We start from the raw sequence: 115343 nt of genomic DNA on the forward strand, positions 1-115343 counted from the left end.
CAGGCCAAGACAGTGATACGCCTGCCATCACCCCAACCAATGACGCGCCGACCATCGATGTCGTCGCCAACGATTTTGTGGAGAACAGTGCCAGCGACGGCGACGTTGCTGCGACCTACACCACCCACGATGAAGATGGCGATGCGCTCACGGTCGACTTCACGCCGGGGACTAACACATCGATGTCGTCGCCAATGACTTTGTTGAGAACAGTGCCAGCGACGGCGACGTTGCTGCGACCTACACCACCCACGATGAAGATGGCGATGCGCTCACGGTCGACTTCACGCCGGGGACTAACAACGACGGCTACTACGCCATCGTCAATGGCCAAGTGGTCTTGACCCAAGCCGGTGCAGACTTCGTCAATAATGGCGGCACCTTACCCGCAGTCGATCTCACCGTCTCTGACGGTAATCTCAGTGGCCAAGACAGTGATACGCCAGCCGTTACAGCGACCAACGACGCACCGACCATCGATGTCGTCGCCAATGACTTTGTTGAGAACAGTGCCAGCGACGGTGACATTGCAGCGACCTACACCACCCACGATGAAGATGGTGATGCGCTCACGGTCGACTTCACGCCGGGCACCAATGACAACGGCTACTACGCCATCGTCAATGGCCAAGTGGTCTTGACTCAAGCCGGTGCAGACTTCGTCAATAATGGCGGCACCTTACCCGCAGTCGATCTCACCGTCTCTGACGGTAGCCTTACAGGCCAAGACAGTGATACGCCTGCCATCACCCCAACCAATGACGCGCCGACCATCGATGTCGTCGCCAATGACTTTGTTGAGAACAGTGCCAGCGACGGCGACGTTGCTGCGACCTACACCACCCACGATGAAGATGGCGATGCGCTCACGGTCGACTTCACGCCGGGGACTAACAACAACGGCTACTACGCCATCGTCAATGGCCAAGTGGTCTTGACCCAAGCCGGTGCAGACTTTGTCAATAATGGCGGCACCTTACCCGCAGTGGATCTCACCGTCTCTGACGGTAGCCTTACAGGCCAAGACAGTGATACGCCTGCCATCACCCCAACCAATGACGCGCCGACCATCGATGTCGTCGCCAATGACTTTGTTGAGAACAGTGCCAGCGACGGTGACATTGCAGCGACCTACACCACCCACGATGAAGATGGTGATGCGCTCACGGTCGACTTCACGCCGGGCACCAATGACAACGGCTACTACGCCATCGTCAATGGCCAAGTGGTCTTGACCCAAGCTGGTGCGGACTTCGTCAATAATGGCGGCACATTACCCGCAGTGGATCTCACCGTCTCTGACGGTAGCCTCACTGGACAAGACAGTGATACGCCAGAAATTACACCGACCAACGATGCTCCTGTTGCCCAAGATGATCGCTTCAATGTCAATGAAGGCGCTGTAGTCAGTGGTAACCTCATCGCCGATAACAGCAATGGCGTCGACAGTGATCCTGAAAATGATCCGCTGAGTATCACCCATGTCAATAACACCCAGTTGGTCTTTGACCAAGACGGTTGGAGTCAGACACTCACCGTTGAAGGTGGCACCGTGCGTGTGAAAGCTGACGGCACCTTTGAATACGCCCACGATGGCAGCGAGCCAACTCCAACCGACCCAAGCTTCACCTATACCTTAAGCGATGGCAGTTTGTCTGACGTTGGTGAAGTGACCTTTGAGGTAGGCGCGGTGAACGATAAGCCAACCATCAAGTCTGTCACCAACACTCGAGTCTCAGAAGAGGGTCTTGTCGATGGCGTCACGGACACTACAGGTAATACAGATACCACAGACTCTGTAACGGCAAGTGGCTCAATCAATATCGAAGATCTCGATGGCGATACCCTGTCCGTTTCACTCTCCGGGCCAGTAACGGCTATGACCTCTGGGGGAGAGAGCATTAACTGGGCTTGGGATGCAGACACTGGTACCTTAACTGGTTCTATTGGTGTTGCAGGTACAGATTCATATCAAGAGGTAATGACAGTAAAACTCACAGCTCCAGACGGGAATAGTTCTGGTGAATGGAGCTATGATGTCACACTGCTTGCTCCTGTCGATCATGTTGATCCGACATCGGAAGACAACCTGTCTTTAGATTTCGGCATCTCTGTCGATGATGGCGATGGTGGGACAACTGATGGTAGCTTCAACGTTATCATCGAAGATGATGCGCCAGAAGCACATATTAATGATCTTGTTGCAGATAATGTTGCCCATATAGATGGTTACACAGGCACTCTGACAGTTAAAGGTGCTGACAATAATTATTCAGCGGATCTGACAGGTAATGTCACTGGCTGGAGTGATGAGGTTGGTAGCGAACTCTATTTCGCCGACTCGGGGCTAACCACTGGCGGCGAGACCATTTATTACTTTATCGACCCAGCAACCCCCGATGTCATGATTGCCTATACCAGCACCACCTCAGCCGTGTATGGCGATGCGGGGGCCGATCAATCAGTGGTGTTTACCCTGTCAGTTGACCCGAACTCCGGAGAGTATGTACTCAATCTTGAGCAGCCTATCACCGAAGTTATTTCTACGAGTGCTGATTTAACAGGAACAATTCCAGGTGGTAACGATGAAGATCTGTTCATCCTACTACAAGGCAGCGTTGTTGGTGAAGTTAATGTAAATGATCAAATACAGTGCTCTATTACCGCTACCGATATAAATGGTGCAATTGATACAGTTAACACCAGTCCAAATGGTATAGGTGTCGGTACAGGTAAGGATATTGGCGACGGTGAGACATTAATTCTAACCTTTAGTGGGCCAGTTACCGACAACTTAAGTCTCACTCTTAGCCATAATAACGGCAACGAATATACAGGCAATGCCACATTCTATGTGTCTGGTGTCGATGCTAATGGCGTTGCAATCACCGATACCTTTGTAGGCACCAGTGCCGAGTTTACAACTTATCTATCTAACTCACCGATAGCAGAGATAAACCTTATTCAACTTTCAACGGCGAGTGATGGTTCTGACTTTAACCTTCAATCGCTAAATACTGAAACCATTACCGTCGATACCTCAGGTACAACACTGGATTTCACTGTCGATATCATTGATGGTGATGGCGATGTTGATAGCGATAATGATTTTAGTGTCACTCTAAATGCACCATCAGCACTGACTGCTTTAACACCGTATGGCTTTGCAAGTTTAGACGAGGCGACCCTACTCTCTGATGCCGCTGACAACGACACAGAAACATTACTGTTTAAAGCGGGCGACTCAGAAATCAACAGCTTTAGTTTTGGTGATACGAGTAATATTGAAGTACAAGGTATTCGCCAACCTATGAGCTGGCGTATCGAAGACGGTAAGCTAATAGGCTCAATGAACGGCCGTGGCGACCTACTTAAGTTGACTCTGGATTGGGACGCTATCGCAGCAGGACAGCAAGGAACAGTTGTTCTTGATGCAGAGTTGCTTGGTAAAATGCCTCATAATATCGATGTCGATAATCTGTTGATCACGGGTATTGAGGTCATTGCAGCAGATGCATCTGGAAGCAATGCGACTTCGAGCGTGACAGTATCTGTTGCAGACAATAATCTAGCTCCATTAGCGACCGACGACTATTTTGGTGTTGGCTTAAACAGCCATTACTACAGCTACAATGACAGCACTGATGGCGGAAACCTATCTTCAGTTTCACAAGTGAGAGACTTCATTAATAGCAATGAAGCTGATGCGACTTTCTTTGCAACAACTCTCAATTACGCATGGGGTAATGGCAATCTAGGTACAGGTAATAGCCTGCAACAATTCTTAGGTGATGATGCTGCAAGCTTAAGTAATGACCCTGGAAATAGCTCTGATGCCATCTTGCATATGCAAGGATCAGTACAATTAGATGCTGGAACCTATGGCTTAAAAGTCACTGCTGATGATGGTTATTCGGTACTTATCAATGGTGTCGTTGTCGCGCAAGTATCTCGAAACCAATCATCAAGTACTCGTTTACCTGGTGATGATGGACATATCTATTTTGATATTACCGACTCTGGTGCCCATTCAATCGAAGTTATTTACTGGGATCAAGGCGGGGCGTATCAGCTTAATATTGAACTAGGTGAGTTTGATCAAAACAATCAACAAATTGGTGATTACACACCGCTAGGCGATCAGATCATTGCTAACGGTGTTGTCGTTCTTGAAGATACCCCATTCACCTTCAGTGCTGATTCTATTCTTGCAAATGATACCGATCCTGATGGTGACCTACTGTCAATCATCAGCGTTGGCAATGCTGAGAATGGTACCGTTGAACTAGATGCTGACGGTAACGTGGTATTCACTCCTGATACTGGCTATAGCGGTTCTGCGAGCTACGAATATACGGTACAAGATGAAGACGGTTTAACCGATACGGCGACTGTCTATTTCGATGTTATACCGACCCGAGACTATGGTTTTGTGGGCGGAACAGATGGTGATAATACTCTGCAAGGCAGTGACGACCATGATGTCATTGTCAGCGATACCACCGGCTTACAGATTGTTGCGGGTGAAGATTATAATATCGCCTTTATTCTAGACTCTTCTGGCAGTATGGGGACCTCTGCTGTAAACACCGCTAAATCTCAGTTAATTGAGGTATTTAGAACACTACAAGCATCTACCTCTGGAGAATACTCTGGCACTGTAAATATTGCAGTTATTGATTTCTCTGGCTCTGCAACAACTAGCATCTCCCTCAATATTCAAGATTTAGACATTGATGCATTAGTCAACGGAAGTAACAGTGCTTGGAACAATATTACTAACGGTGGAAGTACAGATTATATCGATGCCTTTAATGCAACAACAGATTGGTTTAGCAGCAGCCTAGTCACAAATAACCCTGGAAATAATATCACCTACTTCATAACGGATGGGGAACATAACCAAGGTGGTGATCCTCTAGGGGCGTTTAACTTATTAAATGCGATATCTGAAGTTGAAGCTGTAGGTATAAAACAGAGCATAGATGCTGAAGATATAGTCGCATACGATAGTGATGGAAACGTTCAAGCCAAAGTTAGTGTAGATAATTTAGCCAGTGTGATACTTGGCTCTGAAACTACATTGCTTCAAGGTGATGACCAAACGACGGGGGGGCAAGGTAACGATATTATATTTGGTGATCTAACTCAGTTTACAGGTATAGAAGGACAGGGATTCACGGCACTTCAAGCATTCGTAGCACAAGAGACTAATGCTGATACCAATAGTGTGACGGTACAAGAAATCCATGCATTTATCACCGCGAATCCCGAAATGTTCAATATCACCAATACTAATGATGGAGCCGATACTCTAGAAGGTGGTGAAGGTAACGACATCCTGTTTGGTCAAGGCGGCAATGATACCCTAATTGGCGGCTTGGATAACGATACCATGATTGGTGGCCTAGGTGACGATAAGCTTACTGGTAACGAGGGATCTGATACGTTCGTATGGACCACAAACTCCGTTGATGGCACTGATACCACAGACCATATTACCGACTTTAACTTAGCAGAAGATAAGTTAGATTTAAGCGATATTTTGCAAGGTGATACTGTCAATGAGCTAGCTCAGCATCTGAGTTTTACAAATGAAAATGGTTCAACCAGTATCAATATTGATACTGACGGCAATGGCAGTTTTGATCAGCATATTGTCTTGGATGGCGTTGATCTAATTGGTCAATTTGGTAATGATGAGGCTGACATTATTTCCGGTCTGTTGGGCAATAACGGAGAAGGTCCACTTATCGTTAGTACGTCAACCGGAGATCCAGTGACTCAGTCAGTGAATACTCCTGATCCACTGGATGATCAATTTAGTCCAAATGGCTTTAATTTGGTTCCATAAATAAAGAAGCAACATAGTGATCCGTGGCAAAACTGGTCACTATGATCGATACTGATAAATAATAATAAAATCTTAAGGATAAGCCAAAAAGGTGTCAGCTTCAGATTCTAAGAAGACTGAGCAATGGACGATTTCAGCCTCTCAACGGGTGATGGTCGATCCTTTGCTAGACAGTTTAGTGTTACTCACCGAGCATTTCGGTAGCCCGTGCTCCAGCGACTCGCTGGCGGCAGGCTTGCCTATGCAAGGGCATGTATTAACGCCTGAGCTGTTGCCTCAAGCCGCTAGTCGAGCGGGGCTGGCGGCTAAGTTATCCCGTAAAGGGTTAAACGAAATATCGCCTATTTTGCTACCGTGTATTTTACTGCTTAAAGACAAGAAAGCCTGCTTACTTCGCGAACTCGATATTGAAAAAGATCGTGCGGTTATCCAACTACCTGAAACTGGTGGTGAGGAAACGCTATCGATTGAAGAGCTCGAAGCGCTCTACGTCGGCTATCTATTTTTAGTCAAACAGGAATACCGTGGAGACATGGGCTTAGATGTTCACCTTCACGAGAATAAGGCGCACTGGTTACTGCAAACCATTAAGGACTCCGCGCCCATTTACCGAGATGCACTTATCGCCTCGGTACTAGTGAACTTGTTCGCATTAGTGTCACCGCTGTTTATTATGAATGTGTACGACAAAGTCGTACCGAATCTGGCATTCGATTCACTATGGGTTTTAGCCATAGGTGCAGGTATCGCCTATATATTTGACCTAATTATGCGCCAGCTTCGAAGCTACCTTATCGATGTCGCAGGCAAGAAGGTCGATATCATAGTCTCTTCACGGCTATTTGCTAAGGCCATAGGTATTCCATTAGAGAAGCGCTCACCCAGTGTCGGCGGCATGGCCAAGCAGCTCGGTGAGTTTGACAGTATTCGCGACATACTCACCTCAGCAACCATAACCACGTTAGTGGATCTGCCATTTGCCCTCTTCTTCTTAATGATTATCTATATCGTTGCAGGAGATCTCGCTGTCATTCCGCTTTTAGGTAGCATCATTATTATCAGCTACACCTTAATCATGCAGCCGAAGCTCAAAGCCGCAATCGATGAGAGCAACAAGTTTTCAGGCCTAAAACATGGTCACCTTATTGAGTCATTAGCCTCCATCGAATCAATCAAGTCCAGTGGCGCAGAGGGGGTGGTTCAGAAGAGTTGGCAACAGATGATTGGCCACACAGCTAACTGGCAGCTAAAGTCCAAGAAGATCACCACCTCAGTAACCAATATGGCCACGTTTGTGGTGCAGCTATCAGTCATTTTCGTGGTGATTTTAGGGGTATACCGCGTCTCTGAAAATGAAATTTCAATGGGTGGTATTATCGCTGCAGTCATCCTTTCGAGCCGGGCGATTTCGCCCATGGCACAGCTTGCAGGCTTAATGACTCGCGGTAATCAAACCGCCAGTGCACTGCGTCAACTCGATGAACTAATGACTCAGGAAGATGAGTTTGAAAACAAAGGGCATCTCGTTAGTCGCCAGCGATTGCTAGGCCAGATCACGGCACACCATATCGGTTTTAGCTACCCAGGCTCTGAGCGTCCAGTACTACATCCTTTGTCGCTTAATATCGCTCCCGGTGAGCGTGTGGCGATTATCGGCCGCAACGGCTCAGGTAAAAGTACCCTAGCGAAATTATTGGTTGGCCTATTTCAGCCCACCAAAGGGAGTTTAACCTACGATGGTATCGACTCAGCTCAGATCCACCCAAGTGATTTAAGACGAAACTTCGGTTACCTGCCACAAGATATCACTCTGTTTCATGGCACCATTCGTGACAATATCTTATTTGGTACCCGCCAAGTTACCGAGCATCAATTGATCCGTGCGGTACAACTATCCGGCGTGAATTTATTTACCAATTTAGAAGCCGAAGGGTTAGACCAGCAAGTCGGTGAAGGCGGACGTGAGCTTTCGCGCGGACAGCGACAAACCATCGCTCTCGCCCGAGCCACATTGAATGACCCGCCAGTACTATTAATGGATGAACCCACTGCCAGTCTCGATGCTCGCGCAGAAAAGCAGTTTATTCACTCCATGCATAATGTGAGCAAAGACAGAACCTTACTACTTATCACCCATAAGATGCACCTACTCAACCTTGTCGATCGCATCATTGTCCTCGACCGCGGTCATATCGTAGCCGATGGCCCGAAGGCTGAAGTTCTCAAGAAGCTAAATGAGGGTTTATTAGCGGGGGCAGCTAAGAAATGAGTAAGCACTTAACCACACATGATTTAGAGATGGTAGATGATGTCTATGGGGCGATGATGACTGATGCGCCCGCAAGCCATCGATTAATTATTTGGGCGCTCGCAGCCTTAGCAATTACCTTCCTTTTTTGGGCCTATTTTGCCGAGCTTGACCAGGTTACTACAGGTATGGGCAAGGTTATCCCCTCTTCCCAAGTGCAGGTTATTCAAAGCCTAGACGGTGGTATTTTACAAGAGATGTACGTTCAAGAGGGCTTAATTGTCGCTAAAGGGCAACCTCTTGTGCGTATCGATGCCACACGTTTCCAGTCGGATTTCGCGCAGCAGGAGCAGGAAGTCAATAGCTTAGTCGCTAACGTGATTCGTTTGCAAGCCGAGCTCAATAGCATCACGATATCTGCCATTACCAACGATTGGCGCGAGCAGGTAAAGATATCTCCTCAGCCTATGGTGTTTCCGTCTGAGCTAGAAAAAAATGAACCTGAACTCACTAAGCGACAACGGGAAGAGTATGCTGGTCGATTAGATAACTTAAGTAACCAACTCGAGATCCAAGCGAGACAAATTCAGCAGCGTAATCAGGAAATCCAAGAGTTAGCCTCCAAGATTAAAACGCTAACGACCAGTTTTCAGCTGGTATCAAGAGAGCTTGAGCTGACTCGGCCGTTGGCTGAAAAAGGCATCGTCCCCGAGGTAGAGCTACTCAAGTTGCAGCGAGTCGTAAATGATATTCAAGGCGAACTAGCATCCCTTAGGTTACTTAGGCCCAAGGTTAAGTCCACCATGGATGAAGCTATTCTTAAGCGTCGTGAATCCGTACTCATTTATGCCGCCGATAGCCGTGCTCAACTTAATGAAATGCAAACTAAACTTTCACGCATGAACGAAGCGCAAGTCGGTGCACAAGATAAAGTTAGCAAGGCGGAAATTGTCTCGCCAGTCAATGGCACAGTCAAGACGGTTCATATCAATACACTCGGTGGCGTGGTGCAGCCCGGTGTCGACATCATTGAAATCGTACCATCAGAAGACAAGCTTTTAATTGAAACTAAGATTATCCCTAAAGATATCGCCTTCTTACATCCTGGCTTACCAGCTGTAGTCAAAGTCACCGCCTACGACTTTACTCGCTATGGTGGCCTAAATGGCGTGGTAGAGCACATTAGCGCCGATACCACCCAAGATGAAGAGGGCAACAGTTTCTATATAGTAAAAGTGAGAACTGAGTTTTCCAGCTTAACAAAAGACGATGGAACGAAAATGCCTATCATCCCCGGGATGTTGACCTCGGTTGATGTGATTACTGGGCAAAGATCTGTTTTAGAGTACATACTTAATCCGATATTACGGGCTAAAGATACCGCGCTTAGGGAGCGCTAAGTCCGGCATAGAAAACAACCAGGAGGGGTTATACATGGATAGCAGCACAGTACGGCAGCTAAAACGCAGTGCATTAGCACTTGCCGTTGGCGCGCTGATGATACCAGTAACAGCATCTAGCCAGACGCTAGAGCAAGCTGTAGCACACACACTGGATACAAATCCCGAAATACGGATTGCATTTAACCGCTTTAAAGCGCGTGAAGAGCAAGTCAATCAGGCGGTTGCTGGTTACATGCCAACGGTTGACATTAGCGCTGGCTATGGTTGGGAGCAAACCGATAGTCCATCTACTCGCCGACGCACAGGCCAAGGTGATGTCAACGATGATGGCGTGATTGAACTAGAGCGCGGTGAAGCTGGCTTTAGTATCAAACAGATGCTATTTGATGGTTTCTATACTAGCAGTGAAGTCGATAGATATAGCTTCGAGGCCAGCGCCGAACAGTGGGCACTGTTTGCCGCAGCCGAAGATATGGCACTAGATGTCGCCAAAGTTTATATCAACTATATTCGCAGTGAGCAGGTACTCACCTTGGCAGAGAAAAACCTGCAAAGCCATAAAGATATCTATGAGCAAATTAAGCAGCGTACCGATTCAGGTCTAGGCTCTACAGCGGACCTATCGCAAATCACGGGACGCTTGGCACGCGCTAACGCCAATGTTATCTCTGCACGTAACAATTTTTACGATGCTAAATCTCAGTTTGTTCGCATCGTTGAACAACAGCCTGAAGACATGATAGTGCCGGTACCAGACGCCGATATGCTACCAGCAGATCTGAGCACCAGTATTATGATGGCTCAAGACAACCACCCAATTCTAAAGTCTGCAGCAAGTGATATCTACGCAGCAGAAAATGAGAAAGATTCAGCTCAATCAAACTACTATCCTAAGGTCACTTTAGAGCTTGATGGTAATTGGAATAACAATATGGATGGTGAAGATGGTTATTCATCCATTATTACCAATGATGTTGGTGGTTATAACAATGATCTTGTCGCTATGGTGCGTTTAAAGTACAACCTATTCGCCGGTGGTCGTGACCTTGCCCGAGAAAAAGAAGCTGCATATAAAGTTGGTGAAGCTAAAGAGATCCGCCAACGCGCTCACAGACAAGTCGTTGAAGGTGTCAACTTAGCTTGGAATGCCTACGAGCTTCTGACTCCACAAAAAATGTATATTCGTGACCATGTCATTGCAGCAAAAGATACTCAAGTAGCCTATAGCCAGCAGTTCAACTTAGGCCAGCGTACCCTACTGGATCTGCTAGATACTGAAAACGAGCTGTTTGAAGCTAGAAAAGATTACTTAGAATCTGAGTATGATGAAATTATCGCTCAATACCGTGTATTGAATGCCACAGGGCAACTACTCAATTCATTGCGTGTTACTAGACCGGATGTCTGGAACGGAGAGAGAGATTACGAGGGAGGAGTTCCACAATGAAGATCATTATAGCTATATTAAGTCTTGCGATTTTAAGTGGCTGCTCTATGCGTGATATTGCCACCATGGACGAGCCAACGGTACAGGTTAATGACCTGAATGATATCGATCATGACGGCGTCATTGTTGCCAGAGAGCGCTGCACCGAAACCGCATTAGGTGCAACGATTGACAATTACGGCTGCGGTAAGATCAAACCTATCAATGAGCGTCAGGAATTAAAAATCCTGTTCGCAAATGACTCTTACTATATCGACCCTATGTATTACCCTCAGGTCGAAGTAATCGCAACCTTTATGCGCGACTTCCCTAACACCCAAGCGGTTATTGAGGGGCACTGTAGTAAAACAGGAACTCATGAGCATAATCAAGTTTTATCGCAAAATCGCGCTAATGCTGTCAGTTCTTTACTTGCCGAGCGCTTTGGTATTGATTCTGATAGGCTCAGTGCAGTAGGTTATAGTTTTGATCGTCCTATCGATCCAACTCATACTGCGGCGGCACATAAAGTTAACCGCCGAGTAATTGCTGAGTTAACTGGCGATGACACTACAGCGGATATGAAGTGGCACATCTACACGGTAGACGAAGAAGTTAAGTAATAGAAGTACCGGAGCAGTATGGTTGGCAGGCTTTATCAATTAAAGAAAATAACAAAAGTCTGCCAATTAAAATTGACGGTATTAGCTCTGTCCGTCTCTTGCCTCTATGCTGCGCCAGTACAAAAGTTAGACTCAGTCCATATAACCCAAACTATCGAATCGCAATATGGCGAACGCGCGGGTAAAAGGATTAGAGCTTGGTTTAAGATGCTAGATGAAGCCAAGGGTTTGCAAGACAACGATAAGATATTGATGGTAAATAACTTTTTCAACCTCTTTCATTTTGTCGATGATATAAAACTTTGGGGAAATAAGAATTATTGGGCAACGCCCATGGAGTTTATCGGGGTTAGTGGTGGCGACTGTGAGGATTTCTCAATCGCCAAGTATTTTACCCTGCTTCAGCTCGGTGTTTCTGAAGATAAATTACGCATTACCATGGTTAAAGCAACCAGCGTAAATCAATATCATATGGTACTCGCCTACTATGAGACACCCTCTTCAATCCCTCTTGTTTTAGATAATCTTGATAAACAAATTAAGCCAGCAACACAGAGAAAAGATCTGTTACCTGTCTACAGCTTTAATGGTAGACAACTGTGGCTAAATAAAGAGAAGGGACGAGGTGTTCTAGCGGGTTCGTCATCAAAGCTTGCTAAATGGAATGACTTGAAACATCGCTTGGGTGTAGAGCGCCTTAATCAGCCCAAGATAAAACTGGAGTAGTTAAAAGATGACACTGTTTCGACAGATATACACATTACTGTTTGTGTTGTTTTTGTTGGTTGTTGCGAGTTTAAGCTATGTGCAGTTTAGCGAAACTCAAAGCTTTCTAACCAAGCAAATGGAATCCGATCTCAATAATACCAGCCACTCGCTCGGTATTATGTTGGTGCCAGATCTAGAAGCTGGCGACATTGTTGGTGCTGAAACCCTAATCAATGTGATTTTCGAGGGTGGCTACTATCAGCAGGTAAAACTGACCTGGTTGGTCGATGGCAAACAGCAGGTGTGGGAAAACCCGATGACAATCGAAGGGGTTCCCCAGTGGTTTATCGATTTAGGCCTATTCAAAACGATTAAACGTGAAAGCACCATCACCTCAGGTTGGATCCAGCTTGCTCGCCTAGAGATCACTGCCCATCCAGGTTTTGGTTATCATGAGCTATGGCGCACCATGACCAACGCTATCATTGTTTTTTCAATCCTATTTCTAATTGCGATTATCTCTGCCCGTGTAGGGTTAACCTGGATATTAAAACCGCTACATGAAATTGCAGAACACGCCAAAGAGATCGCTAACCGTAAATTTGGCCCCGACATGAAGGTCCCTAAAACTGCCGAACTTAAATCTGTGGTGCAAGCCTTTAACAGCATGTCAGATCAACTCAAGCAGATCTTTAATTCACTCGATGAAGAAGTCGGAGAGCTAAGAAAGAAAAACCTTGTCGATCAAGTATCAGGCCTGCCAAACCGCCAATATATGATGGGACGTTTAAATAGCTGGTTAAGCGAACCAAAGAGTGGCGCACTGATGATGGCAAAGTTTGACTGGTTAGAAGAGGTGCACAGTAAATACGGCTATCAAGTTCGCGATGAAACCATCAAGTTACTATCAGACAAAATGAAGCAGCATTTAGACGGTGTCACTACGTCAGTGATTACACGAATTGCAGCCTATGAATTTGCCTTTCTAATTACCAGTTCTGAGCATGAGCTGACCAGTAAGTATCTGCAAACCCTCATCCGCACCATTAACCAAGAGATCTCTAAGGCAGGCTGTAAGCCAAATGAAAACTTTGCAATAGGTATTGCCGAACGAACTGGCCAAATGACAGTAACAGATATCCTAGCGCAGGCTGATAATGCATTACAAAAGTCACTACAGGAAAATAAAGTTTTCCACTGGTTTGAGACAAATGAAAAGCAGCTGTTTACCCGAGAGCAATGGCGAGAGCACTTAAGTAATGCGATTACTGACGGTAGATTTAAGTTTAAGTGGCAACCCATTTTGCTTAACCAAACTGAATCTATTTTGCAGCGAGAGCTATATTGCCAGTTAGAGATAAACGGCAAGATGGTGCACGCAGGACAATTTATGCCCTATGTTGAGCTACTTTCCTTAGGCAGCCTATTAGATAGATGCTTAATTAAGACGATTCACACTAAGAAGCTATTAGATAGAAACTTCGAGCCAATAGCGATTAACTTAACTTTCCAAAGCATTAGCGATCTAGAGTTTCACCAATGGCTCGGCAAGTTCCTGCGTGCTTCAACCCTACGGGAGAGGATCTGTTTCGATATCCCCGAAGCCGCCGTTTATAGTGATCCAGAAGCCTGTCAGGCACTCTGCGCCATTATTAGAGATAATGGTGCCCACTTCGGTATCGATCATTTCGGCCGTCAGTTTGGCTCGATGACCTACCTACAAAACTTACGTCCTAGCTATGTGAAGCTAGATCAATCCTTTGCTTATTACGACGATAATGCTCACAGCAGCGAGCTATGCCGAGCACTGATAAACGTTGCTAAGGGCTTAGATATCGAAGTAATCGCCACAGGTGTTGAGGAAAAGACACAACTTCAACGTTTCGTGCAATTGAAGACCAATGCCTATATGGGCTTTATCTCCCCGCCCGTCGCAGTCGAATAGTACTAATCGATAATAATGAAATAGATAAAGGTCTCTCAAGAGACCTTTTTTAATTTTAGACTCTAGGAAAGGCTAAGACGGAAAAGCAAAGAAGGTCCTAGGTGCTAGAAAAAGCAGGTTCTAGAAAGAGCAAAGACGAGAAAAGCGGGAAAAGCGAAGAAACGACAAAGGTAGTGTTATTTTCCTTCTGCTCTTCCTAGCAAGGCTTTAGCCCGCCCTCGCAGCGAAGCGTCCTAGGAGCTAGCACCTTTCTTGGCCTTTTAAAAACGAAAAAAGCCTCTTGATTTCTCAAGAGGCTTTTCGAAAAGTGGTCGGCCATGGTTTCATAAAAAGAGAGGATTCGAATCCGTGACTATAAATTTCAGATACAAAAAAGCCCTTCGATTTCTCGAAGGGCTTAATGTAAAAGTGGTCGGTGATAGAGGATTCGAACCTCTGACCCTCTGGTCCCAAACCAGATGCGCTACCGGGCTGCGCTAATCACCGAAAATCTTTTATCTTACTTAACTTGCTAAATATCGAGTAAACTCGCTATTTATAAATATGGTCGGTGATAGAGGATTCGAACCTCTGACCCTCTGGTCCCAAACCAGATGCGCTACCGGGCTGCGCTAATCACCGAACTTTGATGTTTAAAGAGACTCAATCTCTGTAAGGAAAATGGGGTGACTGATGGGGTTCGAACCCACGACAACCGGAATCACAATCCGGGACTCTACCAACTGAGCTACAATCACCACTGATATTTCCTACTAACAAAACCGCCGATTCCATTCTGGTGCACCCAGAAGGATTCGAACCCTCGGCCTCACCCTCCGGAGGGGTGCGCTCTATCCAGCTGAGCTATGGGTGCCTTGCCTTGTTAGCGGGGCATATAGTAGGTTCAAAATGCCCTGCCGTCTACACCTGTTTTGCTTTTTTTATGGATTTTACGTTCGTTCGGTCAAGTTTTGAGTCATTTGTACGGTTTTATACCACAGAGCGTCAAAATAATGACTTGGACACAGGGCTTTTTCATGTTATCTATACATATTAGCTCAAATCCTAATCAGATTAAAAATTGCGATTGGCGGAACGACATGTTTAGGGAAGAATCATCTCAGTCAAAAAAGACATTGAGATTAAATAAACGGATTACTCGTCTAAAAGCCCTAGCGCTAAAATACAAGCGCGCCGAGATCACTCAAAATGCTCTACTAGAGATCTCTAACTTAGCATCGAGTGTAACAACACCGGAAGAGTTCTATGCATCACTGCATAGTTCACTCAATAAACTGATCCCCGCCGATAACTTTTTCATCGCCACACTCAATGCCGAGACAGGCAAAATTGAAGCCCCCTTCTTTCAAGATGAAAAAGATGCGCATCCGCAAGACTTCTACCCAGATGAAGATCTTTCCGATACCTTATACAGCGGTTTAACGGGTTATGTACTCAAAACCGAACAAACCCTAATCTGTAATGATGAGACTTACCATCAACTCCTGAAATCAAATGCCATTACCCCTAGAGGCAGCCATTGCCATCAATGGGTAGGCACCCCAATCAAAAGTGTCGATAGCACCATAGGCGTATTAGTTTTTCAAAGCTACAACAGTGACACTGTTTATGACGAGATAGAAATTGAGCTAATGAACTTCATTAGTCACCATATTTCAGGGGTGATTCAACGACTACAGAATCAAGAGCAGTTAGAGCAAGCGATCAACACCCGCACTAAAGAGTTAAGCATTGCTTATAACAAGCTTAAGCAAGAGGTTTACGAGAGGCGTCGTGCAGAACGTCTACAGAAGTCACTGTTTGAGATTGCAGACTTAGCAAACTCAAATATCGACAGCCAAGAGTTCTACAGTGAAATCCATCGTGTAATTAGCCATCTACTGCCGGTCAATAACTGCTTTATCTCATTACTTAATGAAACGCGAGATGCACTTACCTTTCCCTATTTCGTTTCTCAGTATGATCTCCCCTCGCCCAAACCTCGGGCTTTAAGCGATGGTTTAACCGAATATATTTTACTGAACAATAAACCTAAGCTGCTTAACCGCAGTGATATTAAAGGGCTTATTGAGTCTGGCGATCTCTATTGCGAAGCCCCTGAACTCAATGACACCCAAGAGATCAACCAATGGATAGGGGTGCCGCTATTTATTCACGGTCAAATCTGTGGTGCGCTGACAATTTACAGTTATAGCCATATCCAAAACTATCAAGAGAGAGACTTAGAGCTACTCACCTTTGTCTCTCAACACATCGCCACGGCAATTGAAAAAAAACAATCTGAAGAATCATTAAGACAGAGTAACGAGCTTTTAGAAGAGAAAGTCAACGAGCGAACTAAAGCACTAGAAAATGTTAATCAAGATCTTGAAAAAGAGATTAACCAGCGTAAACGTATTGAGCGCCAACTCGTCCATGATGCTAAACACGACAATCTAACCGGACTCCCAAATCGTTCCATGTTTATGGAGCGCTTAACCCAAGCGATAAAACATGTACGTCGCCACAGTCTTGAAAGATTTGCCGTACTGTTTATCGATATGGATAGATTTAAACTACTAAATGACACCCTGGGGCATTTAGAGGGCGACCGCTTTTTAATTGAAACCGCTAAGCGTCTCAAACAGTGCGTCCGAAACAACGATATGCTTGCCCGCTTAGGTGGTGACGAATTTGTCATCCTACTCGACAGCATCAGTGGTCAGCAAGATGCCGAAGATATAGCAGAAAGAGTGCTTGCCGAGCTATCTAAGCCCTACTTGCTTGCTAACCAGCAGTTTAAGTCCAGTGCCAGCATCGGACTTGCTATGAGTGGCCAAAGTCGCTCAGACACCAGTGAGTCGATACTGCGTGATGCCGATACCGCCATGTATCAAGCTAAGTCACAGGGGAAGGGCTGCTATACCATATTTAATCACGGCGTAAATCAACAGCAAATTAAAGATATCAAACTTGAGAATGAGCTAAAAAATGCGCTACTCAACAACGATCTGCAACTAAGTTATTTGCCAATCATGGCACTGAACTCAGAACAGATCATTGCCTTTGAGCCTAGATTATTCTGGCATCACCCAAGTTTAGGCAAGCTTAAACAGGCACAACTAAATAATATTGCCGAACACTGCCATATGGTGATTGAGCTGGACAACTATTTGTTAGAACAGGTCAACCTGAGCTTTCACGACATGCAAAAGCAATACGGCAATCAATTTCAGCTACAAATACCTATCTCGAGTCAACACTTAAACCATAAGCATGCGTTAAGAGCTCTCAAGAATAGAATTAAGCAGTGCCGTTTCAATATCAGTAAGCTGACCCTATTTTTTAATGAAAAGGAATTCGTACAAAACACCGATAACCATATTAGTGCTTTCGATAGCCTCAATAAGCTCGATGCCAAATTGGGAATAGAAGCCTACGGCAGCGCCCATAGCGCCATCAGCAGCCTAACCTTCCTACCCATTCAAGCTCTAAAACTCGATCCAAGTTATGTCGCGCACCTAGAGAGCACACAACATGTTAAGCTGGTGAAAGCCTACTTTAATGCGGCTCAAGCCCTTGGCTTAGAAGTCTTTGCAGCTGGGATCAATAACAGTAAACAATGTGAAGCGCTACAGGATATAGGCTTTACTAGTGGCCAGGGTAGCGCACTAGGAAATGTGATCGAGCTAGAGCAGGAAAAAGACAGAGTGTGTGCCTAGCATCAAGAGGCACACACTTAAGTTTAATCTAGCTCAGTCGCAGTCGTTCTAGGACTACTTATTCTTAAACATATCTCTTAAATTAGCGATATTCGCTCTGCCTGACTGCTGACGCTGCTCTACAGTTTGCACCGGTTTACGGTTCTCCCATATCAGGTCATCTTGGGGCAGCTCCATTAAGAAGCGGCTCGGCTCACAACGTATAGTCTCACCAAATTGGCGTCGCTCGCGGCAGATAATAAACCACAGCTCTTTTTGCGCCCGAGTGATCCCCACATATGCTAATCGGCGTTCCTCATCGACATTATCTTCATCGATACTGCTTTGGTGCGGTAAAATTCGCTCCTCAGCGCCCACCATAAACACATAGGGAAACTCCAGTCCCTTCGAGGCATGTAAGGTCATAAGCTGCACCTGATCGCCGCCCTCATCTTCACTATTACGCTCCATCATGTCACGCAGTGTAAGACGGTTTACCACCTCTGGCAGGGTCATCCCCTCGTCTAACTCATCACCTTCTAACATCTCGGTGACCCAGCGATACAGTTCAGAAATGTTCTTCATCCGCATCTCAGCCGCTTTTGCTGAGGTACTGGTTTCATATAAGTAGTCTTCGTAGTTAATCTTTCTAATTAACTGCTTAACGGCTTCGACTGGATCGCCACGCTCGGCACAGTCACCAGTTTCCACCACAAACCGACCGAATTGATACAGAGTCGACATGGCTGCTGGCGGCAATTCATGATTTAGGTCGGCCTCAAAGATAGCGGCAAACATCGAGATCTGCTTCTTATTGGCAAAATTCCCCAAACGCTCAAGGGTTGCAGGACCAATTCCCCGCTTTGGCAAGTTCACGATGCGCAAGAAAGCATTGTCATCATCGGGATTAACCACTAAGCGCAGATAAGCCATGATATCTTTGATCTCAGCGCGGCCGAAGAACGAAGTACCGCCACTGAGTTTATAAGGGATACGGTTAGTCATCAGCGCCCGTTCGAGTAAACGAGACTGATGGTTACCTCGATACAGAATCGCATAATCGCCATATGAGGTTCTACCCACGAACTTGTGACGGATCATCTCGGCGACGACCCGCTCAGCTTCCTGCTCCTCGTTAGCAGCAATCAGCACTCGAATAGGTTCACCATAGGCAAGCTCACTAAACAAGGTCTTATCGTAAACGTGTGGGTTGTTAGCGATTAGTATGTTAGCCGCACGCAAGATGCGCTGACTCGAGCGATAATTTTGCTCCAGTTTAATCAGTTTTAACTTGGGGAAGTCCTTACCCAAGAGCACCAAGTTTTGTGGCTTCGCCCCACGCCAAGAATAGATAGACTGATCGTCGTCGCCTACCACGGTAAAGCGGGCTCGCTCGCCCACCAACAGTTTCACCATCTCATATTGGCTGGTGTTAGTATCTTGATACTCGTCCACCAGCATATATTGAATCCGCGTCTGCCAACGAGTTCTCACCTCTTCATTCTGCCTAAGCAGCAGGGTGGGCAATAAAATCAGGTCATCGAAGTCCAGCGCATTGTATGCCTTCATATGTTGGGCATAGCGCTGATACAGGAGGGCAAATAACTGCTGCTGCTCATCTTTCGCAATTTTGCGCGCTTGTTCTGGAATAACTAAGTCGCCCTTCCAGTTTGAGATAGTTGTCGCAAGTAATCTCAGCAGATCTTTATCTTCATCTAACTCATCTTGAGTCAGCTCTTTTAATAGCGCTAACGTATCTTGATCATCAAATAACGAGAAGCCAGCTTTTAAGCCAACCACTTTATGCTCACGTTTAATGATCTCCAACCCCAAGGTGTGGAATGTTGAGATCCACAAGCCTCGCGCCTCTTTACGTCCCATAGACTGCGACACACGCTCTTTCATCTCGCGCGCCGCTTTGTTGGTGAAAGTTACCGCAGCAATATTGCGCGCCTTATAGCCGCACTTTTCCACCAGATAAGCGATCTTATTAATAATCACTCTGGTCTTGCCACTGCCTGCGCCTGCGAGTACTAAACAGGGACCACTAACATAGTGGACGGCATCATTTTGTCCGGGATTGAGCTTCATGGATACGTTATAACCAAGGTATTAAGGAAGGCATTAAAACAGGAATGATAGCAGAAAGGCCTTAGCAAGCGGAAAAGTTATCGACAATATCTCCGCCTAAGTAATTAGCGACTTTATTTATCAATAACTAATTCCACTAGCTTATCGATAAAGTACTGAAATTTTTAGCACGCCCTATTGCCAATATCTTAGCCGAACATTAAACTAATGAATGAACGTTCATTCATTTTAGGCTTTATTATGCACAATAAGCACGATCTTATTCTTCGCGCCGCAGAAAAAATTATCGCCGCTGGCGGCATACAAGGCTTGTCTATGCAGCAAGTTGCTAACGAGGCTGGCGTGGCCGCGGGCACCATTTATCGCTACTTCAAAGATAAAAATGAGCTTATCTTAGAGCTCAGAAGAGATGTCTTATCCCAAGTCGCCAACTCCATATTTGCCGATCACGACCAAGGTTCACTCGAGCAGAGATTTAAGCGGATCTGGATGAAAATGCATGACTACGGCAAGCAGCGCTCTCCAACCAATTTAAGCTACGAGCAGTATGCACACCTACCGGAGAGTAATACCGAAGAGATCCGCACTATCGAGATGCAACTCTTTGAGCCGTTACAGCGACTCTTCCAAGAGGGAGTTGAGCAAGGAGTATTTCAACCTCTACATCCTCGCGCCCTGTACTCCATCTCCATGGAACCGTCTATGGCTATGGCACGAGCAATCAGGCGCGGCCTCATAGAATATAATGCAAAAGATATCACACTAGCCTGCGACATATGCTGGCGAGCCATTCTAATCCCAACCCCCCCGACAAACTAAAGGAGTTATCAGGACATGAAAAAGTGGACCCTGGTGATGATCATCATTGCAGTACTGGCCTTCGGCTCAGTCATTGGCTTCAATCTTTTTATTAAAGGAAAAATTGCCGATGCGATTGCCAATATGCCCGAGCCCGTAGCTCCAGTCACAGCTATCGATGTCAAAGAAAGCAAGTGGCAGCCAACCATTAACGCCATTGGTTTTGTCGAGCCTAACCAAGGTGTGACCATTGCAAACGAACTAGCTGGGGTGGTTTCTTCCATTCGTTTTGAGAATGGTATCCCTGTTGAGGCAGGACAAATGTTGGTGGAGCTTGACTCAAAAGTAGAGAAAGCGAACCTTAAGAGTAAACAGGTACAGCTTCCAGCCGCCGAAGCAGACTTTAAACGCCTGAGCAAACTCTACAAGCAAAACTCTATCTCTAAGCAAGATCTTGATAATAGCCAATCTAAGTATTTAGCTTTAATGGCTGACATTGAAAGCTTGAGTGCCACCATAGGTCGCCGTGAGATCAAAGCTCCATTTGCAGGCCTTGTGGGTATTCGTAATGTCAATTTGGGTGAGTATCTACAAACTGGTACCGATATCGTCCGCCTTGAAGATATCAGCACTATGAAGATCCGCTTTACCATTCCCCAGACTCAGCTATCTCGTATCACAACAGGACAAAAGGTTCACGTCTATGTCGACGCCTATCCAACCGAACCTTTTGAAGGCGTTATATCAGCAATCGAACCCGCCGTTTTCCATCAGAGTGGTCTGATCCAGGTGCAAGCTCGGATCCCTAATACCCATGCCAAGCTACGTAGCGGTATGTTTGCTAAGGTCGACATTATGCTGCCTGAGCTAACTCAGCAAGTCGTGCTACCACAAACAGCGATCAGCTTTACCCTTTACGGCGACTCGGTCTATGTGATTGAAGAACAAACCGAAAATGGCGAGCAAGTAAAACGTGTTAAGCAAGTGAACGTGAAAGTACTTGAACGCGACGATATCAATGCATTGGTTAGCGGCGGCATTAAAGCTGGCGACACTATCGTCACCTCGGGCCAAGTTCGCTTAAGTAACAACAGTAAAGTCAAAGTGACTGAGGATGATGCATTAACCCCTCCAGCCACGTTGCCACAGTTGTAAGCGGAGGGTTAGGCAATGCGCTTTACTGATATATTTATACGTAGGCCGGTACTCGCGGCCTCCATTAGTTTTCTGATATTACTGCTCGGCTTCTATGCCCTAAAAAGCATGCAGGTGCGTGAATATCCAGAGATGACCAATACCGTGGTGACGGTGAGCACTAGCTACTACGGTGCCGACTCCAACCTGATCCAGGGCTTTATTACTCAGCCGTTGGAGCAAGCCCTAGCACAAGCCGATAACGTTGACTTTATGACATCGGAAAGCTTTCTAGGCAGCTCTAAAATCAGTGTCTACATGAAGTTAAATACCGACCCTAACGGGGCCTTAGCGGACATTTTGGCTAAGGTTAACTCGGTGCGCTCTCAGCTGCCAAAGGAGGCTGAAGACCCTACCGTTGAGATGTCGACAGGCTCACAAACATCTGCCCTATATATCTCTTTTTATAGTGATCAGATTAACTCAAGCCAGATCACCGACTACTTAGAGCGAGTGGTTAAGCCAGAGCTATTCACTATCGATGGCGTTGCTAAAGTTAACCTCTATGGTGGTATCAAGTACGCCATGCGCATATGGTTAGATCCGGCGCGTATGGGGGCATTTAACCTATCATCAACCGATGTAATGAGCGTACTGCAAGCCAACAACTATCAATCTGCTGTTGGTCAAACTAACAACACCTTTACCCTGCTTAATGGTACTGCCGACACCCAAGTTGCAACCGTTGCAGAGCTAGAGAAATTAGTTATCGGCAGCAAAGATGGCTTAGTGGTGCGTCTAGGGGATATCGCAACGGTCAACCTAGAAAAGAGCCATGATGTATACCGTGCCTTAGCTGATGGACAGGAGGCAGTTGTTGTTGGCCTTGACGTGACACCAACCGCTAACCCACTGATTGTTGCTGCCGATGCACGTGCAATGATGCCTCAGATTGAGCGTAACCTTCCCATCTCAATGAAGGCACGCATTCTGTATGACTCATCGCTAGCTATTGATGAATCGATTAACGAGGTCATTAAGACAATCGCCGAAGCGGCAATAATTGTTATCGTGGTTATCACTCTATTCCTTGGGTCGTTCCGCGCCGTTATTATCCCTATTGTCACCATTCCGCTGTCGTTAGTCGGTGTTGCTATCATCATGCAGATGTTCGGTTTCACCCTTAACCTGATGACACTGCTGGCAATGGTTCTCGCCATCGGTCTAGTGGTGGATGATGCCATCGTGGTGGTGGAAAACGTCGATAGACATATCAAGCTTGGTGAAACGCCATTTAGGGCTGCGATTATCGGTACCCGAGAAATTGCGGTTCCGGTTATCTCAATGACCATTACCTTAGCTGCCGTATATGCCCCTATTGCCTTGATGGGCGGGATCACTGGCTCCTTGTTTAAAGAGTTTGCCCTCACCTTAGCTGGAGCGGTATTTATCTCTGGGATCGTGGCGCTAACGCTGTCACCTATGATGTGCTCTAAAATTCTTAAAGCACACTCTGAGCCTAACCGCTTTGAGCGCGGCGTAGAAAACTTCTTAAACGGTCTAACCAATCGCTACAACCGCATGCTTACTGCCGTACTGGATAAGCGCCCTGTGGTAATCGCCTTTGCCGTTATCGTGTTTGCCTCGCTCCCCGTGATGTTTAGCTTTATTCCATCAGAGCTTGCTCCCAATGAAGACAAGAGCGTGGTAATGATGATGGGTACCGCTCCATCTAGCGCGAACCTAGACTATATCCAAGCTAACATGACGATAGTGACAGATATGATCAGCGCTCAGCCAGAAGCTGCAGCATCGCTGGCCTTCGTTGGTGTTCCAAACGCTAACCAAGCCTTCGGTATCGCACCTCTAGTTCCTTGGAGTGAGCGTGACAAGAGCCAGAAACAGATGCAGGAGTTCTTCGGTAAAGAGGTAAAGAATGTGCCAGGTATGGCGGTTACCACCTTCCAGATGCCTGAACTACCAGGTGCATCCAGCGGACTTCCGATCCAGTTCGTCATCACCAGTTCAAGCTCTTTCGAAAGCCTATTCCAGATAGGTTCCGGCGTACTCGAGAAAGTACAGCAGAGCCCACTCTTTGTTTACTCAGAGGTCAACTTAAAGTTTGACTCAGGTTCGATGAAGATCCATATCAAGCGTGATTTGGCAGGCTCTTACGGCATCACCATGCAAGATATCGGTCTAACACTGACAACAATGATGAGTGATGGCTACGTTAACCGTATCAATTTAGATGGCCGCTCCTATGAGGTGATCCCGCAGGTTGAGCGTAAACTACGCGCTAACCCTGAATCGCTTGCAGGTTACTACCTCACTGCTGCCGATGGCCGCTCTATTCCACTGTCTAGCCTAGTCGATGTTGAGATAGTGTCAGAGCCTCGCTCACTGCCACACTTTAACCAGATGAATGCTATTACCGTCGGTGGTGTTGCAGCGCCAGGTGTTGCTATTGGTGATGCGATTGCCTTCTTAAAGAATATCGGTGATAACGATTTACCTAAAGGTTATAGCTACGATTTCTTAGGTGAAGCTCGTCAGTACGTCACTGAAGGTTCGGCGCTTTATGCCACCTTTGGTTTAGCACTGGCAATCATCTTCCTCGTGTTAGCAAGTCAATTTGAGAGCATTAAGGATCCTCTAGTTATCTTAGTGTCGGTACCGCTTGCCATCAGTGGTGCTTTGGTCGCCTTAGGCTGGACCCATGTTTTCGGCCTCTCATCGATGAATATCTACACACAGGTTGGTCTCATCACCTTAGTGGGTCTTATCACTAAACACGGGATCTTGATGTGTGAGGTAGCCAAAGAGGAGCAGCTGCATAATGGTCTCAGTAAGGCCGATGCCATTAAGCACGCGGCAACCATTCGTCTACGCCCTATTCTAATGACGACCGCGGCGATGATCGCAGGTTTGATCCCGCTACTGTTTGCCGTTGGCGCAGGTGCGGTCGCTCGCTTCAATATTGGCTTAGTCATTGTATCGGGCTTGGCCATAGGTACGGTATTCACACTGTTCGTACTGCCTGTTATCTACACCTACTTGGCAGAAAAGCACGAGCCACTGCCTGTGTTTGATGAAACATTAAATACTCAAGAGCAACCAACTTCCCACGCTTAAACTTTAACCCAACCAAAAAGCCTGCAGTTATGCAGGCTTTTTTATTGCATTATCTCGTTTAAAAATAGGTTATCGCCAACCGCACTTAACGGTGATTATTTTGGCAATATCGATTGCCTCAGGTACAATCAGGCCATAAGTAACGGAACGGATACTGACCATGATTAACCCGAAGAAAATTGAAGAAGTAGCTAAGCAGTTAAGCGAGAATCTTCCTGGTGGACTAAAGCAATTTGCCGGTGAATTTGAAGAACGCAGCAAGCAAATTTTGCAAAATCAGCTACAAAAGCTCGACGTCATATCTCGTGAAGAATTTGAGGTTCAGCAGCATGTACTACTCAAGACTCGAGAGAAGCTTGAAAAATTACAAGCACAAGTCGATGCGCTTGAAGCCAAACTAAACGCAGCAGACTAAGCTAAAATAAACTTGAAATAAAAGCTGAAGCTGCGGGCGATGTGCTCATTCAGCCCAAAGACAGAAAAGAGCATCTTTAAGATGCTCTTTTTTATTGACGACTTTTCATTAATGAGTGAATTAAGTTTAATTTACACTTCATGCAAGTACTCTAGTATAGCCCCGCGCTGACAGGTAACCTTGCCAAAGCCATTAGCTTGTAAATAGTCCTTAGTTTGCAAAGAGCTAGATATTAATGACCTTCGCCATTCACCCACTGTTTTGAGGCCGACTTTGAACACATACACTTTCCCACCTCATCACACAAAAAGAGCTCTGCTCGCGGCGTGGTGCCTATTGCTTACAATTCCCGCCATCATCTACCTTGGCTCGATAACCCTATTTCCAACTATCGCCTTAGACTCAAACTTGGCTCAGGCGCTATATTGGCTTACCAGTACAGGAACCGCACCCTATGGTATCGCTACTGGGATATTAATTCTCATCGTCTGCTATCGCAGATTAACCAAGCAGCAATTTATGCAGTTAGTGCTCGCCGTCTCCATCAGCATGGCTGCCACCCTAAGCCTTAATCACTTTCTTAAACCCTATTTTGCAGAGCCACGCCCTAACGCCACGCTATTAGAGCAAGAGTACCTACTCAATACCCAAGACTTCTACCAGCAGAGCAAGGCTGATAAGCGTGAACAGCTCGGCAGGGCCATTAATCAGTTAGAGGTTGCCAGACCCGACTTAAGCCTAAGCCCACAGATCAAACGTCACTGGCAACACGAAGTTGGCTACGCTTTTCCATCTGGCCATACCCTTTTTGCCGTCACCTTGGCATTAGCCGTTAGCTTCTACTTACTATTAGCAGGTCAAGTCATCTTGCCAATCCTGTTAATGGGCTGGGCCATCACCATGGGCTTTAGCCGAATGTTGCTGGGTATGCATTGGCCACAAGATGTATTAGCGTCAACAGCAATTGGTGGCAGCATCGCCTTTAGCAGTATCTACCTGACGCAAGCGCTATGGCCAACTATCGATAACCTGTTTATCTCTCGACTTAAAACAGCCTGAGAAGTCGATAAAATAGACCCTACTTCTGAGTAGGGTTTATTAAGCACCTCACTTGCGCTTGATATCAATTACGGTATTCTGCCTGCAAAGAAACCGATATCTTGAAGAGAAGCATGGCTGAACTGCAATTAGACAAAATCGATCTGCATATCCTCAAACTGATGCAGCAACATGGCAAACTGTCCAACCAAGAGCTTGCCGAAAAAGTAGGACTATCTCCCTCTCCCTGCTCCAGACGAGTAAAGTCACTGGAAGAGGCGGGCTATATTGCAGGCTATGCCACCCTGCTCAGCGCCGAGCATTTCGATCTTGCACTTACAGCCTATATCCAGGTCAGGTTAGAGAAACACTCGACCGATATTCTGGATGCATTTGAAACTAAAGTAAGTAGCTACGATGAGGTGCAGGAGTGCTGCCTACTCACGGGTAGTGACGCCGATTACCAACTCAAGGTGCTTGTCAGAGACATGAAACACTTCAAGGTCTTTCTACTCGATAAGCTGACTACCAACGATCATATTGCAGGTGTGCGTTCCAGCTTCGTACTGAAACAAGTTAAAAGCCAAACCAGTATTCCACTACCAATTTAACACTCTTTTTTATTTAGCATTCACTTAACTAGGGTTTCTTTCAATCAAGCCTGCATCGAGCGGCATAACATGCCGCTCACTTCTCCCTATTTGACCATAGCGTCTATAATCTGTGCATTCAGTCGCATTTTTGGTTTTTATCAGTAAATGATTTTATTGCGCATAGCCATTGATAAAAACAACCTTACGCGAAAAAGTATCGCCATTAATATCAAAAACAACAAAACAACTCAAAATACCCTCAGCTTTAAAAATAAAATATCAACAAAACAGAATTAAGCGCGAGATTAAGGCGTTGACGCAGTATTTTAAAGCACTAATATGCGCGCTCTTAATTAGCAAAGCAGTACAGAAAGAGAGCTCAAATGAGTACAGTAAAAAACGGGCACTTCAGCTCTAGAATTGGCTTTATTATGGCGGCAGCGGGCTCAGCTGTCGGCGTCGGTAATATCTGGGGATTCCCCACTCAAGCAGCCACTCACGGCGGCGGTGCTTTTCTACTTGTGTACCTATTTTTAATCTTAGTACTTGGCTACCCTATGCTACTCGCAGAGCTAATGATTGGTCGCCATGGGCAAACAAACCCTGCCGATGCCATGGCCAAAGTTGCGACTAAGCCACTTGCCAAGAAGATAGGTAAGGCGATCGGCTTCATCTCCATCATTACCGCCACTTTAATCTGCACTTTCTACAGTATTTTATCGGGGTGGTTTGTCAGCTTTGCCATCGCCCCCGTTGCCGAGTTAACAGGTCAAACAGAGACCGCCTCTTGGTTGATGGAGTTCTCGCTATCTCGTAATCTTGTGTTCACCCTTATCTTTATCGCCATGGTGATACTTGTGATCCGTCAAGGCGTACAGAAAGGTATTGAACGTTGGTCAAAGCGTTTAATGCCAATGTTGCTGCTGATCTTAGTGGCTGGTGTAGCGTACATCTTGACTCAACCGGGAGCGATGCAAGGGCTAGAAGTATTGTTAGTGCCCGACTTTTCACGGGTGTTCGAAGCGGATGTATTGATTGGTGCCCTAGGGCAAACCTTCTTCTCTTTAACCATTGGCACCGCAGCCATGATGGTTTACGGCGCCTATTTGAGCCAGAAAGAGGACTTGAGTAAACTGACAGCCTACGTCACTTTGACCGATACCAGTGTGGCGTTTTTAGCTGCACTTATGGTGCTACCAGCCATGTATGTGGCACAGCACAACGGCGTACAGATTTTTGCTGAAGATGGCAGCTTATTAAACTCAGACACCTTAGTGTTCACCGTACTGCCAGCGCTATTCGATACCATCGGCGGCATAAGCCAATACCTATTAGCCATCACTTTCTTCATCTTGATGACCATTGCAGGCTTAACCTCAGCCATCTCGATTGTTGAAGTGCCCACCAGCTACTTAGTGGAGAAGACCAGTCTGAACCGTGACAAAGCGACTCTACTTGTTGGTAGCGTCATTGCGACTCTGTCGATGGTGGTTGTGTTTAACTTCGATATGCTATTTGGCTTTATGATCACCATGACCACTGAGCGAGCTCAACCGCTTATCGCACTGGGGATCGCCATCTATTTAGGTTGGATCTGGAATCGAAATCAGCTTATTAGTGCTATTGCCGCACAAGATAATGTTAATACAGACAGCCTATTTTGGAAGCTATGGCCTTGGTATGTGAAATATGTCTGCCCAGTGCTGATTATCATGATCATTATGCAGCTAATTAGCTAACCATACTGACCTTATCAGAGGCGATAATTTAGCCCCTTTTCCACTCTCCAGCATACACCTTACCCTCCCCTTCATCACAGTCAGTTCGACAGCTATCGCTATCATTCCCATGACAAATAGTGAGGCGAATCACATCGACCTGTGACCCTTTGTCGCACCTTGGTACAAATTGGTTTATCGGTCGCTGAAAGCTCTGTAAAACAGCCATAAAAATAAATAACGATAAGCGATACCATGATGAACAAGAAAAGCATATTGACTATTCCGGTGGTCACTTTAGGGCTGATTTCCGCCCCAACTTTCGCCGAAACCGATCAAAAAAAGAGTGATTCAGAGCCAGTGGAGCGCATTATTGTCACTGGCGAGCTGATGAAAGATCCAACTAAGACCTATACCGATCCCAAAAAACCACGCCTGCCACTGCCTGCCTATGATGGCGCTGGATTTCTTAAAACCATTCCCGGTTTTAGTATCGGCAGAAAAGGCGGCGCTGGTGGCGACCCAAGCCTGCGTGGCCTAGGTGGCTCACGTTTAAGTATTGTCGATGATGGCCAACATGTTTACGGTACATGCGGTGGCCGCATGGACCCACCAACAGCCTATATCTATCCAGAAGCCTATGACAATATCACCGTCATCAAAGGCCCACAAACCGTTAAATATGGCCCAGTGGGTAGCGCTGGAACCGTATTATTCGAGAAAGATCGTCACAATTTTGATGAGCCTGGCTTAGATGGACGTGCCAGCATGACGGCAGGGAGCTTTGGCCGCAAAGATTACCTAGTCGAGCTAAAAGCCGGTGACGAAAAGCATTACTTCGATATGGACGTCAATCAATCACAAAGCGATCATTATAAAGACGGTAGCGGTAATAAGGTGCAGTCGAGCTACGACCGCTCAAACTATAACTTTGCACTAGGTTGGACCCCCTCAGAGCAGACCGTACTTGAGCTAGCCTATGGTAGCTCATCAGGTGAAGCCGAGTACGCCGACCGCGCCAATAAAGCCCGTGAGATCAGCAATGAAAATCTCACCTTCCTGCTGCAACATGAGTTTGATAGTGAGTGGTTAAATAGCATCGAACTGCAGGCCTACACCAATGAAAACGACCATATAATGGATCAATTCGACCAAGGCATTAATTCAGGAACCAACGTCAGACGTGGCACTCAGGGTGGCCACCTATGGGCCGACTTTACCTTAGCCACAGACTGGACCTTAACAGCGGGGGCTGACTATATGGACAGCCTGCACAAAGGTCGCAGTATCAACCCAGCCGTCGATAATGGTTTAGACGACCTACTCAACAAGCCATTTAAAGACAACATGCGCTATCAGGCTACAGGGCTTTTCCTCGAATCTGCATACAAGATAGGCGCAGGTGAGCTTCTTGCCGGCGTACGTTACGACCACTGGAAAACAGAGCTGATGGTCGGTCAGAAAGGAGAGCGCAGCGACGATCTATTCAGCGGTTACGGTCGCTACGAATTATCGACAGGTAATAGCCAATACTACGCTGGTGTCGGTCATGCCCAGCGTATGCCTGACTACTGGGAGATCATGAAGTCAGATATTAATAATCCAAGCCAAAAAGCATTTGATCTTGCACCAGAAAAAACTACCCAGCTGGATATAGGTTGGATCTATGAAGCCGATGTTGCCATCTCGACCTCGCTATTTTACGGAGAGATCCGCGACTACATCTTAATCGATGCCAACACTAAGTCTACTTCAGCTTACAACATCGACGCGACCGTCTACGGCGGCGAAATTGCGGCAACGATTCCTTTAACCGAACACTTCTCAAGCCAGACCAGCGTCAGCTATAGCCATGGTGACAATGACACAGCTGGAACACCATTAGGCCAAATTCCGCCACTAGAGGGACGCATTACCTTAGATTACCAATACAACCAGTGGGCAGCTGGCCTACTTTGGCGTTTGGTTGCCGCTCAAGATAGAGTCGCCATTGGCGAAGGTAATATCTCTGGCCAAGACTTAGCACCAAGCAGTGGTTTCGGTACCTTGGCATTTAACGCAAGCTGGCAACACAATGAAGCGCTATTGGTCAGCTTCGGTGTAGAGAACCTATTTGATATCACCTATGCCGAGCACATCAGCCGCTCAGGTGCAGGCAACGATATTCCAGGTAGCTCACCTATGTTCCAAGTTAATGAGCCAGGTCGCACCGCATGGGTTAAAGTGGATTACACCTTTTAACTTCCCCCCATAAACAAAAAAGCCGCTCAATGAGCGGCTTTTTTATGGGCATCGATGGCTAAACCAATACCTCTTCTAATGCTTTAAGACACAGGGCGACATTTTCACGCCTTGCCCCATACCCCATCAAACCGATACGCCAAGCTTTACCCGCGAGTGCGCCAAGACCTGCACCTATCTCTAGATTATAGTTTTCCAGCAACTGCTTTCTAATCTTAGCGTCATCGATCCCCTCTGGGATATAAACGGCATTCAACTGAGGTAAACGACACGCTTCAGCCACCACAAATTTAAGCCCTAAACGCTGCAAGCCATGACGCAGCACTTGGTGCATATCGGCATGACGCTGCCAAGCAAGCTCTAGGCCTTCGGCGGCTAATAAACGCAGTGACTCATGCAGTGCGTAAAGTGCATTTACCGGCGCGGTATGATGATAGCTACGCTTACCATCACTAGCTGCATCCCAATAACCCATAACTAAGGTTTGATCGAGGAACCAGCTTTGTACTGGTGTCTTACGCGCCTTTAGTTTGGCAACCGCAGCAGGTGAAAATGACACAGGAGATAAGCCCGGTACACAAGATAAGCACTTCTGGCTACCCGAATAAATAGCATCGATGCCCCACTCGTCAACCAGTAACTCGACGCCGCCTAAAGAGGTGACCGCATCGACTATTGATAAACAATCATATTGCTTAGCCAGAGCACACAAAGCCTTAGCATCTGACAAGGCGCCTGTAGAGGTCTCGGCATGAACAAAGGCTAAGAACTTAGCATCGGGATTTGCCGCTAACGCACTGGCAACCGCATCGGTATCGACCGCTTCGCCCCACAGATTATCAACGACCACAGCAACGCCGCCAACACGCTCAACGTTCTGGCGCATACGCTCACCAAACACGCCGTTGCGGCACACAATCACTTTTTCACCCGGCTCAACGAGGTTCACAAAGCAAGTTTCCATACCGGCACTGCCTGGGGCAGAAACCGCCATGGTCATCTCATTCTTAGTCTGAAATGCATATTGGATTAAGGCCTTAAGCTCATCCATCATCTCAACAAATAGCGGGTCTAGGTGGCCTATGGTTGGCTTAGATTGTGCAGCAAGCACTTCTGGATAAACATCGGAAGGACCGGGGCCCATCAAGGTTCGACGTGGCGGGCTAAAAGGCTCAATAAAGGGTGCGGGTAACATGATATTTCCTCTAAAACTGGTCGCTTGGTATTAGGTTTTAATTCGACTGCCGCCATACTGCTATAACGAAAAATATCATCAAGCCCCTACGTGTTAGTCAGTCTATCGCAAAATATTATTTTTATTGTTCTATCTATGGTTTAAGTTAGCCTAAGAGTATAAAAAACCAACTTCAGGCCATACTACAAAAAAAGCTCCGAGACTATCAACTAGGTAGCTGATAAATCTTGTATCAGCTTTTAATAGCAATCGGCATAATCCCCATAAAAAAGGCAGCATCGAAAACCTCTGCTGCCCCCTTTAATTCTGCTAACTCTATCTCATCTACTCACTACGGTTATCTAAAAACAGCTGATAAGCGGGACTATCCGTCTCCTCTTGATAGACAAATCCCAACTCAGTTAAAAACTGTTTAAAGGCCAAGTTATCACTTTCTGGCACCTCAAATCCCGCTAACACTCGACCATAAGCCGCGCCATGATTACGGTAATGGAACAAGCTGATATTCCATTTACTCTGCAAGGTGGTTAAAAACTTAAACAGTGCACCAGGATGCTCCGGGAATTCAAAGCTAAACAAACGCTCCTCTATCGGCTCTGGTGGCTGCCCACCGACCATATAGCGCACATGTAGCTTAGCGGTTTCATCATTAGACAAGTCTTGCACCCCAAAGCCTTCAGACTCAAGCCTTGCAATAATCTCATCAAGCTCACTTTGTCCCTGTGTGAGTCGAATTCCCGCAAACACCACCGCTTTATCGCGGCTACTAAAACGGTAGTTAAATTCGGTCATCGCACGCTTATCTAACAGCTCACAAAAACGCAGAAATACACCGGGGCGCTCTGGTACTTTCACCGCTAAAATCGCTTCTTTCTGCTCACCGAGTTCACAACGCTCAGACACATAACGTAGGCTATGAAAGTTCACGTTAGCCCCACTCAAGATAGCGGCGACCTTCTCACCTTTACCGCTACTGCCGATATACTTTTTCAGGCCAGCTAGCGACAGTGCCCCCGATGGCTCGGCAATGGCACGCGTATCTTCGAAGATATCTTTCACCGCCGCGCAGATCTCATCAGAGCTCACTGTGATGACATCATCGACATATTCACGGGCTAACCTAAACGGCTCAGCGCCAATCTGCTTAACGGCGACACCATCGGCAAACAGCCCAACCTGTGGCAAAACCACCCGCTCATCGGCCTCTAGCGCAGCCTTTAAACAGGCGGAATCCTCCGGCTCAACACCGATAATCTTCACCTGCGGCATCACCGCCTTATAGTAAGCGGCAACCCCAGCAATCAAACCGCCGCCACCCACAGGTACAAAGACCACTTCAAGATCGCGCTGTTGCTGCAACATCTCTTGCGCCACCGTGCCTTGACCGGCAATCACCGCCTCATCATCGAAAGGGGCTACATAGACTCGGCCTTCGTCGCGCGCTAGGCTTTGCGCATGAGCATTGGCCTGATCGAAGGCTTGCCCATACAGCACCACCTCACCACCTAAGCGCCGAACTGCATCGACCTTAATATCTGGCGTTGTTTCAGGCATCACGATAACCGCGCTGATCCCACGAGCCGAGGCCGACATAGCCACCCCTTGGGCGTGATTTCCCGCCGAGGCGCATACCACGCCACACTCGCACTCCTCCTTACTTAGCTCGGCAATTTTATTGTAAGCACCGCGCAGCTTGAAAGAGTGCACTGGCTGCATATCCTCCCGCTTTAAAAATACCTGACAGCCCAAGCGTGCCGACAGCTTATTAAGGCTCGACAACGGCGTGACTTTAGCCACATCATAAACCGATGACAGCAAGGTTTTTTGCAGATAATAATGGGCCAAATCCAGTTGTGATTGTGATGCTAGAGCCAACATAAACTACCTCTTAATCCCGTTAAATCGCTTAAACTAGCTTGCTAGTATCACGTACCGCGCCTTTATCGGCGCTCGTTGCCAATAGTGCATAGGCTTTAAGTGCCATCGATACTTGTCTTACGCGGCCTAGCGGCTTCCACGCATCCTTGCCAAGGGCTTCCATCGCAGTACGACGAGCCGCCAATTCAACATCACTAATTGCCAACTTGATTGAGCGCGCAGGGATATCGATTTCGATACGATCGCCCGTTTGCACTAAGCCGATAGTGCCACCTGCAGCCGCTTCTGGCGAAACATGGCCAATCGATAAACCTGAAGTACCACCTGAGAATCGACCATCGGTGATCAGTGCACATTGAGTGCCTAGACCACGTGATTTTAAGTAACTGGTTGGATAGAGCATCTCTTGCATGCCGGGGCCACCTTTAGGGCCTTCGTAGCGAATAACCACCACATCGCCAGCGACCACTTCGCCTCCTAAGATCCCTGCCACCGCATCATCTTGGCTCTCATACACACGTGCGCTACCAATAAAGGTGTGGTTTTCAACTTCAACACCTGCCGTTTTAACGATACAACCATCAACAGCGACATTGCCCGATAGCACAGCAAGCCCACCCTCTTGGCTAAAGGCAAACTCACGACTGCGAATGCAGCCCTCTTTACGGTCATCATCGACGCTATCCCAGCGGCAATCCTGGCTAAAGGCTTTGGTCGTTGGAATGCCTGCAGGCCCCGCCGAGAAGAACTTGTGCACCGCGACATCATCACTCTGCACGATATCGAATCTGGCGAGCACATCGGCAAGATTGCTCCCCGCGACATGGTACACATCGTTATGCAGCAAGTTGGCGCGGTCTAACTCACCCAAGATCCCCATCACGCCACCAGCGCGATGGACATCTTCCATATGGTATTTAGGGGTGGATGGCGCCACCTTACAAAGATGTGGCACAAGGCGTGATAATCGGTCGATATCATCCATGGTGAAGTCAACTTCAGCCTCTTGAGCTGCGGCAAGCAGATGCAGCACGGTATTACTCGAACCGCCCATGGCGATATCCAGCGTCATGGCGTTCTCAAATGCCTTAAAGTTCGCGATGTTACGCGGCAGTGCTGACTCGTCATCATGTTGGTAATAGCGGGTGGCTAGGTCCATGATGCGGCGGCCTGCTTCGAGGAAGAGTTCGCGGCGATCGGCGTGGGTGGCAAGCATTGAGCCATTACCCGGCAGTGATAGACCTAGCGCTTCGGTTAGGCAGTTCATCGAGTTAGCGGTAAACATGCCAGAGCATGAACCACAAGTCGGACAGGCGCTACGCTCAATCTGCTCACTATCGGCGTCAGATACGCGTTCATCGGCCCCAGCCACCATGGCATCGACTAAGTCCAACTTAATCAACTTGTCTGAAAGCTTAGTCTTACCCGCTTCCATCGGGCCGCCAGAGACAAATATCACTGGGATATTCAGTCGCAAGGATGCCATCAGCATGCCGGGGGTGATCTTGTCACAGTTAGAGATACACACTAATGCATCAGCGCAGTGGGCATTAACCATATACTCCACGCTATCGGCAATCAGCTCGCGAGATGGCAGACTGTAAAGCATCCCGCCGTGCCCCATGGCGATCCCGTCATCCACTGCGATGGTATTAAATTCTTTGGCAATGCCGCCCGCCTCTTCAATCGCCCCAGCAACCAAAGATCCCATATCTTTCAGGTGCACGTGACCTGGCACAAACTGCGTAAATGAGTTGGCGATAGCAATGATCGGCTTACCGAAGTCGTTATCCTTCACACCCGTAGCACGCCAGAGTGCACGCGCTCCCGCCATGTTACGGCCTTCGGTACTGGTTGCTGAACGTAGTTTTGGCATTGCTTTATCCTTTGTTTAAAAGAAGGTTCTAGGCTTGAGTACTAGAGGTTCTAGGCTTGAGTACTAGAGGTTCTAGGTTCTAGGTTCTAGGTTCTAGGTTCTAGGTTCTAGGTTCTAGGTTCTAGGTTCTAGGTTCTAGGTTCTAGGTTCTAGGTTCTAGGTTCTAGGTTCTAGGTTCTAGGTTCTAGGTTCTAGCATCAAACTAGCCAGCCTATCCTTCAATTTTCTAATTTTTAATCTGAGATATCGTGCTCAGTATTTATGTTTCGTCTTAATCTTTTCCGGCAGCGCAGCGTTCATCTTTGCTTGTGCTTTCCTAGGACCTTTCTTAGCTTTTCCTAGCACCTAGGACCTGCTTTTCCGTGAGCGCAGCGTTCGTCTCTGCTTGTGCTTTCCTAGGCCCTGCTCTTAGCTTTCCAAAGTCTCCAACCATCCCCACTTGTCTTCGGTTTCACCATTAAATAGACCGAAGAAGCTCTGCTGAATTTCTTTGGTGATCTCGCCACGCTTGCCACTACCGATCTCGATGCGATCAACGCTGCGTACTGGCACGATCTCGGCTGCGGTGCCCGTCATAAAGATCTCGTCGGCAAGATAGAGAAACTCACGTGACATCGGTTCTTCAACCACCTGATAACCTTTGTCTCGTGCAAGGGTAATAATCGTGTCTCGAGTCAGCCCCATCAGAATAGCGGCTGTTGCCGGAGGTGTGTAGATCTTGTTCTTTTTAATCACAAAAATATTAGCGCCAGCGGCTTCACTGACTAAACCATTAGTATCTAGCGCAATACCTTCATCGAAACCGTTACGCTTGGCTTCGGTTGAGATCTGCAGTGAAGAGAGGTAATTGCCCCCCGCTTTGGCTCCTGTTGGAATGGTATTCGGCGCGAGGCGATTCCAAGAGGTCACAGCAACATCCACCCCAGCATCCATGCTGTCTTCACCTAAGTAGGCTCCCCATGGAAATGCTGCGACTAACAAATCGCACTGAGCATCTTTCGGTGGGGTGATCCCCATGCCTACATCACCATAAAACGCCAAGGGGCGGATATAGGCACTCTTTAGGCTATTAGCCAGTGTGGCGTCTCGACATGCCTGCATCACATCATCGAAGCTATACGGGATAGGCATACGGTAAATTTTGGCAGAATCAAACAGGCGTTGAACGTGCTCTGTTAAACGAAATCCCGCCGGGCCGCGGTGGGTGTCATAAACACGAATGCCTTCAAAAACGGACGTGCCATAATGCAGCGCGTGAGACATGACATGAACCTTAGCATCACCCCAAGGCATCATTGCACCATTGAACCAAATTAACTCTGCTGTTTTAGCGGCCATATTCTCACCCTTTGTGTTGAACTAATTCTGCTGTGGGACTGCTGAGTAATAGCTGGCAGTCGATCACATCGATAAGCTTATTGATTTGATTGGTTAGCAAGCCGATTTCGCGCTCACTCTGTACCAGCATGTCGATGCTAGTGCTGTTATTACTGTTGAGCTGCATGCTCAAGTTAGCGATCTTAAATCCACGATGGCGAACAACGCGTAGCACGCGTTCTAGCACTTCAGGTCTTTGCTGCACGTTTAACGCTAATGAGTAATTATTCATATCCTTGCTCTCCATCTCGTTTTATCGCTCTTTCTAATCTTCTTATTCAGACTTGCAGAGTTTTGCGGTTAAGTTTGCTTGTCCATCTCTTCCATCATCTCTTGGTTAGACGCCCCTGGTGGTACTAGCGGCCAAACGTTGTGGGCATCGTCTATCGACACATGCAGTAAAAACGGCCCTTCGCTATTAAGCAGCTCATCTAGCCCTGCCTCGACATCACAAGCCTTATAGATATTGCGTCCAGGGATATCGAACGCCGATGCCATCTTGACGAAATCGGGGTTATCAGAAAGGTCGGTTTCGCTATAACGCTCTTCAAAAAACAGCTGCTGCCACTGCTTCACCATGCCGAGCTTTTGATTATCGATAAGCAGAATTTTGACCGGCAGGCGCCTACGCTTAATAGTGGTCAACTCCTGCACATTCATCATAAAAGAGCCATCGCCAGACACAGCCACAACCGTTGCATCAGGGCGGGCAACCTTAGCGCCAATAGCCGCCGGCAGACCAAAGCCCATGGTGCCAAGTCCGGCACTTGATAAGTGATCTTCAGGACGGTTAAAGAACATATGCTGGGCGACCCACATCTGATGCTGACCCACATCACAGGCAACCACACTGTCTTGAGGTAGCTTATGGGCAAGACGATTAAGCATAGCGGGGGCATAGATAAGCTCCCCCGGACGGTCATAACACCATTGGTGCTGCAGTTTCATCTGTGCAACCTTGGCTTGCCAAGGGGCAAATTGCTCGCCTAAATTTTGAGTTAACGCAGGTAAGATCTGACGTAGATCACCAGCAATGGCCACTTCAGGCAGGCGTAACTTACCTAACTCGGCAGCGTCAATATCCAGATGAATCACCTTGGCATTCTCAGCAAAGCTGGCCAAGCGCCCAGTGACTCGATCGTCAAAGCGCGCCCCAACCACAATCAATAAGTCGCACTCTTGCACCGCTAAATTGGCTGCTTTTGAGCCGTGCATGCCTAACATGCCCAAGTAGCCAGGCGTATCGGGTGCGATAGAGCCTAACCCCTTTAGAGTGGCTACCGATGGAATGCCTGTGACCTTGATAAAATCACGTAACGGGTCAACCGCGCTTGCCATACCCACACCGCCACCAACGTAGAGCATAGGCCGCTGAGATTGACTGATAAGCTCGCGAGCAGCGTTTATCTGCTCGGGTGTATGTTCAGGCTCTGCCGTTACCGCTTGTAGCGGCGTCTTGTATTCGAGCATAGCAATCTGAACATCTTTGGGGATATCGACCAAGACAGGGCCGGGGCGACCAGAGGCGGCGATCTCAAAGGCTTTATAAAGTGTAGGAACAAGCTCATCGACATGGGCCACCATAAAACTGTGCTTAGTGCATGAGAGTGACATACCTAAAACATCGATCTCCTGAAAGGCATCGGTGCCGATAACAGCGGTAGAGACTTGACCAGTAATGGCAACCACGGGAACAGAATCGAGCAGCGCATCGGCCAATGAGGTCACTAGGTTAGTCGCCCCTGGGCCTGAAGTCGCAAAACAAACGCCAGTTTGACCGCTGGCTCTGGCGTAACCGACTGCAGCGAAGGCGGCGCCCTGCTCGTGACGGCTGAGAAGGTGCTCAACAGGGCTGCCATAGATCGCATCATAGATAGGCATTATCGCGCCGCCTGGATAGCCAAATACGGTTGTTACACCATGTGCAGCAATCGCTTTGATGACGGCGTCGGCGCCTCGTATCATCTGCCCTGGTTCCATTTGCCCCTGCTCCATCTGCCCTTGTTCCATAAATCCATGCTCCACTACAATTAACTTATTTCATAAGGACTTAGATTAGACTTTTCTGTCTCTAAGCCCTTAAACGAAAAAACCCCCGTTCCTTTCGGAGCGGGGGTTTTTGCAATCTTAAACCTAGGTTAGGTGTGTCGATTCAATATGCGCAGCCCCCGCTGTGATTTAATAATCACGACGGTAATAATCACAATAATGAGCTGGGCAGCTTGGTTGAACATATTCGACTGGGTTCCTAATCAGATTCTTTGCTTAAATTCGGTATCGTCTAAAACGCGACCATTAAGAAGTACCACAAAGCCTATAAAAAACACAATAAAAACTTTCTAACATCAAAATTTATCATCTAGTCTATGCGGTTTAGGCCGTGACCAGTGCAAAAATAGCTGATGCTCTGCCTGACTTTATTACTGCTATTAAGGTGTTAATCCTTAATGGTTTATCGAAAGTGGTTTATCGAAAGTGCTTTTTCTAAAAACGTGACTGTCTCAAATTCCAATTTATTTAGCCAAAGGCTTAAACAAAACTCCGTCTAAGCCCGGCTAAAATAGATATAAAAACTACATTACTTCTCTTCGACGATGCGCTTCATTTCTGTCATATAGCCACGTAGTTCGGCGCCAATCTCTTCAACCCCTGTGCCACGAATCGCAGCATTAACCTCGATTAAACGGACGTTATCAACGCCATTGGTCGCATCTTGTAAGCCACCACCTAGGTACTCGGCAGACATGCTTGCCACATAGTCTTTCAGTAGTGGCAGCGCTGCATGGTTGAACAGGTAGCAGCCGTACTCCGCCGTATCTGAAATCACCACATTCATCTCGTATAAACGTTTACGGGCGATGGTGTTAGCGATAAGTGGCGTCTCGTGCAGTGACTCGTAGTAAGCCGACTCTTCGATGATGCCTGCAGCAACCATGGTATCGAAAGCAAGCTCTACACCCGCCTTAATCATCGCCACTAGGAAGATGCCTTTATCGAAGTAAGTTTGCTCATCGATATGCTCCTCACAACCAGGGGCATTTTCAAAACCAGTATCATTGGTTTCGCTGCGCCACTTAAGGAGGTTGGCATCGTCGTTAGCCCAGTCTTGCATCATTGTCTTAGAGAACTCGCCACCTATGATGTCATCCATATGCTTTTCAAATAGTGGCTTAAGGATAACTTTCAACTCTTCAGCCATATCAAATGCCTTGATCTTGGCTGGGTTTGATAGGCGATCCATCATATGGGTGATACCACCATGCTTAAGCGCTTCGGTCGTTGTCTCCCAACCCTGCTGAATAAGTTTAGCCGCATAACCTGGCTCGATGCCATCGGCAACCATCTTCTCATAACCTAGGATGGCACCCGTTTGCAGCATGCCACAAAGGATGGTTTGCTCACCCATTAGATCTGACTTCACTTCGGCAATGAAAGAGGAGTGCAGTACGCCGGCGCGATCGCCACCAGTAGCGCTTGCATAAGCCTTAGCGATATCGAAACCTTCCCCCTTAGGATCATTTTCTGGGTGAACTGCAATCAGTGTTGGTACACCAAAGCCACGCTTATACTCTTCACGGACTTCAGTACCCGGACACTTAGGTGCGACCATAATTACCGTGATATCAGGACGAACCTGCATGCCCTCTTCAACGATATTGAAACCGTGAGAGTAAGACAGAGTTGCACCTTGCTTCATTAACGGCATAACCGTATTAACGGCATTGGTGTGCTGTTTATCAGGCGTTAGGTTTAGTACCAGATCCGCATCAGGGATCAGCTCTTCGATAGTGCCAACGCGAAAACCGTTGCCCGTGGCTTTCTGGTAAGAATCACGCTTCTCAGTAATCGCCTGCTCACGCAATGCGAAAGAGATATTTAGACCCGAGTCACGCATATTCAAGCCTTGGTTAAGACCTTGAGCGCCACAGCCAAGAATGACGATGTTCCAGCCCTTGATGAAGTTACAGCCTTCGCTAAACTCACTACGATCCATAAAGCGGCACTGAGCCAGCTGTTGCAATTGTTGACGCAAATTCAGAGAGTTAAAATAGTTAGCCATCTGATATACCACCTTGATTCTGGATTGTTATACGGGCTGACTCTTGGCCGAGTCACGCTGTGATTAAAATCACTATAGCGCAAGCTTTTCATTGCTTAAAATGATATATTCGAAACGTCACGTTGCATTTTTTGCAATATAAATTCGATTCATAATTTCTGACAAACCGATGGAGAGCAGTGCTTGGATATTCGAACCATAAAACTCTATCTGCATTTAGCAGACAGTTTGCACTTTGCCAGAACTGCGCAGGCGATGCATGTCAGCCCCTCAACCCTGAGCCGTGCCATGCAGAGGCTAGAAGAGGAAGTCGGTGCGCAGCTGTTTCAACGTGACAACCGCAGCGTGACCCTAACCAGCGCCGGAGTCGAGTACCGCCATTTTGCCGAATCGACATTAGAACAGTGGGGAAAGCTTAAAACCAAGATCGACCCTAAGCAGGACTTTCTCAGGGGGAGGCTAAATCTATATTGCTCGGTAACCGCCGCCTATAGCCATCTACCCGGATTACTGGATCGCTTTAGACGAGAACACCCACTCGTTGAGATTGCCCTCACCACAGGTGACGCCGCCAATGCGGTCAATGAGGTGCGCAACAACCGCGCCGATATCGCCATCGCCGCCCTACCAGATCCGTTTCCCGACAACCTGCATTTCGCCAAAATCGATGACGTACCGCTGTCGATCATCGCCCCGACTTTCAGGTGTCAGGTACAAGAGCTGCTAACCGAATCTTATATCCCTTGGGATAGATTGCCCTTTATCGTGCCAGAGCACGGACCTGGGCGAAAACGTACCGACAACTGGTTTAAGTCTTTGGGGTTAATCCCCAATATTTATGCCCAAGTGTCGGGACAAGAAGCGATCGCTTCTATGGTAGCGCTGGGCTGTGGCGTGAGTATTACTCCAGAGGTTGTGATCAACAACAGCCCGGTACGAGACCGAATTCAACTGCTGGCCTCACCGATCGATATCCCGCCCTTTGAATTAGGTTGTTGCTGTAAAAGCAAACGAAGACAAGAACCCGTTATCGAAGCTTTTCTGCAGGCGATTTAGCTTCCCCGATAAGTTAATGAACAGAGTACTGCCATGCACACAATCGATATCCTGTCATGTCGAACTAGGTTGCAGCTGTAAGAGTAAGCGCTTACAAGAGCCTGTCATCGAAGCTTTTCTGCAGGCGATTTAGCTTCCCCGATAAGTTAATGAACAGAGTACTGCCATGTACACAATCGATATCCTGTCATGTCGAACTAGGTTGTTGCTGTAAAAGCAAACGAAGACAAGAACCTGTCATCGAAGCTTTTCTACAGGCGATTTAGCTTCGCTAAATAAGCGTATGGCTTAGTCTTTTCGATTACCACGCACACCATCGATAATCAGGTTGCGCAGCCAGCTATGACTTGGGTCCAGATTAAAGTGCTTATGCCAGACTAGGACATAGGCACCAGGCTCCACATGGACAGGGACATCGAGGCAGACCAGATCATAGTTGACCATCATCTGCTGAATATATTTTCGCGGCGCACACAAGATAAGGTCGCTATTCTCACACAAGTCCATCGCACAATTAAAGTCGGTCATGTTGACCGCGACATCGCGCTGTAGATGTTCTAAACGCAGTACATCATCGAGCAGCCAGTGCTCCAAACCACCAAAGGCTACCTGCAGGTGACGATACTTAAGAAAAGTGTCTAAGTTCCATGACTCCTTCAGTGCGGGGTGGTCACGCCTTAGCAGGCAAACGGGATAGTCACGAATAAGCTCTGTCGCGCCAAGCTCTTCTGGTAAGTTATTCATATGCAGCAAGGAGCGCTTATCCCACTCACGGCAGATAATCCCCATATCAATTTCACAGCGTAGCAGCATGTCCATACTGGTATGCGACCAAGTATGACCATTAATACTCACCTGAGGCGCAGCCTTTAGTAGCTTTGGCATAAAATGTGGGTAGGTTAGCGAATAGGCCGTTTCGACAATGTGCATACGAAAACGACGCTGACTCTCAGCCGGGTCAAAGGTACTAGGACGGGTAAATTGATCGAGCTTTTGCAGCACCTCTCTCAGTTCTGGCGCTAACTGCAAAGCACGGGGCGTGGCTTTTAAGCCATAAGCCGTACGTTCGAACAGTTGGTCATCGAAGGTTTCTCTCAATTTACTCAGCTGCTTACTCACCGCCGACTGACTCAAGTGCAATCTCGATGCAGCCGCAGTTACGCTCTGCTCCTCGAGCAGCACTTCTAACACTCTGAGTAAATTGAAATCCAACTGTTTCACAATCAACCTTCTATTGATGGCATAGTAATGCCTCTTATCATAAAGGCTTTGTGAACTAACGCTATGGAAATTCTATTTATCGGGATGGTTTCTGAACAGGGATTGGCTTTCATCACTATTGCTAACCCGCAGCCAGCTTAATAACTGCAGAGCATTATTTAGCAATAAGGTTAAAAAACGTAAGATAAGCAGTCTAATAAATATCACGATGGCTAAATATACGGCTAGAACTCATCTTCAGCTTCACACACTAAAGTGGAGGCTTGATATTTGTGTTCAACAAAGCATCAGTGGATAACACGCCGTTTAGCATCACGCTTATGGTTCAATAAAAATAGATTTAATAGAGTACAGCTTAACAGAATAAGTAGAGTGACATTCAAACCAATGACTAAAATAAAAAAACACCATCTCAGTTAATAACTTCACAAATAACTCGACACAAGCCTTTAAATAACATCACCATAGCAGCCATTATATTCATGATCACAATCATGCTTTCACGGCAACCGTGACTACAAACACGTTATGTTTAAAAAATGAGTTCTATATCAAAGGCCTGAATAATAAAATCTCATTACTCACTGCTACTAGAGATAATTCTGTCAATTAGGCCTATCTGCTGTAATTCCAACTTGCGCTCTTGATTGACATAGATAGCAATAGGGCCATCGATATCCCCCTCTGTCGGGCCAAGACATTTTTCAAGCATGTCGTTATTTAGAATAATTTGCTCAGGTAGTAAACCTATCCCCATGCCCCGTTCGATTAATTTACAAGAAAAGTCTGGCGTGTCGATCACCATGACCTTTCTGAAGTTAGGGTTGTTATACATACACTCGCTTAAGTCATGCCAATGGTTCCACACATCAGAATGCACAAAGGTAGGGATAGGAGTAGCGAACTCAATGCCTCTCTTCTTTGCCCAGAAAAACTTAAGGTTATCCAACTCATCAACATGTTCAAATATGGGGTGGTTATGGAATATCCCCTCAGTAATAACCAGGTCGACATCACCTGAGTCCATCCAGCCTTTAATCGTTGCCAGTTCGCCAGTATTAATTTGAATAAAAAACTCTTCGATAAACTCTGGCGTTAACTTAGCCGACAAATACTTTTCATACAATCTAGGTTGAGTTGCAATTTTAACAACCGACTTTCTATTAATCTGAGACAACGCCGAGTTCATCTCATTAAGCGAAATAATAACGGCTTCAGCCTTTAGGTAAATGTCACTTCCAGCCGGAGTCAATCGAACTCCATGGCTTTGTCTTTCAAATAGTTTAGTGCCCATCTTTTTCTCTAAAGCAATAATACTAGCGCTTACACTTGGCTGTGTTGTTTTTAAAAAACTGGCCGCTTTTGAGAAAGAGGAAAACTTTGCTGAATAATAAAAATGATGAATTACCGTATTGTTAATCATAGTGCTATGTGCTCTAAGTCTATATTTTTATGGTTATGAGATTACAATCAAACACACGTTAATTCGCTAAAAATAACCCTAGTAAAAAATAGCTATTGATAATCATACTTCACGGTATTTATAGCGGTGGTGTCGCTTACAATAGCAGGTATTGCCTTTTCTTATACCACGATATATCAGATAAACATCACAAACTAAGAACTGAGTGATAAATATTATTTACCACGAAAACTAACTAGAGCTAATTAGTGGGATAATAATGAAAAGAAGAGAATTTCTAACTAAAAGCATGGGTGTCACCGCAGCCATGGCTTTACCTTTTTCAACGACAGCCGTTGCATCGGAAAATAGTTGGGATCGTGAGTATGACTTAATCATTGTCGGCAGTGGCTTTGCTGGATTGGCCGCAGCCTACTCAGCAAACAAGGCTGGAATAAAAAACATACTCGTTCTCGAAAAGATGGAAACCTGGGGCGGCAACTCGGCTATTTGCGGCGGTATTGCCTGTATGCCAAACACATCACTTCAAAAAAAGCACGGCATTGAAGACTCACCAGAACTCATGATTAAAGACATGATAAAAGCGGGTCGTGGGTTCAATCACCCAGAGCTATGTAAAACCCTAGCAACACAAGCCCATACCGTTTACGACATGCTAATTGGTTGCGGCGTTGAATTTATGGATAAGATTATCCGCCTTGGTGGACACAGCGCACCGAGAGCCCATATCCCTGCCAATGCATCTGGTGGCGGAATTGTGGTACCGATGCACAAATACCTGCTAGATAAAGGTGTCCAGTTCCAAAACCGCACTCAAGTCACCACATTGCTGCGTGATAAGGACAACGCGATTACAGGTGTTGCTGTTCAAGAGAAATTCGACTTCGATACTGAAAAGTTCAAGAGTGAGCAGACCTACAAGTCTCGCCACGGTGTTATCGTTGCAACTGGTGGTTGGGGTCAAGATAAGCAGTTTGTTAAAACCACCATGCCTATCTATGCGCACCTAGAAGCCACGGCCCAACCAGGCGCAACGGCAGGCATGATCAAATCACTGCTCGCAGTAGGCTCATTACCTATCATGATCGACATGTATCAGCTTGGCCCTTGGGCATCTCCTGATGAGCGTGGAGCGGGACCTGCATCTTTCTTTGCCGACTACTCATTTAGCGAAGGCATTGCCATCGACCCGATGACGGGTAAGCGCTTTATGAACGAACTGGCCGATCGCCGTACCCGTGCAGAAGCCCAGTTAGTGGTATTGGAGAAAGGCACAGAAGAAAAGCCTAACTACCCATTTACCTTCTGCAGCGAAGCCACCACCAAGCGCGCCGAAGGGTTTAAGGGAGCTTACCGTGATGGTGCGGTTAACAAGTCGAACTCTGTTGCCGAACTTGCCAAGCGTCACGGCGTCGATGAAAAGCTGCTGGCTCAATCTATCGCAGATTGGAACGAGATTGTTGAGGGCAAGCCCGATCCATTTAACAAGCCGTTAGATAGAAGAACCGAGTTAAAGCCACCATTTTACTCACTTAGATTGTCACCTAAGTTGCATTACTGCATGGGCGGCGTAGCAATTACTCCAAACGCTGAAGTTATTGATGCAACGACATGTGAACCGATTAAAGGCCTCTTTGCTGCTGGTGAAGTTGCCGGTGGTACTCACGGTATGGATCGCTTAGGTGGGTGTTCATCGGTTGACGGTTTAGTTTTTGGGCAGATTGCAGGCAGAACTGCAGCAAATTATAAGGCGAACGCATAATGAAAACCTCTTTTGCCGTTGCAGTCATCGCAACCTTACTGTCTTGCAGTGCTTTAGCCGCAAAGCCGAGCATTAAACAACACCATATCGACGCTCTTGGCGATGATATGAACTGCCGTACCTGCCATACAACCAAGGGCGCATTTGAACGCCCAAGCGATCAGGCTTGTATCGATTGTCATGGCGGTATGCATGATATTCCGACTGAGCCTAACCGCTTCGATAAGAATCCACATAATTCGCATCACTATGAAGACTTGCTCGAGTGCATGGTCTGCCACTCAGAGCACAAGCCTTCAAAAGATATTTGCTCCGACTGTCATAAAGTCGAATTTAACAATCTCAAATAAATTAATTTGCTAATAAGAGAATAAAAGAATGAAGAAAAGTGTATTTGCAATGCTAATCGCTGCCAGCTTACCTCTATCAGTCAATGCAGCAACACACACCTTAGATGGTCGTTCGCTGACAGTTGATCAATTATGGGAAATCGCCCAGCCGGGTGAAGATGTCACTATTTCTAAAACTGGCTGGCAGCGTATTAACGCAGGTTATAAGGCACCGATCCACGCCGCAGCCGATGGTCGCTCTATCTATGGCTTAACCGTAAACTATGGCGCGCTTAAAGATCAGCGTGTTGCAGGTACTTCAGTAGAAGATGAGCCAAACTTTACTGCATCAATCAAATTCAACGAACGCCAAATGCGTATTCAAGCCGCAGGTGTCGAGCCGTTCATCTCTGAGCGCGAATCCAAAATGGCGATGATCATTCGCCTAAACCAAATGGCAGCAGGTTATACAGCGATGAGCACCGAAGGTGCACAAGCCTTTATGGACTACATCAACGCCGATGTGACACCACTGATCCCAAGCCGCGGCTCATCTGGCGCTAACGATCTTAGCTTAGCGACGCACATTGGCTTGTCGCTAATGGGTGAGTGGGATGTAATGTATAAAGGCGAGCGCCGTAACTCGAAAGAGGTTCGCGAAGAGCTTGGCCTTAAGCCATATAGACCTTTCGGTTTAGATGGCATCTCTATTTTATCTAACGGTAACGTGGCCGAAGCGCAAAATATCGCGGCGGTAAAAAAAGTAGAGCACCTACTCGACATATCACCAATTATTATCGCCTCTTCACTCGAAGCGCTTAACGGTAACGTGTCACCTTTCCTTTGGCATACCGTGGATACCAAAGGTTGGCCGCAAGGTCATGAAGCGGCAGAAGCCATTCTTGGTGCATTAAAGGGCTCATACTTATGGGACTTAGACAGCAAGCGTAACTTGCAAGATCCACTGTCATTCCGCTCTTCAGGCTACATTCTAGCGACGGCAAAAGAGGAGCTGCGCCAAGCCAAAGCGCTACTAAACACCGCTATCAACCACACCACAGACAACCCGATTGTGAACACCGAAGCCCGTGACGATCTATGGTATAGCGATACACCTGCGGTTAATGCACTGCGCGTGGGCGATGACAATGTTTTTGTTAACTCAGGTGCGAACTTCGACAACACACAACTAGCCGTACAGATGGAATCACTAGGCCGCGCCTTGGCACAGGTTATTCATATTTCGGCTTGGCGTACAACTCAGCTAGACGATGGCTACCGCACTAACTTACCAACATACTTAGTGGCAAAAGAGAATGTTGGCGGTGACGGTTTTGCTAATATCGCACAGTCGATGTCTGGTCTATATGCTGAAGCAATGACACTAACAAATAGCGCTACATTATACGGCGTCCCCACTTCAGTGGGCATTGAAGAGACATTTAGCAATGTTAACTTGATTGCCTCTCGCGTTGAGAAAATGGCTGACATTGGCTACGAAATCTACGCTTACGAAGTACTGCATACCACTCAAGGTATGGAAATTCGCATGAGAGACCAAGATAAGCAAATGGGCCAAGGCACTAGCCATCTAATTGAGCAGTACCGCAAAGTGGTGCCATTTGTCGATTTAGACCGAACTTACACGCCAGATATTAATAACGGCATTAAGTTCCTTAAGACCTACTCTGCGACCAAGTAAGGACGCATGGCTTAATTAACTAAGCCCTCCCCCTGCAATAAAAAGGTGTTTAGCCTACCGCTAAACACCTTTTCATCGAGTTTCTAAAGCTGTTCAAACTACATATTGAAGTTTCTAATAGTCGTCGACAGTTCGTCGGTACTGCTTTCAACCTCTTGGTTTAGGGTATTGGTCACGGTGATCAAGTCATAGGACTCTGACACCTTACAGTTGACCATCTGCACATTGGTGTTGACCTCGTTACAGACATACACCTGCTCTTCGATGGCAACCGCAATCTGCTGATTACGCTCAACGATGCCCTCAATCAGTTCCTCTAGTTCATTTATCTTACTTAATGAAGTATTGATGATGCCAACGGTTTTGCTCGATTTGTCATTACCCACCTCAAGAGACTTAACCGCCACCTGACTATTGCTCTGGATCTGTTCGATCGCCGTCTGGATCTCTGTGGTCGCTACCTGAGTACGCTGAGCTAAGGTACGCACCTCATCAGACACCACCGCAAAACCACGCCCTGAATCCCCGGCTCTGGCAGCCTCAATCGCCGCGTTAAGCGCAAGCAGGTTAGTTTGCTCTGCAATACCGTTAATCACATCGATCACCGAGCTAATCTGCTGCGTCTGCTTATCGAGCGATACTACGGTGCTGGATATTGAAGCCAGTTCTTCGACCAGTTCCAACATCGATTTGTTAACTTGATTGATGCATTCCAAATTATCTGACATCGTCGTTTGGGTCTGCATCGTCGCTTCTGCTGTGCCCTGAGCATTTTGTGAAATCTCAGTCGATGCCGCCTGCATCTCATTGACGGCTGTGGCCACCATTTCAATCTCGGTTTTCTGGGTATTGAGATGCTCAGTCACTTTATGATTATTCTCTGTAGCCAGTTTTGCATTATCTAGCGTCTTGTCACAGGCCTCCATCACCGAAATATTAACACGGCCAATCAACGCCTTAACGTGCTGCCGGCGCATTTTCATCGCCAGTTCTATCTCGGAAAAATCATTGATTTTTCCGGTGTAGATCAACTCCATCAACGGGTTATTAAAGTCTTTTCGAGCCTCTTTAGCCAATCGTTCCAAAGGACGCGTTAACAGGTAACTAGTCAGAGTCGCCATAACGAAAAAGGATGCCAGTGCTATTGCGATATTTTGGCTAAACATAGCGACGGCGTATGAGAGTAGACCTGCGATACCATAACAAATAGCGCTACGCTGCCAGAGGCGAGTTCTCAACCCTATGCTCAGCTGAAAGGGTTTTTTATCGTTTGATAGTTGTTTATAGATGGCCTCTGCTCGGGTGACATGAATACGCTCAGGCTTAAAGCGAACCGACTGCAGCTCGATAATCTCACCATTGCTTTTTATCGGAGAGGCAAACGCATCGACCCAATAATATCCACCACCTTTACGGCGATTCTTTACCATGCCCATCCAATGGTTACCCGACTGAAGATGAGTCCATAAGTCTTTAAAGGCAGCCTTCGGCATGTCGGGATGCCTAACAACATTATGGGGCTGGCCGATGAGTTCGCCATCATCATATCCCGCCACTTCTGAGAAGTGAGGACTGGCATATTTGATGTGGCTCGATGGTGTCGTGATAGAGATTAGATTGTAATTGGCGGGATACTGGTACTCTTCGTCCATAATATAATCCTTTACGTAATGGCGTACAAAAACTTACCGTTCAGTGTAGTATCAATATTCACACTCCATCGAAATAATGACTGAATTTTTTTCAGTTGCTCTAAAGAGCAACTAGCTCACAAAGCCTTAAGGCACTAATTTAATAGCTATAAACAATCCTAAATGGGGATATAAGTTCTCCTAACTTATCAGACTATAACAAGCGCCAGGCCTCAACTCTGAGTAAAAAGCAGATACAAAAATGCCTTTCATAAGAAAGGCATTTAGGGTCAATCTATTTGAAATATCGATTTACAATTAATCGTTATCTGCTTCGATTTCACGAGCGATGTTTTGACCGTTAATCACCACACCTTCAACTTCGATGCGCTGCTGATTTAAGGTGTCGAAACGAATACCATCTTCATATTCGGTGTTCGCATCAACAATAACTGTCATGTTGCTAGCAATGCCTTTAATCACAAAGCTCTTTGCCGTTGCATCAGATGAAGTAACGTTACCTTCAACTTCAAACTCTTTCCAGTTACCAACATTATCGTTGCCTGTTGAGTTATCGTCATCGAATTCAACTTCGGTAGCCACTTGCTGTGTACCTTGCTTAACAGAGGTCACTTCAACTAATGCACCTTGTTTTAGATCAGCCTTAAAGCCGTCTTCAAACTTAGTTTGAGCATTAACAACAAAGCGGCCTTGGTAGTTAAGCTCGAAGGCTGTTTGCTGTGCATCAACCCAAGTAACGACGCCTTCAACTTCGGTGTCGTTGGCCAGATCGTTATAATCTTCAACTTCAACACTGGTCGCGTTAAACTCGCCATTACCTAGAGTGCCTTCAACTTCGACCCACTGACCATTTGCAAGTATTGCGTTGTCTTCAACTCTTGCAGCTGAATAATCAACGGTTAACGCAGCACCAAGCTTAAAGCTCATCGCATTATCATCTAAGCTAGATAGACGACCTTCCACTTCGTAATGGTTAACTAAATCATCATTTTCAAATTTAACTACAGACAATACTTTGTAGCCTGCATCAGCCGTAGGCAATGAAGACACCATCACCCAGTCACCCACTTCGATTTCGTTAGATAACTTGTAAGCTAAGGTCACACCATTTACATCGAAGGTGCCCGCTGCTAGATCAATAGCAGTGATTTTACCTGTGATTGTTGGCTCAAGATTAACCTGAACCGCAGCAGCTCTTTGCTGGCCACCGATCAGCACCATCATGTTAGGCTTCAAATCGTTAATATTTAGTTTAACGTCACCGTAAGAAACGCCAGCGACATCATAGTTATAGCCATTTACAACAACTTTATTTTGCGCAGTATTAACTGACTCAATAGTGCCTTTAACCGCCGTTGGAGCTGTAACTATGCCACCACCGTTACCGTTATCGCCGCCATTACCATTATCAGAACTGTCGCTTCCACCGCCACAAGCAGTTAAAATCAGAGCAAGTGTTGAAACTAAAGCTACTTTTTTCATCTAAATACCCTTATTTAAAGAGATGATTATCAAATTTAGCTGTATGTTAAAACTTGAACCGTGAAGCGATCGTGAAGAAAGATAAAATAATCTATGAAAGTTCTAATTGTTGATGACAGCCATAACCTTGCCGAAACAATCGCCGACTATTTAGAACTTGAGGGAATGGTGATCGATTGCGCCTATCATGGCGAAGCCGCGATAAACTTGGTATCTGAAAATAGTTACGACGTGATTATTATGGATATCATGATGCCTAAGATTGACGGCATCACCGCAGTGCGCAAGCTGCGTGAAGAGCTGTATTGCAACACGCCTATTTTGTTTTTAACCGCTAAAGATAGCCTCGATGATAAAGTAGCCGCCTTTAAGGCTGGTGGCGATGATTATCTACTCAAGCCCTTTGCCATGGAGGAGCTGAGCCTACGTCTGCATGCACTCAGTAATCGCGGCCCACGGCAAGATATCGGTACCTTGTCATTTGCCGACATAAACATTAACACCCAAACTAATATCGTCACCCGTGCAGGACAGTCTATTAAACTCAGTCGCACTCAACTAAAAATACTGAAGGTGTTAATAAAGCGTGCCCCCGGTGTTGTCAGCCGCCAAGATGTCTGCGATGCCGTCTGGGGTGATGAGTCGCCGCCGAGCGATGCCCTTCGTAGCCATATCTATGGCCTACGAACAGCCCTCGATAAGGGCTTCGAACAATCACGATTAGAGACAATACATGGACAAGGTTACCGCCTCAAAGCATAAGCATTTCCCAAGTATCTACCGCAAGATCCGTTGGAGCTTCGGTTTGATGACCTTTGCTATGTTCAGTCTATTTTGGTCGGTGATCTACATCGCCGAGAACCAAATTGAGATCATCAGCCTGCACCACTGGTTAGACACCGAGGCCTCACGCTACACTCGTGACTATCAAACCCATGGCGAGCACGCCAGGCTACCCAATGACAGCGAGTTCACCACCTATTGGAGTGAAAAGCCCATTCCTGATTGGCTAAAATCCTATCAGACTCCGGGTTTCTATGAGCACGAGCTAGGCACAGAAGATAAGCACATTATTGTTAAACCCCATCCTTCAGGTACAGGTTTAATGTATATCCTGTTTCAAGATGATGCCGATGACTATCTCGATATTTATGAGGCGCATCTGCATGATTACATATTAACCTTAGGCCTGCTTATCGGCCTATTTATGACGGTATATAGCCTCTATTTTATCCGAGCGCTGTCGAGACCGCTGACCATCATCGAGCGCAAGATAAGCCATATGTCACCCGACGACCCTCCCTTTGGTGTCGACACACAATTTGTCGAAACCCGCAATATAGAACAGACACTGTTAGATAGTCGAAACGATATCAACGGCTTCTTTCAACGTGAAAAGGAGTTCAGTCACTTTGCCTCCCATGAGCTGAGAACGCCTATCACAGTGATCAAAGGCTCTGCCGAGTTATTGGCAAAAATTCCCGACCAGCCCCCGCTAGCAGTCAACGCCGTGAAACGTCTGCAGCGAGCCAGCGACGAGATGCAGGTGCTCACCGAAACCTTTCTATTATTGGGTAAGGAGTCGATTAGCCAACGTTACTTCGCCGATGTCGATCTAGAGATCGCACTGCGCAAGCAGCTCAGCGAGATGAAGGAACTATTCGCTCGGCAAGATACCTGTTATCGCTTAGCGGTGGACGATGCCAAGCTGATACATGCGCCACAAAGCTTTATCGCCATCGTGCTCAACAATGTCATCAAGAACGCCTTCAGTTACAGTATCGGTGATATCGACATCGTGCTCACAGGGCATACGCTGACGATCACCAATCGTCATGAGGGTAATGAGACTTACAATGCTGGTTATGGTGTAGGCTTGGTTATCGTCGAGCGGATCTGCGAACGCATGGGGTGGGGTTATCATCCTCAAGATAACGGGGTTGAGTTTTGTACCACTTTGGTGTTTTCTGCCAAAGGGGAGTCCCTTTAAGTGTGATTTCATTTGCGTGAAACTAACGCAGGCTTTAAATCTACAGCGATGAACCTTTGGCTTCACCGCCATTTGACGCTATGTAACAACTTCCCGCATAAGTGGTTCCAATGGCCTGCGGCCAGTGTTCCGGTATGCGAATGTCGCTATCGCATCAATGCGAAGAAATATAGAACCTTGCAGATCGGCTTCTTTGGAAGCATCAAACCAACTTCCAGCTTCACGGGTTCCAATGGCCTGCGGCCAGCGTATGTGTAGACACTGCTGAAACACGCTGCCAGTACATCCCTGTAAGCTCTACGATGGCATCCATGCCATCAAAGGCTTCAGCCGTATCTACACCGAGTTAGAAAAGCGGAATAGTTTGGATCTGGAGTCACGCCTAAAGAACGAAGATTATTAATCTTGCTCTGACCCGATTATTTCCAACAAACCAACATTCTACTGTAAACAAAGTGAAATCCAGCATAAACCTTTAAAACATCACTTCACCGTCAACCATTTGAAATAAATGTATTTTTATGGTTTGATCTCATTAAATACCCCATATATCTATTTAAGTAAAAGATCATAATGAATATCTGTAAACGTTTTCAATGTGAAGCATGTACTATTCTAATTGATTGCCGAATTGGTATGTCTAACAGGGATATTCAACCATTTCAATTTGCTTGCCCGAAATGCGAAGAAATCATTTCGTTTACAATAGGAACCCTAGAAGATGACCTTACGGGGGCCGTTGATATACTGGACTTTAAAGGACCTTTTAATGGTGAGAACCCCTTCGTTGAACTTCATTTAGATTTTCCAGTTTCTTTTGGAGAGTATGCACAAGTTACAACGTTTATGAGGATTACCCATGAAATAGGGCAAGAAGCTTTTCATGACTTGAACTATAGGTTAACTCTTCTCAACAACCTTTATTCAAAGAAACGCGATCTGCAACGACTAATAACTCAATACAAAAGAGGAGATGTTGACGCTTTCGAACGCGCCTGCAAGAAACTTGATGGAGTAACTCTTGAGAGCCATAAGAAGCAAGATGTTTTAGCTGCTCTGTACTCTGCAACTTCGAATATGTCATCTCCGTTCACCATCTACGAACAAAATAAAGAGATGAGTACGGAAATGCCTGAAATTCTTCGATGGCTATATGTTCACCACCAAATAAAAACAAAAGAGTTCTTTAACAAAGTTATCGGCAACGACTTTATTAGAACGCTTCATCATGACTGTCTCAGCCTATATCCAAAAATTCTTGGTTTAGAGCTCCCGTTTAGACCAACGTTTTATCAAGACTACGCAAAAGTTGATGACACAAGTAAGACCCCAGCAAGAATATCAACCGCCGACTTCGACACTTGCTGTAATTTCTATAAAGACTTAGCAGAAGTCTACGCTCGCCAACTGACATTGGTCGCTGGCTTGAATAACTTAATTAAAAGAGGCGCCTACGACCTGTTTGATGACTCGATTAGGTTCAACAAAAAGCAAGAAAAAATCAAAGCGTTTGACTCAATTGATAATTACGCCAATATCGACTTGGGAAGAAAAGCTAGTGCAATCGATGACTCTTTCTTTCGATTTGATGAGTCCGCAATTGATAACAAAATTAGAAATGGAATTGCGCATTACAAGTATACGTACAAAGAGTCATCTCAATTAATCACTTTTTACCCTGCGCGTGAAGGTATGGAACGAAACACTTTTCATGAACTTTACTTTTCAGATTTCATGCGAAAATCCCTTTTACTATTCCGAGATGTGCACAACTTAAACCACATGATTAAGTCGGTTTTATTTTTCAATATCCTCATTTTGAAAAACGATGGATAACAACATAGTGTAAATCTGAAATCAGAGTAAATAAACTCTTCACAGCTTTTTGCTCTACTAAGCATAATCCCACTGCTATCAGTTTCCCCCAGCCCCTACAGAGAACACTAATTCCCCATCGGAGTTGCCGAAGTGCGTTGGAATAAATTGCGTGAACCCGACAGGGATGTCGGGTTAGCTTTCGCGGGGCAGGATGCCCCATCGGAAGCGTTAGCAATTTATCCATAAGCATGAGGATCAACAACTTCGTCGGGGGCGGCAGGGGAGATCCAAGAGGGGGTTGCTGTAGACCCCTTCTTGGCCGGGTGTGGGATGGAATCCCACGACTTTGGTCGGGCGCAGCCTGATGCATTACCAATGTGGAGCGAAGCACCACGACCCTTTATCAAACGAAGTTTGATTGCTAATAACAAGTCACCGTTTGTTACGTTAAGCAAACCAGCAAACTTTAGCTAAACTAAAACAAAGTAAGCAAAACAAAGGGAAAACTGGATTTCCCTATCCAAAGAACCCATTCATAAAACAAAAGGATTTGTTTATGCCCATCGCCTGTGTTGCCACCCGTGCCAGTCATGGTGTCCAAGCCCCAGCAGTCCAAGTCGAAGTCCACCTCAGCAACGGACTTCCAGCCTTCAACCTAGTCGGACTGCCTGAAGCCTCAGTCAAAGAGGCGAAAGAGCGGGTGAGAAGCGCGCTTATCAACGCAGGCTTCGAATTCCCCATGCGCCGTATCACAGTCAACCTCGCGCCTGCAGACTTACCCAAACAGGGAGGACGTTACGATCTGCCTATCGCAGTGGGGATCCTTGCGGCATCAAAGCAGATCCCGCTCAAGTCTATCGAACAACATGAGTTTGTCGGTGAACTGGCACTGTCGGGCCACATTCGCTACTGCCAAGGGCTTCTTCCTGTGATTGTCGAAGCCAGCAAGCAAAATAGCACCTTAGTCTTGCCGATAGAAAATCGTGAAGATGCCGAACTGGTCGGTTTCGAGAAAGTCTGCTTCGCCACCCATCTGCAATCGCTGGCGGCCTATCTGCATGGTCAGTCACAACTGCCAAGTATCGACCTAAACCTTGAATGGTTATCTCAGGAGCAAAGCCCGCAAGAGTCCTGCTTAAGCGAAGTCATAGGCCAATATCAGGCCAAACAAGCATTAGAGATCGCCGCGGCGGGCAATCACAACTTACTACTGCTTGGCCCGCCTGGCACCGGCAAAACCATGCTTGCCAGCCGAATGATGCAGCTGCTGCCTAAGTTAAATTATGACGAAGCGTTAGAGGTCGCCGCCATTCACTCTGTCTCGGGAAATAACATCAAACCCGAAAGTTTCTACCAACGCCCCTTCAGAAGCCCTCACCATACCTGCTCGGCGGTGTCACTGGTGGGTGGTGGCGCGCAACCTAAGCCCGGTGAGATCTCACTTGCACACCGAGGCGTGCTGTTTCTCGATGAGGTGGCCGAGTTTCCCAGAAAGGTACTCGACTGTTTACGCGAGCCAATGGAAACTGGCGAGGTCAGCATCTCGCGCGCGGCGGCAAAGCTTACCTTTGCCAGTCGTTTCCAGCTCATAGCGGCGATGAACCCTAGCCCTTGCGGCGATGCCGATAATGCCAGAGCCAGTAACGAACAGATCCAGCGCTACCTCAGTAAATTATCAGGCCCCTTTCTAGATCGCTTCGATCTCACCATAGATGTACCAAAACTACCAGTCGGTGCGCTCAATAACCAAAACACTCAAGCTGAAACCAGCGCGACTATCGCTAAACGCGTACAACAAGCACGCGAGACGCAAGTCGCTCGCTCCGGCGTGCTCAACAGTGAACTAACAGGAAAACAGCTCAAACAGGATGCCAAGTTTAGCGCCGATGATTTAGTTTTTTTGGAGCAGAGCGTACATCGACTCGGCTTGTCGGTGCGTAGCTACCATCGCCTACAGCGCGTTGCCCGCACCATTGCCGATCTGCATCAGCAGGAGTGCGTAAGCCGTGCCCATATCGCCCAAGCGCTAGGCTATCGCGCCATGGATCGACTGCTCACTTCGCTATCAAGGCAGTAATGTCAGATTGACTTAATTGCACAATGGAGGTCCCCGAACCTGCTCATACACTTAATATAGGCGCTTAAAGCATGGCTGACTTTGTCATATTTCTTAGAGGGTTGCGCATAAATAAGTAAATGAGATAGAGGTTAAAGCGACTCTCACGGTGGATTTAACTAAGATATAGTTAAAGTAAATATCTGTTACTCTTTAAACAAATAAGTTGAATCAAGCCTAAGATTCCAGTAAATTCCTCCCGCTTCGTTAACTCGATGATATTGAAGTAGCAAACATTTATTTACTTTGTTCATACCTAACCACCGCTTTATAGCATTCGCGACAACAAGAACAACCGTCACTACGCGATCTCCAACATGGTAATGATCTGTTTGCCCATCAACCCACTCAGCCAATCACAGGCTATTGGCTATCATCTCTTATTTAATTATTTCAAGTTGTTAATAAATCATAGCCATGCCTAGTAAATTCAAATATAACAGTCAATATGCGATAAAATCCCTTATTTTAGGCCTTTTTTTTATTGTATTACTGGCAATATCACTCGGCTTGAGCCATTACCTCGTCACTCAGCAGCTGACTGCAGTGGCAGTACAACTAGATGGTGAATATCAGCAGAGATTACTAGCTGCAAAAGCACAAATGAAAGAAGTGCAGGCGATGCTACAAGAAGAGCAAGAAACTCACTGCTCAGAAGAGACCATCAAGCTGCTCAAACAAAAATTATTTATGCAAAACACCCAACCTGTACCTTGGGTAAAGTTTAATGACGAAAATATTATCTGCTCGGCTATCGGTCGTTGGCCTGTCCCCCCTGGAGGCATACAATTAAACCGAGATATTGATGGTAACGGACTCGTTAAAGCAACTGATGCTCGTACCTTTAACAAACAAAAAACCATTTATGCGAGTACGACAGACAGCAGTGCAAAAATATTTGTGCCGGTACAATCTGCCGATGCTATCAACAAAATTCTAGCCGTTTGCCAAATGTGTGGTGGGCTTAGTATCAAGGTGAGTGGTCATGACTGGGTGAGTCGAAATGCACATATTCCACCGCTTTCCAGTATCAAATATCAAGCTAAAAACTCTAATTTTGAATACACCTTAATTGCTAATGAAAATGCAAAAACCCAACTTTGGCTTACCGTATTCTTACTGCTGCTCGTACCGAGCGCACTTTTGGGCTGTATACTGTACCTATTTCGTGAGCGATTGCAGAAGTTTTATTGGCATCGCCGTTTTGTGTCAGGATTAAAGAGAGAAGCTTTCTATCTCGCTTATCAACCCATTATCGATTCTGAAAATGAACAGATATTTGCCGTTGAAACCCTACTAAGATGGCGTAAAAAAAATGGAGAGTGCAGAGAAACCAGCAGCTATATCAAGATTCTGGAGCAAGACTCTGTAATGCCACAGCTGACAAAGTGGATGATTAAAACTGCGCTCAGTGAACTAAAGTCCTTGCTGAGAAGTAATCAGATAGCCAGATGCAGCATCAATGTCAGCGCGAAACAGATAGAGCAGCAAGATCTGCTGCCATATCTACAGCTATTAGCTAACAATGGTTATCCCGTGGACCAATTATGCTTCGAACTCACCGAACGTCAGCCTATCGAGTCTTTACAAGTTATCCGTGAATTTATCGCTGGCTGTAAGCAGTTAGGCTGTCGCATCAAGCTCGACGACATGGGCGTGGGTTACGGTGGCGGTTTGCTTATCCAGCAGTTAGAGTTCGACTGCCTAAAGATAAATAAAGCCTTTATCAAAATGATACTGAGCGAACAAAACCAACCATTTCTCATCCGCTCCTACATTGCGATTGCGAGGGAGATGAATATTAATCTCATCGCAGAGGGTGTTGAAACCCGTGAGCAGGCTCTATACCTACAAGAGTTAGGTATTCATCTGCATCAAGGCTGGCTCTATTCAAAAGCATTGCCAGCAACAGAACTCAGAACATACTTACTCAACAGTTAACACCTAAATCGACAACAAGCCCTAGCTTAATACTAATCTGTATAATGCTGGGGCTTGGCATTCATGAGTGAGAATAATTTAAAACAAGCTGTCACAGCTCGCGCTCATTCCCACTAACAACCTTTCTCAAAGCACCGACATCTCGAACCGTTAACCAGCAAAATTTAACATCTAAATCGACAACAAGCCCTAGCTTAATACTAATCTGTATAGTGCTGGCTTGGCATTCATGAGTGAGAATAATTTAAAACAAGATGTCACAGCCCTCACTTATGCTAACTAACAAACTTGCTCAAAGCCGCGATAACCCGATCCGTTAACCAGCAAAATTTAACATCTAAATCGACAACAAGCCCTAGCTTAATACTAATTTGTATAGTGCTGGGGCTTGGCATTCATGAGTGAGAATAATTTAAAACAAGCTGTCACAGCTCGCGCTCATTCCCACTAACAACCTTTCTCAAAGCACCGACATCCCGAACCGTTAACCAGCAAAATTTAACATCTAGATTGAGACAAGACCTGACAACGAGTACTATAGGTCTCCAATTTTTTTCTCGAGATTCTGGATGGGCGCGATGGTGTCACGTTTTAGAGGAAGCTTCGCCTTTTTCTGCTATTTTATTAACACGCTCTTTTGGGTCACTCCCATTTTAATTGTGAGTATTTTTAAGCTCATTCCTTTAGCAGTGACGCGTAAAGCCTGCACCTACTTTCTCGACTTTTGCGCCAGCGCTTGGATCAGTGTCAATGGCGCTGTCGAGAATACGCTACATCCAATAAAATTAACCGTTGAAGGGGACGCACAGCTGTCTACCAAAGAGTGGTATATGGTTATCGCTAACCACCAGTCTTGGGTAGATATTCTCATCTTGCAACGAGTTTTGAATCGCAAGATCCCCTTCTTAAAGTTTTTCTTGAAGCAGGAGCTGATCTTCGTTCCCGTTCTTGGACTAGCTTGGTGGGCACTGGACTTTCCCTTTATGCGCCGCTATAGCACGGCTCAGTTAAAAAGAAATCCTAAACTACGGGGCAAGGATATAGAGATCACTCGTAGAGCCTGCGCCAAATTTAAAAGCAAGCCTGTTAGCGTGATGAACTTTGTTGAGGGCACTCGTTTTCATCCGAGTAAACACAGTAAACAGAACTCACCTTTTAACCATCTACTTAAACCTAAGGCTGGCGGCATGGCCTTTGCGCTTTCGGCGATGGGTGAGCATATCAACAAATTAGTTAATATCTCTATCTACTACCCAGGTAAAGTCCCTAGCTATTGGGAATATATTAGCGGTCAAGTCGATGAGGTGCGAGTGCATATCGAGGTGAGTAATATTGGTGAGGAATTGCGCGGGGATTACATCAAAGACCGCCAATTCAAAATCCAATTCCAGCAAGAGCTAAACCTTATCTGGCAAGAGAAAGATCGCGTACTAGCCCAATTAGCACAAGCAGAAAACATCCAAGAAGAGGCATAAGAGCAAGATGTTGAATTTTTTACCTGGACCCGTCTTATATTTCTTAAGCACCCTGTTTTTGATCATTAATACTGTGGTATGGGCCTCGCTAATCAGCGTTGGCGGCATCATAAAACTGCTGCTGCCATTTACCGCCGCGCGTAACAGCTTAACCCATGTTATGAATCGCTTTATGTGGGCATGGGCAACCTGTAATGGTGGGATCTTATATCTACTCGCCGATATCGAATGGGACATTGAAGGGCTAGAAAACCTAGATAAGCGTAGCTGGTATCTACTGATCAGTAACCACCTCAGCGGATTTGATATTGCCGCGCAGACATACGTACTGCGCAACCATATTCCTATGCTTAAGTTCTTCCTCAAGAAAGAGCTACTCTATGTGCCCTTTTTAGGCTTAGGCTGCTGGTCACTGGATATGCCCTTTATGACCCGCACCAGCCCTGCAAAGCTAAAGAAGAACCCGAAGCTCAAGGGTAAAGACTTAGAAACTACTCGTCGTGCCTGTGAGAAGTTTCTTGATATGCCGACCTCGATCATTAACTACGTCGAAGGCAGTCGCTTCACAGAAGAGAAACGTATTCGCCAAGACTCGCCATATCGCTACCTATTGCGTCCTAAAGCCGGGGGTATCGCCTTTGCACTTTCCGCCATGGGAGAACAATTTACCAACCTACTCGACATCACCTTGGTTTATCCTGAAGCGATAAAAAAAGATGCTTTAGATGAGGTGATGCATGGCCGAATGAAGAAGATTGTGGTGCGTGTAAAGGTACTTCCCGTACCTAAAGTGGACAATAAGCGCTACTTTGCTGAAGCGGCCTACCGCGTCGAGTTCCAACGCTGGCTAAATGAGATCTGGGAACAGAAAGATGAAGAGATCCACCAGCTGATGCTTAAGCATAATGTGCCAAGTGAGCACCTCATCGAGAAGCCAAGCGCCTCAAAGCAGCAATAAAATAGCAAACCTCTTCTGAATAGGCATATCCACTTGCCTATTCAGCTCTTCTTTAAGCTTCAATATCTGACCCTCGTCAAATAAATCATACCCAACACAGATAGTTTAACTGCCTAACCAACACCAAAACTGCAGCCAATTTATCTAGACCAAAAACAATTGGCAAATCATCCTCTACAAGAGATGAGTTTTTCAATATAAAAAACCAAACCCTTTCCACAGAGCGTCAATATCTTGACTAGACATTTCCAACTCTAATCGATAGTTTTACCGCTTAAAATTTAACATAACAACAATAAGCGTATCAGAATGCATCCAAAATTTAAGCTAACTTGCAGCCTTTTCACAGCCCTCTTTATGCTGAGTATTACAGGCTGTGCAAACAAAGGTTTCACCTCAAGTAATCAACAACTCATTGAAATTAACAGCAGTGATATGGCCTATTACTGGGTAACCAAAGATACCCTCATCAGCTGGCAACAGATACTCCCCCAGTCAACTGTCGAGCAAGCGCAAGATAAAGCAAACTATAAGGTCTCCTTTGTGATTAACAACTCCGGAGAGATGCAGCTGGTCAGCATGGTAAACACCAGCGATGGTATTAAGATCCACGAAGATGAGCTGACAGGGTTAAGCGAGTATCAGTTTTATCCAACCACGCGAAACATTGGCCGCCAAGCGGTAATGATCAACACTATCATCACACTTTAACAATTGTCATAAAAAAGGCTCCATAAGGAGCCTTTAACATTCAACTAAGTGGGTTAAAGCGCCTAAAACTGTACACGCTTAACGTGTTGCACCCAACCTTCAGGCCCTTGAATATGGCCTTTCTGGATCTCAGTTAATACCTTATAGATCCGCTTAGTGTGCTCACCCACTTCGCCATCTCCGACCGTGACGACACGGTTATCTTCAAAGATATAAGAGCCAACTGGCGACACTACCGCCGCAGTGCCAAAACCGCCCGCTTCGATGATCTCACCGGACTCGATATCGCTAATAAACTGATCCAGCATCACTGTCTCTTGACGTACTTCGCAACCCAGCAACTCGCCCAAATCAAGAATAGACTGTGAGGTGATCGACTTTAAGATGGTGTCGGTAAACTTTGGAATAATAATCGTGCCGTCTTTAAGCACGTGGAAGTGGTTCATCGCACCCACTTCTTCGATCTGCTTATTATTAGCATCCAAGTACAGCACTTGTGCAGCACCATACTCAGCAGCAGCCTTACCCGCCTTTAACGATGCAGCATAGTTACCTGCGGCCTTAGAGGCACCCGTTCCGCCAGAAACCGCACGGTGGAAACGCTCACTGATTAACAGACGAATCGCCTTATCGAAGCCGTCACTATAATAAGGGCCGCTTGGACTCAACATCACGCAGAAAGTGTATTGTTCGCTCGGACTAACCGATAGACGGTCTTCGGTGGCGAAGATAAATGGGCGAATATAGAGACAAGCTCCCTCTTGCATCGGGAACCATAAACGATCGACATCGATCAAAGCGTTGATGGCATCGATCTGCATCTGCTCAGGGATAGCTGGAATACAAAGAATATCTGCAGAACGGTTTAAACGCTCGGCATTCTTATCGATACGGAAGGTATAGATCTCGCCATCTTCATGTTGAAAGGCTTTGGCGCCTTCAAACACTGACTGACCATAATGCAAGGCGATAGCACCAGGGGCAACCTGAAATGGACCATAAGGAACGACTCTTGGATCACACCACTGCCCATCGTGATAATCCATCAAAAACATGTGGTCGGTTCTGAGGTTACCAAAACCCACATTACTTGTAGGGTTAAACTGTTCGCTACGGCGCTCTAACGCAGGTTTTAAATTATAAGTTATTTGCATTGTATACCACCTTAATTACTGACTGAGCAGCCTATCAGTGGTCATAAAAAAGTCAAGCAAAACGCGGGCTAGCCTCAAGATCTTCAGCATTTTTGGCCGATTCAATTGGTAGAGCTATTGGTTAAACTGTTGTCTGCATTCAGACTGTTTTCCAATCTTTAAACAGGTTTCGCAACTGCGGATATCACCGTGGCCCTTATCTAGAAAAACCTGTATCCGGGCAGATAACCCTTGCATCATTTCTCGCGTGATAGGCTGACGCCATTGATAATGATTCATCAAACGGCTGATATGACGGTAACCAATATCATCATCGGCAATAAAATATTGCTCATCCATTAAACGACTTTGGTACGAAGAGGTTGCCCCAGCTAAAAAGAAATACAGCGCCTGACTGAGATCATCAACTTCGACCTGGGTCGCTTGTAACTCCCCCCTTTCAACGGCTATCTCTAGCGGTCGCTTAATTCGACTCCAAAACAGATTAACTCTATTTCTGAGTATTTCAACTTTATCTGAACTAGCTAGCTGCCAGAACATACTATTAATAGATACAACCCGCAAAATATTAAATATTGGACTTCGTTTCACAACTTCAAAAGTAAATAAAATAGAAAGAACTGCATGTTCATAGATATTTAAATCAGGGTTCTCTTTTATAAATATTGGTATTTGACTCGATGTCGTATTTCTTAAAAATAGACAAACTAATACATCTTCCTTAGATTCAAAATATTTATATAAGGTATTAGTTGAACAACCCGCTCCTTTAGCTATCTGCGCGAACCTGAACGAAACTACACCTTGCTTATCAATAAGTTGCTCAGCAACATCTAATAATTGATTACAGCGAAGCGCATCGATTTTATTACTAGGACAGCGCATATAAACTCTTCATTTAAACTTATAATTAATTGATATTACGAACATCAAGACTTTTAGATACTTAAAAGAAACATTTTCTTGAAGGCCTGCACAAAAAACTTTCTCCCCCAGTATAAAGTGTGATTTCGCGCATATTTGATCCTCCTACAGCAGCATATTGTTCTCTCAGGTTTAATGGAGACTAAAAAAATGCAAACAAGACGTTCGTTTTTAAAATTTGGGGTGGGAGCTGCCGCTGTTGGCGCATTAGCACCACTATCTGTAAACGCTAAGTCATCTGATATTAAATGGGATGAAACCCATGAAGTCGTTATCGTTGGCTCGGGTTTCGCAGGCCTTGCGGCAGCAGTAGAGGCTGGAAAACTCGGTGCCAAAGATATTGTGGTATTTGAAAAACTAGGCGTATACGGCGGTAACTCAACCCTTAATGCGGGCCAAGCCTGCTTTGCTGATACCGACCTACAGAGGAAACTCGGTATCAAAGACAGCGCCGAGCTCATGGTAAAAGACCAACTCGCATCTGGTCGCGGCTATGCCAGCGAAGCCTTGTTACGCCATAGTGCTGAACTCGGGCCTTACATTTACCAATTAACTAAAGATTGTGGCTGTGTCTATCGTGATCATATCATCAATACCGGTGGTACTAGCGCGACACGTAGTCACCAAGTCGTTGAGCGCTCTGGTGCTGGTTTTATTCGCCCTATGCTTAAAACAGCCCGTAGCTATGGGGTAAAAACCAAAACTCGCCATAAGTTTGAAGGCTTGATCACAGCAGCCGATGGCAGCGTATTAGGCATAAAAGTACGTAAAGGCTACCACACCGACCATGAAGACTCGGGCAAGCTCATTAACGTAAAAGCTGAGAAAGGTGTATTAATCGCAACGGGAGGCTTTGCAGCCAACGTGGCATTCCGCCAAGCGCTTGACCCTACATTAGGTGACGAAGTCGGTCATACCAATGCTCGAGGTGCGACAGGCGATGGCCTAATAGCCATGCTAGCCGAAGGAGCTATGCCTATTCACCTTAGCTTTATTCAATCGGGCCCATGGGCATCACCAGATGAAGGCGGCTTTGGCTATGGTGCTGGCTTCTCGCTATATAACTTCCCTCACTCTATCGCAATTGATCGTAATACCGGTATGCGCTTCATGAATGAAACCGCTGACCGTAAACACCGCGCAGACTTAGAGATCCAGCGTCGTGATAAGAATGGTAATCCACACCCTGCACTACTCATAGCCCCTAAACACGAAGCACAGAAAGATCCATCACTTGAAAACGTACTCAAGTATAACGTTGCCTGGGAGTTCGACAGTGCTGAAGCTATCGCTAAACACTTCGATTTACCGCTAAACCCATTGAAAAAACAGATTGATGACTGGAATGAGTATGTAAAAGCGGGTGAAGACCCACAGTTTGGCAAGCGTATGGATATGGGAGCAGGGATCTATCTAACAGCCCCATTTATTGTGCAGCGTTTGTGGCCAAAAGTGCATTACTGCCAAGGCGGTATCCAGATCAATACCAAAGCCGAAGTTATAGCAGCAAAAAACGGCAAGCCGATCCCAAATCTTTATGCAGCCGGTGAAGTCTCTGGTGGCGTTCACGGTGTGAGTCGCCTTGGTGGCTGCTCAACCCCTGACTGCATGGCCTTTGGTGTAACAGCCGCTCGTTCGATGATGAAAGCGTAAGGAATCCAACATGAAACCAATGACTACATTACTTGTGCTTGTTTTTAGCAGTGTTATCACTCTTTCGGTACAAGCAACAGATCAGCGTGATTATCACCAAGCATTATACGAAGAAGGCTGTAAAACCTGTCATGACCAGGGGTTAAAAGCATTTCCTTCTGACGAGTCCTGCTTGCAATGTCACGACATGGGGGAACTTGCAGAGCAAACCAAGCGCGAAGGTCATGAGGCCAAACAGAACCCACACGATAGCATGCACTACGGTCAAGAGGCTCCGTGCATGGAGTGCCATGGCGAGCACACCAAGAAGCAAGCTATCTGTATGGATTGCCACAACTTCGAATACCCGAAATTTAAATAGCACCACTTTCAAGTTAATAACTTAAGTAATAAAAAAATCAAATCATGGGGAATGATAATGAAAAAGCTAATTTGTATTTCAACAATGTTTATCGCTGGTATAGCTACTGCGGCAGATAAACCTGCCGATAAACCTTGGCACAATGAGAAGCCAACGCTATCGACAATTAACGCACCAACTAAAGTTATGCCTATGGTATGCAAGCAAGAACAAGCCATGGCTTACCTTAAAGAGCTACAAAGTGGTGAAAAAGATATCTATAGCATTAAGTCGAACGATCACGGCGGCAAAGGCGCCAATGATTCAGGCTGGCTAACATGGCGAGTAGACGACCCAAGCAATCTTATTCCTTGTCCTAAAGGCGGCGCATCTGAATCTGAAGTTGGCATGTGTTGGAAAGAACTTAATGATGAACCAACGGTTATCGGTCTAGTTCGTGTTGCACCGGGGACAGCGGCGCCGCACTATCACCGTGAGATGGAATGTTATTACGGACTAAGCGGTGAAGGTCTAACGTGGGCACAAGAGCGTATGCAACCATTCGGTCCTGGTGATTACATCGAGATCCCAAGCAAAGCAATCCACTACACACCAAATACTTTTGATGACCAAGACTTAATCTATATGTATTGGTTCCCATTAGACGGTAAGTTCTCAACCTTCAAATACCAATGGCCACAAGATGTAGGGCCTGGTGAGCAATTAATGTTCGACTTCGTGCCATACACGAACTCTAAGCTAGTACGTTCTGGTAACGGCGGATACGGATGGGATGTGATTCAAAAGTCTAAATAATCCCTTTCAGAACCCAAAAGAGAGCGAGGCCAAGTCAACTTGGCCTCATTATTAAATATGAAGAAAATCATACTTGTACTCAGTTTGCTAATCAGCTCACCTCTGTTTGCAGAGGAAGCCATGTCAATCTTATGGAGTAACCTTGCTCCAGGTTCAGTCGATCTACCCGCAGCCACCAACGTCAATCTCGAACTCGACGGCAAGACAGTCATCATTCCAGGCTTTATTGTTCCTTTAGATGGCCAAGGTAAAGCACAAACGAAAAATTTTTTACTCACACCACAGCAAGGTGCTTGCTTTCACAAACCACCATCGCCGCCAAACCAATTGATCCACGTGGTGTTCAACGAGCCTATTGCCGTGCCAACAGCTGAACAGCCCGTTTATATCGCAGGCAAGCTAAGTATCAAGAGCGCGCAATCAGGCTTTGCTAAGACAGGGTATTTCATGCACGGCATTGAGGCGATAGCCTACCCAGCTCAAGTCGTCTCTGCACAGCCAGAGCACCAGCACTAAAACAGTGGACTTCATTCACTTGGGTCACAAACAATTAAATATCACGTAAATTTATGGAGCCGCCCTCATAAACAAGAGGGCTTTTTACGTTCAAAAATTGTGAATTAAGCGGCGCATTCTTTTTTACGTAAACAAGCCGTTTCACTATCTAACGGAGAACAAGACAAGGCGCTACAGGCACTACAGCTCATATGGTCGCGATAATGTTTATCGAAGAAGCTTGAGCTTCTTCGCTCCAGTGAATCAAACAGCTCTGGGGTGAGTGGCTTAGTCCACTTGTACTGTCCCATTAAGCGTGCCAGATGACGGTAACAGGTCTCACGACGGTTTGATAAGTACTCAGGGGCAATCAACTGGCTCTCGAACTGGGTAAGCGAGCCAGTGAGGTAGAAGGTGATCCCCTGCACTAACTCTTTAACTTGCAGCGGCGTGGCCTCAAGCTCGCCTTTTGCTACCGCTTCATTGAGTGAGTCAGTAAACCAGCCCCAAAACGCATTGATACGCTTCTTAAAGCGATCCACTTTCTCATCGCTGGCGAGCTGCCACACCATGGTGTTGACCGAAACGGAGCGCAGAGTAAAGAAGCTTTTACTGCGCTTGATAGTTTCAAATGTAAACAGAATGGGTAACAGCACTTTTTCTTGGGCAGTTAAATCGGGATATTTGTTAATAAATATTGGCAAGTGGTTAGAGGTCGCACTGCGTAAAAATAGGCAGACTAATACATCCTCTTTACGCTCAAAAAATTTATACAAGGTGCCAGTGGAACATCCCACCTCTTTTGCGAGTTGCGAGAACTTAAATGACACTATGCCTTGAGACTCAATAAGCTGCTCGGCGGCATCGAGTATCTGATTGCAGCGCATCATGGGCAACGCTTCTGTGGGACATTTCATCTATTACAAGCCTAGTTTTACAGTTGAACCGATTATGCGCTTCTAACAATTGCAGATTATAGATATCTCTTTCCTAATCGGGATTCACTTCACGCTAATACCACTTTATTAGTAGGCTTTGTGAATTACGTCATATAAACATTAGCGCAATAACTTGTAACCCAATATCGATTCCATTCACATTTTCTTGCTTCTCATTTCGGCCAATATTTTGAGAGAAAATTTATTCGAGAGCTGCCTCACGAATAAATTTGTCACTGAAAAAATGGCGTGACTTAGTTCACCTTTAGCAACTGAACTTGCGTTTATCGTTACCGCATTCCCTATTAGAGGATTACAAGAAAATGCAAGGTAGAAGAAACTTTTTAAAACTCAGTGCCGGTGCTGCCGTTGGTAGTTTAGCGGCAACCTTACCCGGTACAGTACAAGCTAAAAGCTGTGGCGAGATTAATTGGGACGAAAGCGTCGATGTGATTGTCGTTGGCTCTGGTTTTGCTGGCCTGTCAGCAGCGCTCAATGCTAAGCGCCAAAGACTGGGTTCTGTACTTGTTTTAGAAAAGATGCAGGTGATTGGTGGTAACTCGGCAATCAACGGCGGCTGGCTGGCGATCCCTAAGAACCCAATCCAGCTAGCACAAGGCGTGAACGACGACTCACCAGAAGAGTTAGTCAAAGATCAGATTATCTCTGGTCGCGGCATGCAAAACGAACCTGCGCTACGCCAAATCGCTAACCGCTCTCTAGATGCCTACGATCTTTGTATCGATACCGGCGTTAAATTCCGTGACGGTTTTAACATTCAGGTAGGCGGTCACAACAAGGCTCGCGCGATTCGTACCCAACACGGTACTGGCGGCGACATCACCACCAAACTATATGAAGCCGGCGTAAAAGAGGGCGTTGATTACCGCCTACAACACTATATCGAAGACTTCATCATGGACGGTCAGAAGATCATCGGCGTTAAGGTTCGTAAGAACTACCGCTTCCCAGATCTAAAAACGGGCACCACTATTTTTGTTAAAGCAAACAAAGCGGTAGTACTGGCTAACGGCGGTTTTGCTCGCAACATGAAGCTACGTGAAGCAGTTGATCCATCGCTCGATCCAACGCTCGATTGCACCAACGCTATGGGCGCGACAGGCGAAGTGACCCTAACCGCAATGGCTCACGGCGCACTACCTGTACATATGAACCTAATCCAAACGGGCCACTGGGGCTCACCAGATGAAGGTGGATTCGGTTGGTCAAACGCCTTGCTATCTATTGGCTGGCACCAAGGTGTGGCGATCAGCGTCCTAAACGGTAAGCGCTTTATGGACGAACGTGCTGACCGCAAGACCTGCTCTGAAGCGATTATGAAGAACCGTAACGCCGACGGTAGCCCAGCTTACCCAGTGGTGTTCTTCAACTACAACAACTACGCCAATGACGACCGTGTTGTGCGCGCCCTTCGCGACAAGATGGCTTGGAAAGTTGACTCTCTCGATGAGATCGCAGCTAAGTTCGATATCCCAGCTGCTGAGCTTAAGCGCAGCATCAAAGAGTACAACAAGCACGTTAATGACCGTAAAGACCCGCTATTCAACCGCAAGATGGATACGGCAGAAGAGCTAACCGGCCCATTCGTTGTATCACGCATTTGGCCGAAAGTGCACTACTGCATGGGTGGTCTAAAAACCGATCTAGGCGCTCGTGTAATCGATGGTCGTTCTATGGAACCTATCAAGAATCTATACGCCATTGGTGAAGTGACAGGTGGCATCCACGGTGAAGCCCGTTTGAGCTCTACATCCTGCCTAGAGTGTCTAGTCATGGGTATTGTAGTGTCTGAAACCATCAAAGCCGATCTTTAAGGAGCCGTCAAATGAACAAGTTATTACTAAGCGCACTACTTGGACTAGCGCTATCTAGCAATGTGATGGCTGGCGAACTAGTCAAGATGAAAGGCAAGACTGAAGGCCGCATCAACCACGAGTTTATCTACCAAGATGGCTGCCAAACCTGCCACCAAGGCTCTGGTAAGAAGAATGCGACCGATGCGGCATGCGTTGAGTGTCATGGCGACATCAACAGCATCCCTGTCGATGAAAGCAAATTGGCGATCCCTGAGGCACATCCTCACAAGTCGCTGCATTACAACCAAGGCGCTAGTTGCCTAGCGTGTCATGCCGAGCACGAGAAGAAAGCACCGGTCTGTACAGAGTGCCACCGTACTTGGTTTGAAGAGATGTAATGTGACTGATTAATTTACAAATCTAAAAATAGAAATAGGGAATGATGATGAAAAATACCACTAAGTTTATGTTGTCGATGGTGGCTACAGCAATCGCACTTTCAGGCTCAGCGGCTTTTGCTGCAGAGCAAACTGAAGACGGCATCAAGCTAGGCGGCGCGGTACGTGTTAACTACGCTTACCGAGACTATGACCAAGCCAATAAAGATAAAGGCGGTGACTTTTATTTTGATATGGCGGCAATCAAGTTTGATGGCAAGCATGGTGACTGGGGGTTATCGGCTGAATACCGCTTTACTTCGGGTACTAACTACATCAAATACGGTTACGCTTACTACGATGTAAACCCTGACTGGCAGCTACAAGTGGGTATCAACAAGGTGCCATTTGGTAACCGAGACTTCATCTCAAACAGCTACTGGTTTGGCATTCCCTATTACTTAGGTTTTGAAGATGATCATGACACAGGTATCAAGGCCGTTTACGAAAAGAACGGCTGGCATACTGACTTAGCCTTCTACAAAAGTGCTGAATACGGTCCATCTGAGAATAAGCGTTACTCTACCGACCTATACAGCGGAACCATAGCCGCAAGCGGTATCGAGTACTTCAACGAAGAGACTAACCAGTTCAACCTGCGCCAGACTTACACCGCGGAACACGAAGGCGGTCAAACGACTCTTGGCGGTTCGGTGCAGTATGGTCAGATCTATAACAGCAATACAGGTAACAACGGTGACCGTTACGCCGTCGCGCTGCACTTAGACAGCAGCTATAAAGGCTGGAACCTACAGTTGCAAGCGATGCAGTACGAATACGATGCCGCTGATGCTGTTGATGCTAACAAGATCGCTGTATCTGTTGTGAGCTGGCAGTATGAAATCGCCTCTAAAGGCCAATCTTATAGCGCTAACATCGCAAAGACATTCGCTACCGATTGGGGCAGCGTGAAGTGCTACAACGACTTCGGTTTGATGACACCTGATGTTGACGATGCTAGCTATGACAACAGCATGCAAAACGTGACGGGCTGTGCGATTTCGGCAGGCCCAACTTACACCATGGTCGATTTCGTGATGGGTAAGAACATGACCTTCTCTACCGCTAACAACGACCACGTGGGTCTACCAGAAATGGGCGACAGCTGGGATAAGCGCGTTAACATTAACTTCGGTTACTACTTCTAATAGTTGCTTACCTTTCAGCTATTAGGTTAACGCTTGCCAATGACTCTAGCACAGGATCACGCATAGGATCATTAGCAGGCCTAACAGGTTAACTCGCGTTACCGACAGAAGCGAAGCTGCTCTCACTTCGCTTCTGTCACCCTCTGTTAATTTTTTAGATTCTCCTAACAATTGGACTAGGCCCAGTATCCCTGCTTACTGCCGCCTCGATGGATCACGCCCTTTCTATACAAAATAGTATGAGGGCTTTTTTACTCTTCCCTACAAGAAATAACTATGAAATCGATGACTAGAGTCTCTATTTGTATCTGTTTATTTGGCGCTGTTTCGCAGTCATCCATGGCCAGTGAATACCATTTCGGTGGGTTTCTAAAAGCCAATGCCCGCTATGTAGATGGCAACATCGCCTTTCAAGATAGCTGGACCGGCGGTGGTCGCGTCACCGATTCAGCAAAAAGAACCCAATTTAGCGCCGCCGAAAGCCGCTTCAATGTCGGGATCACTCACGGCGATGTAATTGGCTTCGCAGAGATCGATTTCTCTGGCTCGGCTCAAGGAAATGCGGCTTTTTCTAACTCCTATAGCCCACGCTTAAGGCATGCCTATATCAATTATAACGATTTCACTGCAGGACAAACCTGGTCGACTATGGTCAATACCAGCGCCTTTGCGGAAACCGCAGACTTAGGTGGGCCGTTAGTTGGTCAGGCGATGGTGCGTCAGGCTTTAGTGCGTTACAGCACCGAGAATTGGCAGTTTGCGCTTGAAAACCCTTATACCTATGGCACCCAAGCGAGTAGTACGAATGACGATAAAAAGTGGGTCGATACCAGTAATGATTATGTCCCCGACGCAGTCATCCGTTTCAATCAACAAGGCGACTGGGGCAATGTATCTGTAGCCAGCCTGCTGCGATATTTAGACCCACAAGATACAGCACAGTTTGGAGCTGGTATCTCACTCGCTGCCAAGCTAAAAACCTTTGGTAAAGACGATATTCGCCTGCAACTTCACTACGGCAACCTAGGCCGCTATGTGGGCACAGATGCGGCTAGGGATATGATCGATGGCGAGATAGAAACCACCACTTCGGCCATGTTTGCCTATCGCCACTTCTGGAGCGAACGCACTCGCTCGAGTCTGTTCTACGGCCACACCATCACCGAAGAGGAACAGAGCAATCGCTTTCATGCAGGAGTGAATCTATTCACCAATCTCACCCCAGCATTGGCGTTAGGTTTTGAACTCGGTCGTTACCAGATTGATGATGGAGTTAGCCCTTATGAAGATGGCACGGCACCGCAAGGCGCCTCAAATTACGCTCAGTTGAGCCTGCAATTTCACATCTAGATAAAACAGCAAAAGAAAGATTATTCGCGACCGAGTTCACGAATAAGTTTGCTGCTTAAAATGCTGCGTGATCCATTTCAACTTTACGCAGCCCCTATCACTTTATTGTTAGCTCAAGCCCGTTAAAACGAGCACAATATCGCAGCTTTAGCTGCATAAGCTAAAAAAACAGGAAGAGAATGATGAAACTAAAAATGATGTTCGGTATCGCCGCACTAACTTCAACAGCAGCATTTGCTCAGGGCCCACAGTGCGAGCACGCTCAACTGCCATACCAGCAGATGACGCCAGTCCCATACGACAGCACGCCATATTCACCACAAGACACTATGCCAGAGCAGTGTAGCAACCCAGAAGTTGAAGCCTATATCGCAGCATGGGAAGCGGGTGAGATTGACTTCACAACCATCCAAGCAAACGACAGCATCGCTAAAGATCAACGCTTCTGTAAGACCCTTGATGATGACGGTAACGTACTAGAAGTTAAAGACTGTGACCGTAACAAGTCTCCTGTTGGTTACATTTGGAAAGAGCTTTCAGATAGCCCAGTGGTTATCGGGATCACCGACGGTGGTAAATCTGACCACGCACCACACTTCCATGGTCAGCCAGAGTGTTACTACGTAGTAAACGGTGAAGGCCAAACCCTTGCCGATAACCAGTTCAAGAAGCTAGGCACAGGCCAGTACTTCTACATTCCTGGCGCGACTATCCACAACACACCTATCATGTCTGACAAAGGCTTAGGTGTGATGTACTGGTACCCGAACAACGCGCATTTCAACGGCTTCAAGTACTACTGGCGCAAAGACGTTAAGAACCTACGCGTAGCAGAAGAAGCATTTGACCGTGTTGATGAGATCCGTAAGCGTGACCTAAACTTAGGCCCATACGGCACTAACGAAGCTATCTTCAAGAAATAAGTCCTAAGCTTAATAAACAAGTAAATTCGTTAACTAAAAAAGGGCTCATATGAGCCCTTTTTGTTTTTCTTTCACTTTTATTTTAAAACGCTTCGTTGACGTTAAAGTAGAAGCCGCTGTCACCATCGCCCCACGCCATATCGAGCCTTAGATTCACTCGGGGTTTAACCTCGAATCGATAGCCTATGCCGCCATTAGGCAGAATTTTATTGCCATCAAACTCACTAATATCATCGGCAATCACGCCTGCGCCGCCCCAGAACACCATGCCGTGACGCCCTGGCAGATTTAAGCGATACTCAATCTGACTCATCAACATCTGCTTATCGCGATAACGCCCTGATGTATAGCCTCGAAGTAGATCGCCCCCTCCGGCTTTAGAAAGCTGATCCCATGGCACCTCACCACTAGTGAAACGCCCTCGCACCTGCCAGGCTAAGATATCTTCGCCACGCCCAGTCTGCATATACTCGCTGTATAGCGCGTTATAAACATCGAAGTCGGTTTTACTGCCCAAGCATTGGCGATAGAAGGTCGCATCTATCTCTAAGATCCGCCCTGACTGCGGGTTTAATACATTGTCTCGACTGTCGTGATTGAGCAGCAGATTCACACCGACGCTACGAGAGCTTTCATCGAGTATGCCGGTATCGACATCCGAGTCTAACAAGTTAATTTTGCTGGCATCGGCGTAGCTAAAATCGAAACCGCCCCCCACGAAGCTAGTCGGGCTCATCCGCTGCAGCAGCATAGGGTTAACCGAGATGATACGCTGGTTAAACTCGACTCGGTTACCCTCTTGATGATTAGTATCGTAACCCACCCCATAGAAGACATCGGGAGCATCATAGACTTCGGCGTTCAGGTAAAAACGCTGCCGATCTTGATTGATAAAGGTCTTATTGGCCACCGCCACGCCCAAGGCACCATTGGTCGAGGCGAGGCCATTAATGACTAAGGATGATAACTGACTGACCTTGTCATCGGGGTCGTATTGGTACAAGCCCACCGCCGAGATCCCAACGCCAAGATCCATCTCTGGGTTGTAGAAGGGCCCCGGCAAATAGCTAAAATCGATCAGCTTATCGGGATCAAATTCACCATCAGCGCCTAAGGTTTGCAAGAAATCCTCAAGCCAGCCTTGAGATTCCTTTTCATCTTGCACTTCATCCGCCACCTGCGCGACTTCAGCCGCCTTATCGACATCAATGTCTTGCTCTACAGCCTCTTTCGCCAATGCAGGCGTAGAGATACAAGTCAGTACAAGCGCACATCGAGTAAACCAAGAACTCAGAACCGTTTTGCTCGATCTAGCTGTCATTACTTCTCCTGTGCTGTCACGGGGTCGTTTACATCATCTCGCTGCTGGTGCTGTCGCAGCTCAACCTCATCTTGCGCCTGGTTGTATTGGCTAATTTGATAGAAATCGGCCTGAGTGAAACCGTCCTGCCACAAATCTGCGGGAATATGTTTGAAGCTATCTCTGAATTTGTCGCTAACAATCAGCCTCTGCTTCGCAATAGCATCGATATCGATCCCATGAGTAACGTTACTCAAAGAGAGATGATGCGCCTGCTGTGGCGACTCAAATATCTCCTCCACCTCACTCCACTTACTATGGGACTGAGCCATAGCTTTAGGCACTAAATAAGGCGACTGCTGATCGCCTAACTTATAGTGGCGTTTGAGTAACATAAACTTGCTCGGCAAGGGCTGCTGCGAGTCCCACCAGTGACCATCAATCACATCAAAAAGTGCGTTAGTCTGCTTAATTGAAACCGGCTGTAACCAGTTAAGCGTGGCCGATAACCATTGGGTCATATGCTGGTTATACAGCTCTTTATTCATCGCCAAGTTATTGTTAATTAGCGCCAAGGCGATTTTAGCCCCCAGCATGTTGGAGTAGAGATCTTCGGGCGAATAGGCTGACACGGTTTCTGACCATGGCGCCCAGCTGCGATAGCCATGCCACTGGGCAATTTCATGGGCTTCGGCCATAAAGTAGGCCAGCCTTACCGAAATCGCAGCGGCGACCTCCCAGCGCTGCCTTGCGGTTAAGCTTGATATATCAAACTCACCGAGCTCTATGGTTCTCGGACCAATCTCATCTGGGAGCTTAATGGTTTGTAGCTCACCAAGCTTTGGGTAGATACGGTAAAACAGTGCAATGGCATTGTCGGCCGTGTCGCGCACATGGGCCAGATCGATAAAGCCCCCTTGTAGGGTATACATCTGGCCGTTATTTTCGGTACCGCGACTGCCATTTGGCGCATCTTTTTGATAGCTAAAGGTGCCCGCCTCATAGGCATGAGGCCCCACGCTATCGACGGCTAAGGTGTTGGCATAGCGGAAAAAAGGCACTGGAACGGGTCCTATCGTCACCTTTTGAGCGTTACCAAAGGCGCAGCAAGGGCGCACCGCCTTAGGGATTTGCACTAATGGCAGCTCTTGCAGCTCTATCGCGTGCAAAAGGTTGATATCGGGTTCGTTGTCGAGGGCCGCGCCAATAGCAACATCACTGGGCAAGGCTCGCACCTGCCAATCGCTGCTACCACAGCCGCTCAGTACAAAAATGGCCATAGCCCCCACGGCGCCATGGCTAAATATTCGGCTCATCATTGTACAAATGCCTTAATGGTTTGGCTGACGATCTCGGGATAATCGTTACTGATCCCGTGGGCCCCCTGTGGAATAACCACGATAGGAGCCGTCAGGTAATCGGCGAGCTGCACACCCGATGCTAGCGGAAAGACCTTGTCATTCTCACCCCAGATCAACACGCTAGGAGGCAGGGAATCAACTGCGATATTGGCGGCGATTCGATCTCTGTCTGCGGGAAGCCCCTCAATAAGCTTGCGCTTTTCATCGAGATAACCCGCAAAGTACTTGTCATAGATGCTCGAGTCGATAAAACCTGGGTACCACGGAAAATCGACGAAGGTGGCATCGAGCAAGCGACGCATCTGCTTTGGTGTTTCGGGCACGAAGACAGCGCTTGGCTCATCGACCTCAAAACGTTGATTCATCTGCTGCAGATCACCGTCAGAAAACAGCACTCCAGGGCTTGCCAGCAATACCGCTTTCTCGACCTTAGGCTCATTAAGCATCAGATCAAAAGTAACGAAACCACCATAGGAGATCCCAACCACATTGACCTTATCAAGCTGCAACGCTTGGATCAGTTGTCTCACCGCCTGCGACTGAGTCGCTAAACTTGGGGTAGCCTGACTCACAGACTCTCCAAACCAAGCGAGATCGGGTGCTATGACTCGGTAGTCTTGACTGAGCTCCAGCATCACCTGCTGCCAACTGGTTACTGCAGTACCACCAAAGCCGTGGATAAGCAGCACAGCCTTACCTTGCCCTGCTTGCCAATAATTAAGCTCGCCGCCCTCTTGCAGAGCCAGCTTATGCTGCTCGAACCCTGCTGTTTGCAGCTGCTGTTTTTCTCGAGAATCGATAATATCGACGGCGGAGCAGCCGCTCAGAAATAACGTCAAAAGTAATAGGTAAATATGGCGCATATTTCCCCCCTAAGATTCTGTATAAGTTGTCAGTTAAAATCGGTAACCTAGCCCCATCATGAAGCTGTTACGGGTACCGACACCAAACTCCATTAACAGATCAATATTCTTGGTGATCCCAACCTGACTACCAATTAGGCCGTTCCACTTATCTTCAAGGTGCTGATTGACCTCAAACTTGGCATTACCAATAGGAATACCGATATCCCGTAGATAGCCGCTGAAGGTCTGCTCCACGTTTTGGTACATGGCACCAACCCAGAGTTGCACGTCATGATTGTTGTACTTGGTGCGATAGCCCACACGCGGCGACACCACAATAGAGCTGATCTCACCATCGAGAATATTCAGACGCGTGTTGGTGTAGTTCACATCCAGTAAGGCAAACCAATTGTCGATACCACCAACTAAAGTGCCACCCACACCATAGGTGGTGCCCTTAAAGTCCAATGCAAAGTCGAATGCCGGACTGGTAGCGGTGCAAGGGTTGAACTTGCAATAAAGTGGCGGCAATACCTCGGTTAAGTCAGCCTCTAATTTTACGTTTGCAACGCTGCTGCCCTTGGTATGACCGATGACACCGTAGAGGTTTAAGAAGGGCAGCACCCACATATCGCCTCTTAGGGTCAGGGTTTCAGAGGTCTGTTTAGCCTTGCTGCCTTTGATGCTTAAAATGTCATCTAAACCACCCAGCCCCGAGAAACCGACCGAGTCGACCACGAGAGGCTGATCCATACTCATGTAGTTCAACGTAAAGCCATATGGCTTTGGCAACTCATGACCTAAATCGATCGCTTCCTGTGCCCAAATTGGGAAGGTTCTATCGTAACGTGCTTGTTGTGGCTCTCGCTCGATCGACTCAGATTCAAATTCCGATTCAGCCTGAACAGGAGACAAGAAAAACAGCAGCGAAAGTGCTGTCAAAATAGATGTAATTTTAAGCATGTATAGATTGAACCTTAAAAATAAAAGATTTGATGTCGACTATCTAAAGAGAGTTTATCGCTGAACACACTGGCAGGAGATAAATAACTTAGGTCAATTATTACCCACTAAGCTGAATTCAATCTGAAACAGACTCTGGCAACAGCACGAATTAGAGTAAATACTCCAAACAAAAAAGATCATAACCTGTTCGCCAGCTAAAGACTAATCGAGAGGTTAACCTGAGAAAACTATTAGTAAAAACTGCGCGAAAGGGCCAGTTAATCGTCGGCTAAATGGGAAAAATCCCCCCCATGTTCCGAATCGACTAAGGTAAATGTTTTCGGGCTGATCTGCCGCTGCAACACGATATCCACCATGGTGGTTTGGTCAGCTTGCAGTAACACTTGCACTTGTTCCCCGTCGGAATGAAACTCGCCACTGCGGTAATAACAGACGCCATTATTGGGCCTAGGATCGACACGAAGACCTATCTTGCCATCGCTAACTTTGGCTAACTTATTCGCATCGAAGTAGAAAGTAACCACGTGATTATTGCTATGGTTTCGCTGCTTATCCAGCATAAAACCTTTAGCAAACTGTCCGGGAACGAACTCGGCGCCCGAGAGCAGAATGATATCGAAATCCTCTACTGCCAGCCCAGTATCATCGATGACTCGCACCACCAGCATACAGGTACGCTGCTTACGCTTAACTGAATGAGTCTCTGCCATCTGCTCGCACAGCCGTTGATATTGCTGTGGCTCAGAGACCTTTAAGCATTGAAGGATGCGCTGCACGACTGGTTTCTTCGCGGCGTTTTTGCTTGTCACCGAGCCCATAATGCCCTTCCTGCTTCCACTATGGCTGGCATTATTGATCACTTCAAAGGCGGTTTGCTGTCTAGGGGTGGAGTGGTTAGTTAACTGCAGTGTTGAGATCCTGCGGCCATCGAAGCTGGTAAGGGGGTGCGCCGTTTGCTCTAACAGCAGATGGCTAAAGTTCAGGTTCGCCGAGGCTACCCTTACCACACCGTCAGAGCCAACTTCAGCCGTATAACTATTGAGATAATCGTAGAACTGACTGTCAATGGTCTCTCCTGTAAGGACAAACGGTAAGGGGCCTTCGAGGGTAAACTCTTTAAGCCAGTGCAGGTTCAGCTGATGCTGCCCATCGCTACCGAGCTCTAACCAATCCAAGATCCGCTGACCCGGCTCAACACCCGAGAAAAAGCTGTTAATGCGCCCCACTCTCGACTTACCTAGTTGAGCCAGCGCTGAGCCATGGTTTGCCGGGGCAAGCATAATCAAGTGCGTTAGTGGACAGTCGCTAATCTTGTCTGCGCCGAAAAACATCTGCAGCCACTGACGCATCACAGGTGCGCCAGTGGAGTGGGTGATCACTGCAAATGGCTTATCCCCAAGCAGATCGACTCGCGCATCATTAAAGGCTTTGGCGATATCATTCAAGCGAACTTCATCATCGAAGCTAATATAGCGCCCTAGATGAATATGCCGAATAGAGAGGGCTATCTCGGGATCCATCAGCTTAACGATCGCTTGGGGCAGCTGAGCATAAGTGTCTGTATTGGTAACACTCCATCCATGAACAAAGACCAATTCCATCATCACCTCAACAGCGAGCAACTTACCATTTGATGACAAATCGCTTCGACTTATTTATATAGTACAAATCACCTAATCAATAACTTTCAACAGCTTAGCAAATAGTGCTTAGTATCTATATAGCAAAATACTCAACATCAGCGATCGTTAATATCATTCAGTTATTATTCAGCTAGTTCCCCCTATGATGTCTCCAACGAAACGCAAGACCTAAATAATTTTACTAGTGTGGGAGCACAGCATGAAAACTAAATCACTTATCTTAGCATCTGTAATGGCAACGGCAATCTCGGCACCAACTATGGCTGCAGACTGGTTCATTGGTGGCGGTGTTGGCGCACAGCAAAACACTTATAAAGGTTCTTACGAGCCTGAACTACAAAACCCAATTGAGGGCGGCTCTCAGACTCAGCATCTAAAAGAGACCGAAAATAACGTTATCTATGAAGTGAGAGCCGGTGTTTATCTAAATGATGCTAACCGTGTTTACGGTACGTACTCTTACAACTCAGATGACTTTAGCCGTCAGCAAAGCTTCTTAATGTCTTATGACTACCTAGTGGGTCTAGGCGACAGCAACAAACTTAACTGGTTTATTGGTGCAACTGCGGGTATGAACCACATCAGCCCAGAAGCCAGTACACTAGACTCAAAAAATCGCTTCGTCTGGGGTGGTCAAACGGGTCTAATGTATAAGATTAACGACAAGGTGAGCACCGAAATTGGCTACCGCTACCTTAAGCAAGATTATGATGTAAGTGCACCAGGCCCAACACCATACAGCGGCGCTGTTGTTGGCTCAGAAAGCGCATCACTAAACGATAGCCAGCAGCTTTACCTATCTGTTGACTACCGCTTCTAAGCGAATCGCTTTTAAGAGAAACGGTTAAAACAATAAAGCCGCCAACTCATTGAGTTGGCGGCTTTATTGTATCTGTCTCTGCAGCAATTGCTCGGCTAACCGTGTGTGCGAGTATAATGCTTATGGTAAACAGCCAACATGGTGACTGCTGCAGCAATAACCACTAACCATGCCAAGAGTGGAGCGACACCTAAGTTAATCAGCTGGAAACCGATGAGTGAACTCAAGGCGGCAATAATAGCAAAGGGCAACTGCGTAATCACGTGATCATGGGGCGCACAACCAGAGCTTGTAGCACTGATCACGCTGGTATCGGATATGGGTGAGCAATGATCGCCAAAGACAGAGCCCGCCATTACCGCGCTTAACGCAGGCAGTAACAGTTGCGGCTCAACCGTTAATGCGACTTCAGCACCAATCGGGATCATAATGGCAAACGTTCCCCAACTCGACCCCGTAGTGAATGCCATAATGGCACAGAGTAAAAATGTGCCAGAGACCAGCATATCTTTTGATAAAAACTGCTCCGCCCACCCCGCCAGTAGCTTAGCGATCCCGAGATCGACTATCACCGCGCCTATCATCCAAGTAAATAGCAAAATAGCGATGGCAAAACCGATACTGCGTACCCCAGAAGCGAGATCACCCAACAGCAAGTTCAAACTACGTCCACCTAACTTGAGCATAAAAATGGCCAACACAGTTGCCAGCAAGCAGGCATTACGCATAGCTGTACCGATATCTGCCGCGGCAATCCAATCACCCAAGCTATCACTTCGTGCATTACTGGCTCCAGAATACAAGGTTAAACCGATAGAGGCTAAAAGTAGTGTTGCCATAGGTAAGCCTAATAGCCACGGATTGCCTGCATCGACATCCTCACTATTTTGCTCGATAGCGAAATCAGAATGAAAGCCAATACCAAACCAAGCGATTAACAAAGAAAGCAGCACCACAGTTACCGCATAAAAGTTCATCTTGGCCATTTCAACAAACGACTCTAGCGGTGTAAGCGGTAATAAGCTTATCCCCGCCAAAATTGCCATCACATAAGGTCCCCAGCTAGAAAATGGCAACAAAGCACAGAGTGGAGAAGCATTTGAATCGACTAGGTAGGCAATCTGTTCTCGCGACACCTTATATCTTTGGCTAAGAGGCTGACAGACATGCCCTACGGCTAAACAGCTAAAGATGCCATCGATAAATACCACCCAACCCAGTAGCACAATACCGATCCGTGCCTGACGACCACTTTTTATTCTGTGATATAACCAATCGGCAAACTGTTTTACCGCTCCTCCCCGCGCTAATAACTGAGTCATCATCCCAAGTAGCACCATCGCGGCAAGTACATTTAAGTGCCAAGCTTGCCAATGACCATCACGATAAAATTGCAGCCAGGTTCGATCGGTTATATAAGTGACAGATTGAGTCAAACTAAAGTCAGATAAGATCAGTGCCCCAGAAGCGATACCAACGCCTAAGGCGACCAAAGTTCTACGCAGTACAAGGGCCAAAGTCAATGTCAGCAGCAGCGGAACAAGTAGGAGTAAATTGCTGGTCATAGCCACGATTCAATAGGAAATAATTAGAAGAATACTAACGACTTAGCAACAAGTACAAAAAAAAACCAATATTAACTATTTTATCGACCATTTTTTCTTCATTTAGCATAATTAACTATTCACGAATGCCACGTCGCTGCTAGAATCGGAGCTATCATCTCGCTATCAAAGGGACTCGCCATGAGCCTAGAACTATTATCGAAATTGGAAACAAAAATCCAAGCCGCGCTGGAAACTATCGAGCTACTAAAAATGGAGCTTGAGGAAGAGAAACAGACTAGCAGCAGTCTGTCAGAGCAGAACCAACAGCTACAGCAGGAACTTAACTCTTGGAACGAGAAAGTAACTGGTTTAGTTGGTCTACTCAACGAAGAAGTAAACTAATAAATACCAATCAGTATAAGTAGTTGCTCTACTCAGAGCGCTTTTGGCAAACTAATTCAAGGCGAATAACTAAAATAATGGTTGTTCCCTTGTGAAGTTGTTCAACGCAGAAGTAGGCAGCCAAAAACGCTCCAGAATGGCGAGTTTTAGCACTCCTGATGCTGTGACTCTTAAGGAACAAGAGGGAGCTTAACCGTAGAATAGCTATGCTCTTCACTCATTGCCTTGCCTCAGAATCGCTAAATTCTCTCTGAGCGGGCAAATCTTTATAGCGATTGGTATCAAACGCTATGCTGTTTGCATCTCGTTACTCTGAGACTCAATTAACTCATTGAGCTCTAAAATGGCCTGCTTAACTTTAGGCAGGCTTTTTCTTGGCAGTAAAAACCTCCCCTTATCAAACTCTAGTCGACCTAGATCTTTAACCCAGATCACCCCAGACAAAAAAATTCGCGCGTGCTTAACAATCAGTTTGGGTGCATAGACAGGAAAAACTCTCATAAGACCTCCCGATAGCGTCTTCGCTTGTTGTTATTTATTTTTGTTGGACATGATTTGTACCACGAGAGTTGCATTTTTTTTAGCAAATAAATGTAAAAGTTTTAATCAAATTGCACAAAAAAGAAGAATCCCTATGACAATCAGATGCATAACTAAAATGGATAATTCCTATTTATTTCCAAGCCTGAACTTTCAAGAAAATAGCGCGTAACTTTCTATTACAAGATGCCAGACACAAACCAGATTTATTACCATCCATGCTGCTCTTCAATAAAGAGCGCATAACTCTCTATGACAAGATGCCCGACACAACGTAGATTTATTACCATCCATGGCAATCTGCATAAGTGTTCCAGACACAACTCCCTTCCTGCGCAGTCCATGTGCTCAGGGATAAGTACATCCATATACAAAAAAAGGAGCCTATTGGCTCCTTTTTTTAGTTATCGCTGCAAATTACTTTTGCGTTGCTAGGTAATAAGCAATATCGAGTAGTTCTTGATAAGACTTGATAGCACCAGTCTCAACACGGTATTTACCGTTAACCACTAATGCAGGTACACCTGCAATCTTGGCATTTTCAGTATCACGCTTCATCTTAGACATCTGCGCATTAACCATAAATGACTTAGCTGCCGCGTCGAATGCTTTAGGGTCAACACCGTTAACCACGAAAAGCGCCTTGATATCGTCTAGATTAGTGAAGTGCTGCTTCTTATCTTGAATTGCAGAAAACAGAGCGTGCTCCATCTTCTCTTCAATCTTTAGCTGATGTGCGATAGCGAAAGCACGAGACATCTCTACGCCCATTTCACGACCGATAAAGTCAACGTGGTTTTGCTTGAATGTCACCCCATCAGGAAGAGTTGCCTTGATCTTAGGCACCTGCTCTTTAGCAAAGGTATAGCAGTGTGGGCAGTAGAAAGAGAAGAACTCTGCAATCTCAGGTTTAGCCGTACCCGGGCCTTCGTTAATAACCGTGTAATGTACGCCTTCTTCATATTGTGCCGCCATCGCAGCCATAGGCGCCATCAATAGTGCAAATGCAACTAATAAAGCTTTTTTCATCTAACTTCCCCTCGATGCAAATCGTGCATCACGCTAATAATTTGGATATAACATAATGTGCTTTGGAGTTGACCTCAAGCGCAAAAGTTCATTTTTCTGTTACAAAATAAGTGCCTTCAGCTGTTTTAATACTGAGGAATTAAGCTTAATGGCGGCTCATCCAATGCTGCTAATTGCTCCTTAAATGCTAAAATCTGCTGTTCCCAATACTTGTCCTCAGCAAACCAAGGGAAGTTCATCGGAAACGCGGGATCGCCCCAGCGGCGACTGAGCCAAGCGTTGTAGTGCAGCATGCGCATCGCCCTCAGTGGTTCTATCAGCTTAAGCTCACGACTATCGAATTCGCAGAACTCTTCATATCCTTCAAGGATAACTTCAAGCTGCAACAACTGCTGCGGCCTGTCTCCTGCCAGCATCATCCAGATATCTTGCACCGCCGGTCCCATCTTGGCATCATCGAGATCGACAAAGCCTGGGCCATCTGGCGTCCACAAGATATTGCTTGGGTGCAGATCACCATGAAGCCTGATTGAGCGGTAACTCTCGGGTAACCATAGCGCCGATGCTTTTTCTAAGATCTGCTCCACCACAGTAAAGTAAGGTAGCTCAAGACTCGCGGGAATATGTCCCGATGATTTAAGCCAGCTTAATGACTCCTCACCCAGTAATTTAGGTGACATCACATCGCGGTATTTAAAATCGGCCTGCTGAGAGTACTGATGGATACGACCGATAAAGCGCCCGACCTGCTCTAGCTGATCGAGGTTATCAACTTCAAAGGCACGGCCACCTATGGAGTGAAACAGTGCAAACCTAAAGCCTTGATATTCATGGAGCGACTTACCATCGATAATTACTGGCGTAGCGATAGGCACCTCTTGCTCTGCCAGTGCAGCGGCAAAGTCATGCTCCTCTTGAATTTGTGCATCCGTCCAGCGCTCAGGGCGATAGAACTTCACCACATAACGTTGCCCCCTATCGCAGCGGAACTGATAAACACGGTTCTCGTAGCTATTGAGTGCTAACAGGCCAGTTTCAGGATAGACCCCTAGTGTTTCGATGGCAGTTAAAATCAGATCGGGCGTTAGGGCTTGATAGTGAAAAGCCGAGCCAGAGTCCTGCTCCATTGCCGCTTTAGGTGGATCGATATTCATTTGATTATGCTCAATTGTGAAGGCCACTGACGAAAGGGCCAACATTCAAACTCTAGAATTTAATTATGCTTATCCCGCGCAGTTTATTGCAGATAAGGCTTCATCAGTTCGGCAAGATAAACGAGAACGTCATATTCATCTTCTCTGTCAGTAGATAACCAACAGATGTCGCCATAAAACTCATAGTGTAGCTGTAAGTGTGTACCTTCAAACTCCAACAACCACTGATGGCGATCGGCTCCCCATTGCTTTTCCACCACCCGGCAATCAAGCGCTCTAGCAAAGGGCTCGGCAAACAGTTCAAACTGCTCAAAATCGATATCGCTCTGTACCGACAGGCTCAGAGTATCTTTATCTAACTTAACCGCCTTTAACTTCATCGCAACTCTCTTTTCGTTCTCTTTTGACTCTATTCGTAGCTCGGAGCAGCTTTAGGCTAATTCCCCGAAGAGATCACATTTTGACAGCTGAGTGACTGGCCATCGGCCTCACACTGATAACCGCAAACATAGTGACCACCGATATCGCCACCGAGGCGAACCAGTCCCTTTCCTTTTGCATGGCACTGTTCGATAGTTTCATAGTAGCCACTAATATAGCTGGATGACTGCTCAACACTGGGCTGGGTTTGACTGTCAGGATAATACAATAGCGTCCACTCGGGAGATTGAGTGCAAGCAACTAAGCCGATTGAAGCTATCCCGAACAAACATAGCGAACGAAAACTCATATAACACTTCCTCTAAATAAAAAGGCGAAGCCCAAAATTCAACTCTGGGTTTCGCCTCTTCGGTAACCACTCTGCTTATTCTACACAGCTTAGTGATCGATTGCCTTTAACTATTAATGCTATTTACTGGCTTTTGCCTTTGCCTTGTCGATACGGGTAATTCGCCCTTCAAAGCCAGTCACTGTGCCATCGGTCAGACCATACTCAATTGCTGTCTTACAAATTGATATCGCTGCGTCGAACTCGCCATTATCATTAAGCAGGGTCGACAGGTGCATCATTGCCGTTCCCTTCACTTCTGCGTCAGGATTTTCAGCCTTAAGTCCCTTAACATAGGCGGCAAATACCTCAAGATAGCTTTGAGAAAGCGTTGCACCATATTGCACATATTCGCTTTGCTTACGCTGCTTGTAGCACTCGGCGATAGCAGTAGAGATCGCTAGGTGTTGTGCTGGAGCGTCACTGGCTTGCTCAAGTTCGCTAACGGCTTTAGTTAGCTTCGAGCTTGCCCATGATAGATTGACAGTCTCGGCCTTTGGCTCTTGCTTAGACTCTTGCTTAGGCTCAAGTTCAGCCTCAGCTTCTGGCTCAGCTACAAGTTTAGGCTGAACCTCCGGCTGAGACTCTATTACAGGCTGAGGTTCTACAACAGGAGCAGCTTTAGCGACAACCTCAGGTTTCACTTCTGGCTCTGGCTCTGGCTCTGGCTGTACGGCAGTTTTAACCATCTCTTTTTCATGGTCAAGCTTAGGCTCAAAACTCACACCATCAACCGTAGGGGTGGACACATCTTCGGTTGTCTCTGGCGTGATATCTTTAATCTGCGTCTCAGGCACATCTTGCGCCTCTTCTGACTGCTTAGCTGCTTGTTCTTTCTCTGCTTGCGCCGCTTTTTGAGTGCGTCTATAGAGATAAACACCTATTACAATCAGCAGTATAATGGCTATTTCTTTCATTGTTTCCACCGTAGGTTGGCCACGAACACATCCGTCATATGCTTATAGGGCGACACGAATGAGTAAAAATTAAGCATTATTAGTAATGCATTCTCTCTCTTAAAATCAAGTATTTATATCTCTTTTTTAATCGGGTATCAAAAATATTCGTTTTTTGGGGTATTACAAAGCATAAATAAGCTTAGCGATTAAGATGTTAGCTGCATTAGGGTCGGAGAACTCTTCAAAGGATAAGCCTTTGCTAGATAATAGCCTTGAACCAAATCGACAGCACAACTTTCTATAAATTCATCTTCTTGCAGTATTCCTCTGCAGCAACAACTTTGCCGTTTGCGACTTACCCAATCGAGTCATGTGTCTCTCAATCTCTTTCCCTTTATTCTAGGCCGCATCTAACAATAGAGCGCTATCTATTTTTACTTTATTGAACTGATACTTGAGCAAAATGAAGAAGTGATGCATAAGACTCGTTGCCAGTCAGTTAATAAGCACTATTTTGTGCACACCTTCAAACTTTCGCCCTTATATTTTGTCACTAAAAGATAACCCACTTATTATGAAAATAACCCAGTAAGTTACTAAGGTATCTCATGGCATTTGAACAACTGCTCAGTGGCAAACTTCTCAGAGAGTTTAAGACAATTTCCGCAATGGTGAAGATCTACTGTAAGGCACACCATAAAGAGTCTGACAGTCACCCTTGCGAAGAGTGTGAAAGCTTTATCGAATACGCTCATACTCGCTTAGACAGATGCCCCTATGGCCAGGAAAAGCCAACCTGCAACAAATGCCCAGTGCATTGCTACAAACCTCACATGAAGGCCAAGGCACGTGAGATCATGATTTTTGCCGGCCCAAGAATGCTATTGCCTCATCCCATAATGGCTGTTCGTCATCTACTATCTGAACGTCACCCAGCCCCAGGTAAGCCGCCAGAGGCAAGCTCTAATCGCCACCAGCGCATAAAAGTTTCCATAAAGGACTAACAAGCCTCGTCCAAGCTCAAAGCGGCTCTTGGACGAGATAGATAATCCGCTAGATAAAATCACCTTTATTTCAACTCCAGATTTGTAACTTGCTTGTGTATTTGAAATTCACTACTAGACTTTTGAAAAGTAAAAGGACTTATTCAAAGCTGGATGTCTAATTTCACTCAGTAACAGATACGGCATGGAGGCTGAAAATTTGAGCAAAGAAATCCTACTCGTTGAAGACAATAAGGTCATGCAGTTGCTGATGACTAAAATGCTCTCTTCAAGGGGTTATCGAGTCATTAGTGCCTTTAATGGAATCGATGCTCTTGCTCAACTCGATAAGCACCCCTCTATCCAGCTAGTTCTCAGTGACTGGATGATGCCCGGCTTAAACGGCATCGAACTTTGTTATCGCTTAAAATCTCCCGAATATGGCCGCTACATCTTCTTCGTTTTACTGTCAGGGCGTGATGATAAAGAATCTATTGTCGAAGGAATTAATGCCGGAGCCGATGACTTTGTCGCCAAAGATACCAATATTAACGAACTCGATGCTCGACTAAAGGCGGGGCTAAGAAACCTAGAATTACACAACCAGCTTATAACCAAAAATATTGAACTAGACCGGGCCTATGCCACCATGAAGGAAGATCTAGAGTCAGCCAACTTATTAATCCGCCGCATGCTTCCTAGTCAAACCTCTTTCCAAGGCGTTGAACTTCACTACACACATATTCCTAGCGCCCAAATAGGGGGCGATATGCTTGGTTGTATGCAGCTAGATGAAGACCATATTGCTATCTACCTGTTTGATGTGTCGGGGCACGGAGTCACTTCGGCATTGATGTCTTTTGCCATCCAGCAAAGTATTAGCTCCAACTCCGCCAGCAACTCTAATGTAAAACGCAAGAAGGAAACCGATCCCTTTTATAGCCTCAGGGATCCCAGTGAAGTATTAGCTAGGCTCAACCGGAGCTACATCAACCAGGATGATAATAATCTCTATTTCACTATGGTTTATGCCGTGCTTAACACTAAAAGCGGACTATTAAACTATGCCTTCGCGGGTCACCCGCCGATGATCTGGTTGCAAAAACAGCAACAACAGTGTCTCTTCATACAACAAGAAAGCTTTGTCGTTGGCATGTTCGATTTCGCCGATTTCCAAACCGAGCAGGTACAACTCAATTGCGGTGACCGAATATTTCTCTATTCAGACGGTATCACCGAGGCCGAATCCAGTGACAATCAACAATTTTCTGAACAAGGTTTAAAGCAGCTAGTTCAGGACTTAGCCGATCAGCCTGCAGCCAAGCAGACCGACACCATAGTAGAGACACTCAAAAGTTGGTCAGGTACAGCGCAATTCAATGATGACATCAGCTTATTAGTATTTGAATGGAAAGGAAATTAATCGAGGACACAGTATGCAATTCGACATAATCGAGAAAGGTCAATACACAGTGATCCAAGTTAGAGAGGCGAGATTTGACGCTAAGCTAGCCCCCTCATTTCGTGAAGAACTCGAAAAAATACAAGGCAACATCCGCGACCACTTGGTTCTGGATCTCGGTGATGTTCGCTTTATGGATAGCAGTGGACTAGGAGCCGTGATGGGCGCCTACAAGATGCTACGCAACACCAAGATTAGTATCGTTAATCCACAAAAGCCCATCTTAGACCTACTCAAGCTGACTCGAATAGATAAGCTGATATTAAGTCACCCAACGATAGAAGACGCTCTCGCGCCTACCACTTAAAAGGACTGTGTGATGAAAGGAATGATACTTGCCGCAGGGAAAGGCACACGCATTAAACCTATCTCCTATGCAATACCAAAACCTATGGTTCCAATTCTAGGCAAGCCCGTGATGGAGTCGATGATCCAGCTGTTTGCTAAGCATGGCATCGACAAGATAGTGGTAAATACTAGTCATTTGGCTGAGATAATCGAAAATTATTTTGGTGACGGCCACCATTTCAACGTTCAGCTCTCATACTCCTATGAGGCGAAAGAGGTCGATGGCGAATATGTTAGTCAGGCACTCGGCAGTGCTGGTGGCATGCGAAAAATACAGGACTTTTCTGGTTTCTTTGATGAAACCTTCGTCGTGGTATGTGGGGATGCTTGGATAGATCTGGACTTAAAAGAAGCCGTAGAGCATCACAAGAAGCATGGCGGAATCGCAACTATCATCACCAAAGAGGTCGACAGCTCCGAAGTGAGTAAATATGGTGTCGTGGTCACCGACAAGTACAATCAGGTCACCAGCTTCCAAGAAAAACCCGCAGAATCCGAGGCTCTTTCTAACAACATTAATACCGGCATCTATATCTTTGAGCCCGCTATTTTTGACTTTATTCCTAGAGATATAGAGTTTGATATCGGTAGCGATCTCTTCCCGCTACTTGTCGAGCGCCAAGCCAACTTCTATGCCATAAATATGGACTTCCAATGGCTAGATGTCGGCAAAGTCAAAGATGTATGGGAAGTTACCAGCGATATTATTAGCGGTAAGGTCAAAGGCTACCCAATCCCTGGCACCCAAGTATCTCCAGGTGTATGGCTAGGCATCAATACCCGTGTCGACACCAGTAAATGTAACATTACCCCTCCCGTTATCATTAGCAGTGGCAGCGAAGTTCAAGATGGCGCAACCATCATAGGCCCGGTCGTTATTGGTGCCAATTGTAAGGTCGAAGCTAAGAGCCTAGTGAGCAACACCCTCATTTGTGACTATATTCACCTCGCTGACGACGCTTACATCGTTAATAAAACCATGTTTGGAGATTACTTATTGGGCCACGATGGCTATACCCAGCTATTAACGGAATGCCAGTACGTCCATATTCTAAAAAATCGTAATGTATCACGCCCCATAGGTGGCGTTGCCACTATCGATAATCTCTACAAGTCGACGCCCATTCCCCACGATATTTTGGCACCATTACAGCAAGTGAAATAGGGAGAGATGATGTGAGTACAGGGAAGTTTCATAAACAATACTCAAGCTGTTTGGAGGCATCTCGTACAGTGGCCTCTGATATTCTTCCTTTTTGGCAATCACTCGGATTAGATGTCGCAGTTACCGGGCAGATGGAGCTGTGCCTAGTCGAAATCGTCAATAACGTCTTTGAGCATGCCTACTCAAATCTTGAAGGTGCCAAGTTTGAGATCACCTCCTACCTAAGTGATACAAGTAAATTAGTTATTGAGGTCTCTGACTACGGCGATTCGATGCCGACACATATCCTTAAAGATCTCCCCAAGATGGACTTTATAGAGCCATTGGCGGCCGATCCCAATACTTGGTTGCAAAGCCGCAGAGGACTGAAGATCATCCAGCAGCTTTCAGACAAAATAGAATACCATTCACATAAGAGTCGAAACACTTTCAGGCTACTGAGAAAGACAAGCTAAAGGATTAGGCTTACCCTAATTACAACAAATATAGTCACAAATTAACTGGCATCGCTTGATAGCGATTAATTGCCCATACAATTAAGGGAGAGTTTATGATTAAGGTTGATGAATTAAAAGCACTCTGTGATGGCGATGATTCTATGCTGAACATGCTACTTACCCTCTATATCGAAGAGTATGGCCAAAGTGCCAAGCATATTCAGCAAAGCTATCGAACAGAAGATATAGATGGATTATTCCGTATCAGCCATGAGCTCAAAGGCATGTTCAGTAACCTGTGTGCACAAGATGCAGTAAGCTTGGCCCAAGTCGTTGAGTCGAGCTCAAAAGGCGGCTTACTCCCAGAGCAAATAGCAATAAACAACTTGTGTAGCGAAATCCAAACCATTAATCAGCAAATAGCAGCAATCCTACAATAACCGACGCTATTCACCCTGAAAGCTAAGCAGGATCGGCTAGCCTGCTACCTATGCCCCACGCTCTTAGCCTTAATCAAAAATCAAAATACAAAGTTTACGGTAAGGCTAACTAAATCCACATCAGCACTTTCACCATACTCCAGTGGAGACGTCACAAACTGAGCCCGATTTCCCTCTTCTTGAGAGAAGATCATCTGGTACTCGAGATTGAAGGAAATGCTCGAAGTCGCATCATATCTAACCCCTGCTGTCACTCCTTTAGACTTGCGTAATTGATGACTTTCACCGTAGGTCAGATAGGGAGATAGATAGTCAAAGGCATAGATCGCCGAGGCATACCAGTTAGTCTGCAAACGATCAACCTCTACCTCTGCCATCCAAAGCCAAGACTCATAGCTGTACTCGGCGCCCAGAGTATAAATATCCAGCTTTTGCTGCTCTACCGAAGGTTGCTGCCGATATTTTGCCTGCGTAAATCCACTATGGATTCGATAGTTAAACCCAACTAAGTCAACATAGATCCCGGCCATATATTCGGTATCAAATGTCAGTAAATTATCCCCCAACTCCACCTTGTTTATCCTATCAAAGCCGTAATAGGGCGACACGGTTAACAGGAGCTCATCGGAAATCTCATAATCCCAAGCAACAGACAGGCCATCATAAAATGTAAATCCTAAAATGCTGTCATACACCTCCTGAGGAGGTCTAGCCCAAGGGTAGGCCTGTCCAACATAATAGTACTCAGAAACCAGAAATAGCGGTAAACGCAAACGCCCTGCTCTCACCTCAAAATCATCAAACTCATATGAAAGATAGGCCCACTCAAGCACAGGATCGCTCCACTTGTCCTGCGTACGTTTAACCACCTGCCCAGATGCACTTAAGCTATCGAGTAGCTCAACATCTAGCTGCAAACCCAATATGGTGTCACAGTCATAACAGGTGCTTTCGGTGATCTCCCTACTAATAAACAGCGGGGTGCGATTATCAGTCTTACTGATAGCAGTAGAGCCAAACCCACTAAGAGAAATATTGTCGGTAAGTTCAACGCTCGCCTGCGCGACAGGTAGAAATATGATTGAAGATAATACAATAAAGAATGTTCGGCGAAATAACATGACTACTCTCCCTGAGGCACGGTTATCAAGATATTGACTTCTGCTGGCACTGATTCGATAGGCGCATAGGCTATGCCGTTAGGGTTATCATTAAGCCATTTTAAAATCTGTTTAATATCATCACTGTCAAGCTCATCAGGCGGAGAGCCTCTGCCCGAAAATGCAAGCCCCGCCCAGTAGCCATTCATCTGCGAAACAGACTTGCCGAGTAGCATCTTATAAAACTCTTCTCTATGAATGGAGGTTTCAGGAAGGTCTACCAAGACAATTTTCAAGCTGCCCGATATTTTCTTACTCTTACCGCGATAGAGCATTCTCGCCTTGCTCTTACTCAAGGGGGGCAAGTCATCATTAAGGCTAAAAATAGCAAATTCAATATCGTCGTTTTCATCGATGCTGGCTTCGACAGCGAGAAGGGGAGAAGAGATACAACAAAGCACCAGCACGACAAAGAGCTGAAAATAGACAGGCCTAACTCGCACGCTTAATCCCTTAAACATTAAAACCCTCAATCCTAGATAGTTTTTGTACTATGCTGAATATAGTCAAGGCTAAGTTAAACTACAAGAATCGCGCTAACTTGTTCAATTCATGGAGTAGAAATGAGCATATTCAATCATGCTTCGATAAAAATACGCATGCTAGCCTTAGTGCTATTACCACTCATTTTTGCCTCTTTTTTATCGGCATTAGAGGTCAAAAAACAGAGAGAAAATGTTCGAGCTTTAAATACTCTTAACAGTAAAGTGAGCTTTTTGGAGTCACTATCTCAACTAAACAAGCTTACCAACCAAGCAAGAGAGCAGTTATTCAAACACAACACCAAGGTGACACTAGCCCCCTTAACCCCTTCGCTCAGCAAAATAGCACAGCAACTACCCCAAACATTTACTGCCAAGAACAACTTAGAGATGGAGTCTTGGTTAGCTAGCACCAATGATGCCCTAAAAGAATTAACAGAAGTGAGTACTGAAGATCTCGCAGACTGGTCGGCTTGGTTTAACGAACTACAGGTTCAAGCACTCAACACACTGGAGAAGGATAACTCAGGATTTAACGATGAAATAAATCAGCAGCTTGCAATATTGTACCAACTGCAATGGCTGTCTTTGTGGTCTACAGAAGAGAAATGGTTAATCAATCTATTGCTACAAAATCGCGATGATAGTGAACTACTGAGCCAGTTAAATTCCATCACAGAGCGTCAGCAGCTTTTTGTGGAGCGCTTTATTGATATTAACGCCAAACCTGAGCAGGTTTCACTCTTACTCAGTACTTTTTCTGATAAGGCTTTTGAGCAAAGTTATCAATTAAGGAGCCATATTTTAGATAAGCAAGCATTAACCAATACTCCCAATATCAGTTTAGAAGCATTCAGCCAGCGTCTTGATTTAATCCAATATGTCGTGAGCAGCTTTTCCGTAAAGCTCAGCAGCAATATTCAAAGCGAGATAGCCCAATCAAAAAATCTTATTTGGTTATTTTGCACTGCGCTATTTATCTCACTAATCATTATTGCCATCATCGGAGCCAACCTCTACCGACGGATAATCAATTACCTAAGCCATGTGATTAACACCATGTCACACATCGAGGAGACTCACGACTATTCTCAGAAAATTAGCGAGGAGGGTAACGATGAATTGAGCCTATTTTCCAAAACACTCAATAAGCTCATCAATGAGCGCCACCAAAATGAACTAAAAATATTACAAGCAAAACGAGAAGCAGAAAAAGCCAATCAGGCCAAGAGTTCATTTTTAGCTAATATGTCTCATGAGATTAGAACGCCGCTCAACGGTATTATAGGCATGTCAGATATTATGGCTGGCACAAAACTGACGGCAACTCAGAGTGAGTACCTGCAAACCATCGAGACCTCATCTCAAACATTACTCATTCTAATCAATGACATACTCGACCTATCTAAGATTGAGTCTGGTAACCTCTCAATCACTAATACCGACGCTGACATTACCGAGGTAGTGTATGACACCTTAACCATAGTACTGCCAAAGATCGCCGAGAAAAACCTGACCTTAGAAGTCAAGATAGATAACGACACGCCCTATCTTGTCTCCCTCGACGAACACCGTATGAAACAGGTACTCGTCAACTTACTCTCTAACGCAGTGAAGTTTACCCACGAAGGTGGGATTAAGGTGGTCATATCCTGTTGTAATGCTGCAGGATATTGCGACCTACTCATAAGTGTTCATGATAGCGGTATCGGTATCGCAAAAGAGAAACAACAACATATATTCTCTCCCTTCACTCAAGAAGATGACACGACAACAAGAGAGTTTGGTGGCACAGGGCTAGGGCTCGCTATTTGTAAGCAACTCATAACATTAATGGGTGGAGAGATCGGCCTTATCTCTGAGAAAGGAAAAGGTTGCTGCTTCTCAATTAAACTACGCTCTCAAATTATTACTCAAGAAAAACCAGTATCAAACCAGTTCGAAGGCTTAACGACTGCGCTTATCTCTAATAACTCGGAGCTTAGTGAACGACTTAATAGAGAATGTCAGCAATACGGTTTTAATCTCAACTTCCACTATCAATCTTGCTTCGATCTATTACAAGAGAAACAAATATTTGATCTGTTATTTATTGACAGTTTTTCATCAACCAGAGACACCCTTGCGGCTTTGCCTGAGCTGCTAAGACAGAAGGATATTTTTACGATAGCAATCAATACACCAACAGAGAAACGAGAATTAGATAATATGGACGCGACAGTAACGCTACCGTTACTAGGTAATCGCTTTAAAAATGCAGTAAGCAATGGGCTAGAGAACCGTAACTTGCGGCTGAAGCAAGACTCAAACAGCGCTATCAATAATCAGCTCGCAGAAGAGCCAGAAAAAGTGAAGATTGTGATATTGATAGTAGAAGACAACTTAGTAAACCAAAAAGTGGCATCCTTACTCGTTAAGCAGGCGGGGTTCGATTGTATTATCGCTAATAACGGCCAAGAGGCTTTAGATTTCATCAGTTCGGGAGAGGCTTTTAACGCCATTTTAATGGACTGTATGATGCCAGTGATGGACGGCTTTACGGCAACGGAAAAAATTAGAGAATGGGAAGGGCTGAACTCTCAATCTAGGCACCCTATCATAGCTTTAACCGCCAGCGTGCTCGATCAGGATATTGAAAGGTGTTACCAATCCGGCATGGATGATTACCTTGCTAAACCGTTTAAAAAAGAAGCCTTGCTGCATAAACTTAAATCCGTCTCCAAGCTTGCCAGTTAAGCTTACCCCATTGATGTCCCCGGCTCCGCTAGCAAGCCCTTCACAATAGCTAGCAAAAATAGTTATTCTTATTCGCTTACAGCCTGAGTATCAGAATATATTGCTATTAATTGGTTGCTTTTAAAGGTTTAACACTTGCATCTAGAGCAACATTAGGTTGAAATGATTTTGGCATGAATGAATTTAGTGAGTTTTTCTCTCAAGGTTATTGGTGGCTCTCATTGCTTGGCGGTATTCACTGTCTAGGCCTAGGTTTGTACATCCGCTATATCTACCATGAAAAAAATGGCACTAATAGGATCCTTGGAGACATCTTCAGCCTAATGGCGCTGTATTTCTTTACTGGCCTACTGACCAGTGACAATGCTCCAGCCCCCATACACCTGTTATTTATCTTAATCATCCCAGTCTACTTTCTGGTAATGCCTCTGCTCTATCTTTATTGCGATCGTAGTCTCAATGATATCGAACAACCTATTGGTTTTTCCCGCCACTTTTACCCTGCACTGATCATCGCTATTCTTGTGATTCTGACCATAGGCTTTCGAGTACTATTCGCCAACCAGTGGTCTGATATTGGCTTGCCACAGCCTCTGGATCTCAGCCATTTAAGCTTATTTGCCATGCTGCTACCCGCCCTACTCTTTATCCAAACGGGGATCTATTTTTACTACATCATAAAAATGCTGAGTCGCTATCCAGGCCGAGTATCACGCTTACATCAAGACAGTCTGAAAGACATCAAATTTCGCTGGCTACTGGTATTAACCCTAGCGCTTATGAGTAATTGGCTTATCAGAGCCGCACTTATTCTACTTCCGTTTTACTTTGGTGATCAGGCCATTATTATCAATCAAGCAGCAACGAAACTGACCTTACTGTTGACTGTGTACATATTGGCAATCTACGGTCTCAAGCAGATCACTCGAGCCGCCTTTCTGCGCGGAAAACTTACCCGGCAGCCACAACAAAAGAAACCGATGCAAGCCAGTCAGCAGTTACTTAGCTCTGAAGAGCTTGCCTACCTACAGCAGTTGATGCGAGAAGATGAGCAACTTAAAGAATCTAAGCATCAATAATTTCCGCTTTTGACTTATCACAAACAAACATAATTGATTGAATATTTTTCATAGCCAACTGCGTAAAAGTTACGCTAGTGTATTAGCCCTTATTTCAAGAAAACATCAAAACAATAACAACATATTGAAGGGTAGGAATTAATACATGATACCAACACACAAGCAGTCAGTGCTTGCTGCCGCGCTGCTCGGCTGCAGTTTCTCCGCTATGGCGGCGGAGAGAACCCACGATATCACCATAGATGACTTCTTTGATATCGGTAACATGGGCTCGGTAACTCTTAGCCCGAATGGTAAACAAGCAGTCTGGCTAGAGTCCCGCTGGGACAAGGAGCTAGATAAGAGTCAACGCGACCTGTGGCTAGTCGACATCAAGTCTCGTCAATCAAAGCGCATGACCTTTACTAATGAGAGTGAATCTAGCCCCCAGTGGAGCCCTGATGGTGAGTACGTTTACTACCTTGGAAAAGTAAAACAGGAAGGGGCAAAAGCTCCCTTCAACGGCAAGACTCAGGTATTCCGTATATCGGTTAATAGCGGCGATAGCCAGCCGATGACCAAGGAAGCCGAAGGAGTGGCAGGGTTTGAACTCAGCCACGATGGCAAGAGCTTATACTTTTTAGCCACAAAAACCACAACCGATAAAGATCAATGGGCTTCGATGCGTACCAGTCACAGCGCCCCAAAATACGGCCACGGTGAACAAACGACTAACCCCTTATATCAACTCGATCTCGAACATTTTAAGCAAAAGCTACTCCTCGATGATGACAAAGTGGTTTGGGAATTTAAGGTCAGCGAAGATGGCAGCAAAATTGCCCGCATCACCACCACTGACAACGAACTGGTATTCCTAGAGGGTTGGTCAGACGTTGAGATCTTCGATACCAAAACCCAACAAAATAGTATACTCGCGGATACCCAGTGGCGTGATAATGCTCCCTCTCCATATGGCTGGCTATTGGGTTTAGCTTGGCAAGACAACACGGAACTCGCCTTTAGAATTGACTATGATGGCCACCCTGGCCAGCTATTTATCGCCGATGCAAAAGCCACAGATAAACCATCGTTAGAGGTGAGTCGCCCCGGTGATGTCACACTGACATCAAGCGATCTGACTTGGCGACCAAACAGTGATGAGATCTGTTATCGCGGCGCAGATCATGGTCGAATAAAACTGTTCTGTACTGAAATCGATGATGGCGAGCAGGGCGGCACCCGCACAGTTATCCCGGGTGACATGGTTATTGGCAGCTATAGCTTTAGCCAAAACGGTAAATCCGTTGCCTTCAGCCATAACGGCTTAGATCACTTCTCCGATATGTTTATCGCCGATGCCAACAGCAGTCGTGCCAAGGCTAAACGACTGACCAATATCAACCCACAAGTCGATAACTGGAAGCTGCCACAAGTCTCCATCGTCAAGTGGACAGCTCCCGATGGCGCAGTGGTCGAAGGCATATTGGATCTGCCAGCAGGTTATAAGAAGGAAGATGGACCACTACCATTAATCGTGCAGATCCATGGTGGTCCGACTGCGGCAACACCTTATGCACTACAACATAGATCCTACGGTCGTTCGACCTTTACCGCCAACGGTTGGGCGCTACTGTCACCAAACTATCGTGGCTCTACAGGCTATGGCGATAAGTTCCTTACCGATCTGGTAGGCCGTGAGCATGACATTGAAGTCAAAGATATCATGGCTGGTGTCGATCAACTGATAGCAGACGGCATTGTCGATGGTGACAAGATGGCCGTCATGGGTTGGAGTAACGGTGGCTACCTTACTAATGCCCTTATTAGTACCAATAACCGCTTTAAAGCGGCAAGTTCTGGTGCAGGCGTGTTCGATCAACGCCTACAGTGGATCCTCGAAGATACCCCTGGCCATGTGGTCAACTTTATGGAAGGTCTACCTTGGGAAAAGCCTGAAGCCTATAACCATGGTTCGTCACTGACATATGCTGATCAGATCAAGACCCCGACGTTAATCCATATTGGCGAAGGCGATCAGCGTGTACCACTGGGTCATGCACAAGGTCTATATCGCGCGCTGCACCACTACCTCAACGTGCCTGTCGAGCTAGTTGTCTATCCGGGTGAAGGCCACGGCCTGAGTAAGTACCAGCATCGTAAGGCTAAGATGGAGTGGGATCAGAAATGGTTTAATCACTATGTATTAGGCCAGCCTGTCGAATAAGTCATCTGTTATAGAGTCGATTAACTACTCCTATAAAAGCGCCTATCGGCGCTTTTATTTATCTTTAAATAGATAACCCCAGTTACAATTCCGGCATTCACTTTCTGTTCAGTAAGGGTATGCTAAGGTTTAGCTCAGTTTGCTAGATAAGGATAATGCAATGACAAGCTTCATCAAACGAATCACCGCCAGCTTATGTCTGCTTGCAAGTGTAATGATAGCCCCACAGGCTCTCGCAGAAGATAGCTATGCTCAAGCGAAGAGCACCTTTCAACAAGCTAGCGAAACGCAAAAATTCTTCAATAACGCCTACGGTTATGCACTTTTTCCAACAGTAGGAAAAGGCGGTATTGGTATTGGTGCAGCTTACGGTAAAGGCAAAGTTTACCGTGGTGGTAGCTATACCGGTGACACCAGCTTAACTCAGCTATCTTTTGGATTTCAGTTAGGTGGTCAAGCCTATAGCGAAGTTATCTTCTTCAAAGATGAAGCCGCTTACAGAGACTTTACCAGTGGCAGCTTCGAATTCGGCGCTCAAGCCTCCGCAGTCGCCATCAATATTGGCGCGAATGCCCAAGCTGGTACAACGGGGAACTCTGCAGGTGCGGGGAAAGGCGCAGCTAAAGCAGCTTATATCAATGGTATGGCGGTATTTACCGTAGCTAAAGGCGGGTTAATGTTTGAAGCAGCCCTAGCAGGCCAATCGTTTACCTTTGAAGAGAAGTAGTACAAGAAGATTCTAGGTTCTAGCAATTAAAGACTAGAACCTAGACATATTACAGCAGACAGTTTTATTTATGACCCCAAGGTACTGGTGGTAAATCGACTGGCTTAGTCAGATCAAAATCCACTCTAAAGTCGCGGTTTTCTCGGGTTAAACGGTAGGTAAATTCTTGTGGTTTGACGTACATATGCCACACGTTGGTCACTGAGACATCTAGACCATTTTCTCTAAAGTTATTAATCGAGTAAGCATCGACAGGGAAAGACTGCTCCGTTGCGTTGCCCATATCGGCAGTCATGCCTCCATACATGGTGACCTTATCTTCACTACCGTCTTTATGACGATGATCGTGGGCAAGGTGCAAACCATAAGGGGTCTTAGTGATCACCCAAGTACGGGAATGGTCATCCCCCACATGAAACGGCACTTTAAGCACAGTGTCGCTACATTCACGTACATGCATAACAAGCTTCTTACCGCTAAAAGCAGAATCCGCGCTATTGCCTGCAGTGACTGTTCCTTCAAAAGCCTTACCACAATGTGCAGCTAAGTTATCGAAAAAAGCTGCCTGCTCTGAGGTCACAGCCATGGCCGGAAGCGAAAAGCTTGTAGCCATTAACAAGGCGATTTGTGAGTATTTTATTGTTTTCATTATTATCTCCAATGATGGGGGTTCAACCCTACCATAAACAGATAAATTTTAGCTGAAGTGATTTGAGCTTTCGCCAAGCAGAAAAGTCCCCCCAGCGAAAACAATGCTGAGGGGAAAGTTGCAGGATGATACGAATTGAGTGTTATCAAGGCGATAACCCTGCAAACGCCACACAGGATCTACCGCCACCCCCTGATAAACACAGATAAATCAGCTGAGTTTGTCAGTTACACGTAACGGTAATATATCGACAGCCCCCACTATCGCCTCTAGGTGAGGACTGCTGTTATTCAGCCTACTCGCCGTTTGCTTACGCCTTCTCCACTCGGATAGGGATCCCGTGGCGGCAGTTAGCCCCCGTCCAGTAATCATTTAGCATGCTCGCCGTTTGCTTACGTGTTGGATCAGAGGGGATCATTTGATTAATAGCCACCCCACCCGCTCGCGCTTTGAGACCCGCTAATTTCTCACCATTGATAATCCTGTCGTCACCACCAAAGCCTTGTGAATGCCCAAAGCCATGGGAAACACATACAGCCCCCGGAGCAACGCCAAAGTCTGTTTGCAGTAGACCTGTAGCAGGCTTACCATTAGCCGTGATAAGTTTGACCTTATCGCCGTCAGTTAACCCCTGCTGTTTAGCCGTTTCTTCATGCATATAAACAAAGTTAGTCGGACTTATCTCCGCAATGCGTTTATAGGCCACCGCATAGTTTGAACGCACCGTTGCCTTATAGCTAGAAAATAGCAATGGGTACTCGGAGGCTGGCCAATGACTTTCCCAGCTATCGCCATTCCAGAATCTATGCTCATGATAAGTAATGGTGCCTGGATAGTGTTCACCAGAATAAGCATGACGCAGTTGTGCTACCGCCTCATGGTAAAGCTGCAAACATTTTGGCTCAGCCCCCTTTACAAAGTCACCGTCATAGCGCTCACTGGCAACATAGTAACCACCACGGGATAATAGTGCTTCGACCTCGTTAGCTTCAGTTGCAGTTAATCTTGGCGTGAGTGGTTTCATGGCATAATCCAAGCCTGCCCACTGCCTATCTTCGTCTGTAACTGTTGGCAGTTTTTCACACTGAGATGCCACGTTGGCGAGGTATTTTGCATGCCAATCTTCGAAGCAAAGCAGATCCGCTTTACTACCATCTTCATGGGCAATTACGCCTTTACCAAAACCGGGGAGCTGCATATCCAGAGCGATATCAACTAATAGTTGCTCCATACAAACATGCTGACCCGCTGCATTCTTAACGGTTCTTGGTGTCACCAACGGCGCAGCAGCAGCCACGCCTAACATGTACGATCCCCACATACGGTCGGCAGCATACTCTTCAAGCATAGAGCGGTCAGGAATAAAGTAATCTGCGTAGCGATTGGTCTCATTCATATGGCAATCGATACCGATAACCAAAGGCAGGCGCTTAGGATCGGCAATACTTGCCACAACCTCTTGGCTTATCGATGCCGCACTGTAAAGGAAGTTATTGCGCCAATTAAATAGCACCTTCGCTTGGTAGGGATCGTTATTAGCATGACTAGTCCATTGCTCTGCCGCATTCATTGCAGGCAGCACTTCATGCCAAGGGGTGCTAGCTGGATATGGGTTTTGCCCCTTAGCTACTTTTTGTTTGTACTCTGTAGACGACTCATAAGCGCCATCTCGACAGGCATTCACCACACCATCGAGGCTGACACCATTATCGATATTAGCTAGGTCGTATCGCCCCTCCATGCCGCCGATTGGGCCATTACCATAGATAGCGCCACCTTTCGCATCGTGACTCCCCACCAAAGTATTCAAGGTTGCCCAGATCCAGCCCATCACAAAACCATCCGATGAGTTGGTACCGCCATTGCCCGCCACACAAGCTTTACGGCCATACTGACCTAAATCTTTAGCCACTTGGCGCATATCTTCGATGCTGATCCCCGACTTAGCGGCGTACTCTTGCATGCTGGTGCGCTTAGCTTCCTCTCGCAATAGATAAAGCGATGACGCCAACTTCACCTTACGCCCAGATTTATCTTTCACGGTCTGACTTACGAATAACTCAGCCTTATCACCAGATTCTGCCGCCACCAAGGTATTACCACCCGCCTTAACGATAATGGCTTCATCACCGCCTAAACCAAAGTCCTTCGCCTTAGCGAAACGGCGATAATCCGGGTGTTTAGGATCGACAATGACCAAGTGACCCGCATTGGTATAGTTAAGTTCACCCGCCGCTTTAGCGGCTTTCTCACTCGCACCTTCAAGGTGAGCTTTGTTAAACCAGCCCTCCTCGAGCATGGTACGAATAACCCCAAAAGAGAACGCGGCATCTTGACCCGGCTTTACCGCTAACCAAGTGGCATTGGTATCGGCAGCCACCGTGGTACGAAGTAGCGGATCAACGCAGACATAGTTAAACGTTCGATCAACACGACTGTCGGCAAGACCACGGCCAACACGATTAAGGCTCACGCCTGAAGAGCCGGGACTTGTGCCCATAAATAAACCGTACTCAACATTTTCCCAGTCGACATCATTGAGCCACTCTTCAAAGCCTGCTGCCATGCCTAAACTATAGCCTGTCGCTTGCGCTGCGCCGCAATAGGCGTGTTTGGTGCCTAAGTTACTGGTGCCCCAAGACTGCTGCATAAATCGAGCATAAAAACTGCCACGCAAAGTATCTTCTGCACAGTAAGTCGCAAACAGGTGGTTAGCAGCGCTGCCAAACTCAGGGAAGCCAGGCTTTACAGGCTTATCGAGCTGACGCAGACTACGCAGACCTTCAACATGACCTTCACCAAACAGATCACCACCTTGCAGGATCTCTTGCAGTGCTTGTTCATAGCTAATCGTTACCCAGCGACCTTCACCACGCTTACCATCACGTTTAAGCACCTGAGTGACTCGACGCTCATCGTCAACCGAATCAGCACAACTAGCGCCTTTAGCACAGGTTGTTGCACGATTTGTTAAACCATTTTCCCCCGCTAGTGCGATATAACTCTGTTTAACGCTAGTCTCAATAGGCAAAGGAGAACCTGAGTTGTTCTCACAGTATGGATTGCCGCCAACTTTGAGCACTTTGTCATTCTTTTCATCAATTCTGACTCGTAAACCGCAAATGTTATAACAGCTAAAACAGCGCGAGTACGCAGTGCGCACACCCGGTGTGAGCTGCCAATCACCATTGGCATCCTGCTGGCATTCCGCAGGGATTGGGTGACCAAAACAGCCTACATCTTGGCTACGTGTCGGGTGTATTGGTTGAGATTTCTCACCACAACCCACAGTGGCAGCTGCGACAGAGGCAACGCCCGCTCGGGTTAAAAATTTACGTCTATCCATTATCTGCTCCTAGCGTTGCCATTCGAGGAAGTTAAGTGACAAGATCTGTTTATCTTTAGGGTGTTCCGGTAAACCGATATAGAAGATATTTGGCTTAGTGCCCGCGTCAGCCAACATGGCGTACGCCTTGTTGTCTCGCACTAACTGCGACACCTTGCTGTTAGGATCATTAAGGTCGCCAAAATTGCGCGCCTCACCAATGCAAGTTTCCACACAAGCGGGCAATAACCCTGCTGATACGCGATGAATACAAAAGTTACATTTCTCTGGAGGTGAGTTGAGGGTCTCATCTTTACGTCTAGCTCCGTACGGACAGGCATCGACACAAAGTTGACAATGAATACACTCATCATGATTAATCACCACAATGCCATCTTCTTTGCGTTTATAGGTCGCTTCAACAGGGCAAACATACACGCAAGCTGGGTTATCACACTGATTACACTGGTTTGGTACGGCCAATGTAGATAAACCTGTTTGCGTTTCAATCGCAGCCTGATTGACTCGGGTACGACAACGGCCCGCATCAGTTTGGTTCTCCATAGCACAGGAGACGGTGCAAGATAGACACCCAGTGCAACGGCGAACATCAAACACCATAGCCAATCGTTTACCAGGAGTTTTTGCTTGAAGTTGAGCGCTAGGGATCAATGTTAACATTGCACCACCAGCAGCCATTTTTAATATGGAGCGTCTATCTAACATAATCATTCCTTATTATGACTCCAGTTAATAATCAACCGAGCCACTTATAAAACCTTTACATTTAAAATACACTCAAAAATATAAAACGATAAAGAAAGGTTTAATTAAAAAAACGAATATCAATTAAAGGTCACAATAAAAAAATAATTTATTTTTTTATGAAATAAAATCAGAAGATAACTTTTCACCAATAAAAAACACTGCACAACATCTAAGTACCCCGAATTAAAAACAATGCGCAAATCACACAACAATACAGAAAACAACGCAAATACAAGAAGATACTCAAAGTCATGCATTCACAAAAGTCGTACTACCGTACCACTTAATAACGAGAATCAGATTCACAACACTGTTTACAGATATATCTACAGCAAATATCACAAACTGCAATTTGCTAAAATTAAAATGTAAAACACGAGAGCCATATCAAATATATAAAAATAAGCTTATTAAAAGTGTGACTTACAACGTTGCATATTAAAACTCACATATAGATTATATTAATAAATATATTCAGCCCGCATTTACCATGAACAAAATAGACCAATTAAATTACAATCAATTAAAAGTCTTTATTGCCATATATGAACATGGTCAAAGTCATCAGGCAGCAAATGAATTAGGTATGACAGCTTCTGGTGTCAGCCGTACATTAAAAATATTAAGAGACACATTTAAAGATTCACTCTTTATAAGGCGTTGTTCCGGTTTTATTGCCACAGAAAAAACTCACCAACTTATTCCCATGGCTAAGAGTTTGGTGGAACAGTATCAGAAAATAGAGATGCAACACTCGGTGTTCACGCCAGCCGAATCGGGAGGACAGTTTGTTATCCATGCCTACGATGAATTTGTCTATGCGGTGCAAAAAGTGGTGCGTAACGATATCTTAACGGAAGCGCCCAATCTAAGGTTCGATGTCAGAGTGCTCACCCATGACTGCAGCACTGAACTGGCCAATGGCGATATGGACTTTATTGTCGTCTATGAGGGATTTAACGGTAAGAACCTCAACTACGAAATGTTTAGTGAAACCGACAGCCTCTATATTTTAGCTCGACGTGATCACCCAATCCTAAGCCAAGTACCCACACTCAAAAACCTTTCCCGCTACTCCTGTTTAGAGATCGATAACTATGACGACCTTAGTTGTCCGTTACTGGTTAATCTCTGTCGCGAGCAAAATCTATGCATGGAAGTGGAAGGGTACACCGACAGTTTAGCATCAGCCATGCGGTTATTGAGTGAAACCGATGCCATTACTCTGAGCTGTAATCAATTCACCCGCCAGTTCGTCAACATGTTACCCGGTATCGATTACGTCAAATTACCGGAAGAGCTAGCACAGAAATGCCGAGTTCGTCGCCGCGAAAACCGCGAGATTGGCAACTATGTCCTATTTGGCAATACCAACCATTCGGCCGCGTTCAACTGGGTCAAATCAAAATTAATTTGTGGGCTAGAAAGAGAATGGCGTCTAGCCAGTGAAGACTAGCTTCTTAATCCATAGGGAAAGTCGAACTCTGCGCAGATGAGAGGCCAGAGTTTGCAGTTAGAGGAGTTCTACCTGAGTTAAACCGTGTGTAACCGAGTGAGTGCTTGCTACGCCTGAAGCAAGCCTCTCACTTAGCAATATTAATGTCGTCTTTGCTACAAAAATAAATAGTGAATCAACACTATCAAGATGGGGAAAACATATGAAAATTAACAGACGCACCTTCCTGCAGGGAGTTGGAGCCAGTTCTGTTGTCGGCTCTTTGTCTGGCTTAATGCCAGGAATTGCCAATGCAACAGAGCGCGGTGGTGCACCCGACAAGATGCTTAAACGTGAAGGTAAAATCGTTTATCACACTTGTCAGCGAAATTGTGCCGACCGTTGTCTGCTGAAATTTACCGTACAAAATGGCCGTATGACCTATGTCGAAGGCGCATCCGAGATGAAAAAAATGGGGACATCTCCTTGCGTTAAAGGCCATGCGTACGTGCAGTACACCTATGCCGCCGATCGTATTTTGCACCCGATGGAACGCGCAGGTGAAAAAGGCGAAGGTAAATGGCGTCGTATCAGTTGGGATGAAGCCTATGCAAAAATCTCTAGTCGTTTACAACAGATCATCAAGGAGCATGGCGCTGACTCCATTTTGCCATACAGCTATTCTGGTCATGAAGGCGTTATCGGTAAATACGGTGGACCTAGCCGTTTCTTTAACGCAGTCGGTGCCCGTAAGCTCGATCGTAAAGTGTGTGTTTTCGCCGCTTATGAAGGTCTTAAATCTGTTACAGGTACCTATCAGGGGCCGGATCCATACGACAATATTTACACCAACTGTTATATCTCTTGGGGTCAGAACGAAACTGCCACTAACGTGCACGGTATTAAGTTCATCAACCAGGCGCGCGATAACGGCGCTAAATTGCTCGTAGTTAACCCAATGCGTACACCTATTGCGTCACAAGCTGACATCTGGTTGCAGCCTAAACCAAGTACCGATACGCACCTCGCAACGGGCATCATGAAGTATCTAGTTGAAAATGACTTGGCCGACATGAAGTTTATCGAAGCTAATACATTAGGCTATGAAGATCTGCTCAAGCGTCTCGATGAGATGAGCTATGACGAGATCGAGCAAGTTACAGGTGTACCAAGAGAGAAAATGTTCGAGTTTGCCAAAGTTTATGGTGAATCAGAACTTTCGGTCATTCGTTTAGGTTACGGCATGCAGCGTAACTACAACGGCGCCCGTATGTCTCGTGCCATCGCCATGATGCACGCTGTCGCGGGCCAATACGGTAAGATTGGCAACGGTTTTATCTATGATAATACCCAAGCCGATGACAGCTTAAACTACTCTAAAGGTCGTGCAGACCATATTCACCCTAACGGCGACACCGTTGGTCACGTGAACATGACTGAAATTGCCAAGGCGATTCATCCCACCAACCCAACGGCTTACGGTAAACCCATCAAGCCAATTAAGGCGGTGATTAACTACAACGGCAACTTCGTCTCGGTTGCACCTGACTCAAATGCCTGCCGCCTAGGCGCAATGCGTGATGATCTATTCCTTGTGGTCCATGACTTCTTGATGACAGATACCGCAGAACTTGCCGATATCATCGTGCCATCAACCACCCAGTTTGAGTTCCCTGATATGGGTACCGACTATAACTGCTATCACATGCAAACCTCTGAGAAAGTGATTGAACCTCTAGGAGAATCTAAAGATAACTGGATTTTCTTTAAAGAGTTAGCAGCCCATATGGGACTGGATTACCACCCAGAGATGCGAGTCGATTACGAGCAAATTTTGCGAGACTTCCTCGATACCGATGAGCCCGCATTTAGACACAATAACATCACCTACGAGAAGATCATCGAAGACAAATTTGTCACCGTCTACGATCAACGTCCCTTCTTTGGCGATGGCAAATACAAGACCGACAGCGGCAAAATCGAGTTCTACTCACAGATGATGAAAGATGCAGGCTACCACCCTGTTATCGACTTTGGCTTGCCTGAAGACGAGATGATTCCAGAAGAGAAGAAACTGCCGTTCCGCATGCTATCTCCAGCTATTCCTCAGCGTGCCAATAGCTCTTTTTACAACGTTAAGTACATCCGTAACTTCCCAGCATATTTGGCCAAGATCAACACCGAAGATGCTAAAGAGTTAGGTATTAAAAATAACGACAGAGTCAGGCTCAGTAACCATAGAGGTGAGGCCTTCTTTACCGCACAGGTTTCTGGACAAGTTGGCCGCGGCACCGTTATGGCACCGAAGAACAACTGGCGCCGTATGGATCCCTACGGTAAAGCGAGCTGTACCAACAACCTGACCACCGACAAGTTAACCGATATGGGTGGCTGCTCGGCCTACCACTCGACCAATGTCGCGCTAGAAAAAGCCTAAGGGGTAAATGATGACTATGAACAAAAGAGTAGGCTTTGTCTTCAGACAAGAAAACTGTGTCGGCTGTGGTGCCTGTACTGTGGCTTGCCAAATTCACAATGAACTACCAGAAAACCACAGATTCCGTAAGGTTGACCGCTACGAAGTTAAGCGTGATGACGGCGCCATTGATGTGTGGCTATCGCATTCTTGCATGCATTGTGAAAACCCAGCCTGCCTGATGGTTTGCCCTGCAAAGGCTTACCACGTAAGAGATGACGGCATTGTAGTGTTAGATCGCGAGAAGTGCACTGGCTGCGGCTTATGTGCCAGCGCTTGTCCTTACTCTGCAGTCAGTATTCGTGAGGACGATGGCAAGGCTGATAAGTGCAACATGTGCGTCGAGTTACTCGATCGCGGTATGCAGCCTGCGTGTGTCCACGGTTGCCCTGTGGAGTGTATCCAAGTTGGCAACATTGACGAAGTGCTGAAGAAGCCATCTGCTAGCAAAGAAGGCATTGGTTACGGCGACTGCATCACGAAACCTAATCTGGTGATTATTAAGGAACGCGCATAATGACAAGCCAATATGGTCCGATGGCAACGGCTTACTTTGCCTTTAAATCGATGATCTTCTTTCCATCACAAGCTGAGGCACTTAATGGATTAATCGCTTACCTAGAATCGAGCAATCCACAAAGTCCACTACTCACTGAGGCGAAGTTGTTTGTCGAAGATCCATCCGAGTTGGAGTTTGACTTCAATCGCATGTGTATCGGTCCATATAAGCTGTTGGTTGCCCCCTATGAGGGCATATACCGCAGCGGAACCCATGTCATAAACACAGATGAAACTGTCGAGGTTGCCGACTTCTATCAACAGATAGGTTTAGTCATCGACGACAAATTCAATGAACCCGCCGATTTTATCGGTAACGAGTTGGAGTTTCTTTACTGTGTGCACGCCCTTGCAAGTGAGCAGAGACAAGCAAATAACCTAGAAGCTGCTAATGAACTCGACGCCATGGCGGATGAGTTTGTTAATAAGCACCTTGGAGTGTGGATTAATCCTTTCTGTGAAGGCATTAAGCTGCACGCTAAGCAGGCTTTCTGGCGAGAATTTGCTAATGAACTGCAACTTTTTATCACCAAGCAACTGCATGAATAGGCTGCCTGTTAAAACAGTCTATTACACATCAGGATCAGGCTTTATTTATGACGTACCTAAACGCCAGATAAAGCCAAAAGAGGCGGCCTTAAGCCGCCAAAGGAGTTACCTATGAACAGAGCAATAAAATGGCTTAGTTTTATTGTGATCAGCCTGCTTGTCTCTACTGCAGCTATGGCAGCAGATGAGGCAAACTTACAGCCACAGCAGTGGCAACCGATTAAAATCGAAGCCATTGCTGGCGATATCCCAGAATTACGCGGTATGCCAACGGATCCCCAGCTACTGTTACCTGAGTCCGTTCCAGAAGATGCCAACGAAGTGATATTAGGTTATTTAGTCGCAACCGATACTATCGCGTTGTTGGTCTACGCCAGCCTATTTGCGGTTATTAGCTTATTTATCATTTTCATCGTAATCAATGGTATTTCACGTCTAGATGACGGTTATTCAGGCAAGCTAATTAAGCGCTGGTCCGGTTTGAGCATCAGTGTGCACTGGCTAGGAGCCATCGCCTGTATCTTTTTAATTCTAACCGGTTTAGTACTATCGGGTGGGCGTTTATATCTCGAACCAAGCATGAATCAATCTGGCTGGGCATCACTTATAGGGCTCTCTAGCGGATTGCATGAGCTGATGGCGTTCCCATTCATCTTAGGCTACGTGTTGATGATCTTGATGTGGGCACCGAAGCAAATTCCAGCAAGCTACGATCTTAAGTGGTTTGCCGTACTCGGCGGTTACCTCAACACAGGTAAGAAACATCATCCAGATGCGGGCTTTGCCAACGCAGGTGAAAAGCTGTGGTTCTGGGTATTTGCCCTGTTTGGCGGCTTAATGGTGATATCAGGCCTCACCATGATGTTCCCTGAGACCTTCGTTGTTACCAAAAACACCGCCAATACCATGCTGCTGGTGCATATCGTCTCGACCATCATCATCACGGCGTTCTCGGTTGTGCATATCTTTATGGCGACTGTGATGTCTGAAGGCGGCATGTCTAACATGACCTCTGGCTACTGCGATGAAAACTGGGCTAAACAGCACCACAACCTATGGTTCAAAGAGCTGAAGTAACTCAGCCCAACTAAATGCACCATCACCCACCAGCACTGCTGCTGGTGGGTTCTTATACCAATAATATTTATTCGCTTTGCACCAACTCTAGCCTTTTAGAGAGGGCGACTTGTTGCAGCCGAAATATAGGGAAATATATAGATGAAAACATTGAAAGCACTTCTGGCCGTTGCCGTTAGCCTATGCTGTATAAACGCTTATGCCGACGATTCTGCCACAACAGCCGAACTTGAAGCCCGTATCGCCAAACTCGAAAACAACGCTGCAGCATCACAATTTAAAAATAGCCAAGTCAGTCTCTACGGCTCACTTCGCCCAAGCTTAAGCTACCTCGACGACAATCAAGATAAAACTTGGGATGTGCGTGATGCGCTCTCTCGTGTCGGTATTAAAGCCAGCACCGAATTTGCCGATGGCTGGAGCGCTATCGCCCAAGGCGAATGGAGCGTCGATATCGCTAACTCTGGCAACTTCGGTAAGGCACGCCAAGCTTATGCCGCTATCGCCTCGCCCTACGGCCAAGTGGGTATCGGTAAACAGCGCCCAGCGCAGTACACCTTGGTGGCTGAATATGTAGATATCTTTGATCATGGCAATAGCCCTTTTGCTTACGATCATGAAAGCCCATTTTTCGTCGATAACTTTGTGACTTACCAACTGGTCACTGGCGATTTTACCTGGATGGCAGGAGCACAATTTAATGGTGACAGTGGTGAAGATGCTACCGATATGGTTAACGTCGGTGTGGGATACGATCTAAACCAGCTACATATTGGTCTAGGTTATGTCAGCCAAAATACTGTCGATAACCAGCATATAGAAGGCGATGACAATACCCTTGGTGGTGTAGTGGCTTATACCTTTAGCAATGATCTATATCTAGCCGTGAGTTATCAAGATAAGCAATACAACTATGATGCTGGCAGCATGAATAAAGACCGTAGCGGCAGCACCTTAGATACCGCACTGGCCTACCCTATCTTTGACGACTACAAGGTCAAACTCGGTTACTTTCAGTTTAAAGATGGTATCGACAATAACACTTCTGCCGACTATGACGGTTTTAACACTACGTTTGAGTGGAACCCTGTCGATAATGTGCGCGTACATTTAGAGTATCTCGATAAGAACTTCGATAATCGTGATGACGACCGCTCGGTCACTATCGGCTTTAGATACGACTTTAACCTCACTTGGCAAAGCTAAGCTAACGTACAAGTAAGCGTTACAGCTTTGTCATAAGAGTTTTGTCGTAAAAGCTTAGTCATAAAAGTTTAGCCACAAACCATAACACTCCCTTCTAAGGGGCCGACCCCGGCCTCTTTTATTCGCGTTACAGCGTGGAGAGAAACAATTGCTAGGATTTAGAAAATCGCTAATCGCGTCAATGGTGACTCTAGTCGCCCTTTGCCTTTTGATCTCAAACTACTTGTCCTATATCGAGATCAAGCAAAGCACCATTGCCTACACTAATGAGAAACTCAGCGCCTTGGTCAATAATGAATCCAGCAAGATTGAAAGCTGGTTTACAGAAAAAGCTTCTGCTATCGACGCACTCGCTAATCATTACCGGATCGGTAGTTACCGTAATAACTATGTTAATGCTGCACGGATCTCTACCGATGTCGGTGGCGTTGCTCGTATCTATTTCGGCTTTGATGACGGCAGTGCCTACTCAACAGAGAGCAGTAACAAGTGGATAAACGGCAAGGCAATAGCGGAGAAATACGATCCACGTACTCGTCCCTGGTATCAACAAGGAAAATCCACTAACAACCTCGATATCACCGATATCTATGTCGATGATGGTACCGGCCACGATGTGATCTCGATTCTAAAGAACCTGGGTGACGGCGTGGTACTGGGAGATATTGAGCTGACCTATCTCAGCGACATCGTAAAGTCGGTCGACTATCCTGGTGCAGTCGCATTGATCACAGATCAAACCGGAAAAGTGTTAGCCTCGGAGTCTAAAACCTTAGTCGCTGGCAGCCATTTTTCAGATTTCGGACTCGGGGCTGTCGAGCGCAAGCTGCTAGCTAATGATGAAACGAGGCAGGAGTACAGCTTAGATGGCCTAGATAAACTGGCTTTCTCAAAAGCCATCCACTTGGTTAACGGCAAGAAATGGTACTTGTTTGTCGGCCTAGATAAATCTATTGCTTATGCCGCGGTCAATAGTGCCCTCTACAACGCCATTATCTCCTCTAGCATCATACTGGCAATCACCATCTGTATTTTACTTGGGGTGCTCTTCGTACTCTATCAACCTATTCTGTCACTCAAAGAGATGGTCACCGAACTATCCAAGGGCAATGGCGATCTAACTCGACGTCTTGAAGCCAAGAATGATGACGATCTAGGTCAGATCTCAAAAGGCATCAACCGCTTTATCGAGAACCTGCAGAAGATGATGCTAGAGGTGTTGCAATCATCGACCCATATCGCCAGCAGCGTTGAGCGTCTACGGTCTGAAACTGAGGCTAATACCACCATTTTAGCGGCGCATACCACAGAAACAGAGCAGATCGTCACGGCCGTCGAAGAGATGAGCGCCACCGCCAACGACGTTGCCAGAAATGGCGCAGAAACCGCTTCTTTTACCCAGATGACCAATCAACAGACCGTCGAGTCTAAAACGGTTGTAGCCCGAGCAACCAGTACCGTGGCTCAGCTGGTCCAAGAGGTCGAAAATACGTCCACCAATATTGCCCAAATTGATAAAGACACAATCAATATTACTCAAGTACTTAAAGTAATTGGTGAAATTGCCGATCAAACCAATCTATTAGCGCTTAACGCGGCTATTGAAGCCGCCCGAGCCGGTGAGCAGGGGCGTGGGTTTGCAGTGGTGGCCGACGAAGTTCGCGCCTTAGCCGCCCGAACTCAGTCCAGCACCGCAGAGATAGAAGTTACCCTTAATAAACTCAGGGCAGCCTCTA

General features: G+C 46.2%; 89 protein-coding genes and 4 tRNA genes (1 of these 93 running past the window's edge). 57 read left to right on the plus strand and 36 right to left on the minus strand.

From position 1 onward, the window contains the following. From JMA39_RS21245 to JMA39_RS17700, 8 genes are all read left to right on the plus strand, one after another. A partial coding sequence (locus JMA39_RS21245) for a hypothetical protein (RefSeq protein ID WP_237732900.1) occupies positions 1-344 on the plus strand: 344 nt, incomplete at its 5' end. Continuing rightward, on the plus strand, positions 341-5854 hold the full coding sequence (locus JMA39_RS17670; RefSeq protein WP_202723206.1) for an Ig-like domain-containing protein: 5514 nt from the start codon (positions 341-343) through the stop codon (positions 5852-5854). The genes JMA39_RS21245 and JMA39_RS17670, both read left to right, overlap by 4 nt. A gap of 151 nt (positions 5855-6005) precedes the next feature. Beyond that, on the plus strand, positions 6006-8123 hold the full coding sequence (locus tag JMA39_RS17675) for a type I secretion system permease/ATPase (RefSeq protein ID WP_237732908.1): 2118 nt from the start codon (positions 6006-6008) through the stop codon (positions 8121-8123). Further along, positions 8120-9502, plus strand: a complete 1383-nt coding sequence (locus tag JMA39_RS17680) for an HlyD family type I secretion periplasmic adaptor subunit (RefSeq protein ID WP_202723208.1) — start codon at positions 8120-8122, stop codon at positions 9500-9502. The genes JMA39_RS17675 and JMA39_RS17680 overlap by 4 nt, the downstream gene beginning before the upstream one ends. Before the next feature lie 34 nt (positions 9503-9536). Beyond that, entirely contained in the window at positions 9537-10952 is a 1416-nt protein-coding gene (locus JMA39_RS17685) for a TolC family outer membrane protein (protein WP_202723209.1), read from the plus strand. Continuing rightward, positions 10949-11554, plus strand: a complete 606-nt coding sequence (locus JMA39_RS17690; protein WP_202723210.1) for an OmpA family protein — start codon at positions 10949-10951, stop codon at positions 11552-11554. The genes JMA39_RS17685 and JMA39_RS17690 overlap by 4 nt, the downstream gene beginning before the upstream one ends. Positions 11555-11572: 18 nt before the next feature. Further along, a complete protein-coding gene (locus JMA39_RS17695) occupies positions 11573-12280 on the plus strand; it encodes a transglutaminase-like cysteine peptidase (protein ID WP_202723211.1) in 708 nt (235 codons plus the stop codon). 7 nt (positions 12281-12287) lie between these two features. After that, the gene (locus tag JMA39_RS17700; protein WP_202723212.1) at positions 12288-14207 is read left to right on the plus strand and encodes a bifunctional diguanylate cyclase/phosphodiesterase; all 1920 of its coding nucleotides are present in this window, start codon (positions 12288-12290) and stop codon (positions 14205-14207) included. 409 nt (positions 14208-14616) lie between these two features. Here the strand turns inward: JMA39_RS17700 and JMA39_RS17705 are convergent. The 4 genes from JMA39_RS17705 to JMA39_RS17720 form a co-directional block, all read right to left on the minus strand. After that, a tRNA-Pro gene (locus JMA39_RS17705) sits at positions 14617-14693 on the minus strand. Positions 14694-14751: 58 nt separating this feature from the next. After that, positions 14752-14828, minus strand: a tRNA-Pro gene (locus JMA39_RS17710). 40 nt (positions 14829-14868) lie between these two features. Continuing rightward, positions 14869-14944: transfer RNA gene (locus tag JMA39_RS17715), tRNA-His, on the minus strand. A gap of 39 nt (positions 14945-14983) precedes the next feature. Continuing rightward, positions 14984-15060 (minus strand) — tRNA-Arg (locus tag JMA39_RS17720). A gap of 226 nt (positions 15061-15286) precedes the next feature. Here JMA39_RS17720 and JMA39_RS17725 point away from each other — a divergent pair. Beyond that, positions 15287-17908 carry a sensor domain-containing phosphodiesterase gene (locus tag JMA39_RS17725; protein ID WP_202723213.1) on the plus strand — a complete coding sequence of 874 codons (2622 nt, stop codon included), beginning with the start codon at positions 15287-15289 and terminating at the stop codon, positions 17906-17908. Between the two features lie 54 nt (positions 17909-17962). Here JMA39_RS17725 and rep read toward each other — a convergent pair whose 3' ends face one another. Further along, the gene (gene rep, locus JMA39_RS17730; protein WP_202723214.1) at positions 17963-19978 is read right to left on the minus strand and encodes a DNA helicase Rep; all 2016 of its coding nucleotides are present in this window, start codon (positions 19976-19978) and stop codon (positions 17963-17965) included. 240 nt (positions 19979-20218) lie between these two features. On the opposite strand from rep, the gene JMA39_RS17735 reads away from it, so the two are divergent. From JMA39_RS17735 to JMA39_RS17770, 8 genes are all read left to right on the plus strand, one after another. Beyond that, positions 20219-20797, plus strand: a complete 579-nt coding sequence (locus JMA39_RS17735) for a TetR/AcrR family transcriptional regulator (protein WP_237732901.1) — start codon at positions 20219-20221, stop codon at positions 20795-20797. Positions 20798-20812: 15 nt separating this feature from the next. Continuing rightward, entirely contained in the window at positions 20813-21931 is a 1119-nt protein-coding gene (locus tag JMA39_RS17740; RefSeq protein ID WP_202723216.1) for an efflux RND transporter periplasmic adaptor subunit, read from the plus strand. 15 nt (positions 21932-21946) lie between these two features. Further along, positions 21947-25045 carry a multidrug efflux RND transporter permease subunit gene (locus tag JMA39_RS17745; RefSeq protein ID WP_202723217.1) on the plus strand — a complete coding sequence of 1033 codons (3099 nt, stop codon included), beginning with the start codon at positions 21947-21949 and terminating at the stop codon, positions 25043-25045. Positions 25046-25205: 160 nt separating this feature from the next. Continuing rightward, positions 25206-25460 carry a ubiquinone biosynthesis accessory factor UbiK gene (gene ubiK, locus JMA39_RS17750; RefSeq protein WP_202723218.1) on the plus strand — a complete coding sequence of 85 codons (255 nt, stop codon included), beginning with the start codon at positions 25206-25208 and terminating at the stop codon, positions 25458-25460. Between the two features lie 336 nt (positions 25461-25796). Next, complete coding sequence (locus JMA39_RS17755; RefSeq protein WP_237732902.1) at positions 25797-26519, plus strand: phosphatase PAP2 family protein; 723 nt, start codon at positions 25797-25799, stop codon at positions 26517-26519. Positions 26520-26632: 113 nt separating this feature from the next. After that, positions 26633-27109 (plus strand): Lrp/AsnC family transcriptional regulator, encoded by a 477-nt coding sequence (locus tag JMA39_RS17760; RefSeq protein ID WP_202723219.1) that lies wholly within the window; start codon positions 26633-26635, stop codon positions 27107-27109. Between the two features lie 365 nt (positions 27110-27474). Further along, complete coding sequence (locus tag JMA39_RS17765; RefSeq protein WP_202723220.1) at positions 27475-28830, plus strand: sodium-dependent transporter; 1356 nt, start codon at positions 27475-27477, stop codon at positions 28828-28830. 234 nt (positions 28831-29064) lie between these two features. Next, complete coding sequence (locus JMA39_RS17770) at positions 29065-31050, plus strand: TonB-dependent copper receptor (RefSeq protein WP_202723221.1); 1986 nt, start codon at positions 29065-29067, stop codon at positions 31048-31050. Positions 31051-31108: 58 nt separating this feature from the next. Here the strand turns inward: JMA39_RS17770 and JMA39_RS17775 are convergent, their stop codons facing one another. The 7 genes from JMA39_RS17775 to ilvC form a co-directional block, all read right to left on the minus strand. After that, the gene (locus tag JMA39_RS17775) at positions 31109-32245 is read right to left on the minus strand and encodes a pyridoxal-phosphate-dependent aminotransferase family protein (RefSeq protein WP_202723222.1); all 1137 of its coding nucleotides are present in this window, start codon (positions 32243-32245) and stop codon (positions 31109-31111) included. 324 nt (positions 32246-32569) lie between these two features. Continuing rightward, positions 32570-34123 (minus strand): threonine ammonia-lyase, biosynthetic, encoded by a 1554-nt coding sequence (gene ilvA / locus JMA39_RS17780; protein ID WP_202723223.1) that lies wholly within the window; start codon positions 34121-34123, stop codon positions 32570-32572. Positions 34124-34151: 28 nt separating this feature from the next. Further along, positions 34152-35999 (minus strand): dihydroxy-acid dehydratase, encoded by a 1848-nt coding sequence (gene ilvD, locus JMA39_RS17785; RefSeq protein WP_202723224.1) that lies wholly within the window; start codon positions 35997-35999, stop codon positions 34152-34154. Between the two features lie 408 nt (positions 36000-36407). Continuing rightward, on the minus strand, positions 36408-37337 hold the full coding sequence (locus JMA39_RS17790) for a branched-chain amino acid transaminase (protein WP_202723225.1): 930 nt from the start codon (positions 37335-37337) through the stop codon (positions 36408-36410). A 4-nt stretch (positions 37338-37341) separates the two neighbouring features. Then, a complete protein-coding gene (gene ilvM / locus JMA39_RS17795) occupies positions 37342-37608 on the minus strand; it encodes an acetolactate synthase 2 small subunit (RefSeq protein WP_202723226.1) in 267 nt (88 codons plus the stop codon). A 68-nt stretch (positions 37609-37676) separates the two neighbouring features. Then, entirely contained in the window at positions 37677-39356 is a 1680-nt protein-coding gene (ilvG, locus tag JMA39_RS17800; protein ID WP_202723334.1) for an acetolactate synthase 2 catalytic subunit, read from the minus strand. Between the two features lie 598 nt (positions 39357-39954). Next, positions 39955-41436, minus strand: a complete 1482-nt coding sequence (gene ilvC, locus JMA39_RS17805) for a ketol-acid reductoisomerase (RefSeq protein ID WP_202723227.1) — start codon at positions 41434-41436, stop codon at positions 39955-39957. Between the two features lie 183 nt (positions 41437-41619). On the opposite strand from ilvC, the gene ilvY reads away from it, so the two are divergent. Further along, positions 41620-42492 carry an HTH-type transcriptional activator IlvY gene (ilvY, locus tag JMA39_RS17810; protein ID WP_202723228.1) on the plus strand — a complete coding sequence of 291 codons (873 nt, stop codon included), beginning with the start codon at positions 41620-41622 and terminating at the stop codon, positions 42490-42492. A 288-nt stretch (positions 42493-42780) separates the two neighbouring features. Here the strand turns inward: ilvY and JMA39_RS17815 are convergent, their stop codons facing one another. Both JMA39_RS17815 and JMA39_RS17820 read right to left on the minus strand, forming a co-directional pair. Beyond that, complete coding sequence (locus JMA39_RS17815) at positions 42781-43716, minus strand: LysR family transcriptional regulator (RefSeq protein WP_202723335.1); 936 nt, start codon at positions 43714-43716, stop codon at positions 42781-42783. A gap of 574 nt (positions 43717-44290) precedes the next feature. Continuing rightward, positions 44291-45136: a LysR family transcriptional regulator gene (locus tag JMA39_RS17820; protein WP_202723229.1), complete on the minus strand. Its 846-nt coding sequence runs from the start codon at positions 45134-45136 to the stop codon at positions 44291-44293. A 259-nt stretch (positions 45137-45395) separates the two neighbouring features. On the opposite strand from JMA39_RS17820, the gene JMA39_RS17825 reads away from it, so the two are divergent. From JMA39_RS17825 to JMA39_RS17835, 3 genes are read left to right on the plus strand one after another with little or no spacing between them, the layout of a single operon-like run. Continuing rightward, entirely contained in the window at positions 45396-46898 is a 1503-nt protein-coding gene (locus tag JMA39_RS17825) for a flavocytochrome c (protein WP_202723230.1), read from the plus strand. Then, positions 46898-47248, plus strand: a complete 351-nt coding sequence (locus JMA39_RS17830; RefSeq protein ID WP_202723231.1) for a cytochrome c3 family protein — start codon at positions 46898-46900, stop codon at positions 47246-47248. Before JMA39_RS17825 ends, JMA39_RS17830 begins: the two co-directional genes overlap by 1 nt. A 28-nt stretch (positions 47249-47276) precedes the next feature. Beyond that, a complete protein-coding gene (locus JMA39_RS17835) occupies positions 47277-48929 on the plus strand; it encodes an HAL/PAL/TAL family ammonia-lyase (RefSeq protein WP_202723232.1) in 1653 nt (550 codons plus the stop codon). Positions 48930-49027: 98 nt separating this feature from the next. On the opposite strand, the gene JMA39_RS17840 is transcribed toward JMA39_RS17835, so the two are convergent. Further along, positions 49028-50581 (minus strand): methyl-accepting chemotaxis protein, encoded by a 1554-nt coding sequence (locus tag JMA39_RS17840; RefSeq protein WP_202723233.1) that lies wholly within the window; start codon positions 50579-50581, stop codon positions 49028-49030. Between the two features lie 297 nt (positions 50582-50878). Beyond that, the gene (locus JMA39_RS17845) at positions 50879-52063 is read right to left on the minus strand and encodes a DUF5666 domain-containing protein (protein ID WP_202723234.1); all 1185 of its coding nucleotides are present in this window, start codon (positions 52061-52063) and stop codon (positions 50879-50881) included. Positions 52064-52156: 93 nt separating this feature from the next. On the opposite strand from JMA39_RS17845, the gene JMA39_RS17850 reads away from it, so the two are divergent. The 8 genes from JMA39_RS17850 to JMA39_RS17885 all read left to right on the plus strand — a co-directional run bounded on the left by JMA39_RS17850 (position 52157) and on the right by JMA39_RS17885 (position 63072). Further along, positions 52157-52825: a response regulator transcription factor gene (locus JMA39_RS17850; protein ID WP_202723235.1), complete on the plus strand. Its 669-nt coding sequence runs from the start codon at positions 52157-52159 to the stop codon at positions 52823-52825. Further along, positions 52797-54053 (plus strand): sensor histidine kinase, encoded by a 1257-nt coding sequence (locus JMA39_RS17855; RefSeq protein ID WP_202723236.1) that lies wholly within the window; start codon positions 52797-52799, stop codon positions 54051-54053. The genes JMA39_RS17850 and JMA39_RS17855 overlap by 29 nt, the downstream gene beginning before the upstream one ends. 573 nt (positions 54054-54626) lie before the next feature. Continuing rightward, on the plus strand, positions 54627-55889 hold the full coding sequence (locus tag JMA39_RS17860) for a hypothetical protein (protein WP_202723237.1): 1263 nt from the start codon (positions 54627-54629) through the stop codon (positions 55887-55889). 538 nt (positions 55890-56427) lie between these two features. Next, positions 56428-57948 (plus strand): YifB family Mg chelatase-like AAA ATPase, encoded by a 1521-nt coding sequence (locus tag JMA39_RS17865; RefSeq protein ID WP_202723238.1) that lies wholly within the window; start codon positions 56428-56430, stop codon positions 57946-57948. 456 nt (positions 57949-58404) lie between these two features. Then, positions 58405-59928: an EAL domain-containing protein gene (locus tag JMA39_RS17870; protein WP_237732904.1), complete on the plus strand. Its 1524-nt coding sequence runs from the start codon at positions 58405-58407 to the stop codon at positions 59926-59928. 569 nt (positions 59929-60497) lie between these two features. Beyond that, positions 60498-61403, plus strand: coding sequence for an acyltransferase (locus JMA39_RS17875; RefSeq protein WP_202723239.1), 906 nt, complete (start codon positions 60498-60500; stop codon positions 61401-61403). A gap of 7 nt (positions 61404-61410) precedes the next feature. Continuing rightward, the gene (locus JMA39_RS17880) at positions 61411-62361 is read left to right on the plus strand and encodes an acyltransferase (RefSeq protein WP_202723240.1); all 951 of its coding nucleotides are present in this window, start codon (positions 61411-61413) and stop codon (positions 62359-62361) included. A 309-nt stretch (positions 62362-62670) separates the two neighbouring features. After that, positions 62671-63072 carry a hypothetical protein gene (locus JMA39_RS17885; RefSeq protein ID WP_202723241.1) on the plus strand — a complete coding sequence of 134 codons (402 nt, stop codon included), beginning with the start codon at positions 62671-62673 and terminating at the stop codon, positions 63070-63072. A 62-nt stretch (positions 63073-63134) separates the two neighbouring features. On the opposite strand, the gene JMA39_RS17890 is transcribed toward JMA39_RS17885, so the two are convergent. Then, positions 63135-64226 carry a branched-chain amino acid aminotransferase gene (locus tag JMA39_RS17890; RefSeq protein WP_202723242.1) on the minus strand — a complete coding sequence of 364 codons (1092 nt, stop codon included), beginning with the start codon at positions 64224-64226 and terminating at the stop codon, positions 63135-63137. A 114-nt stretch (positions 64227-64340) separates the two neighbouring features. After that, positions 64341-65111, minus strand: a complete 771-nt coding sequence (locus JMA39_RS17895) for a TetR/AcrR family transcriptional regulator (protein WP_202723243.1) — start codon at positions 65109-65111, stop codon at positions 64341-64343. A gap of 189 nt (positions 65112-65300) precedes the next feature. Between JMA39_RS17895 and JMA39_RS17900 the strand changes: the two genes are divergently transcribed. Genes JMA39_RS17900 through JMA39_RS17915 form a run of 4 tightly spaced genes read left to right on the plus strand, consistent with a single transcriptional unit; the run spans position 65301 to position 68475 of the window. Continuing rightward, entirely contained in the window at positions 65301-66803 is a 1503-nt protein-coding gene (locus JMA39_RS17900; protein ID WP_202723244.1) for a flavocytochrome c, read from the plus strand. Between the two features lie 10 nt (positions 66804-66813). Beyond that, positions 66814-67164 (plus strand): cytochrome c3 family protein, encoded by a 351-nt coding sequence (locus JMA39_RS17905; protein WP_202723245.1) that lies wholly within the window; start codon positions 66814-66816, stop codon positions 67162-67164. Positions 67165-67221: 57 nt separating this feature from the next. Then, complete coding sequence (locus JMA39_RS17910) at positions 67222-67959, plus strand: cupin domain-containing protein (RefSeq protein WP_237732905.1); 738 nt, start codon at positions 67222-67224, stop codon at positions 67957-67959. 57 nt (positions 67960-68016) lie between these two features. After that, positions 68017-68475 (plus strand): DUF3299 domain-containing protein, encoded by a 459-nt coding sequence (locus tag JMA39_RS17915; RefSeq protein ID WP_202723246.1) that lies wholly within the window; start codon positions 68017-68019, stop codon positions 68473-68475. Positions 68476-68579: 104 nt separating this feature from the next. Here the strand turns inward: JMA39_RS17915 and JMA39_RS17920 are convergent, their stop codons facing one another. Next, positions 68580-69371, minus strand: a complete 792-nt coding sequence (locus tag JMA39_RS17920; protein WP_202723247.1) for a TetR/AcrR family transcriptional regulator — start codon at positions 69369-69371, stop codon at positions 68580-68582. Between the two features lie 344 nt (positions 69372-69715). Here JMA39_RS17920 and JMA39_RS17925 point away from each other — a divergent pair, with 344 nt between their 5' ends. The 5 genes from JMA39_RS17925 to JMA39_RS17945 all read left to right on the plus strand — a co-directional run bounded on the left by JMA39_RS17925 (position 69716) and on the right by JMA39_RS17945 (position 75067). After that, the gene (locus JMA39_RS17925) at positions 69716-71227 is read left to right on the plus strand and encodes a flavocytochrome c (protein ID WP_202723248.1); all 1512 of its coding nucleotides are present in this window, start codon (positions 69716-69718) and stop codon (positions 71225-71227) included. Positions 71228-71238: 11 nt separating this feature from the next. After that, on the plus strand, positions 71239-71607 hold the full coding sequence (locus tag JMA39_RS17930) for a cytochrome c3 family protein (protein ID WP_202723249.1): 369 nt from the start codon (positions 71239-71241) through the stop codon (positions 71605-71607). 44 nt (positions 71608-71651) lie between these two features. After that, entirely contained in the window at positions 71652-72794 is a 1143-nt protein-coding gene (locus tag JMA39_RS17935) for a hypothetical protein (protein WP_202723338.1), read from the plus strand. Between the two features lie 276 nt (positions 72795-73070). After that, on the plus strand, positions 73071-74144 hold the full coding sequence (locus JMA39_RS17940; RefSeq protein ID WP_202723250.1) for a DcaP family trimeric outer membrane transporter: 1074 nt from the start codon (positions 73071-73073) through the stop codon (positions 74142-74144). A 179-nt stretch (positions 74145-74323) separates the two neighbouring features. Further along, the gene (locus JMA39_RS17945; protein ID WP_202723251.1) at positions 74324-75067 is read left to right on the plus strand and encodes a cupin domain-containing protein; all 744 of its coding nucleotides are present in this window, start codon (positions 74324-74326) and stop codon (positions 75065-75067) included. An 82-nt stretch (positions 75068-75149) separates the two neighbouring features. Here JMA39_RS17945 and JMA39_RS17950 read toward each other — a convergent pair whose 3' ends face one another. The 5 genes from JMA39_RS17950 to JMA39_RS17970 form a co-directional block, all read right to left on the minus strand. Beyond that, positions 75150-76388 carry a BamA/TamA family outer membrane protein gene (locus JMA39_RS17950; protein WP_202723252.1) on the minus strand — a complete coding sequence of 413 codons (1239 nt, stop codon included), beginning with the start codon at positions 76386-76388 and terminating at the stop codon, positions 75150-75152. After that, positions 76388-77686, minus strand: a complete 1299-nt coding sequence (locus JMA39_RS17955; protein ID WP_202723253.1) for a DUF4056 domain-containing protein — start codon at positions 77684-77686, stop codon at positions 76388-76390. The genes JMA39_RS17950 and JMA39_RS17955 overlap by 1 nt, the downstream gene beginning before the upstream one ends. Next, the gene (locus tag JMA39_RS17960; RefSeq protein ID WP_202723254.1) at positions 77683-78591 is read right to left on the minus strand and encodes an alpha/beta fold hydrolase; all 909 of its coding nucleotides are present in this window, start codon (positions 78589-78591) and stop codon (positions 77683-77685) included. The genes JMA39_RS17955 and JMA39_RS17960 overlap by 4 nt, the downstream gene beginning before the upstream one ends. 33 nt (positions 78592-78624) lie before the next feature. Continuing rightward, the gene (locus tag JMA39_RS17965; RefSeq protein WP_202723255.1) at positions 78625-79536 is read right to left on the minus strand and encodes a virulence protein; all 912 of its coding nucleotides are present in this window, start codon (positions 79534-79536) and stop codon (positions 78625-78627) included. Between the two features lie 260 nt (positions 79537-79796). Beyond that, positions 79797-81179: an esterase/lipase family protein gene (locus tag JMA39_RS17970; protein WP_308440729.1), complete on the minus strand. Its 1383-nt coding sequence runs from the start codon at positions 81177-81179 to the stop codon at positions 79797-79799. Between the two features lie 202 nt (positions 81180-81381). Between JMA39_RS17970 and JMA39_RS17975 the strand changes: the two genes are divergently transcribed. Continuing rightward, positions 81382-82002, plus strand: a complete 621-nt coding sequence (locus JMA39_RS17975; RefSeq protein WP_202723256.1) for an outer membrane beta-barrel protein — start codon at positions 81382-81384, stop codon at positions 82000-82002. A 95-nt stretch (positions 82003-82097) separates the two neighbouring features. On the opposite strand, the gene JMA39_RS17980 is transcribed toward JMA39_RS17975, so the two are convergent. Continuing rightward, positions 82098-83567: a Na+/H+ antiporter NhaC family protein gene (locus tag JMA39_RS17980; protein WP_202723257.1), complete on the minus strand. Its 1470-nt coding sequence runs from the start codon at positions 83565-83567 to the stop codon at positions 82098-82100. A gap of 180 nt (positions 83568-83747) precedes the next feature. Here JMA39_RS17980 and zapB point away from each other — a divergent pair, with 180 nt between their 5' ends. Beyond that, on the plus strand, positions 83748-83951 hold the full coding sequence (gene zapB / locus JMA39_RS17985) for a cell division protein ZapB (RefSeq protein ID WP_202723258.1): 204 nt from the start codon (positions 83748-83750) through the stop codon (positions 83949-83951). Positions 83952-84239: 288 nt separating this feature from the next. On the opposite strand, the gene JMA39_RS17990 is transcribed toward zapB, so the two are convergent. The 6 genes from JMA39_RS17990 to JMA39_RS18015 all read right to left on the minus strand — a co-directional run bounded on the left by JMA39_RS17990 (position 84240) and on the right by JMA39_RS18015 (position 88360). Further along, positions 84240-84452, minus strand: a complete 213-nt coding sequence (locus JMA39_RS17990; RefSeq protein ID WP_012279036.1) for a DUF1107 domain-containing protein — start codon at positions 84450-84452, stop codon at positions 84240-84242. 456 nt (positions 84453-84908) lie between these two features. Beyond that, positions 84909-85520, minus strand: a complete 612-nt coding sequence (locus tag JMA39_RS17995) for a thiol:disulfide interchange protein DsbA/DsbL (RefSeq protein WP_202723259.1) — start codon at positions 85518-85520, stop codon at positions 84909-84911. 125 nt (positions 85521-85645) lie between these two features. Continuing rightward, entirely contained in the window at positions 85646-86674 is a 1029-nt protein-coding gene (locus JMA39_RS18000) for a serine/threonine protein kinase (RefSeq protein WP_202723260.1), read from the minus strand. Positions 86675-86757: 83 nt separating this feature from the next. Next, positions 86758-87054 carry a DUF3630 family protein gene (locus tag JMA39_RS18005; RefSeq protein ID WP_202723261.1) on the minus strand — a complete coding sequence of 99 codons (297 nt, stop codon included), beginning with the start codon at positions 87052-87054 and terminating at the stop codon, positions 86758-86760. A gap of 56 nt (positions 87055-87110) precedes the next feature. Then, positions 87111-87404 (minus strand): hypothetical protein, encoded by a 294-nt coding sequence (locus tag JMA39_RS18010; protein ID WP_202723262.1) that lies wholly within the window; start codon positions 87402-87404, stop codon positions 87111-87113. Positions 87405-87523: 119 nt separating this feature from the next. After that, positions 87524-88360 carry a hypothetical protein gene (locus JMA39_RS18015; RefSeq protein ID WP_202723263.1) on the minus strand — a complete coding sequence of 279 codons (837 nt, stop codon included), beginning with the start codon at positions 88358-88360 and terminating at the stop codon, positions 87524-87526. Between the two features lie 590 nt (positions 88361-88950). Between JMA39_RS18015 and JMA39_RS18020 the strand changes: the two genes are divergently transcribed. The 6 genes from JMA39_RS18020 to JMA39_RS18045 all read left to right on the plus strand — a co-directional run bounded on the left by JMA39_RS18020 (position 88951) and on the right by JMA39_RS18045 (position 93177). Next, entirely contained in the window at positions 88951-89346 is a 396-nt protein-coding gene (locus JMA39_RS18020; protein ID WP_202723264.1) for a nitrous oxide-stimulated promoter family protein, read from the plus strand. Positions 89347-89545: 199 nt separating this feature from the next. Further along, a complete protein-coding gene (locus JMA39_RS18025; protein ID WP_202723265.1) occupies positions 89546-90748 on the plus strand; it encodes a PP2C family protein-serine/threonine phosphatase in 1203 nt (400 codons plus the stop codon). A 13-nt stretch (positions 90749-90761) separates the two neighbouring features. Further along, positions 90762-91094 carry an STAS domain-containing protein gene (locus JMA39_RS18030; protein WP_202723266.1) on the plus strand — a complete coding sequence of 111 codons (333 nt, stop codon included), beginning with the start codon at positions 90762-90764 and terminating at the stop codon, positions 91092-91094. A gap of 12 nt (positions 91095-91106) precedes the next feature. Then, positions 91107-92300 carry a sugar phosphate nucleotidyltransferase gene (locus JMA39_RS18035; protein ID WP_202723267.1) on the plus strand — a complete coding sequence of 398 codons (1194 nt, stop codon included), beginning with the start codon at positions 91107-91109 and terminating at the stop codon, positions 92298-92300. Positions 92301-92311: 11 nt separating this feature from the next. After that, entirely contained in the window at positions 92312-92755 is a 444-nt protein-coding gene (locus tag JMA39_RS18040) for an ATP-binding protein (RefSeq protein ID WP_202723268.1), read from the plus strand. A 95-nt stretch (positions 92756-92850) separates the two neighbouring features. Beyond that, the gene (locus JMA39_RS18045; RefSeq protein ID WP_202723269.1) at positions 92851-93177 is read left to right on the plus strand and encodes an Hpt domain-containing protein; all 327 of its coding nucleotides are present in this window, start codon (positions 92851-92853) and stop codon (positions 93175-93177) included. An 80-nt stretch (positions 93178-93257) separates the two neighbouring features. Here the strand turns inward: JMA39_RS18045 and JMA39_RS18050 are convergent, their stop codons facing one another. Next, positions 93258-94298, minus strand: coding sequence for a hypothetical protein (locus JMA39_RS18050; RefSeq protein ID WP_202723270.1), 1041 nt, complete (start codon positions 94296-94298; stop codon positions 93258-93260). A gap of 2 nt (positions 94299-94300) precedes the next feature. After that, positions 94301-94798: a hypothetical protein gene (locus tag JMA39_RS18055; protein WP_202723271.1), complete on the minus strand. Its 498-nt coding sequence runs from the start codon at positions 94796-94798 to the stop codon at positions 94301-94303. 102 nt (positions 94799-94900) lie between these two features. On the opposite strand from JMA39_RS18055, the gene JMA39_RS18060 reads away from it, so the two are divergent. The 4 genes from JMA39_RS18060 (at position 94901) to JMA39_RS18075 (ending at position 101564) form a co-directional block, all read left to right on the plus strand. After that, positions 94901-97555, plus strand: coding sequence for a hybrid sensor histidine kinase/response regulator (locus JMA39_RS18060; protein ID WP_202723272.1), 2655 nt, complete (start codon positions 94901-94903; stop codon positions 97553-97555). A gap of 173 nt (positions 97556-97728) precedes the next feature. Further along, on the plus strand, positions 97729-98634 hold the full coding sequence (locus JMA39_RS18065) for a hypothetical protein (protein WP_202723273.1): 906 nt from the start codon (positions 97729-97731) through the stop codon (positions 98632-98634). A gap of 145 nt (positions 98635-98779) precedes the next feature. Next, positions 98780-100837 (plus strand): S9 family peptidase, encoded by a 2058-nt coding sequence (locus JMA39_RS18070; protein WP_202723274.1) that lies wholly within the window; start codon positions 98780-98782, stop codon positions 100835-100837. A 160-nt stretch (positions 100838-100997) separates the two neighbouring features. After that, positions 100998-101564, plus strand: a complete 567-nt coding sequence (locus JMA39_RS18075; protein WP_202723275.1) for a lipid-binding SYLF domain-containing protein — start codon at positions 100998-101000, stop codon at positions 101562-101564. A gap of 64 nt (positions 101565-101628) precedes the next feature. Here JMA39_RS18075 and JMA39_RS18080 read toward each other — a convergent pair whose 3' ends face one another. The 3 genes from JMA39_RS18080 to JMA39_RS18090 all read right to left on the minus strand — a co-directional run bounded on the left by JMA39_RS18080 (position 101629) and on the right by JMA39_RS18090 (position 106264). Next, positions 101629-102213 carry a hypothetical protein gene (locus JMA39_RS18080; RefSeq protein WP_202723276.1) on the minus strand — a complete coding sequence of 195 codons (585 nt, stop codon included), beginning with the start codon at positions 102211-102213 and terminating at the stop codon, positions 101629-101631. Positions 102214-102523: 310 nt separating this feature from the next. Continuing rightward, entirely contained in the window at positions 102524-105559 is a 3036-nt protein-coding gene (locus JMA39_RS18085) for a molybdopterin dinucleotide binding domain-containing protein (RefSeq protein WP_202723277.1), read from the minus strand. A gap of 9 nt (positions 105560-105568) precedes the next feature. After that, the gene (locus tag JMA39_RS18090) at positions 105569-106264 is read right to left on the minus strand and encodes a 4Fe-4S dicluster domain-containing protein (RefSeq protein ID WP_202723278.1); all 696 of its coding nucleotides are present in this window, start codon (positions 106262-106264) and stop codon (positions 105569-105571) included. 532 nt (positions 106265-106796) lie between these two features. On the opposite strand from JMA39_RS18090, the gene JMA39_RS18095 reads away from it, so the two are divergent. The 7 genes from JMA39_RS18095 to JMA39_RS18125 all read left to right on the plus strand — a co-directional run. Beyond that, positions 106797-107762: a LysR family transcriptional regulator gene (locus tag JMA39_RS18095; RefSeq protein ID WP_202723279.1), complete on the plus strand. Its 966-nt coding sequence runs from the start codon at positions 106797-106799 to the stop codon at positions 107760-107762. A 202-nt stretch (positions 107763-107964) separates the two neighbouring features. Then, positions 107965-110178: a molybdopterin-dependent oxidoreductase gene (locus JMA39_RS18100; protein ID WP_202723280.1), complete on the plus strand. Its 2214-nt coding sequence runs from the start codon at positions 107965-107967 to the stop codon at positions 110176-110178. Positions 110179-110188: 10 nt separating this feature from the next. Continuing rightward, positions 110189-110734: a 4Fe-4S dicluster domain-containing protein gene (locus JMA39_RS18105; protein ID WP_202723281.1), complete on the plus strand. Its 546-nt coding sequence runs from the start codon at positions 110189-110191 to the stop codon at positions 110732-110734. After that, positions 110734-111324: a TorD/DmsD family molecular chaperone gene (locus JMA39_RS18110; RefSeq protein WP_202723282.1), complete on the plus strand. Its 591-nt coding sequence runs from the start codon at positions 110734-110736 to the stop codon at positions 111322-111324. Before JMA39_RS18105 ends, JMA39_RS18110 begins: the two co-directional genes overlap by 1 nt. A 111-nt stretch (positions 111325-111435) precedes the next feature. Then, complete coding sequence (locus JMA39_RS18115) at positions 111436-112401, plus strand: formate dehydrogenase subunit gamma (protein WP_202723283.1); 966 nt, start codon at positions 111436-111438, stop codon at positions 112399-112401. A 141-nt stretch (positions 112402-112542) separates the two neighbouring features. Continuing rightward, on the plus strand, positions 112543-113607 hold the full coding sequence (locus tag JMA39_RS18120; RefSeq protein ID WP_202723284.1) for a porin: 1065 nt from the start codon (positions 112543-112545) through the stop codon (positions 113605-113607). Positions 113608-113788: 181 nt separating this feature from the next. Beyond that, positions 113789-115343 carry the 5' portion of a methyl-accepting chemotaxis protein gene (locus tag JMA39_RS18125; RefSeq protein WP_237732910.1) on the plus strand. 314 nt of this gene lie beyond the right edge of the window, so 1555 of the gene's 1869 nt are visible here — the first part of the coding sequence; its start codon is at positions 113789-113791; its stop codon lies off the right edge, out of view.

It is taken from the genome of Shewanella schlegeliana, assembly GCF_016765635.1.
Classification (GTDB): Bacteria; Pseudomonadota; Gammaproteobacteria; order Enterobacterales; family Shewanellaceae; genus Shewanella; species Shewanella schlegeliana.

Excerpts from the sequence above, each read along its gene's own strand:
- JMA39_RS17820 (WP_202723229.1), bottom strand. The coding sequence starts at position 45,136 with ATGATTAACAATACGGTAATTCATCATTTTTATTATTCAGCAAAGTTT.
- JMA39_RS18030 (WP_202723266.1), top strand. The coding sequence starts at position 90,762 with ATGCAATTCGACATAATCGAGAAAGGTCAATACACAGTGATCCAAGTT.
- JMA39_RS17725 (WP_202723213.1), top strand. The coding sequence starts at position 15,287 with ATGTTTAGGGAAGAATCATCTCAGTCAAAAAAGACATTGAGATTAAAT.
- JMA39_RS17700 (WP_202723212.1), top strand. The coding sequence starts at position 12,288 with ATGACACTGTTTCGACAGATATACACATTACTGTTTGTGTTGTTTTTG.
- JMA39_RS17740 (WP_202723216.1), top strand. The coding sequence starts at position 20,813 with ATGAAAAAGTGGACCCTGGTGATGATCATCATTGCAGTACTGGCCTTC.
- JMA39_RS17860 (WP_202723237.1), top strand. The coding sequence starts at position 54,627 with ATGAATATCTGTAAACGTTTTCAATGTGAAGCATGTACTATTCTAATT.
- JMA39_RS18010 (WP_202723262.1), bottom strand. The coding sequence starts at position 87,404 with ATGAGTTTTCGTTCGCTATGTTTGTTCGGGATAGCTTCAATCGGCTTA.
- JMA39_RS18000 (WP_202723260.1), bottom strand. The coding sequence starts at position 86,674 with ATGAATATCGATCCACCTAAAGCGGCAATGGAGCAGGACTCTGGCTCG.
- JMA39_RS17880 (WP_202723240.1), top strand. The coding sequence starts at position 61,411 with ATGTTGAATTTTTTACCTGGACCCGTCTTATATTTCTTAAGCACCCTG.
- JMA39_RS17905 (WP_202723245.1), top strand. The coding sequence starts at position 66,814 with ATGAAACCAATGACTACATTACTTGTGCTTGTTTTTAGCAGTGTTATC.
- JMA39_RS17955 (WP_202723253.1), bottom strand. The coding sequence starts at position 77,686 with ATGATGAGCCGAATATTTAGCCATGGCGCCGTGGGGGCTATGGCCATT.
- ilvM (WP_202723226.1), bottom strand. The coding sequence starts at position 37,608 with ATGAATAATTACTCATTAGCGTTAAACGTGCAGCAAAGACCTGAAGTG.
- JMA39_RS17680 (WP_202723208.1), top strand. The coding sequence starts at position 8,120 with ATGAGTAAGCACTTAACCACACATGATTTAGAGATGGTAGATGATGTC.
- ilvA (WP_202723223.1), bottom strand. The coding sequence starts at position 34,123 with ATGTTGGCTCTAGCATCACAATCACAACTGGATTTGGCCCATTATTAT.
- JMA39_RS17830 (WP_202723231.1), top strand. The coding sequence starts at position 46,898 with ATGAAAACCTCTTTTGCCGTTGCAGTCATCGCAACCTTACTGTCTTGC.
- rep (WP_202723214.1), bottom strand. The coding sequence starts at position 19,978 with ATGAAGCTCAATCCCGGACAAAATGATGCCGTCCACTATGTTAGTGGT.
- JMA39_RS17915 (WP_202723246.1), top strand. The coding sequence starts at position 68,017 with ATGAAGAAAATCATACTTGTACTCAGTTTGCTAATCAGCTCACCTCTG.
- JMA39_RS17950 (WP_202723252.1), bottom strand. The coding sequence starts at position 76,388 with ATGACAGCTAGATCGAGCAAAACGGTTCTGAGTTCTTGGTTTACTCGA.
- ilvD (WP_202723224.1), bottom strand. The coding sequence starts at position 35,999 with ATGCCAAAACTACGTTCAGCAACCAGTACCGAAGGCCGTAACATGGCG.
- JMA39_RS18110 (WP_202723282.1), top strand. The coding sequence starts at position 110,734 with ATGACAAGCCAATATGGTCCGATGGCAACGGCTTACTTTGCCTTTAAA.
- JMA39_RS17865 (WP_202723238.1), top strand. The coding sequence starts at position 56,428 with ATGCCCATCGCCTGTGTTGCCACCCGTGCCAGTCATGGTGTCCAAGCC.
- zapB (WP_202723258.1), top strand. The coding sequence starts at position 83,748 with ATGAGCCTAGAACTATTATCGAAATTGGAAACAAAAATCCAAGCCGCG.
- JMA39_RS18060 (WP_202723272.1), top strand. The coding sequence starts at position 94,901 with ATGAGCATATTCAATCATGCTTCGATAAAAATACGCATGCTAGCCTTA.
- JMA39_RS17745 (WP_202723217.1), top strand. The coding sequence starts at position 21,947 with ATGCGCTTTACTGATATATTTATACGTAGGCCGGTACTCGCGGCCTCC.
- JMA39_RS17845 (WP_202723234.1), bottom strand. The coding sequence starts at position 52,063 with ATGAAAAAAGTAGCTTTAGTTTCAACACTTGCTCTGATTTTAACTGCT.
- JMA39_RS18005 (WP_202723261.1), bottom strand. The coding sequence starts at position 87,054 with ATGAAGTTAAAGGCGGTTAAGTTAGATAAAGATACTCTGAGCCTGTCG.
- JMA39_RS18115 (WP_202723283.1), top strand. The coding sequence starts at position 111,436 with ATGAACAGAGCAATAAAATGGCTTAGTTTTATTGTGATCAGCCTGCTT.
- JMA39_RS17685 (WP_202723209.1), top strand. The coding sequence starts at position 9,537 with ATGGATAGCAGCACAGTACGGCAGCTAAAACGCAGTGCATTAGCACTT.
- JMA39_RS17675 (WP_237732908.1), top strand. The coding sequence starts at position 6,006 with ATGGTCGATCCTTTGCTAGACAGTTTAGTGTTACTCACCGAGCATTTC.
- JMA39_RS17925 (WP_202723248.1), top strand. The coding sequence starts at position 69,716 with ATGCAAGGTAGAAGAAACTTTTTAAAACTCAGTGCCGGTGCTGCCGTT.
- JMA39_RS18085 (WP_202723277.1), bottom strand. The coding sequence starts at position 105,559 with ATGGATAGACGTAAATTTTTAACCCGAGCGGGCGTTGCCTCTGTCGCA.
- JMA39_RS18035 (WP_202723267.1), top strand. The coding sequence starts at position 91,107 with ATGAAAGGAATGATACTTGCCGCAGGGAAAGGCACACGCATTAAACCT.
- JMA39_RS18095 (WP_202723279.1), top strand. The coding sequence starts at position 106,797 with ATGAACAAAATAGACCAATTAAATTACAATCAATTAAAAGTCTTTATT.
- JMA39_RS17940 (WP_202723250.1), top strand. The coding sequence starts at position 73,071 with ATGAAATCGATGACTAGAGTCTCTATTTGTATCTGTTTATTTGGCGCT.
- JMA39_RS17990 (WP_012279036.1), bottom strand. The coding sequence starts at position 84,452 with ATGAGAGTTTTTCCTGTCTATGCACCCAAACTGATTGTTAAGCACGCG.
- JMA39_RS17965 (WP_202723255.1), bottom strand. The coding sequence starts at position 79,536 with ATGCTTAAAATTACATCTATTTTGACAGCACTTTCGCTGCTGTTTTTC.
- JMA39_RS17935 (WP_202723338.1), top strand. The coding sequence starts at position 71,652 with ATGATGAAAAATACCACTAAGTTTATGTTGTCGATGGTGGCTACAGCA.
- JMA39_RS17825 (WP_202723230.1), top strand. The coding sequence starts at position 45,396 with ATGAAAAGAAGAGAATTTCTAACTAAAAGCATGGGTGTCACCGCAGCC.
- JMA39_RS18090 (WP_202723278.1), bottom strand. The coding sequence starts at position 106,264 with ATGTTAGATAGACGCTCCATATTAAAAATGGCTGCTGGTGGTGCAATG.
- JMA39_RS17765 (WP_202723220.1), top strand. The coding sequence starts at position 27,475 with ATGAGTACAGTAAAAAACGGGCACTTCAGCTCTAGAATTGGCTTTATT.
- JMA39_RS17760 (WP_202723219.1), top strand. The coding sequence starts at position 26,633 with ATGGCTGAACTGCAATTAGACAAAATCGATCTGCATATCCTCAAACTG.
- JMA39_RS18015 (WP_202723263.1), bottom strand. The coding sequence starts at position 88,360 with ATGAAAGAAATAGCCATTATACTGCTGATTGTAATAGGTGTTTATCTC.
- JMA39_RS17920 (WP_202723247.1), bottom strand. The coding sequence starts at position 69,371 with ATGAAATGTCCCACAGAAGCGTTGCCCATGATGCGCTGCAATCAGATA.
- JMA39_RS17875 (WP_202723239.1), top strand. The coding sequence starts at position 60,498 with ATGGGCGCGATGGTGTCACGTTTTAGAGGAAGCTTCGCCTTTTTCTGC.
- JMA39_RS17790 (WP_202723225.1), bottom strand. The coding sequence starts at position 37,337 with ATGGCCGCTAAAACAGCAGAGTTAATTTGGTTCAATGGTGCAATGATG.
- JMA39_RS17885 (WP_202723241.1), top strand. The coding sequence starts at position 62,671 with ATGCATCCAAAATTTAAGCTAACTTGCAGCCTTTTCACAGCCCTCTTT.
- ilvC (WP_202723227.1), bottom strand. The coding sequence starts at position 41,436 with ATGGCTAACTATTTTAACTCTCTGAATTTGCGTCAACAATTGCAACAG.
- JMA39_RS18120 (WP_202723284.1), top strand. The coding sequence starts at position 112,543 with ATGAAAACATTGAAAGCACTTCTGGCCGTTGCCGTTAGCCTATGCTGT.
- JMA39_RS17890 (WP_202723242.1), bottom strand. The coding sequence starts at position 64,226 with ATGCAAATAACTTATAATTTAAAACCTGCGTTAGAGCGCCGTAGCGAA.
- JMA39_RS18055 (WP_202723271.1), bottom strand. The coding sequence starts at position 94,798 with ATGTTTAAGGGATTAAGCGTGCGAGTTAGGCCTGTCTATTTTCAGCTC.
- JMA39_RS17855 (WP_202723236.1), top strand. The coding sequence starts at position 52,797 with ATGGACAAGGTTACCGCCTCAAAGCATAAGCATTTCCCAAGTATCTAC.
- JMA39_RS17840 (WP_202723233.1), bottom strand. The coding sequence starts at position 50,581 with ATGGACGAAGAGTACCAGTATCCCGCCAATTACAATCTAATCTCTATC.
- JMA39_RS18100 (WP_202723280.1), top strand. The coding sequence starts at position 107,965 with ATGAAAATTAACAGACGCACCTTCCTGCAGGGAGTTGGAGCCAGTTCT.
- JMA39_RS17910 (WP_237732905.1), top strand. The coding sequence starts at position 67,222 with ATGAAAAAGCTAATTTGTATTTCAACAATGTTTATCGCTGGTATAGCT.
- JMA39_RS18070 (WP_202723274.1), top strand. The coding sequence starts at position 98,780 with ATGATACCAACACACAAGCAGTCAGTGCTTGCTGCCGCGCTGCTCGGC.
- JMA39_RS17770 (WP_202723221.1), top strand. The coding sequence starts at position 29,065 with ATGATGAACAAGAAAAGCATATTGACTATTCCGGTGGTCACTTTAGGG.
- JMA39_RS17980 (WP_202723257.1), bottom strand. The coding sequence starts at position 83,567 with ATGACCAGCAATTTACTCCTACTTGTTCCGCTGCTGCTGACATTGACT.
- JMA39_RS18075 (WP_202723275.1), top strand. The coding sequence starts at position 100,998 with ATGACAAGCTTCATCAAACGAATCACCGCCAGCTTATGTCTGCTTGCA.
- JMA39_RS17975 (WP_202723256.1), top strand. The coding sequence starts at position 81,382 with ATGAAAACTAAATCACTTATCTTAGCATCTGTAATGGCAACGGCAATC.
- JMA39_RS18050 (WP_202723270.1), bottom strand. The coding sequence starts at position 94,298 with ATGTTATTTCGCCGAACATTCTTTATTGTATTATCTTCAATCATATTT.
- JMA39_RS17930 (WP_202723249.1), top strand. The coding sequence starts at position 71,239 with ATGAACAAGTTATTACTAAGCGCACTACTTGGACTAGCGCTATCTAGC.
- JMA39_RS17895 (WP_202723243.1), bottom strand. The coding sequence starts at position 65,111 with ATGCGCTGTCCTAGTAATAAAATCGATGCGCTTCGCTGTAATCAATTA.
- JMA39_RS17695 (WP_202723211.1), top strand. The coding sequence starts at position 11,573 with ATGGTTGGCAGGCTTTATCAATTAAAGAAAATAACAAAAGTCTGCCAA.
- ubiK (WP_202723218.1), top strand. The coding sequence starts at position 25,206 with ATGATTAACCCGAAGAAAATTGAAGAAGTAGCTAAGCAGTTAAGCGAG.
- JMA39_RS17900 (WP_202723244.1), top strand. The coding sequence starts at position 65,301 with ATGCAAACAAGACGTTCGTTTTTAAAATTTGGGGTGGGAGCTGCCGCT.
- JMA39_RS17775 (WP_202723222.1), bottom strand. The coding sequence starts at position 32,245 with ATGTTACCCGCACCCTTTATTGAGCCTTTTAGCCCGCCACGTCGAACC.
- JMA39_RS18045 (WP_202723269.1), top strand. The coding sequence starts at position 92,851 with ATGATTAAGGTTGATGAATTAAAAGCACTCTGTGATGGCGATGATTCT.
- JMA39_RS18080 (WP_202723276.1), bottom strand. The coding sequence starts at position 102,213 with ATGAAAACAATAAAATACTCACAAATCGCCTTGTTAATGGCTACAAGC.
- JMA39_RS17960 (WP_202723254.1), bottom strand. The coding sequence starts at position 78,591 with ATGCGCCATATTTACCTATTACTTTTGACGTTATTTCTGAGCGGCTGC.
- JMA39_RS17870 (WP_237732904.1), top strand. The coding sequence starts at position 58,405 with ATGCCTAGTAAATTCAAATATAACAGTCAATATGCGATAAAATCCCTT.
- JMA39_RS17690 (WP_202723210.1), top strand. The coding sequence starts at position 10,949 with ATGAAGATCATTATAGCTATATTAAGTCTTGCGATTTTAAGTGGCTGC.
- JMA39_RS17735 (WP_237732901.1), top strand. The coding sequence starts at position 20,219 with ATGCACAATAAGCACGATCTTATTCTTCGCGCCGCAGAAAAAATTATC.
- JMA39_RS18065 (WP_202723273.1), top strand. The coding sequence starts at position 97,729 with ATGAATGAATTTAGTGAGTTTTTCTCTCAAGGTTATTGGTGGCTCTCA.
- JMA39_RS17995 (WP_202723259.1), bottom strand. The coding sequence starts at position 85,520 with ATGAAAAAAGCTTTATTAGTTGCATTTGCACTATTGATGGCGCCTATG.
- ilvG (WP_202723334.1), bottom strand. The coding sequence starts at position 39,356 with ATGGAACCAGGGCAGATGATACGAGGCGCCGACGCCGTCATCAAAGCG.
- JMA39_RS17850 (WP_202723235.1), top strand. The coding sequence starts at position 52,157 with ATGAAAGTTCTAATTGTTGATGACAGCCATAACCTTGCCGAAACAATC.
- JMA39_RS17835 (WP_202723232.1), top strand. The coding sequence starts at position 47,277 with ATGAAGAAAAGTGTATTTGCAATGCTAATCGCTGCCAGCTTACCTCTA.
- JMA39_RS18020 (WP_202723264.1), top strand. The coding sequence starts at position 88,951 with ATGGCATTTGAACAACTGCTCAGTGGCAAACTTCTCAGAGAGTTTAAG.
- JMA39_RS18105 (WP_202723281.1), top strand. The coding sequence starts at position 110,189 with ATGACTATGAACAAAAGAGTAGGCTTTGTCTTCAGACAAGAAAACTGT.
- JMA39_RS17945 (WP_202723251.1), top strand. The coding sequence starts at position 74,324 with ATGATGAAACTAAAAATGATGTTCGGTATCGCCGCACTAACTTCAACA.